General features: G+C 57.5%; 86 protein-coding genes, 2 tRNA genes and 1 other RNA gene (1 of these 89 running past the window's edge). 38 read left to right on the forward strand and 51 right to left on the reverse strand.

Annotation, left to right across the window (positions count from 1 at the left end):
• From ACR0KX_RS17195 to ACR0KX_RS17205, 3 genes are all read right to left on the reverse strand, one after another.
• Positions 1-946, reverse strand: partial view of an 8-oxoguanine deaminase gene (locus tag ACR0KX_RS17195; protein ID WP_170624390.1) — the 5' portion only. It extends 389 nt beyond the left edge of the window; the window shows 946 of its 1,335 coding nt (coding positions 1-946); its start codon is at positions 944-946; its stop codon lies off the left edge, out of view.
• A gap of 115 nt (positions 947-1,061) precedes the next feature.
• Entirely contained in the window at positions 1,062-1,829 is a 768-nt protein-coding gene (gene hisN / locus ACR0KX_RS17200; protein WP_480708629.1) for a histidinol-phosphatase, read from the reverse strand.
• A gap of 63 nt (positions 1,830-1,892) precedes the next feature.
• Complete coding sequence (locus ACR0KX_RS17205; RefSeq protein ID WP_170454946.1) at positions 1,893-2,264, reverse strand: helix-turn-helix domain-containing protein; 372 nt, start codon at positions 2,262-2,264, stop codon at positions 1,893-1,895.
• 322 nt (positions 2,265-2,586) lie between these two features.
• Here ACR0KX_RS17205 and ACR0KX_RS17210 point away from each other — a divergent pair, with 322 nt between their 5' ends.
• Positions 2,587-3,543, forward strand: coding sequence for an NADPH:quinone oxidoreductase family protein (locus ACR0KX_RS17210; protein ID WP_170454948.1), 957 nt, complete (start codon positions 2,587-2,589; stop codon positions 3,541-3,543).
• A 6-nt stretch (positions 3,544-3,549) separates the two neighbouring features.
• Here ACR0KX_RS17210 and ACR0KX_RS17215 read toward each other — a convergent pair whose 3' ends face one another.
• Positions 3,550-4,431 carry a LysR family transcriptional regulator gene (locus ACR0KX_RS17215; RefSeq protein WP_170454950.1) on the reverse strand — a complete coding sequence of 294 codons (882 nt, stop codon included), beginning with the start codon at positions 4,429-4,431 and terminating at the stop codon, positions 3,550-3,552.
• A gap of 127 nt (positions 4,432-4,558) precedes the next feature.
• Between ACR0KX_RS17215 and ACR0KX_RS17220 the strand changes: the two genes are divergently transcribed.
• Both ACR0KX_RS17220 and ACR0KX_RS17225 read left to right on the forward strand, forming a co-directional pair.
• Positions 4,559-4,768, forward strand: a complete 210-nt coding sequence (locus ACR0KX_RS17220; protein WP_170454952.1) for a YjiS-like domain-containing protein — start codon at positions 4,559-4,561, stop codon at positions 4,766-4,768.
• 185 nt (positions 4,769-4,953) lie between these two features.
• Positions 4,954-5,733, forward strand: coding sequence for a Bax inhibitor-1/YccA family protein (locus ACR0KX_RS17225; RefSeq protein WP_480708630.1), 780 nt, complete (start codon positions 4,954-4,956; stop codon positions 5,731-5,733).
• 125 nt (positions 5,734-5,858) lie between these two features.
• Here the strand turns inward: ACR0KX_RS17225 and ACR0KX_RS17230 are convergent, their stop codons facing one another.
• From ACR0KX_RS17230 to gatC, 8 genes are all read right to left on the reverse strand, one after another.
• Entirely contained in the window at positions 5,859-6,365 is a 507-nt protein-coding gene (locus ACR0KX_RS17230; RefSeq protein ID WP_170454957.1) for a hypothetical protein, read from the reverse strand.
• A gap of 207 nt (positions 6,366-6,572) precedes the next feature.
• Positions 6,573-6,740: a 50S ribosomal protein L33 gene (rpmG, locus tag ACR0KX_RS17235; protein WP_037309480.1), complete on the reverse strand. Its 168-nt coding sequence runs from the start codon at positions 6,738-6,740 to the stop codon at positions 6,573-6,575.
• 128 nt (positions 6,741-6,868) lie between these two features.
• Positions 6,869-7,576, reverse strand: a complete 708-nt coding sequence (locus ACR0KX_RS17240) for a DUF533 domain-containing protein (RefSeq protein WP_170519915.1) — start codon at positions 7,574-7,576, stop codon at positions 6,869-6,871.
• 118 nt (positions 7,577-7,694) lie between these two features.
• Positions 7,695-8,094: RNase P RNA component class A (rnpB, locus tag ACR0KX_RS17245), an RNA gene on the reverse strand.
• 124 nt (positions 8,095-8,218) lie between these two features.
• Positions 8,219-8,938 carry an N-acetylmuramoyl-L-alanine amidase gene (locus ACR0KX_RS17250; protein WP_170624396.1) on the reverse strand — a complete coding sequence of 240 codons (720 nt, stop codon included), beginning with the start codon at positions 8,936-8,938 and terminating at the stop codon, positions 8,219-8,221.
• A complete protein-coding gene (locus tag ACR0KX_RS17255) occupies positions 8,889-9,575 on the reverse strand; it encodes a hypothetical protein (RefSeq protein ID WP_170624398.1) in 687 nt (228 codons plus the stop codon). The genes ACR0KX_RS17250 and ACR0KX_RS17255 overlap by 50 nt, the downstream gene beginning before the upstream one ends.
• 38 nt (positions 9,576-9,613) lie before the next feature.
• Complete coding sequence (gene gatA / locus ACR0KX_RS17260; RefSeq protein ID WP_480708631.1) at positions 9,614-11,101, reverse strand: Asp-tRNA(Asn)/Glu-tRNA(Gln) amidotransferase subunit GatA; 1,488 nt, start codon at positions 11,099-11,101, stop codon at positions 9,614-9,616.
• A gap of 3 nt (positions 11,102-11,104) precedes the next feature.
• Positions 11,105-11,392 (reverse strand): Asp-tRNA(Asn)/Glu-tRNA(Gln) amidotransferase subunit GatC, encoded by a 288-nt coding sequence (gene gatC / locus ACR0KX_RS17265; protein WP_037308265.1) that lies wholly within the window; start codon positions 11,390-11,392, stop codon positions 11,105-11,107.
• Between the two features lie 231 nt (positions 11,393-11,623).
• On the opposite strand from gatC, the gene ACR0KX_RS17270 reads away from it, so the two are divergent.
• The 3 genes from ACR0KX_RS17270 (at position 11,624) to ACR0KX_RS17280 (ending at position 13,280) form a co-directional block, all read left to right on the forward strand.
• Entirely contained in the window at positions 11,624-11,782 is a 159-nt protein-coding gene (locus ACR0KX_RS17270) for a hypothetical protein (protein ID WP_170454969.1), read from the forward strand.
• 153 nt (positions 11,783-11,935) lie between these two features.
• On the forward strand, positions 11,936-12,499 hold the full coding sequence (locus ACR0KX_RS17275; protein ID WP_170454971.1) for a DUF4202 domain-containing protein: 564 nt from the start codon (positions 11,936-11,938) through the stop codon (positions 12,497-12,499).
• A 91-nt stretch (positions 12,500-12,590) separates the two neighbouring features.
• Positions 12,591-13,280, forward strand: coding sequence for an SGNH/GDSL hydrolase family protein (locus tag ACR0KX_RS17280; RefSeq protein WP_170624402.1), 690 nt, complete (start codon positions 12,591-12,593; stop codon positions 13,278-13,280).
• On the opposite strand, the gene ACR0KX_RS17285 is transcribed toward ACR0KX_RS17280, so the two are convergent.
• Positions 13,261-13,932: a ceramidase domain-containing protein gene (locus ACR0KX_RS17285; protein WP_170624404.1), complete on the reverse strand. Its 672-nt coding sequence runs from the start codon at positions 13,930-13,932 to the stop codon at positions 13,261-13,263. The genes ACR0KX_RS17280 and ACR0KX_RS17285 overlap by 20 nt on opposite strands.
• A gap of 60 nt (positions 13,933-13,992) precedes the next feature.
• Here ACR0KX_RS17285 and ACR0KX_RS17290 point away from each other — a divergent pair, with 60 nt between their 5' ends.
• Positions 13,993-14,685, forward strand: coding sequence for a metal-dependent hydrolase (locus ACR0KX_RS17290; RefSeq protein WP_170624406.1), 693 nt, complete (start codon positions 13,993-13,995; stop codon positions 14,683-14,685).
• 8 nt (positions 14,686-14,693) lie between these two features.
• Here the strand turns inward: ACR0KX_RS17290 and ACR0KX_RS17295 are convergent, their stop codons facing one another.
• On the reverse strand, positions 14,694-15,158 hold the full coding sequence (locus ACR0KX_RS17295) for a nucleoside deaminase (RefSeq protein ID WP_170519901.1): 465 nt from the start codon (positions 15,156-15,158) through the stop codon (positions 14,694-14,696).
• Positions 15,159-15,220: 62 nt separating this feature from the next.
• Between ACR0KX_RS17295 and ACR0KX_RS17300 the strand changes: the two genes are divergently transcribed.
• From ACR0KX_RS17300 to ACR0KX_RS17360, 13 genes are all read left to right on the forward strand, one after another.
• Positions 15,221-16,036, forward strand: coding sequence for a pseudouridine synthase (locus ACR0KX_RS17300; protein ID WP_170624408.1), 816 nt, complete (start codon positions 15,221-15,223; stop codon positions 16,034-16,036).
• Positions 16,037-16,210: 174 nt separating this feature from the next.
• Entirely contained in the window at positions 16,211-17,125 is a 915-nt protein-coding gene (locus ACR0KX_RS17305) for a 5-bromo-4-chloroindolyl phosphate hydrolysis family protein (RefSeq protein ID WP_170624410.1), read from the forward strand.
• A gap of 30 nt (positions 17,126-17,155) precedes the next feature.
• A complete protein-coding gene (locus ACR0KX_RS17310) occupies positions 17,156-18,346 on the forward strand; it encodes a toxic anion resistance protein (protein WP_170454986.1) in 1,191 nt (396 codons plus the stop codon).
• 12 nt (positions 18,347-18,358) lie between these two features.
• Positions 18,359-19,315 (forward strand): DUF2927 domain-containing protein, encoded by a 957-nt coding sequence (locus ACR0KX_RS17315; protein ID WP_170454988.1) that lies wholly within the window; start codon positions 18,359-18,361, stop codon positions 19,313-19,315.
• 22 nt (positions 19,316-19,337) lie between these two features.
• Complete coding sequence (locus ACR0KX_RS17320; RefSeq protein ID WP_170454990.1) at positions 19,338-20,486, forward strand: SPFH domain-containing protein; 1,149 nt, start codon at positions 19,338-19,340, stop codon at positions 20,484-20,486.
• A 39-nt stretch (positions 20,487-20,525) separates the two neighbouring features.
• Positions 20,526-21,614: a primosomal protein N' (replication factor Y) - superfamily II helicase gene (locus ACR0KX_RS17325; RefSeq protein WP_480708632.1), complete on the forward strand. Its 1,089-nt coding sequence runs from the start codon at positions 20,526-20,528 to the stop codon at positions 21,612-21,614.
• A 30-nt stretch (positions 21,615-21,644) separates the two neighbouring features.
• Positions 21,645-22,361, forward strand: coding sequence for a nitroreductase (locus ACR0KX_RS17330; RefSeq protein ID WP_480708633.1), 717 nt, complete (start codon positions 21,645-21,647; stop codon positions 22,359-22,361).
• Positions 22,362-22,393: 32 nt separating this feature from the next.
• Positions 22,394-22,831, forward strand: coding sequence for a D-aminoacyl-tRNA deacylase (gene dtd / locus ACR0KX_RS17335; protein WP_170519891.1), 438 nt, complete (start codon positions 22,394-22,396; stop codon positions 22,829-22,831).
• Entirely contained in the window at positions 22,831-23,934 is a 1,104-nt protein-coding gene (locus ACR0KX_RS17340; protein WP_480708634.1) for a glycerate kinase type-2 family protein, read from the forward strand. Before dtd ends, ACR0KX_RS17340 begins: the two co-directional genes overlap by 1 nt.
• Before the next feature lie 238 nt (positions 23,935-24,172).
• On the forward strand, positions 24,173-25,756 hold the full coding sequence (locus ACR0KX_RS17345) for an ABC transporter substrate-binding protein (RefSeq protein WP_170455000.1): 1,584 nt from the start codon (positions 24,173-24,175) through the stop codon (positions 25,754-25,756).
• A 15-nt stretch (positions 25,757-25,771) separates the two neighbouring features.
• A complete protein-coding gene (locus ACR0KX_RS17350; RefSeq protein ID WP_170519884.1) occupies positions 25,772-26,728 on the forward strand; it encodes an ABC transporter permease in 957 nt (318 codons plus the stop codon).
• Positions 26,725-27,540: an ABC transporter permease gene (locus ACR0KX_RS17355; RefSeq protein ID WP_170455004.1), complete on the forward strand. Its 816-nt coding sequence runs from the start codon at positions 26,725-26,727 to the stop codon at positions 27,538-27,540. Before ACR0KX_RS17350 ends, ACR0KX_RS17355 begins: the two co-directional genes overlap by 4 nt.
• Positions 27,537-29,174 carry an ABC transporter ATP-binding protein gene (locus ACR0KX_RS17360; RefSeq protein WP_170624420.1) on the forward strand — a complete coding sequence of 546 codons (1,638 nt, stop codon included), beginning with the start codon at positions 27,537-27,539 and terminating at the stop codon, positions 29,172-29,174. The genes ACR0KX_RS17355 and ACR0KX_RS17360 overlap by 4 nt, the downstream gene beginning before the upstream one ends.
• A 55-nt stretch (positions 29,175-29,229) precedes the next feature.
• On the opposite strand, the gene ACR0KX_RS17365 is transcribed toward ACR0KX_RS17360, so the two are convergent.
• Positions 29,230-29,727, reverse strand: a complete 498-nt coding sequence (locus tag ACR0KX_RS17365; RefSeq protein WP_170624422.1) for a thioredoxin domain-containing protein — start codon at positions 29,725-29,727, stop codon at positions 29,230-29,232.
• A gap of 176 nt (positions 29,728-29,903) precedes the next feature.
• Between ACR0KX_RS17365 and ACR0KX_RS17370 the strand changes: the two genes are divergently transcribed.
• Positions 29,904-30,740 carry an alkaline phosphatase family protein gene (locus ACR0KX_RS17370; protein WP_170455009.1) on the forward strand — a complete coding sequence of 279 codons (837 nt, stop codon included), beginning with the start codon at positions 29,904-29,906 and terminating at the stop codon, positions 30,738-30,740.
• A 9-nt stretch (positions 30,741-30,749) separates the two neighbouring features.
• Here the strand turns inward: ACR0KX_RS17370 and ACR0KX_RS17375 are convergent, their stop codons facing one another.
• The 4 genes from ACR0KX_RS17375 to ACR0KX_RS17390 all read right to left on the reverse strand — a co-directional run bounded on the left by ACR0KX_RS17375 (position 30,750) and on the right by ACR0KX_RS17390 (position 35,761).
• Positions 30,750-31,673, reverse strand: a complete 924-nt coding sequence (locus ACR0KX_RS17375; protein ID WP_170455012.1) for an alpha/beta hydrolase — start codon at positions 31,671-31,673, stop codon at positions 30,750-30,752.
• A 12-nt stretch (positions 31,674-31,685) separates the two neighbouring features.
• A complete protein-coding gene (locus ACR0KX_RS17380; RefSeq protein ID WP_480708635.1) occupies positions 31,686-33,575 on the reverse strand; it encodes an acyl-CoA synthetase in 1,890 nt (629 codons plus the stop codon).
• A 160-nt stretch (positions 33,576-33,735) separates the two neighbouring features.
• Positions 33,736-35,556 carry an ABC transporter transmembrane domain-containing protein gene (locus ACR0KX_RS17385; RefSeq protein ID WP_170624428.1) on the reverse strand — a complete coding sequence of 607 codons (1,821 nt, stop codon included), beginning with the start codon at positions 35,554-35,556 and terminating at the stop codon, positions 33,736-33,738.
• Positions 35,557-35,687: 131 nt separating this feature from the next.
• Positions 35,688-35,761: transfer RNA gene (locus ACR0KX_RS17390), tRNA-Gly, on the reverse strand.
• 106 nt (positions 35,762-35,867) lie between these two features.
• Between ACR0KX_RS17390 and ACR0KX_RS17395 the strand changes: the two genes are divergently transcribed.
• Positions 35,868-36,638 carry a TIGR01458 family HAD-type hydrolase gene (locus ACR0KX_RS17395; RefSeq protein WP_170624430.1) on the forward strand — a complete coding sequence of 257 codons (771 nt, stop codon included), beginning with the start codon at positions 35,868-35,870 and terminating at the stop codon, positions 36,636-36,638.
• Positions 36,639-37,028: 390 nt separating this feature from the next.
• Here ACR0KX_RS17395 and ACR0KX_RS17400 read toward each other — a convergent pair whose 3' ends face one another.
• Positions 37,029-37,610 carry a TetR/AcrR family transcriptional regulator gene (locus ACR0KX_RS17400; protein WP_170624431.1) on the reverse strand — a complete coding sequence of 194 codons (582 nt, stop codon included), beginning with the start codon at positions 37,608-37,610 and terminating at the stop codon, positions 37,029-37,031.
• Between the two features lie 124 nt (positions 37,611-37,734).
• Between ACR0KX_RS17400 and ACR0KX_RS17405 the strand changes: the two genes are divergently transcribed.
• The 8 genes from ACR0KX_RS17405 to ACR0KX_RS17440 all read left to right on the forward strand — a co-directional run bounded on the left by ACR0KX_RS17405 (position 37,735) and on the right by ACR0KX_RS17440 (position 43,372).
• Positions 37,735-38,325 carry a YceI family protein gene (locus ACR0KX_RS17405; RefSeq protein ID WP_170624433.1) on the forward strand — a complete coding sequence of 197 codons (591 nt, stop codon included), beginning with the start codon at positions 37,735-37,737 and terminating at the stop codon, positions 38,323-38,325.
• Between the two features lie 64 nt (positions 38,326-38,389).
• On the forward strand, positions 38,390-38,929 hold the full coding sequence (locus tag ACR0KX_RS17410) for a luciferase domain-containing protein (protein WP_170624435.1): 540 nt from the start codon (positions 38,390-38,392) through the stop codon (positions 38,927-38,929).
• A 209-nt stretch (positions 38,930-39,138) separates the two neighbouring features.
• On the forward strand, positions 39,139-39,474 hold the full coding sequence (locus ACR0KX_RS17415; RefSeq protein WP_170451089.1) for a hypothetical protein: 336 nt from the start codon (positions 39,139-39,141) through the stop codon (positions 39,472-39,474).
• 190 nt (positions 39,475-39,664) lie between these two features.
• On the forward strand, positions 39,665-40,000 hold the full coding sequence (locus tag ACR0KX_RS17420; RefSeq protein ID WP_480708636.1) for a DUF411 domain-containing protein: 336 nt from the start codon (positions 39,665-39,667) through the stop codon (positions 39,998-40,000).
• Positions 40,000-40,464 carry a c-type cytochrome gene (locus tag ACR0KX_RS17425; RefSeq protein ID WP_480708637.1) on the forward strand — a complete coding sequence of 155 codons (465 nt, stop codon included), beginning with the start codon at positions 40,000-40,002 and terminating at the stop codon, positions 40,462-40,464. Before ACR0KX_RS17420 ends, ACR0KX_RS17425 begins: the two co-directional genes overlap by 1 nt.
• Before the next feature lie 12 nt (positions 40,465-40,476).
• Complete coding sequence (locus ACR0KX_RS17430) at positions 40,477-40,821, forward strand: copper resistance CopC family protein (protein ID WP_480708638.1); 345 nt, start codon at positions 40,477-40,479, stop codon at positions 40,819-40,821.
• A complete protein-coding gene (locus ACR0KX_RS17435) occupies positions 40,818-41,696 on the forward strand; it encodes a CopD family protein (protein WP_170624441.1) in 879 nt (292 codons plus the stop codon). Before ACR0KX_RS17430 ends, ACR0KX_RS17435 begins: the two co-directional genes overlap by 4 nt.
• Positions 41,697-42,319: 623 nt before the next feature.
• On the forward strand, positions 42,320-43,372 hold the full coding sequence (locus tag ACR0KX_RS17440) for a TRAP transporter substrate-binding protein (protein ID WP_170624443.1): 1,053 nt from the start codon (positions 42,320-42,322) through the stop codon (positions 43,370-43,372).
• 249 nt (positions 43,373-43,621) lie between these two features.
• On the opposite strand, the gene ACR0KX_RS17445 is transcribed toward ACR0KX_RS17440, so the two are convergent.
• The 8 genes from ACR0KX_RS17445 to ACR0KX_RS17480 all read right to left on the reverse strand — a co-directional run bounded on the left by ACR0KX_RS17445 (position 43,622) and on the right by ACR0KX_RS17480 (position 54,565).
• Positions 43,622-44,104 (reverse strand): hypothetical protein, encoded by a 483-nt coding sequence (locus ACR0KX_RS17445; protein WP_170521909.1) that lies wholly within the window; start codon positions 44,102-44,104, stop codon positions 43,622-43,624.
• 287 nt (positions 44,105-44,391) lie between these two features.
• Complete coding sequence (locus tag ACR0KX_RS17450; protein WP_480708639.1) at positions 44,392-47,667, reverse strand: efflux RND transporter permease subunit; 3,276 nt, start codon at positions 47,665-47,667, stop codon at positions 44,392-44,394.
• An 8-nt stretch (positions 47,668-47,675) separates the two neighbouring features.
• Positions 47,676-48,824, reverse strand: coding sequence for an efflux RND transporter periplasmic adaptor subunit (locus ACR0KX_RS17455; RefSeq protein ID WP_170624447.1), 1,149 nt, complete (start codon positions 48,822-48,824; stop codon positions 47,676-47,678).
• 76 nt (positions 48,825-48,900) lie between these two features.
• On the reverse strand, positions 48,901-49,374 hold the full coding sequence (locus ACR0KX_RS17460) for a LamG domain-containing protein (protein ID WP_170521913.1): 474 nt from the start codon (positions 49,372-49,374) through the stop codon (positions 48,901-48,903).
• A gap of 187 nt (positions 49,375-49,561) precedes the next feature.
• Positions 49,562-50,134, reverse strand: a complete 573-nt coding sequence (locus ACR0KX_RS17465; protein WP_170624449.1) for a hypothetical protein — start codon at positions 50,132-50,134, stop codon at positions 49,562-49,564.
• A gap of 103 nt (positions 50,135-50,237) precedes the next feature.
• A complete protein-coding gene (locus ACR0KX_RS17470) occupies positions 50,238-50,813 on the reverse strand; it encodes a hypothetical protein (protein WP_480708640.1) in 576 nt (191 codons plus the stop codon).
• A gap of 457 nt (positions 50,814-51,270) precedes the next feature.
• On the reverse strand, positions 51,271-52,365 hold the full coding sequence (locus ACR0KX_RS17475) for a helix-turn-helix domain-containing protein (protein WP_170510936.1): 1,095 nt from the start codon (positions 52,363-52,365) through the stop codon (positions 51,271-51,273).
• Between the two features lie 589 nt (positions 52,366-52,954).
• Complete coding sequence (locus ACR0KX_RS17480; RefSeq protein ID WP_170624453.1) at positions 52,955-54,565, reverse strand: arylsulfatase; 1,611 nt, start codon at positions 54,563-54,565, stop codon at positions 52,955-52,957.
• A 131-nt stretch (positions 54,566-54,696) separates the two neighbouring features.
• On the opposite strand from ACR0KX_RS17480, the gene ACR0KX_RS17485 reads away from it, so the two are divergent.
• The 3 genes from ACR0KX_RS17485 to ACR0KX_RS17495 all read left to right on the forward strand — a co-directional run bounded on the left by ACR0KX_RS17485 (position 54,697) and on the right by ACR0KX_RS17495 (position 57,867).
• Entirely contained in the window at positions 54,697-55,869 is a 1,173-nt protein-coding gene (locus ACR0KX_RS17485) for an adenylate/guanylate cyclase domain-containing protein (RefSeq protein ID WP_170624455.1), read from the forward strand.
• A 401-nt stretch (positions 55,870-56,270) separates the two neighbouring features.
• Positions 56,271-56,837 carry a hemerythrin domain-containing protein gene (locus tag ACR0KX_RS17490; RefSeq protein ID WP_170624457.1) on the forward strand — a complete coding sequence of 189 codons (567 nt, stop codon included), beginning with the start codon at positions 56,271-56,273 and terminating at the stop codon, positions 56,835-56,837.
• 10 nt (positions 56,838-56,847) lie between these two features.
• Complete coding sequence (locus ACR0KX_RS17495; protein ID WP_170624459.1) at positions 56,848-57,867, forward strand: glutathione S-transferase C-terminal domain-containing protein; 1,020 nt, start codon at positions 56,848-56,850, stop codon at positions 57,865-57,867.
• Positions 57,868-58,555: 688 nt separating this feature from the next.
• Here the strand turns inward: ACR0KX_RS17495 and ACR0KX_RS17500 are convergent.
• The 7 genes from ACR0KX_RS17500 to ACR0KX_RS17530 form a co-directional block, all read right to left on the reverse strand.
• Positions 58,556-59,020, reverse strand: coding sequence for a HEAT repeat domain-containing protein (locus ACR0KX_RS17500; RefSeq protein ID WP_170624460.1), 465 nt, complete (start codon positions 59,018-59,020; stop codon positions 58,556-58,558).
• 10 nt (positions 59,021-59,030) lie between these two features.
• Positions 59,031-59,702 (reverse strand): hypothetical protein, encoded by a 672-nt coding sequence (locus ACR0KX_RS17505; RefSeq protein WP_170624462.1) that lies wholly within the window; start codon positions 59,700-59,702, stop codon positions 59,031-59,033.
• Between the two features lie 11 nt (positions 59,703-59,713).
• Entirely contained in the window at positions 59,714-60,787 is a 1,074-nt protein-coding gene (locus tag ACR0KX_RS17510; RefSeq protein ID WP_170624464.1) for a hypothetical protein, read from the reverse strand.
• A gap of 494 nt (positions 60,788-61,281) precedes the next feature.
• The gene (locus tag ACR0KX_RS17515) at positions 61,282-61,962 is read right to left on the reverse strand and encodes an NAD-dependent epimerase/dehydratase family protein (protein WP_170624466.1); all 681 of its coding nucleotides are present in this window, start codon (positions 61,960-61,962) and stop codon (positions 61,282-61,284) included.
• A complete protein-coding gene (locus ACR0KX_RS17520) occupies positions 61,946-62,425 on the reverse strand; it encodes an SRPBCC domain-containing protein (protein WP_170624468.1) in 480 nt (159 codons plus the stop codon). Before ACR0KX_RS17520 ends, ACR0KX_RS17515 begins: the two co-directional genes overlap by 17 nt.
• Before the next feature lie 21 nt (positions 62,426-62,446).
• Complete coding sequence (locus tag ACR0KX_RS17525) at positions 62,447-62,902, reverse strand: hypothetical protein (protein ID WP_170624470.1); 456 nt, start codon at positions 62,900-62,902, stop codon at positions 62,447-62,449.
• A 9-nt stretch (positions 62,903-62,911) separates the two neighbouring features.
• Positions 62,912-63,793: an oxidoreductase gene (locus tag ACR0KX_RS17530; RefSeq protein WP_170624472.1), complete on the reverse strand. Its 882-nt coding sequence runs from the start codon at positions 63,791-63,793 to the stop codon at positions 62,912-62,914.
• 78 nt (positions 63,794-63,871) lie between these two features.
• Here ACR0KX_RS17530 and ACR0KX_RS17535 point away from each other — a divergent pair, with 78 nt between their 5' ends.
• A complete protein-coding gene (locus ACR0KX_RS17535; RefSeq protein ID WP_170624474.1) occupies positions 63,872-64,435 on the forward strand; it encodes a TetR/AcrR family transcriptional regulator in 564 nt (187 codons plus the stop codon).
• 127 nt (positions 64,436-64,562) lie between these two features.
• Here the strand turns inward: ACR0KX_RS17535 and ACR0KX_RS17540 are convergent, their stop codons facing one another.
• The 7 genes from ACR0KX_RS17540 to ACR0KX_RS17570 all read right to left on the reverse strand — a co-directional run bounded on the left by ACR0KX_RS17540 (position 64,563) and on the right by ACR0KX_RS17570 (position 71,697).
• Positions 64,563-65,957, reverse strand: a complete 1,395-nt coding sequence (locus ACR0KX_RS17540; RefSeq protein ID WP_170624476.1) for an FGGY-family carbohydrate kinase — start codon at positions 65,955-65,957, stop codon at positions 64,563-64,565.
• On the reverse strand, positions 65,954-66,268 hold the full coding sequence (gene rhaM, locus ACR0KX_RS17545) for an L-rhamnose mutarotase (RefSeq protein ID WP_058284080.1): 315 nt from the start codon (positions 66,266-66,268) through the stop codon (positions 65,954-65,956). Before rhaM ends, ACR0KX_RS17540 begins: the two co-directional genes overlap by 4 nt.
• A 1-nt stretch (position 66,269) precedes the next feature.
• Complete coding sequence (locus ACR0KX_RS17550; RefSeq protein ID WP_170624478.1) at positions 66,270-67,253, reverse strand: ABC transporter permease; 984 nt, start codon at positions 67,251-67,253, stop codon at positions 66,270-66,272.
• On the reverse strand, positions 67,250-68,230 hold the full coding sequence (locus tag ACR0KX_RS17555) for an ABC transporter permease (RefSeq protein WP_170624480.1): 981 nt from the start codon (positions 68,228-68,230) through the stop codon (positions 67,250-67,252). Before ACR0KX_RS17555 ends, ACR0KX_RS17550 begins: the two co-directional genes overlap by 4 nt.
• Positions 68,227-69,768, reverse strand: a complete 1,542-nt coding sequence (locus tag ACR0KX_RS17560) for a sugar ABC transporter ATP-binding protein (RefSeq protein WP_170624482.1) — start codon at positions 69,766-69,768, stop codon at positions 68,227-68,229. The genes ACR0KX_RS17555 and ACR0KX_RS17560 overlap by 4 nt, the downstream gene beginning before the upstream one ends.
• 77 nt (positions 69,769-69,845) lie before the next feature.
• Positions 69,846-70,844, reverse strand: coding sequence for a rhamnose ABC transporter substrate-binding protein (gene rhaS, locus ACR0KX_RS17565; RefSeq protein ID WP_058272419.1), 999 nt, complete (start codon positions 70,842-70,844; stop codon positions 69,846-69,848).
• A 49-nt stretch (positions 70,845-70,893) separates the two neighbouring features.
• A complete protein-coding gene (locus ACR0KX_RS17570) occupies positions 70,894-71,697 on the reverse strand; it encodes a DeoR/GlpR family DNA-binding transcription regulator (protein WP_170624484.1) in 804 nt (267 codons plus the stop codon).
• A 146-nt stretch (positions 71,698-71,843) separates the two neighbouring features.
• Here ACR0KX_RS17570 and ACR0KX_RS17575 point away from each other — a divergent pair, with 146 nt between their 5' ends.
• Positions 71,844-73,985 (forward strand): bifunctional rhamnulose-1-phosphate aldolase/short-chain dehydrogenase, encoded by a 2,142-nt coding sequence (locus ACR0KX_RS17575; protein ID WP_170624486.1) that lies wholly within the window; start codon positions 71,844-71,846, stop codon positions 73,983-73,985.
• Positions 73,986-73,996: 11 nt separating this feature from the next.
• Positions 73,997-75,226, forward strand: coding sequence for an L-rhamnose isomerase (locus ACR0KX_RS17580; protein ID WP_170624488.1), 1,230 nt, complete (start codon positions 73,997-73,999; stop codon positions 75,224-75,226).
• A gap of 288 nt (positions 75,227-75,514) precedes the next feature.
• Here ACR0KX_RS17580 and ACR0KX_RS17585 read toward each other — a convergent pair whose 3' ends face one another.
• The 8 genes from ACR0KX_RS17585 to ACR0KX_RS17620 all read right to left on the reverse strand — a co-directional run bounded on the left by ACR0KX_RS17585 (position 75,515) and on the right by ACR0KX_RS17620 (position 81,777).
• Entirely contained in the window at positions 75,515-76,159 is a 645-nt protein-coding gene (locus tag ACR0KX_RS17585; RefSeq protein WP_170624490.1) for a helix-turn-helix domain-containing protein, read from the reverse strand.
• Positions 76,159-76,362 (reverse strand): helix-turn-helix domain-containing protein, encoded by a 204-nt coding sequence (locus tag ACR0KX_RS17590; RefSeq protein ID WP_170624492.1) that lies wholly within the window; start codon positions 76,360-76,362, stop codon positions 76,159-76,161. The genes ACR0KX_RS17585 and ACR0KX_RS17590 overlap by 1 nt, the downstream gene beginning before the upstream one ends.
• A gap of 75 nt (positions 76,363-76,437) precedes the next feature.
• Positions 76,438-77,175, reverse strand: coding sequence for a hypothetical protein (locus ACR0KX_RS17595; RefSeq protein ID WP_170624494.1), 738 nt, complete (start codon positions 77,173-77,175; stop codon positions 76,438-76,440).
• Positions 77,175-78,266: an integrase family protein gene (locus tag ACR0KX_RS17600; protein ID WP_170624496.1), complete on the reverse strand. Its 1,092-nt coding sequence runs from the start codon at positions 78,264-78,266 to the stop codon at positions 77,175-77,177. Before ACR0KX_RS17600 ends, ACR0KX_RS17595 begins: the two co-directional genes overlap by 1 nt.
• Positions 78,267-78,533: 267 nt before the next feature.
• Positions 78,534-79,556 (reverse strand): adenylate/guanylate cyclase domain-containing protein, encoded by a 1,023-nt coding sequence (locus ACR0KX_RS17605; protein ID WP_170455018.1) that lies wholly within the window; start codon positions 79,554-79,556, stop codon positions 78,534-78,536.
• Complete coding sequence (locus ACR0KX_RS17610; RefSeq protein WP_170624498.1) at positions 79,553-79,918, reverse strand: group I truncated hemoglobin; 366 nt, start codon at positions 79,916-79,918, stop codon at positions 79,553-79,555. The genes ACR0KX_RS17605 and ACR0KX_RS17610 overlap by 4 nt, the downstream gene beginning before the upstream one ends.
• 115 nt (positions 79,919-80,033) lie before the next feature.
• Positions 80,034-80,864: a class I SAM-dependent methyltransferase gene (locus tag ACR0KX_RS17615; protein WP_170455022.1), complete on the reverse strand. Its 831-nt coding sequence runs from the start codon at positions 80,862-80,864 to the stop codon at positions 80,034-80,036.
• Positions 80,865-80,937: 73 nt separating this feature from the next.
• A complete protein-coding gene (locus ACR0KX_RS17620) occupies positions 80,938-81,777 on the reverse strand; it encodes an alpha/beta fold hydrolase (protein ID WP_170455024.1) in 840 nt (279 codons plus the stop codon).
• Positions 81,778-82,036: 259 nt separating this feature from the next.
• Here ACR0KX_RS17620 and ACR0KX_RS17625 point away from each other — a divergent pair, with 259 nt between their 5' ends.
• Positions 82,037-84,268 (forward strand): ATP-binding protein, encoded by a 2,232-nt coding sequence (locus ACR0KX_RS17625; protein ID WP_480708641.1) that lies wholly within the window; start codon positions 82,037-82,039, stop codon positions 84,266-84,268.
• On the forward strand, positions 84,261-84,974 hold the full coding sequence (locus tag ACR0KX_RS17630) for a response regulator (protein ID WP_170624502.1): 714 nt from the start codon (positions 84,261-84,263) through the stop codon (positions 84,972-84,974). Before ACR0KX_RS17625 ends, ACR0KX_RS17630 begins: the two co-directional genes overlap by 8 nt.
• A gap of 395 nt (positions 84,975-85,369) precedes the next feature.
• Here ACR0KX_RS17630 and ACR0KX_RS17635 read toward each other — a convergent pair.
• Positions 85,370-85,446: transfer RNA gene (locus ACR0KX_RS17635), tRNA-Met, on the reverse strand.
• Positions 85,447-85,556 lie beyond the last annotated feature (110 nt).

An 85,556-nucleotide genomic window follows, 5' to 3' on the forward strand; every position in this document is an offset into this window, starting at 1 on the left:
CGCCCAGACCAACCTTCACCCCGTGATCGCGCATGGTTCGAACCGGCGCGATGCCCGAGCCGAGACGGCAATTGGAGCACGGGCAATGGGCGACGCCTGTTCCGGTTTCCGAGAACAGGTTGATTTCAGCCCCGTCCAGCTTGACGCAATGGGCGTGCCAGACATCGGGACCGGTCCAGCCCAGATCCTCGGCATATTGTCCGGGGCGACAGCCGAATTGCGCCTGGGAATAGGCGATATCCTCGTCATTCTCGGCAAGATGGGTGTGCAGCATGACGCCCTTGTCGCGCGCCAGAAGGGCCGCATCGCGCATCAGATCGCGGCTGACCGAGAAGGGCGAACAGGGTGCGAGGCCGACGCGGCACATCGAGCCTTCGCTGGGGTCGTGAAAGGCATCGACCACGCGGATCATATCGTTCAGGATATCATTTTCGGCTTCGACCAGACTGTCCGGCGGCAGGCCGCCATCGCTTTCACCGATGCTCATCGCACCGCGGGTGGGGTGAAAGCGCAGGCCGAGTTCCGAGGCTGCGGCAATCGTGTCCTCAAGCCGCGCGCCATTTGGGTACAGGTACAGGTGATCGGAACTGAGTGTGCAGCCGGACAGCACCAGCTCTGCCAGCCCGATCTGGGCCGAGGTAAACATCTCATCCGGCCCGAAGCGGGCCCAGATCGGGTAGAGCGTTTGCAGCCAGCCAAACAGCAATGCGTCCTGTCCGCCCGGAACCGCGCGGGTCAGGGTTTGATAGAGGTGATGATGCGTGTTCACCAGACCCGGCGTCACCACGCAGCCCTTGGCATTGTGCACTTCGCCTGTTGTTGTCAGCCCATGGCCAAGCTGCGCGATCTGGCCGTCGCGGATCAGAATGTCGGCACTGGTCAATTCGCGGCGGTCGTCATCCATAGTCAGGATGGTATCGGCGTTTTTGATGAGAATTTCGGTCATATCAGCACTCCTGCATCTGCCCGTCTCATGCAAGGAGTGTGCGGCCGGTGGAAAACGGGCGTAAGAACCGGCTGTTGCTTACTGTAATTGCAGGCCCGGCAAGCGGCAACCAATTTCAGTGGTTGCGCAGGATCTGCAAGGCTGCGGCGTGGATCTCGGCGTTGGCGGCGGCCAAAGCGCGGCCGCCATTATGGGCCGGCCCGCCCTGCCAATCGGTGACAATGCCGCCAGCGGCTTCGATCACAGCAATCGGCGCCTGTATGTCATAGGAATTCAATCCGGCTTCGATCACCAGATCCGCCTGCCCTGCCGCCAACAGAGCGTAGGCGTAGCAGTCCATCCCATAGCGCGTCAGCTTGACCTGTTTGGATACAGCTTCGAACCCCGCGCGATCCTGCGCCGTGCCGACCTCGGGGAAAGTTGTGAACAGGATTGCCTCGTTCAGCGTTTTTGTTTTGCGTGTCGCCAGATCAGATGTGCCCAACGGGCCCTTCAGTTGCGCTATGTCCGAGGATCCCATGAACCGTTCGCCGATATAGGGCTGATCGACCACACCCAGGAATGGCCCATCCGCTGTGCCCAGCGCGATCAGAACGCCCCAGGTCGGTGTGCCGCTGACGAACCCACGTGTGCCGTCAATCGGGTCCAGAACCCAGACGCGTCCGCTGCTGCCTTCGGTCTGGCCGTATTCTTCCCCCAGAATCCCATCATCCGGGCGGTGACGGCTGAGAACCTCGCGCATTGCCTGTTCCGCAGCGCGGTCCGCAACGGTGACCGGGTCGAACCCGTCTTCCAGCTTGTTCGAGGTTTCAAGATCGTGTTGGCGAAAATGCGGAAGAATAGCCGCGCGCGCCGCGTCGGCCATTGCTTCGGCTACATCCATGTCGGTCAAAGGCGTCTGGTGCATGGGCCACTGGTGCGGCCAACGCCCGGCAGAGTCAAGCGATCAGGCGACGTCGCTGAGAACCCGTGCCAGTTCAAACAGACGGCGGCGCTGGTTTTCCGGGATTGCGTAGTAAGAGCGCACCAGATCCAAGGCTTCCTTGTCCCCCATCAGGTCAGCAGGCACCGATTTCTTGTCCGACGGGCTTTTTTCTGCTTCTTCGAGACCTTCAAAGAAAAAGCTGACCGGAACGTCCAATGCCTCGGCGATGTCCCACAGGCGGGATGCGCTGATTCGGTTGGCTCCGGTTTCGTATTTCTGGATTTGTTGAAACTTGATACCAACCTGCTGCGCCAATTGCTGCTGGGTCATCCCAATCAGCCAGCGGCGATGCCGAACGCGCTTGCCCACATGGACATCGACGTGATGAGTCATTGGTATTCTCCTTTACTACACAAACATCTGTACGGGATTGCGCGACGTCCGTGATCGCAACCTTAGCGAGCGGGCCTTAACCACTCCCTAACCTGGATCGTGCCACCCCCCGATTACAGCACTAGGTGCCTATATTGCTGCTTTTGGAATTTTTTTCAAGCTGGTTGAGTCATGCACCCGACATGGTGGTTTGTGGTTGTGTCCCTTTGGACCCTACACCATTGGTTGTATTCGACGGGCCGATTATTCCCGACGTGGCGTGCATATTGACAAGCGACGCGCGACGCGCGCCTATTTCCGCAAATCAAGGGGCGGTCAATCTATGCTGGCATATCGTGTTCAATCCGACGGCGCAGTCGCGCAATTATGTGAGGTCGAGGTTCCGGCCCCGTCTGCGGGTCAGGTGCGCGTTGCCATCAAGGCCTGCGGGCTGAATTTTGCAGACCTGCTGATGCAGAAAGGCACCTATCAGGACACCCCCAAGACTCCGTTCACGCTGGGTCTGGAAATTGCCGGGGTGATCGAGTCGGCTGGCCCGGACATCACGCATCTCAAACAGGGCGACCGGGTCGCGGTTTACTCGGGTCAGGGTGGTTTGGCCGAGTTCGGGGTATTTGACGCAGATCGTGTGATCCCCCTGCCCGACACGACCAGTTTCGAGGATGCCGCTGCGATCCAGATCGCCTATGGCACCAGCCATCTTGCGCTGGATCACCGGGCCCGGCTGCAACCGGGCGAGACCTTGCTGGTCACCGGTGCCGCGGGCGGGGTTGGTCTGACGGCTGTCGAGGTTGGCAAGCTGATGGGCGCGACCGTGATCGCTCAGGCGCGGGGGGCCGAAAAGCTGGCCGTTGCAAAAGATGCGGGTGCGGATCACCTGATCGATGCGTCCGAGGATCTGCGTGAAACCGTCAAAGCACTGGGCGGTGCGGACGTTGTTTACGACGCCATTGGCGGCGACGTATTCAAGGCGGCCTTTCGCGCCACCAACCCTGAAGGTCGCTTGCTGCCCATTGGATTTGCCGGTGGCGAGGCTCCGCAAATCCCGGCCAATCATCTGTTGGTCAAGAACCTGACCGTGATCGGCTTTTACATCGGCGGCTATCTCAGCTTTCGCCCCAAGATCGTTCAGGACAGTTTCAAAACGCTGTTTCGCTGGCACAGCGAGGGCAAGATCAAACCGCATATCAGCCACACCCTGCCTCTGGCGGATGTGGCCGAGGGGATGCAATTGCTGAAAGAACGTAAATCCACCGGCAAGATCGTTATCACGATCTGAGCGCGCCTACCCGACGACCGCCCGCAACTGGCTGCCGCCCAACATGCGGAAGTTCTGCCGGACCAGTTGGGCCAATGCCTCGACAACCGGGTCACGCCCCGAATCGCCGCCGTAGAGGTTGATCATATGCGCGGGCAGGTCCGGAAGCGCACCGCCCGAGTCGATCTGTTCCAGATGCGCGGCCTCGGTCCCGTCCAGCATCGCGTGAACGGCCAGATCGGCGCTGACGGTGGCCTCGATGGTCCGGTCGTTTTCGGTTTCGACAGACAATTCCCACGGGATACCCGCCGCGTCCAGCGCTGCGATCACCTGCGGGCGGAACAGACACCGCCGCCCCAGCGCCAAGGGTAGCGGATTTTTACGCCAGGCAGACCCGCCCGGCGCGCCGATCCAGCGTAGCGGCAGTTCGGCAATCGTCTCAGCCCCGTCCGCCGAAGACGGTTCGGTGGTCAGGATCACATCGCACTCACCGCGTTTGAACATATCCTTCAACTGGAGTGAGTAGGACGAGACCAATTGCACCCGCACGCGTGGGAAGTCGGCATTGAACCGTTGCAGGACACGGGGAATCGCCGGGTAGACGATGTCATGGGGCACGCCCAGCACCACTTCGCCCTCAAACGCCTGATCAGTGAGTTTCGAAATCACCTCATCATTCAACGCAATCATCCGTCGGGCATAGGCCAGCAATTGCTCGCCCGAGGCTGTCAGCGCAATGGTTCGACCGCTGCGGTCCAGCAGTTCAAGGCCCAGAAGCTCCTCCAACCGTTTCAACTGCATTGAAACTGCGGATTGGGTCAGGTGAAGGAATCCGGCTGCGCGGGTTACACCACCCTGATCTGCCACGGCCACGAAAGAGCGCAGGGTTGTAATGTCCAGATTTCGCATCTTCACGATTCCTTATGCGTTACATCATAAATATTCGTTTTCAAAATATGACATGCTTTGCCATATCAATCAAGGAAGTTGATCGATGGCGACAAATCCATCGAAAATCGCAGAAAGGACAATTGCTATGACCCAAATTGCAATCCATCACAGCTGCAAACCCGCCAAACGCTCGTTCGTTTCCTTGGTGCTTCAGGCGCTTTCGGTGAAGCGTCAGCGTCGCAAACTGGCGCAACTGGACGATGCCGCGCTGAAAGACATTGGCATTACCCGCGCCGAAGCCTCGGCAGAAGCGGATCGGTTTTTCTGGGATGCGCCGCAAATCTGGAAAAGATGACCCGGATGGTCATGTTTTCCCGAGCGATTGGTGACGCAGTGTCGCCTGTCGCTCGTTTTGTTGGGTGTTTTCGTCGGTTTTCCGCCGGAAAGTCTTGAAACACAGCCATTAGTTGCCGATATTTGAGGGGAAAACCGCCCCGCCCCGTCGGGGCGTTCTAACAGGACGATAAGGGAGACCCTTTGATGGCACAAATCGACACGATCCGGACGGTATCCGGCGCGCGCGCCGCCGAGATTGATCAGGGCCTGCGCGCCCATATGAACAAAGTCTACGGCACAATGTCCGTCGGCATGCTGATCACGGCGCTGGCCGCTTGGGCAATTGCCGGTCTTGCCGTAACCAGCGATCCGACCAATGCGGTCGCTCAGATCGGCGCTGATCGCTATCTGACCAGCCTCGGTGGCACCCTGTTCCTGACACCGCTGAAATGGGTTGTCATGTTTGCACCGCTGGGCTTCCTGCTGTTTGGCTGGGGCGCTTTGATGCGGCGCGGATCGGCTGCGGCTGTGCAACTGGGCTTTTTCATCTTCGCCGCCGTTATGGGCGTTTCGATGAGCTCGATCTTCATGGTCTTTACGCCCTATTCGATCACGCAGACCTTCCTGGTGACCGCAATCGCCTTCGCCGGCCTCAGCCTGTACGGTTACACCACCAAGCGTAACCTCAGCGGCATGGGCACCTTCCTGATGATGGGCGTGATCGGTCTGCTGGTTGCCATGATCATCAACCTGTTCCTGCAGTCGGGCGTGATGATGCTGGCCATCTCGGCCATCGGCATCCTGATCTTTGCCGGTCTGACCGCGTTCTACACGCAGGACATCAAGAACACCTATGTGGCACACGCCGCACATGGCGATCAGGAATGGCTGGACAAAGCTGCCTTTGACGGCGCGCTGAGCCTGTATATCTCATTCCTGAACATGTTCCAGTTCCTGCTGATGTTCATGGGGCAACAGGAATAACGACTGCAAGGCAAGACAAATACGATGGGCCGGTCAGTGACCGGCCCTTTTCTTTTGCCCTCTGTCCAACAAACAAAAACCCCCGCTGCGGAAGCGGGGGCTGTAATTCCAAATCGTCTAAGTTGTCAGCTGCAGTTCAATGGCACCGCAAACCCGCTGCTCCGCTCGGACGAGCCTTTGCGGAACACGTCCCCCGCAGGAAGGCATCCGGTAAAGCGCTCAGTCTCGCTGCCGAAGGTTGCACCGATCGAATTGTCAACGCGGGTGCTGTTGTTGGATGTGCGCAGCACTCCGAAAAGCGTGCCATTCACGTTGACCGTGCTCAGGAACAGGTTGGTATCGCTGCCCGACAGTTGTACGGCGGTGTCCGGGTTCCGGCCACCATTGTCGATGGCAACACTGGCCACCTTGTTCGGATCGACCTGATCCGAGAGAACTGTAACGGTTGGCAATTCGGCCAGTTCAGCCGGGATATTCGTTGCGGGCGGGACAAAGGCCACTGCGCCCGGAACGTCGGAAATGGTGCGGGGTTCGCCATCAATTCCAGTAAACCCAACACCTTGGCGGTTGAACGGGTCTTCACAAGCCGTAAGGGTCAGCACGGCAATTGTGGATAACAAGATTTTTTTCATGGCGGTCAACATTTTGTGGCGGTTTGCTCAACCGTAAGTGCAGCGGGTTGCAAAAAGCAAGCCGCCGCCCAAACGATTGCCCCTTGCCCTGATGCGCGGCTGCAACGGACTGTGCGATTTAGCAGTCGCTGAATGACATCAATGCCAGCACGAAAAAAGGCCCCGCCGCAGCAGAGCCTTTCCCGAAAGTCAGTTCAGAACGGCAGATTACTTGATCTTGCCTTCCTTGTACTCGACATGCTTCCGAACGACCGGATCGTATTTACGAATGGTCATTTTCTCGGTCATGGTGCGTGCGTTCTTCTTGGTCACGTAGAAGTGGCCCGTGCCCGCGGTCGAGTTCAGACGGATCTTGATTGTCGTCGGCTTCGCCATGGTTGATCTCCTGCGTCCGAAAAGGCAGGGGCCTTTCGGTTGAATTCCTATGAGCGTGCGCTTTTACGCGCTGCACCGCCCATGTCAAGGCCAATCGGCCTCGTGTCGTTCAGGATTCGCGCCCATCCTCAGGCGGACAAGGTTGGGGCACCCATATAGGCGTGAATCTGGTCCCGTTCCGCGTCGGACAGGCCCAGGGCAGTGGCCAGTTGCAGCAGATACGCCGCCTCACGTTCGTTATCCAGCCGAATCGCCGCCAGGGATGTGGCATAGATCTGCGTTTTGAGCGGCCCACCCGAAGCCGCCGCCAGCCCCATGACATCGACCGGGGATTCGAGCTGTTCCAGAACAAAGGCGCGTTCTTCGTCGCTGATGTCGTCGCCCAACTCTCCGATGATGGTCTGCTTCTCCTGCTCGTCCAGCTCTCCGTCGGATTTCGCGGCCTGGATCATGGCGCGCAGCATCAGTTTGGCCTGCTCTTCCATCGCAGCCCCGGCGGGCGTGCCGCTGAACACCGTCTCCATCATGTCGGCCGTTTGCTGGCTGCCGGTCTTGGCTGCACCCTGCATGGCGTTCAGAAGGCCACCCAGACCAGCAGCACCGGCGGCCCCACCGCCCAGCCCCATTTTGCCGATCATGTCCTGCAATCCCGACGCACCGCCCGGCATTCCGAACTGCTCGGCCATTTTGCCAAGCTGGTCCATACCAAAGCCACCGCCGGACCCTTGCATCATTTTCTGCAACCCGGCCATGCCGCCCATTTCCTTGTATTTTTCCATTCCCTTGGCCGCCGCAAAACCTACGGCAACCGATGCCAATGCCTTCATGAAACTCATAACAATCCTCCCGGGTTCACTAATCCCTGTTTACAAGCGTAGCAGCGGAACAGGGTTGAGAACACCATTTGCGAGGTTCTGGGCGGATCGCCACTTATGGGTTGGCCGGATTTTGGATACGCGCGGAGGGCCTGTAAGCCGGATCTTGTTCCGGGGTTGCCCCCTTCGATGACCATTCCTCTAGGCCGTGCATTGCTGCGCGGCTCAAGCTGCCAACCCGGTCCCTCTCGGCCAAGACGCGCTTAGCGGCGGTATCGGCTGACGCCGACCGGCCCGCGCGGGGACCCTATTTGGCATTGCTCCCGGTGGGGCTTGCCGTGCCGCCCCTGTTGCCAGGGGCGCGGTGGGCTCTTACCCCACCGTTTCACCCTTACCTTCGACCGAAGCCGCAGGCGGTCTGATTTCTGTGGCGCTTTCCGTCGGGTTGCCCCGCCCGGGCGTTACCCGGCACCGTTGTCTTGTGGAGTCCGGACTTTCCTCTCGGGTCTTGCGACCCCAGCGGCCATCCGGCCCTCCGCGCGTGGGTTGGGTATGCGCAGTGATTGACGGCGTCAAGAGTGGATAGGGTGCTGAAGGGGCCGGCCCCTTCTTGGCCTGCGGCCAATTCATCCCCTAGATATTTTTGGCCAGATGAAGGGCGGATCAGGTCTGTGGGCCAGACCGGATGAGCGGGGTGAAGTCAGCGGGGCTTAGAGGGCCTTTGCCCCAGGGTCGGTATCGCAGGCGGACCGCGGCGAGAAGGGTGTCGTCGTCCACATTTGCCGTAAAACCTGAGTCTTGGGCCAGGGTGCGGAATGCCTGTGGGGTTGGGTCTGGTAAGGCTGCGCCCTTACCGCGCTTACCGGCCAGACATTGTTTTTCGAGGCGGTGCCAGTCGAATCGGGGGCCGGGGTCGATCTTCCGGCCCGGAGCCATGTCGGAATGGCCAATGACATTCTCAGGCCGAACGGGCCAACGTGCCATGATGCCCTTTATCACCCCCTCCAAGGTAGTCATCTGAGGGTCGGAAAACGGGTGCGCGCCCGTATTGTCCAGCTCGACCCCGATGGAGCGCGAGTTGATGTCGTCCTGACCGCGCCATTCACCCGCCCCGGCGTGCCAGGCGCGATCCTGTTCGCGCACCATCTGCCAGAGCGTTCCGTCATTGCCGATAAGGTAATGCGCCGAGACCTCGGCCTGTGGGTCGCAGAGCCGTTCCAGCGCGGCCCTTGCGCTGTCCATTGCGGTATAGTGCAGGACGATAATGCCCGGTGTCAGCCCATCCCGGCGCGGACCGAAATTGGGTGAAGGATGCCAGATGGCAGATGGGTGATCAGTTGCTGACGGCACTGCGGAACGGGCTGGGATCCCAGCTGCAGGCATAGCCATCGCCATCGGGGTCAAGCCCCTTGCGGTCGCGCTGCGGGCCGCCATTGGACAGGAACTCGATCTGAGCCTGATCTGCCGACGGGAAACGCGCACAGTTGCGTTGGGCCTTGGCCTGCAGGTTGAACCCCGCGCGGCTGTACAGCTGGGTGCCGACAGGGTTCGACGTGCTGAGCGCATATTGCACGATGTTGGGCTGACCGTCAGCGCCACGCTCGGGCACGGCGGTTGGGGCGACCAGTTCGTAGGTCTGGCGGTTCTGCTCGATCCGGGCGGCGTCGGATTCGATGCTGCGACGCTCGGACACCGCGGCAAAGTCCTGTTCATCTGAAATTGCGGGGTTGCCGGGCGCAGGTACCGTTGCTTGCCCCGAAGTGCTGGCCAGCGCCGCCGCAGCCTGGTTCGCGATATCTGCGTTTTCGACCGTCGCCACGGCGGTGCCGGGCGCGCCCAACGGTTGCTGCGACACATCAACCGGCGCCAGCAACGGGTTGCCTGCGATACCCTGTCCGGCCAGTTGCGCCTCACGCTGGGCCTGGTATTCCGGCGTGTTGAACCCTGTGCCCTGAACCGGTGCAACCGTGTTACAGGCTGCCACCAGGGCAACAAAAGGGATCACTGGCAAAAGACGCATATAACCGCTCCGATACTGGTGAACTGGCAGCCCGAGGCTTACCACCATTTCGCTGGTTTTGCCACAAACCCGGCGGCGTTTTCCAGCGCGTAGGCGGTGTTGAGCAGATCGCCTTCGTCCCACGGGCGTCCGATCAGTTGCAGACCCAGCGGAAGGCCTTGTTTATCGAGGCCAGCGGGCACTGAGATACCCGGCAAACCGGCAAGGTTCACGGTCACTGTAAAGACGTCGTTCAAGTACATTTGAACAGGATCAGCCTCGGTCATCTCGCCCAGACCGAAGGATGCCGAGGGCGTCGCCGGGGTCAGGATCGCGTCGACGCCTGCGGCGAAGACATCCTCGAAGTCTTTCTTGATCAGGGTGCGGACGCGGCGGGCGCGGTTGTAATAGGCGTCATAGAAGCCAGCCGACAGCACATAGGTGCCGACCATCACGCGGCGCTGTACCTCGTGGCCGAAGCCCTCGGCGCGGGTTTTCTCGTACATCTCGGTGATGCCGTCACCCTGTGCCAGCTGCGCACGGCGGCCATAGCGGACACCGTCATAGCGCGCGAGGTTCGAGGACGCTTCGGCAGGCGCAATCACGTAATAGGCTGGCAGCGCGTATTTGGTGTGCGGCAGCGAGATGTCGACGATCTCGGCGCCTGCGTCTTTCAGCATCGCCGCACCGTCGGCCCAAAGCTTTTCGATCTCGGCGGGCATCCCGTCCATGCGGTATTCCTTGGGGATACCGATCTTTTTGCCCTTGATGTCGCCGGTCAGCATCGCCTCGAAATTCGGGACGGCCAGTTCGGTGCTGGTGGAATCCTTTGGGTCGTGACCGCACATCGCCTCAAGCATGATGGCCGCATCGCGAACATTCTTGGTCATCGGTCCGGCCTGATCCAGCGAAGAGGCAAAGGCCACGATGCCCCAGCGCGAGCAACGACCATAGGTTGGCTTGATGCCGGTGATACCAGTGAAGGCGGCGGGCTGGCGGATCGAGCCGCCGGTATCGGTGCCGGTTGCGGCCAGACACAGGTCGGCGGACACAGCCGAGGCCGAGCCACCGGACGACCCGCCCGGTGTCAGTTGCGCGTCGTCATTGCCGCGCCGCCACGGGCTGACCGCGTTGCCGTAAACGGATGTTTCGTTGGACGACCCCATCGCGAACTCGTCCATGTTCAGCTTGCCCAGCATCACGGCACCCGCATCGGCCAGTTGCTGCGACACGGTGGATTCGTATTCCGGCTTGAAGCCTTCCAGAATCTTCGAGGCCGCCTGCGACGGCACGCCCTTGGTGCAGAACAGGTCCTTGATGCCGATCGGCAGACCGCACATCGACGGCGCGTCGCCGCCCTTGATCCGCTCATCAGCCGCCTTGGCACGGTCCAGCGCGATTTCGGGGGTCTTGTGGACAAAAGCGTTCAGCGCGTCGGCCTCGTCGATGGCCTTGAGGCAGGATTCGGTCAGTTCAACCGAGGTCACGTCACCCTTACGCAGCGCGTCGCGGGCCTCGGCCAGGCCCAGTTTATTCAGATCGCTCATGTCTTACTCCACCACTTTGGGGACTGCGAAGAACCCTTCGCGCGCGTCGGGGGCGTTGGCCAGAACCTTGTCCTGCTGGCTTCCGTCCGTGACCACATCCTCACGACGCTTCAGGCGCATCGGCTCGACCGAAACCATCGGCTCGACGCCCTCGACATCAACCTCGTTCAACTGCTCGATGAACCCCAGGATAGTGTTGAACTCGGATGCCAGCGCCGGCAGGGCGTCATCCTCGACCTTGATCCGGGCCAGTTTGGCCACCTTGGCGGCGGTGCTTTGGTCAATCGACATCGGAAAACCTCATATACGCTCAGGGGGGCATTTACCCGTCTGTTGCAGCAGTCGCAAGACCGGCAGGCCCCTGCACAACATATGATTCACACCCCCGCAAATCGCTTGCCATTCAATCTTGCATACCCGCTATGCAAAAAAGTAAACCGTTTAGTTCATTTTATGACTTGAAAAACTGAACTGTACTGTTCATTTTACATCTCACAAGACAACACAAACCGGAGACTGAAAATGAAAAGCCTCATCGCAGCCGTCACTTTGTCCGCCACTCTTCTGGCCGCGCCGGCCATGGCTTTGGGCATCGACTCCACCAACCTGACCCGCAACCTGAGCTTCCCCTCCCCTGTCTCGGAACCGGTCACGCAGGATCAGGTCAAGCCGGGCAAGTAACCAGCCCGCCTCGGCCGGGTCAGAGGCCCCCCGTCTGACCCGGCCCTGTGCATTTGGGTGCTGCACCTTCTGCGGCATCACGCTACGGTGGCTTTGAAAATCAATCGGATGATCAACGCAAAACGCGCATCCGCAAAGCCAACGGAGCAAGACATGAGCGCGCGCAAGCAAGCGGTTCTGGACGCAATTGATGCGGCCAATGCAAAAGATCCCAATCTCGACGATGGCCAACCCGAAGCGCTGCTGTATGGCACGCGCATGAGCGCCGAGTTGGAGCGGCTGTTCCCCGATGCCTCGGACGCGCTGCAAATCGCGGCGCGCGGTCAACATGTCGAACGTTGGAAGCTGGCGCGCACGGAATACCCCGAAGGACGAGCCGGGTATCTGGCCTGGCGCAAAGCGCAGGGCGAACATCATGCAGATGTGGTGATGTCCCTGATGACCGAGGGTGGGTATAGCGAAGAAGAGGCCGAAGCCGCCGGACGGATGCTGCGCAAGCAGGGTATTAAACGTGTCTCCGAGGTTCAGGCGCTGGAGGACGTGATCTGCTTTGTGTTCCTCAAGTGGTATTTCCAACCTTTCGCCGGCAAGCATTCGGCTGAGAAAATCCAAAGCATTGTCGAGAAAACGGCCCGCAAGATGTCCGCAGGCGGGCGCGCGCGGGTGTTGGCAGAGTTCGACCTGCCCGAGCATTTGGCCGCCGCTTTCCGGGCCTGACGCAAACCTGTTCGTGTTTTTGATGCGGTTAATCGGGCATTAACCATTTAACGCTCACTCTGAGACCCGTAGAATCTCCGGAGTCTCAGCCGTGTTCAAAAAACTGTATCTCGCCGCCGGGTTGCTGTGCCTGTTGCTGGGCTGTCAGGAACTGCCGTCAAGCAAGCCGGATGCAAAGGTTATTGCGGTTGGCGATTCGCTGATGGCCTGGAATTCGCCCTCCGGGTCGTCGATTCCCGATGTGATCGAAGAAAACATCGGCGCTCCGGTGGTGGATCGCACGGTATCTGCGGCGTGGTTGCAAACGCAGTTTGACGACAAGGGCGCGCCCCAAAGTGGGGTGCAGGCCCAGTTCGTCAAAGGCGACTGGTCCTGGGCGGTGGTCAATGGCGGCGGCAATGATCTGATGCTGGGCTGTGGCTGTTCGCGCTGCGATGCGGTGCTGGACAACATGATCTCGGAAGATGGGCAAAGCGGCCAGATACCCCGCTTTGTGCGCCAGATTCGCGAAACCGGTACGCGGGTTATCTATGTGGGCTACCTGCGCAGCCCCGACCTGTTCACACCCATCGAACACTGCAAGGCCGAAGGCGATGAATTCGAGGCGCGGATCGCAAGGCTCGCGCAATTGGATGAGGGGATCACCTTTGTCTCAAGCCAGGATGTGGCGCGGCCTGGCGATGCATCGTATTTCTCATTCGATCTGATCCATCCGTCGCGCAAATCCAGCCGGATCATCGGCGAACTGATCGCCAGCGTGATCAAGGATCAGGGGTTGTAGCGGCGCGCGTCCGGATGATCACCCGGCGGTAGGCCTCGATCATCCAGCCCAGCATAGTGGCGTTCAGGATGTGCCACAGGAAATGCGTGCCGGTAGGAAACTGCTGGCAGATCGGCGCGTCCAGTGCGCGGAAGGTAATCGACAAGATCAAAAGAGCTGCGCCAATCGCCATGTTCTTTGCGAACGCTGGCTCTCGATGCCGCAACAGGAATGCGTAAATCAAGATCAGCAAAGGCACCGGGGCATAGGCGGCAGAGCCACCCAATCCCGGCACAAGCTGAAACACGGGCGTCGTCACCGCGGCATAGGGGATGAACAAGATCGTCGCGCTCAGCGCATAGCCCGTGGAGATGCCCCAGACATTTTTGTTCACCGCGAAAATATAGATCAGGATAAACAGCAGGATCGGCGTCACGTCGGCAATCGCGGCCCAGACCTGTGCATGGGTGTGAAACAGATAGCTGCCAACGCCAATCGCCGCCAACACCATGACCAACGCCATCGCAAGCGGCATATCCTGCCCCCGCACCCGCCGCCACATGATGAAGGCCGAGATCAGAAAGGCCGCGTTGGTGACCGCATTGATGGGCTCGGCCCAATAGGCGGCGGACAATCGCTCACAATAGCCGTCGATTTGCTGCATCCAGTCCATGGAATTTTACATAGCGAATGCTAGGCTGGAGCCAATAGGCATCGCAGGAGGAATTTCGGCATGAACATCATTTGGTTGGGCCACGGCAGTTTTCGCATCGAAACCGAGGGGCAGGTGCTGTTGGTCGATCCATGGCTGACGGGCAACCCGGTTCTGCCGGAAGACCAGCACGATACAGCCGTGGACGGCGCGACGCATATCCTGCTGACCCACACCCATTTCGATCATGTGGTGGATGTTCTGCCTTTGGCAAAACACCTGAACGTGCCGGTCGTCGGGCAGTACGACCTGATGGGCTATTGGGCCGAGGCCGAGGGGATCGAGACCATCGGTTTCAACAAAGGCGGCACGGTCAATCTGAACGGGGTCAAGGTGACGATGGTGCCTGCCTCGCACAGTTCCACCTTCTCGACCCCGGATGGGCTACGGACCGGGGGCAGCGAGGTGGGTTTCATGATCGCAGCCGAAGGGCGGATGCTGTATGTCTCGGGCGACACCGACATCATGGCGGATATGGAGTGGATGGGGGATTACTACAAACCCGATATCGGCATCCTGTCTGCGGGCGGGCATTTCACCATGGATATGAAAGCGACCGCCTATGCGGCCAAGCGCTATTTCAACTTCAAGACGGTGATTCCCTGCCATTACAAGACCTTCCCCATCCTCGAACAATCGGCGCAGACGCTGATCGACGGATTGCCCGGAGTGGACGTGATCGAACCCGAAGTGATGCAGCCGATCAATCTGTAGGCCGGGCTTCAGCCCGGCATATCCTTGCGGCGTGCCTCGAAGAAATCCTTCAAAAGTGCCGCCGCCTCGTCAGCGGCGATACCATCATAAACCTCGGGCGCATGATGCGCCTGAGGGTGAGAAAACACCCGCGCACCATGGGCAACACCGCCTGATTTCGGGTCGGATGCGCCATAATACACCCGACGGATACGCGCAGCGGCCAACGCGGCGGCGCACATCGCGCAAGGCTCCAACGTCACATAAAGATCGTGATCCGGCAGACGTTCGGACCCGGCCTCGGCGCAGGCGGCGCGCAAGGCCAAGATCTCGGCATGAGCGGTCGGATCGTTCAATTCGCGCGTTCGGTTGCCAGCCGCCGCGACGACCCGGCCATCGGGCGAGACGATAACGGCCCCCACCGGAACCTCACCCCGATTAGCCGCCGCGCGGGCCTCGGCCAGCGCCTTGTCCATATGCGATTTGAACACCATGCCCCTGACTGCATCAGAAACCTGCCTTTCGCAAGCGGGCGGGATGGGTTAAGGCCGGGGGCATGAGCAATACCCCTCCTCCCGGCGACCGGATCGCCAAAGTGCTGGCCCGTGCAGGTGTCGCCTCGCGGCGCGAGGCTGAACGCATGATCGAAGCAGGCCGTGTCAGCGTGAACGGTAAGGTGATCGACAGCCCCGCGCTGAACGTGACCGCCAAAGACAGGATCGCTGTGGACGGCAAACCGGTCTCGGAACCCGAACCCTCGCGCCTGTGGCTCTATCACAAGCCGACCGGGCTGGTGACCACGACCAAGGACGAAAAGGGCCGCGCGACGATTTTCGACGAATTGCCCGAGGATATGCCGCGCGTGATGTCCGTTGGGCGGCTGGACCTGAATTCCGAAGGCTTGCTGCTGCTGACCAATGACGGCGGCATCAAGCGCAAGCTGGAACTGCCCTCGACCGGCTGGCTGCGCAAATACCGCGTGCGGGTCAACGGACGACCCAAGGAAGAGGATTTCGCCCCCCTGCGCAAAGGGCTTGTGATTGATGGTGAGCGGTTCCAGCCGATGACCGTCTCGCTGGATCGCCAGCAAGGTGCGAATGCTTGGCTGACCATCGGACTGCGCGAAGGCAAGAACCGCGAGATCAGGCGGGCGATGGAAGATATCGGCTTCACCGTGAACCGGTTGCTGCGTGTCTCTTACGGCCCGTTCCAGCTGGGCGATTTGAAACCCGGTCAGGTGGAAGAGGTGCGCCGCCGCGTGATGCGCGATCAGTTGGGCCTGGATGGTGACACAAAACCCGAAGGTACCGCCAAACGCGCCACCCGCCCGCAAAGAAAACGACCACCGATCGGCAAGAAACCCCGCAAGTGACGCGGGTTTGGCAACCTTCCCCCTAGCGCCAAGCCTGCGCATCCCTTAAATTTTCTGGGAATGCTGCTATTTGGGGGGCGCAATGTCCGGGAGCGGAGTGCAAAAACTGGCCTATGTGGTCCTGCTGGTCCTGATGCTGGGCGTGTGCACCGGCTTGCTGGGGGGGCTTTGAGCATGGCCAAGCGGTTTGGCGGCAAATACAGCCCTCAAGGTGAGTCTTCTTCCGACGCGCCGCTGCCGCGCGGCCAGTTTGATGGCGCGCGGGTCGAACCTGCGGGCGCGCGGGCGAATATTCTGTTTCTGCCTGCGATCCCGTTGGTTTTCCTGTCTCTGAACGACGGCGCGATTGGCATGACCATCGGCCTGGTCGCGGCGGGCCTGCTGACCGCTGCCGCTTTTCTTCTGCGCGAAGGGTTGCGGGCCGAGGCCGCGTATCATTCACGCAAAACCGCCCGCCGCCCAGCCTTTCCCCGGAAGATATTTGCCAGTGTTCTGACCGGGCTTGGCACCGCGCTGGCTGCGTACCGGACCGAGTATCTGGATGCAGAAACCGCCGGACAGGTCAGCCTGCTGGCGCCCGTGCTGTTTGGAGTTGCCGCAACCGTTTTGCATTCCGTGTCATTCGGGTTGGACCCGATGAAGGACAAAGGCATGGAAGGCGTCGATACATTCCAGCAGGATCGCGTGGCCCGTGTGGTCGATGATGCCGAACAACACCTGTCCGAGATGACGGATGCGATCAAACGCGCCGGTGATCGCCGGGTCGAGGCGCGGGTTGAACGGTTTCAGGATACCGCCCGCGATCTGTTCCGCACGGTCGAAGAAGATCCCCGCGATCTGGCCGGGGCGCGCAAGTATCTGACCGTATACCTGCAGGGCGCACGCGATGCGACGGTCAAGTTCGCAGACGTGTATGCCCGTACCCGCGACGGGCAGGCGCTGGCCGATTATTCCGCCTTGCTGGACGATCTGGAACAGAATTTCGCCGCGCGCACGCGGAAGATGCTATTGGATGACCGCAGTGATCTGACGGTCGAGATTGACGTGTTGCGCGACAGGCTGCAACGCGAAGGCGTCCGGTTGGACTGACCGGCTAAAAATTGAGCGAGGAACATCCCCATGTCCGATGAGATCAAGAACAAGGCGGTCGAGGCCGAAACTCTGGTGCAGGAAGTCACCGCCGTGGCGCTGCCCGAACCGATGGCCGAGGTTGTCTCGCTTGAGGAAGCCGACGAACCGGTCAGTGCCGAGATTCGCAAGCGCATGGATGAGATCGATATGGGCAACACCAATTCGATCGTCTCATTCGGCTCGTCCGCGCAGGCAGAGTTGCAAGAGATCAGCCAGGCCATGCTGGCCGATGTGCGCAACAAGGATGTGGGCCCCGCTGGCGATAGCCTGCGCAACATCGTGACCACGATCCGGGGCTTCTCGGTCAGTGAACTGGACGTGCGGCGCGAGCGTAGCTGGTGGGAAAAACTGCTGGGCAAGGCCGCGCCTTTTGCCAAGTTCACCGCCCAATACGAAGAGGTTCAGGGCCAGATCGACCGCATCACAGACGATCTGCTGAGCCATGAGCATACGCTGCTGAAAGACATCAAATCGCTCGACCTGCTCTATGAAAAAACGCTGGGGTTCTATGATGAACTGGCGCTTTATATCGCGGCGGGTGAGGAAAAGCTGACCGAGTTGGACAGCCACGATATTCCGGAAAAAGAGGCCGAAGTTCAGGCCGCGCCCGAAGATCAACAGGTTATGAAAGCGCAGGAATTGCGCGACATGCGCGCGGCGCGCGACGATCTGGAACGCCGGGTGCATGATCTGAAACTGACCCGTCAGGTGACGATGCAGTCGCTGCCCTCGATCCGTTTGGTGCAGGAGAATGACAAGTCGCTGGTGACCAAGATCAACTCGACCCTCGTCAACACGGTGCCGCTGTGGGAAACCCAACTGGCGCAGGCCGTCACCATTCAGCGCAGCGCCGAGGCGGCAGCCGCCGTGCGCGACGCCAATGATCTGACCAACGAATTGCTGACCTCGAACGCAGCCAATCTGCGCGACTCCAACAAGATGATCCGTGAGGAAATGGAACGCGGCGTCTTCGACATCGAGGCCGTCAAACAGGCCAACGCCGACCTGATCGGCACGATCAACGAAAGCCTCGCCATTGCCGACGAAGGCAAGGCCAAGCGCGCCGCCGCCGAGCAGGAGTTGCAGAAGATGGAAACCGAACTCCGCGACACACTTGCCGCCGCCAAGGCGCGGCGCGACGGGACCGGCGACAATGCAGGAACGGCTGTTCCGGGATAAGGTGGACTGGGCGTGCGGCCTTTGAACTCTGTCAAACTGGCCCTTGGGGGTATCGCGCTGCTGGCGCTGGTCGGCTGTGAGGAAGCCCTGACATCCGCCGTCGTGCCTCCGCCACGCCCCGCAGCCCCACCGCCTGCGGCCAACGCTTATGTACCGCCCTCAGCCGCCAGTCAGGACCTGGCCCGGTTCTATCAGCGCGTCGAACGCGATCTGCTGACGCGCGGCCTGTTGCGGACAGATGGCGGCGGGCCTGACGCGCCGTATGACGCCGACGATCTGACCCGGAATTTCGAGACGATTGCGTTTTACAGCGAATACCCAAACCACAGCGTCTCACTGGGATCGCGCCAGACCGATGGCCAGCTAAGCCGCTGGGATGGGCCTGTGCGCATCCAGACCGAGTTTGGCCCTTCGGTCCTGCCCGCCACGCGGGAAAAGGATGCGGCGGATGTGCAGTCATATGCCGCCCGTCTGGCGCGCCTGACCGGGCACCCGGTTTCGACTGTCAGCCGGAAGGCCAACTTTCACGTGTTCTTCGCCGGCAAGGATGATAGCGCCTATGTGGTGTCCCGCCTCAGGCAGTTGATCCCGAATATCAGTCAGGCCTCGCTGGAACTGGTCGCCAATCCGCGCGCGAATTTCGACTGTTTTGTCTTTGCCTCGGCCACCACATCCTCGCCCAACAAATACGTGCGCGCGGTCACTCTGATCCGCGCGGAACTGCCAGATCTGGTGCGGCTAAGCTGTATCCACGAAGAAATTGCGCAAGGCCTTGGCCTGTCCAATGACAGCCCCGCCGCGCGGCCTTCGATCTTCAACGATGATGACGAGTTTGCCCTGCTGACCAGTCATGATGAGAAACTGCTGCAAATGCTCTACGATCCGCGGCTTCAGCCCGGTGTATCGGTCGATCAGGCCCGCCCTGTTGTCAGGATCATTGCACGCGAATTGATGGGTCAGCCGCTCTGACCCCAAGGACAGGAGAACCCAGATGGGAATTTTCGATTTTCTGACAGGCGAGTTCATTGATGTCATCCATTGGGTGGACGACACCCGTGACACGATGGTCTGGCGGTTCGAACGCGAAGGGCACGAGATCAAATACGGCGCCAAGCTGACCGTGCGCGAGGGTCAGTCGGCGGTGTTTGTGCATGAAGGGCAGTTGGCGGATGTGTTCACGCCCGGTCTTTATATTCTTGAGACCAACAACATGCCGATCCTGACGACCCTTCAGCATTGGGATCACGGTTTTCAGTCGCCATTCAAATCCGAGGTGTATTTCGTCAACACCACCCGGTTCAACGACCTGAAATGGGGCACGAAGAACCCGATCATGCTGCGCGACCCGGAATTCGGCCCAACGCGCATCCGCGCCTATGGCACCTATACAGTGCGGGTGAAGGACCCGGCCAAGTTTCTGGTCGAGATCGTCGGCACCGATGGTGAATTCACCATGGACGAGATCAGCTTTCAGATCCGCAACATCATCGTGCAGGAATTCAGCCGCGTGATCGCGGGATCCGGCATCCCGGTTCTGGACATGGCCGCCAACACCGCCGATCTGGGCAAGCTGATCGCAGCTGAGGTGTCTCCGGTACTGGACAGCTATGGGCTGGACATGCCTGAGTTCTACATCGAGAACATCTCGCTGCCGCCAGCGGTTGAAGCCGCTTTGGACAAGCGCACCTCGATGGGGCTGGCGGGGGATCTGGGCAAGTTCACCCAGTATTCGGCAGCCGAGGCGATGACAGCGGCGGCGAACAACCCCGGTCAGGGTGGCGGCATGGGTGCCGGTCTGGGCATGGGAATGGGAATGGCCATGGCGCAGCAGATGGCGAACATGGCAGCGGGTCAGCCGCGCGGCCCGTGGGGATCGCCCGCCCCCGCTGCCCCGCAACCGGCAGCACATGCGGCGCCGCCGCCCCCACCTCCCGTTGAACATGTCTGGCACATCGCCGTGGACGGGCAGACCAGCGGTCCGTTTTCAAAGGCCAAAATGGGACGCATGGCCAGCGAAGGGCAGTTGACCCGTGAGACACACGTCTGGACCGCCGGTCAGGACGGCTGGAAGAAAGCGGGTGAGGTGCAGGAACTGGCGCAGCTGTTTACCATTCTGCCGCCCCCACCGCCGGGTGCGTGACCAGAACGGGCGGACGAGTCAAATGTGCAAGGCTCTGACATGAACGAAGAACATTGCTTTCCCTGCGAACAATGCGGCGCGGATTATCGGTTCAATCCCGGTGATGGCACGCTGACCTGTGACCATTGCGGGCATGCCCAACCCATCGGCGCGGGCCCTTGGGGCGGTGCGAAGCTGCGCGAGCTGGATTTTGACGCCGCCATTGCCGATCGCCTGCCCGACAGCGAGATCGAAGAAACGCGGGTTTTGTCCTGCCCCAACTGCGCCGCTCAGGTCGAGTTTGACCCGTACACCCACGCCGCCGAATGCCCGTTCTGCGCCACCCCCGTGGTGACGGATACCGGCGTGAACCGCCATATCAAGCCCAAGGGTGTTCTGCCGTTTGCGCTGGACGAACGGACCGCCCACACCGCCATGAACGATTGGCTGGGTCGGTTGTGGTTCGCCCCCAACGGGTTGCAGGACTATGCCCGCAAGGGCCGTAAGATGCAGGGAATCTATGTCCCTTACTGGACGTTCGACGCCGACACCAAATCCAGCTATCGCGGCGAGCGTGGTGTGGTCTACTACGAAACCCGAACCGTGATGCGCGACGGAAAGCGCGTACAGCAGCAGATTCCCAAGGTGCGCTGGACCCCCAAATCCGGTCGTGTCGCGCGGTTTTTTGACGATGTGCTGGTGCTGGCCTCACGGTCCCTGCCCAAGGCGTATACGGACGCGCTGGAGCCGTGGGATCTGCCTGCGCTGGAACCTTACCAGCCGCAATATCTGGCCGGGTTCCGGGCCGAGGCCTACACGGTGGACCTCCAAGACGGGTACGCCGAAGCGCGTCAGCACATGGCACGTGTGATCGAACGGGATGTGCGGTTTGATATCGGCGGCGACCGTCAGCGCATTCATGCGGTCGAAACCGACGTGCGCGATGTCACGTTCAAGCACATTCTGCTGCCCGTCTGGATGGCGGCCTATAAATACCGGGGCGAGACCTATCGCTTTGTCGTCAACGGGCGCACCGGGCGCGTTCAGGGCGAACGTCCCTGGTCGGCGATCAAGATCACGATTGCCGTGGTTCTGGGCCTGCTGGCGGCAGCGGGTGTTGGCTACCTGATGGCAACCGGTCAGCAGTAGCGGCGCAAAACCAGCCCCTTGCACATCCTGATGGCGGCGGTCATCTTCGGCGCGATTGCCGGGAAGGAGAGGATCGCCGTGACATTATCCGCGTTGAACACATTGTTGACGGATCGATATTCGTGCCGGGCATTTCGCCCGGACCCGGTGCCGCAAAAGGATATCGAGCAGATCGTTGCCAGTGCCTCACAAGTGCCCAGCTGGTGCAATGCGCAGCCCTGGCAGTTGGTGATCACAAGCGGAGAGGAAACGGATCGGTTCCGCCGCGCGCTGCGAGATGAAGTCGAAACCGGAACGCCTGCTCCGGACCTTGCTTTCCCCAGTTCTTATTCAGGCGTCTATCAGGATCGACGGCGCGCCTGCGGCTGGGCCTTGTACGCAGCCGTTGGCGTCGAACATGGCGACCGGGCGGGATCGGCGCGACAGATGATGGAAAACTATGCCCTGTTCGGTGCCCCCCATTGCGCGATCCTGTCCAGCTCGGCCGAACTTGGGCCTTATGGTGCAATGGACAGCGGCGGGTTCGTCACCGCGTTCACGCTGGCCGCGCAGGCGCTTGGGGTTGCAAGCATCCCGCAAGCGGCAGTCGCAGCCTACAGCCCCTTCCTGCACAAGTATTTCGATATTCCTGATGATCGGTTGATCCTGTGCGCGATCTCGTTCGGCTATGCCGATGCCGATCACCCGGCGAACAGTTTTCGCACCGACCGGGCCGCATTGGGTGACATTGTCGACTGGCGCGGCTAAACCGGCAGGTAAAAATACCGAAGGGGAGAGCTTTGCGCGCAGTCATACAACGTATCTCACATGCCAGGGTCTCGGTGGATGGGTCTGTTATCGGGCAGTCCGGCCCCGGCCTGATGATCCTTGTCTGCGCCGTGCAGGGAGATGACGAAGGTCAGGCCGCGAAACTGGCCGCAAAGATAGCCCGGCTGCGTATCTTCAAGGATGAAGCGGGCAAGATGAACCGCTCGGTGGTCGATAGTGGCGGATCGGCCCTGGTGGTCAGTCAATTCACGCTGGCGGCTGATACCACAAGCGGCAACCGCCCCGGCTTTTCCACGGCGGCCCCGCCGGATGTCGGGGAACGCTTGTATGAAGCCTTTGCCAAAGACCTCGCCGCGCATGGTATCCCGGTGGAAACGGGGCAATTCGGGGCGGATATGGCTGTTGAACTGGTCAATGACGGGCCGGTGACGATCTGGATGGAAAACTGATGACGCGTACCGAACAAGCAATCGAATTCTGGCGGGCTGGTGTGGCGGCGGTTGATGGGTACACGGCGACAAAAGCGGCTCTGCCCGGTGTTCCCCGACCCGACCGCATCCTGGCTGTGGGCAAACCCGCCGCCGCCATGGCGCGGGCAGCCTTGGATCAGTTCGGGGATGTTCCAACCCTTGTGGTAACCAAGGACGATCACGGGCGCGATCTGCCGGATGGGGTTGAGGTGATCGAGGCCTCTCATCCCGTGCCCGATCAACGCAGCCTGAACGGGGGCCGCGCCCTGCGGGAAGCGGTGGAGCAGATGGCAGCGCGATCGCATCTGTTGCTTCTGGTGTCAGGCGGCGCCTCCTCGCTGGCCGAGGATCTTGTGCCCGGTAAATCCTTGCAGGACCTTGCAGCCCTGAACCGTCAGTTGTTGGCCGAAGGGCTGGACATCACCGCTATGAATGCCGAACGGCGCAAACTGTCGCGAGTCAAATGCGGTGGGCTGTTGTCGCATTTCAAGGGCGGCAAGGCCACGGTATTGGCGATCTCGGACGTGCCGGGGGACGATCTGAACGTCATCGGATCCGGTATCGGCTCGCTGCCCCAGACATATGACTTTGATGCCAGCACCCGGATCATCGCGTCCAATGCACATGCCCGCGACGCCGCAGCCAAGGGCGCGCAGGCAGCCGGTCTGCAAGTTCATGCCAATGAAGAAGCGCTTCACGATGACTATCTGGCGGTTGCGACCTATGTCGGGCAGAGCCTGCGGGATATGGGACCCGGCGCAATGGTCTTTGGTGGCGAGCCGACGGTTGTTCTGCCGGACTCTCCGGGTCGTGGCGGGCGCAATCAGGCCCTTGCGCTTGCGCTGGCAAAAGAGATCTCGGGCCTCGAAGATCTGGTGGTTGTCGTGGGCGGAACGGACGGAACCGATGGCCCGACGAACGCCGCCGGGGGTGTCATCACAGGTGCAACCTGGGCAGAGGGGGCCGCGCAGGCGCTGAATGCCGCAGACAGCGGCACATTCCTTGAACAGGCGGACGCTTTGCTGGTGACCGGGCCGACAGGTACCAATGTGATGGACCTGATTGTCGCAATCCGAGGCTGAACTGACGCTTTGTATGCTACCTTTCGGGATCAGCCCGTCACTTTTGTTTCATGAACTACGGATAGCACCGCCGAAACGAAACTCTGCCAGCCCGCGGTCAGGAAATATGATTGCGTCTGACATCAATGCACGCGGAACAATAAAACTTGCCCGGTCGCCGGAAATACGCCAACGTTGACTCATGCGTCAATAATAAGCCCCTCAGGGGCACACATCACTCAACAGGGAGATACACTAAATGAACGAACAACTCACGCACATGGCCAGCCAGGTCACTGCGGGCAAACTCACGCGCCGCGAATTCATGGGGAAAGCTGCGGCCTTGGGTGTGTCGGCGGCAATGGCCAGCACAATGTTCGCGGATGCTGCACGGGCGGCAGGCCCGAAAAAAGGCGGCGATCTGAAACTGGGTCTTCAGGGCGGCGAGTCCACCAACTCGCTGGACCCGGCAACCTATGCAAGCTCGGTTCCGTACATGAACGGGCGTCACTTTGGGGACACGCTGGTCGAAGTTGCACCCGACGGCACGATCGAGTCACGTCTGGCCGAAAGCGTCGAAGGCAGCGCGGATGCCAAGGTCTGGACATTCAAGCTGCGTCAGGGGGTCGAGTTTCATAACGGCAAGACCATGACCAGCGAAGATGTTCTGAAGACCATGGAACGCCATTCGAACGAAGATTCGAAATCCGGTGCCCTCGGCATCATGAAGGGCATCGAATCTATGAAGGCCGATGGCGACAACTTTCAGGTTACTCTGACCGAAGCAAACGCCGACCTTCCCTATCTGTTGTCGGACTATCACCTTGTGATTCAGCCCGATGGAGGCATGGACAACCCAGCCGCCGGTATCGGCACAGGTCCATACCAGGTTGAAGTCGACGAACCCGGCGTGCGCCACCTGTTCACCAAGTTTGCCAACTACTGGAATGACGACGCCCATTTTGACAGCGTCGAAAACGTTGTGATCAATGATGCGACTGCACGGACTGCTGCGCTTCAGGGTGGACAGGTTCAGCTTGCAAACCGGATCGAGCCGAAGGTTGCCGACTTGCTGGGCCGCGCGCCAAACATCACGGTCCAGTCGACACCGGGCCGCGGTCATTATGTGTTCATCATGCACTGCGACACGGCCCCGTTTGACAGCAACGAGTTGCGCACCGCGCTGAAATACGCGATCAACCGTGAAGAACTGGTCGACAAGGTTCTGCGTGGCTATGGCTCTGTCGGGAACGACATGCCGGTCAATGCGGCGTATCCTTTGTTCGATGAAACAATCGCCCAGCGCGAGTTCAGCGTCGAGAAAGCGGCAGAGCACTATAAGAAGTCCGGCCATGACGGCTCACCCATTGTTCTGCGCGTTGCGGATGGGGCCTTCCCCGGTGCCGTGGACGCCGCATCGCTGTTCCAGCAAACCGCTGCACAGGCCGGTATCCCGCTTGAGATCAAGCGTGAACCCAATGACGGCTACTGGTCCGAGGTCTGGAACGTGCAGCCCTTCTGCGCCTCGTACTGGGGTGGTCGTCCGGTTCAGGACCAGATGTATGCCACCGCCTATCTGTCGACCGCAGACTGGAACGACACGCGATTCAAGGTACAGGCGTTCGACGATCTGCTGTTTGCCGCACGGGCCGAGCTGGACGCTGACAAGCGCAAGGGCCTGTACAGCCAGATGGGTATGATGGTGCGTGACGAAGGCGGATTGATCTGCCCGATGTTCAACAACTTTGTCGATGCCTCCAGCAATACGCTGGATGGATGGGAAACCGACCCGAACGGCGAGCTGATGAACGGTCAGGTTTCGCGCAAATTGTGGTTCGCATAAAACGGACCCCGGATAATGCATCCCATCATCAAACTGGTTTCCCAGCGCCTTGCGCTGGGACTCCTGCTTCTCTTCGGTGCATCGGCTCTGATCTTCGGCCTCACTGAAGCCCTTCCCGGGGACGCTGCGCAAGCGGTTCTCGGCCAATCCGCAACCCCCGAGGCGCTGGCGAACCTGCGCGAGGAAATGGGCCTCAACCGTCCGGCCCTGACACGTTATTTCGAATGGCTGGGTGGCATCGTACAAGGTGACCTGGGCCAATCCCTGACAAACAAGCTTGATATTGCCGAATCCGTCGGCAGCCGGTTGAGCAACACTCTGTTCCTGGCGTTCTGGGCCGCGATTATCTCGGTGCCGCTTGCCATTTTCCTTGGCCTTCTGGCTGTTCGGTACCGGAACCGCTGGCCCGACAAGATGATTTCGGCCGTCACCCTGACGACGATTTCGATCCCCGAGTTCCTGATCGGCTATGTGCTGGTCTATTTCGTGGCCGTGAAACTGGGTATGTTCTCGCCTCTGGCGATGATCAACGACAGCATGTCCCTTGGGCAAAAGCTGAACTCGATCGCGTTGCCGGTCATCGTTCTGACCCTCGTGGTGCTGGCGCATATGATGCGCATGACCCGCGCCGCCATCCTGAACGTGATGCAGTCTGCCTATGTGGAAACCGCCGAACTGAAAGGCCTGAGCAACTTTCAGGTCATCTACCGTCACGCCTTCCCCAACGCCGTTGCGCCGATTGTGAACGTGGTGATGCTGAATCTGGCCTATCTGGTCGTTGGCGTCGTCGTGGTCGAGGTGGTGTTCGTCTATCCCGGCATGGGCCAGTATCTGGTGGACCATGTGACAAAGCGTGACGTGCCGGTCGTTCTGGCCTGTGGGGTGATCTTTGCGGCCATCTATATCGGACTGAACATGATTGCAGACATCGTTGCCATTCTGGCCAACCCAAGGCTGAGGCATCCGAAATGAAGAACATCCCTATCTCTGCAATGATCGGGCTGGGTTTCACAGTCCTGTATTTCATCATCGCCCTGTTCGCGCCCCTGCTGGCCCCCTACGGCATGGCCGAAGTGGTCGGCGACGTGTGGGAGCCCTCCAGCAAAGAGTTCTGGCTGGGCACCGACAACATTGGCCGCGATCTTCTCAGCCGTATGATCTATGGCGGGCGCACGACGATCTTTATCGCCACGGCGGCAACGATCCTAAGCTTTGTGACCGGCTCGGTTCTGGGCTTTCTGGCCGCTGTGCTGGGGGGCTGGGCCGATCAGGTCATGTCGCGTACCGTTGACCTGATCATGTCGATCCCGTCGCTGATCTTCGCGCTGGTGGTTCTGGCCATGGTGCCGGTCACCATTCCGGTTCTGATCATCGTCATGGGCCTGCTGGACGCGACCCGCGTCTATCGTTTGGCCCGCGCTGTCGCGGTGGATATCGCCGTGATGGACTATGTCGAGGCCGCGCGTCTGCGAGGTGAAGGCCAGGTCTGGGTCATCTTCCGGGAGATCCTGCCCAACGCATTGTCTCCGCTGGTGGCTGAACTGGGCCTGCGTTTCATCTTCATGGTTCTGTTTGTATCGACCCTGTCCTTCCTGGGGCTGGGCGTCCAACCGCCGCTGGCGGATTGGGGCGGCATCGTGAAGGAAAACAAGGACGGCATCGTCTATGGCATCGGCGCGGCGCTTTATCCCGCTGTCGCTATCGCGACGCTGGCAATCTCGGTCAACCTTGTGGCTGACTGGGTCCTGAACCGCACCACATCGCTGAAAGGAGGCCGGGGATGAGTGAACCGCTTCTCAAAGTCCGCGGGCTGAAGATTGGCGCGACGGTGTACCCGCCGGGCGAAAAGCCTCATGATATCGAAATCGTGCACGGGGTCGATTTCGACCTCGAACGCGGCAAGGTGCTGGGGTTGATCGGCGAATCCGGGGCCGGCAAATCCACCATCGGTCTTGCCTCGATGGCCTATGGCCGGGGTGGCGTGAAGATCACCGGCGGTGAGGTCTGGGTCAACGGACGTGACATTCTGAAAACGTCCCATGGCGATATTCGCAAACTGCGCGGGGGTGAGGTCACTTATGTGTCCCAATCCGCCGCCGCGTCCTTCAATCCGGCCAAAAAGATCATGGATCAGGTGGTTGAAGCAGCGGTCGAGCAGAAGAAATTCAGCCGCAAAGTTGCCGAAGGCCGGGCGCGTGAATTGTTCGCCAAGCTGGGCCTGCCCGATCCGGACAATATCGGGGATCGGTATCCGCACCAGGTCTCAGGCGGTCAGCTACAGCGTTGCATGACCGCGCTGGCGCTGTGCCCCGAGCCTGATCTGGTGGTGTTCGACGAACCCACCACCGCGCTGGACGTGACCACCCAGATCGACGTTCTGATGGCCATCAAGGAAGCCATTGCCGATACCGGCGTTGCCGCGCTGTATATCACGCACGATCTGGCGGTCGTGGCGCAGGTCAGCGATGACATCATGGTTTTGCGGATGGGCAATACGGTCGAATACGGCGACACCGACCAGATCATCAACAACCCCAAGGAAGAATACACGCAGGCTCTGGTCTCGGTCCGTTCGATTGAGCATGAAGAGAAACAGCCCACGCCGGATCCGGTGCTGACCGTCGACGGCATCACCGCGCGCTACAAGGGGCTGAATTTCGACGTGCTGCACAACGTCAATGTCGAGCTGCATCCGGGGCAGACGCTGGCGGTTGTGGGCGAATCCGGTTCGGGCAAGTCCACACTGGCGCGGGTGATCACCGGCCTGCTGCCGCCACGCGATGGTGAGATCACCTTTGCCGGTCGCAAGCTGTCGTCCGACCTCAAGGGCCGCACCCGCGAGGATCTGCGCGAGTTGCAGATGATCTATCAGATGGCCGACGTGGCGATGAACCCGCGTCAGACCGTTGGCACGATCATCGGCCGCCCGCTGGAGTTCTACTTTGGCATGCGTGGCGCGGAAAAGCGCAAGCGGATCATCGAGTTGCTGGACGAAATCGAGCTGGGCGAAAAGTTCATCGACCGCTATCCGGCAGAACTGTCCGGTGGTCAGAAACAGCGTGTCTGTATTGCGCGGTCGCTGGCGGCCAAACCGAAGATGATCATCTGTGATGAGGTCACCTCGGCGCTGGATCCGCTGGTGGCGGATGGCATTTTGAAACTGCTGCTCGACCTGCAGAAGATCGAGAATGTGGCCTATCTGTTCATCACCCACGATCTGGCGACGGTCCGGGCGATCAGCGACAGCATTGCGGTGATGTATCAGGGGCGTGTGGTCCGCTATGGCCCGAAATCACAGGTGCTGAGCCCGCCGTTTGACGACTATACCGACCTGCTGCTCAGCTCGGTGCCCGAGATGCATCTGGGCTGGCTGGAAGAGGTTGTCGCCCATCGCAAGATGGAAAGCGCCGGGAACTGATCCGGGGCTTCAAAAAGAAACCGGCGGGTCGATGGCCCGCCGGTTTTCCTTTGGGCTATGCCTTCTGGCCATAGCGTTGTTGGTGTCGGGTCAGAACCTGCCTCAGTTCATCCCGGTAACGCATCCCCTGCAAGGTTTGGCGCAGCCCGCCTTCGCCATCGAACAGCAACAGGGTCACATGGGGCACGCCGTATTGATTAGCGAATCTGGCGCCGTCCTGCTGGCTGATATCCGCGACCAGATAGATCAGATCGCATTCCCCGAACTGCTTCATCGCCTTGCGGGTTTCCCGCTGTAGCGCGGTACAGGTCGAACATTGCGGGTCGTGCACCTGCACCACGACCGGGTTGCCCTGCCCGACCCGCGTCAGGTCATGCTCGGCCTGCATTGCCCGGACGGATCGTATCGTGAAAAACCCACCGCCGCCCACAACTGCCGCAGCGATTGCACCATTGCGCGCCAGCCTCAGAACATCGCGACGCGACGCGCCCTGTGCCGCAGCGGTTTTCGCCTTCTCGATCTGCGCCTTTTTTCGTTTTGAGACCTTAGCCATGGTTCGACCCGAGTGTTTTCGCCTGGTCAGAAGCATATGCGTTCGCGCGGTCAGGCGACCTCACAATCGCGGCATCGGCTTCAACGCGCCTTCGACCGGCAACATGTCGTTTTTCGCATTGCCCGGCGCGGCCCGGCGCGTCAAACAGGCATCAACAGTAGCAAAGGACGCCTGACATGGACCGCAAACTCCTTCTCATCATTCTGGACGGTGTTCCCTGGCGCAACTTCCGTCGTCTGTTCGGCAATCTGGAAGGCTGGGTCGACAGTGGCGAGGCAAAGGTCTGGAAACTGCGCGCCGTGCTGCCTTCGACCTCGGCCAGTTGCTATGCCTCGATCCACACCGGTGTGACGCCGCAGGAACATGGCTGTACCGGCAACGGCAACGTCTTTCGCCTGAGCCATAAGGACGTGTTCAGTCAGGTCCGCGAAGCCGGTGGCGTGACCGGAGCCGTGACCCACAGCTATTGGTCGCAATTCTTCAACCGCCACCCGTTCGATTATGTCCGCGATGTTGAATATGACGAGCCGGACAGCATGACCATCAACCACGGTCGGTTCCACACCATGACCGGCTATGGCAGCGCCAATCAGATGACCCCGTCAGATGTCGATCTGTATGCGACCCTGACCAACCTGTGCCTGCGCTTTGGGTTGGATTACGGCATTCTGCACACCTGCACGCTGGACAGTATGGGCCACCGCTTCTTCCATGATTGCGAGGAAATGGACCACGCCTGCTTTGTCGCGGATGAAATGCTTGCCCCCTTCATCCCGCGTTGGCGGCAATTGGGCTATGACGTCATCGTAACCGCCGATCATGGTCAGGATGAACGCGGCCACCACGGCGGGCGTGGGCCATTGCAGCAGGAAACTGCGCTGTATTATTTCGGGGATGCAACCGGACCCGACGCGGACGCGGTAATCGAGCAGGTGCAACTGGCGCCCACGATCCTGAACCGTATGGGCGCCCCGATTGCGGACACCATGAAGGGGAAACCGTTCCTGACGTGATCTTGGGCTTTAGTCGTAGGACCAGATGCGCTGACCCAAAGCCTCGATCGCGACAGAGATGCGCTCAAAACTGTCCGCCGCGCGTTTGACCGAGGTTCGGGCGCGCAGGTATCCGTGGACCAGGCCCGCCTCGTTGATCCAGTGCGCCTGCCCGCCGGCGGCAGAGATACGTTCGCAATAGGTCGAACCATCGTCGCGCAGCGGGTCGCAATCTGCAGTGACAACAACGGTCGGTGGCAGGCCCGAGAAATCACTGTCGTGAAGCGGCGCGTAGGTCGGATCGTCGTGCGGGGCGGGGCCGCCACAGCGGACATTCTCGTAAAACAGAATCTCGTCGCGGGTCAAAAGCGGCGCGTGAGCGTGTTCGACATACGAACCCTTCGAGTTATCCCCGCCCAGACCCGGATAGATCAGGACCTGGCCGAGTATTTCCGCCCCCTGCCCCCGAAGGTGATGGGCGACCGCAGCGGCCAGATTGCCGCCTGCACTGTCACCAGCCAGAACCATAGGGTCACCGAATTCCGACACGGCCCAGTTCACCGCAGTCAGGCAATCCTGAAACTGCGCCGGGTGCACATGTTCGGGGCAAAGGCGATAATCCACCGCCACGATTCGATACCCTGTCTGTGCGCAGATCTCGGCGCAGACGTCGTCATGACTGTCCAGCCCGCCAACAACAAACCCGCCGCCGTGGAAATAGACCACAGTCCGGGTGGGATCTCCGGCAGTATAAATGCGAACAGGCACGCCATCGGCGCGCCTGTCCTGTGTTTCAACACCCTTTGGGCGGGGCTGGCGAAAGTCCTGACACATCGTGTCATAAACCCGGCGCTGATCCTCAATCGACAGATCCACCGCGTCGTCAGGATAGCTTTCCGCCGTGCGTCTTATGAACGCCCAAGTTTCCTCATCGATCAGACGTTCATAATCCATGTTCCCTCCCGGTCAGGCAGCCCACTCCCACGGCCGGGTGAACGACCCCAGCACTTTGCTGACATCGTCCTCTGACGCGCCGTTCGCGTCAAGCTGCGCGACAAGGCCGCGTTTCTTATCGTCAATGACCGAGACCACGCGCGCATCGACGCCTGCCGTTTCCAACGCACCGTTGTAGATCCGGGTAATGGCATGTTTGCGCAGATCAGGCTTGAACACCTTGCCGACGGCGGTTTTGGGCAGTTCCGAAAGGATGGTCATATGCTTGGGCTGTGCAGCGCGTTCGTGGACATGCACCTTGCAGAACTCCATCAAGGCCTCTTCGGTGACCGAGGCCCCCTCGACCAGTTCGACAAAGGCGCAAGGCACTTCGCCCGCATGCGCATCGGGTTGGCCAATGGCACCGGCAAAGGCAACGGCTTCGTGACCCAGCAGCGCCTCTTCGATCTCGGCCGGGTCGATATTGTGACCGCCGCGGATGATCAGATCCTTGGCACGACCGGTAATCCACAGATAACCGTCCTCGTCAAAACGACCCAGATCGCCTGTACGCAAGTATTTGTCATAGTGGTACAGGTTCACGTTCTTATCGGCTTCGGTATAGGTGTTGCCCGCAAAGACGCCCGGGTTTGAAATACAGATTTCTCCGATCTCATCCGCTGCACATTCCTTGGGTCCATCGGGGCCGTCCTGCAGGATTTTGACATCCGTGTACGGGAACGGGATACCGATCGAGCCGATCTTTTTCTCGCCATCCACGGGGTTACAGGACACCAGACAGGTGGCTTCGGTCAGGCCATAGCCTTCCACGATGGTAACGCCGGTGGCTTCCTCGAACCGGCGGAACAGTTCAACCGGCAGCGGCGCCGAACCCGAGAAGGCGGTTTTGACTGTGGAAATATCCGCATCTACCGGGCGCTGCATCTTGGCCGAGATTGCCGTCGGCACCGTGATGATGAAGCTGACCTTCCAGCGTTCGATCAGTTTCCAGAAATTGTCGAATACGCCATCGCCACGATACCCTTGCGGTGTCGGGAAGATCACATGAGCGCCAGATGACACCGCCGCCATCATGATGACGTGGACGGCAAAGACGTGGAACATGGGCAGCGGGCACATGATGACGTCAGTTTCGTCGAACAGCAGCGTATGACCCAGCCAGCCATTGTAGACGAGGCCGGAATACTTGTGCTGTGCCACCTTGGGCATACCTGTCGTACCGCCGGTGTGGAAATAACAAGCGACGCGGTCTTCCTTGCTATCCTCGAAGGTCAGCGTCTTGGGTTGTTTGGCCAGCTCTTTGTTGAAGTTCTTGTAATCCGCATGGGCCAGCTTTTCCTTGTCGCCCATCTTCGGACGCAACAGAGGAACAATCCACGATTTGGGCGGAGCCAGATAGCGGTTCAGGTCGATTTCCAGGATGGTATTGACCTTGGGCGCGTGTCGAACGGCCTCTTCCACCTTTTGCGCCACATCCGTTTTCGGGAATGACTTCAGCGTCACGACGACCTTGGCACCCGTCTCACGCAGAATCGCTGCGATTTGCTCGGGCTCCAGCAGTGGGTTGATCGGGTTCACGATCCCCGCTACGGCACCGCCCATCATGGTCACAAGGGTCTCGTTACAGTTGGGCAGCACATAAGCCACCACATCCTTTTCCCCAACTCCAAGCGAGCGGAACAGGTTCGCCGCCTGATTGACTTGTCCCAGAAGGTCCGACCACGTCAGCGTTTCGGCCTTGTCATTGGGGCCTGAAAATATTTGGAAACTGACTGCGTTGTGATTTGGAAAATTCCCGGCTGTCCGTGACAGCAATTGATGAAACGTAACCGGCAGGTCACGATCCTCCCACGGCATTTCCTGTTCAACACGCGTTTTGTCTTCCAGCCCAACAAAGGCCATGTGGCTCCTCCCGTCTTATAATCTCCCGCGCGCCACACGCGGTTATGATCCGTCCTAAGATGGGATCACAACCTTGCCGACGCAAGCAAGCGCTTAGCGACGAAAATGCTCAAAATGTAGAATGACGCTGCGGCGGAACCGGGAATTTCGGTACGTCACTTCATTCCGCAGCGACCCCGTCGGTGAATTGCAGCCGCGCCAGACGGGCATACAGGCCATCCTGTGCCACCAGATCGTCATGGGTGCCCTGCGCAACGATACGCCCGGCCTCCAACACAACAATCCGGTCTGCCTTTTTCACGGTTGCCAGACGGTGCGCCACGATCAGCGTCGTGCGCCCCGCCCGCATCTGGTCCACAGCACCTTGCACCGCGCGTTCGCTTTCCGCATCCAGGGCCGAGGTCGCCTCGTCCAGCAGCAGAACCGGCGCGTCGCGCAGGATGGCGCGGGCGATGGCGATGCGCTGTTTCTGACCGCCCGACAGCATCACGCCGCGCTCGCCTACAAAACTGTCATAGCCTTCGGGCAAAGCCGCAATGAACTCATGCGCGGCAGCGGCCCGCGCGGCAGCCTCGACCTCGGCATCCGAGGCGTCCAGACGGCCGAACCGAATGTTTTCGCGCGCCGAGGCGGCAAAGATCACCGGATCCTGCGGCACCAGCGCCATATGCGTCCGAAACTCTGCCCGATCCAGATCCTGCAGGTCAGAGCCATCAATCAGAACACGCCCGGCATTCGGATCGTAGAACCGTTGGATCAGCTGGATCACGGTAGTCTTGCCCGCGCCCGAGGGGCCCACGAACGCAACCGTTTCACCCGGCCTCACCTGCAAGGACAGATTGTCCAGCGCAACCACGTCCGGCCTTGCGGGATAGCGGAAGCTTACGTCCTCAAACCGGATCTCACCGCGAACCGGCAAAGGCAGCGATTTGGGTTGTCCCGGGTCGGTCACTGTGTCTTCGGCATGCAGCAACTCGACCAGACGCTCGGTCGCGCCAGCGGCGCGCTGCAGTTCGCTCCAGATTTCGGACAGGGCGGCGACCGAGCCTGCCATGATGATCGAGTAAATCACGAACTGGATCAGAACGCCTTCGGTCATGACCCCGTTTCGCACGTCATTGGCCCCCATCCACAGCACCCCGACGATGCCCGAGAAGACCAGAAAGATGACGATGACGGTCAGAACCGCGCGGGTCTGAATGCGCCGCAGTGAGACGACATAGGATGTCTCGGTCATCTGATCGAACTGCGCGCGGCTGGCCTGTTCGTGGGTGAAGGCCTGAACTGTCTGGACCGCGCCCAAGGCCTCACCCGCATTGCCCGAGGACGCGGCGATCCAGTCCTGATTCTCGCGGCTGATTGCCCGTAAGCGGCGGCCCAGAACCAGGATTGGAACAATGACCACCGGGATCAGCAACAGAACCAGCCCGGTCAGCTTGGCCGAGGTCAAAAGCATCAGCACCAGACCACCGACAAACATCAGCAAATTGCGCAGGGCAATCGAGACGGACGAGCCCAGCACCGACTGAATCAGAGTCGTGTCGGTGGTGATCCGGCTGAGCACTTCGCCAGTCATGATGCGTTCGTAAAACTCGGGGCTCATGCCGATGACGCGGTCAAAGACGGCCATACGAATGTCGGCCACCACCCTTTCACCCAGGCGTGTGACCAGCGCGTAGCGGATACCTGTTCCAACTGCCAGAATGCCCGCAATAACCAGTGCCGCCAGAAAATACCAATCCAGCAGTTCGCCATCCTGAATGCGGAAATTGTCCACCACGCGGCGCACCGCCAAAGGCAGGGTCAGCGTCATGCTCGCCGTCAGAATCAAGGCCAGAGTCGCACCGAGCATCAACAGCTTGTAAGGCCGCATAAACGGCCAGAGCGCCCGCAGCACGCCGATTTTCTTGGAGGTCGCGCGTTCCTCGCTGGCCCCGGGTGCCGGTGCGGTCGGTTGACTGGTTTCAGTCCGTCTTGCCATGTGGGGCCCTTGTTTCCTGAACATTGCTGGGTCCATGCTTCTTGGCGGCAGCGGCATCCGGGGTCAAGCAGGACCCAGTTGATTGCTGGTCCGACAGGGCCATTTGACGCAGAAATTTAAGGGGAAACAACTGGAGCGGGTAGACGGAATCGAACCGACATAGCCTGCTTGGAAGGCAGGGGCTTTACCATTAAGCTATACCCGCTCAAGGTTTCGCCTTCCTATGTGATGGCCAAGTGGGCGTCAAGGGTGAACTATCAGCGGGTCAATTTGACCTCAATAAAAGCTGTTTTGGATTGCGCGAGGCTGGTATGGCGCGCGGCGTTTTGCTCGATATCGCTGGAGTTCTGTATCAGGGTGACCAACCGCTGCCGAGTGCTGCCGAAGCGGTCTCGAGCCTGCGAAACGCGGGTCTACCGATCCGGTTCCTAACGAACTCAACCCGCCGACCAAAGCGTGCGATTTTGGACAAGCTTCGCGGGTTTGGAATAGACGCATCATCAGGCGAGGTCATGACACCGGCGGCCGCCGCATGTTCCTGGCTTGAAAAGAACGGATACGCGCCGCATCTGCTAATCCATCCAGATTTGGAGGAAGACTTTGCGACCTGCCGGAGGTCAGGTCCTTGCGCGGTCATAGTTGGAGATGCCGGTCCCTACTTCACCTATGAAAGGCTGAACGCTGCCTTTCATCTGATCAAAGATGGCGCGCCTTTTCTTGCTTTAGCGTCCAACAGGATCTTTCGTGATGCAGATGGCGAACTCAGCATGGATGCGGGCGCATTTGCTCGGGCGCTCGAGTATTCGAGCGGGACAAAGGCACTTCTGTTCGGCAAACCCGCACCTGCCTTTTTCCACGCCGCCGCCAACAGTATGAAACGAGACCCTGCGGAGGTCACAATGGTCGGCGATGATGCCGAAAACGATATCGCGGGCGCTTTGAAAGCAGGATTGGGAGCCGCCATTCTTCTCCGAACGGGAAAGTATCAAGCTGGAGATGAGGCGCAACATCAGCCGCGACCGTCATCAACAGAAGACTCCATACTCTCCGCTGCTAGGCAGATTTTAGACAGAACCGTTTAACCGACGACAAGAAGATCATTTTGCAGCAACGATACCGCATTCAGAAAGTGCGCAGGCATCATAGTTCGGCATCCATATTCATTGCAATCGCCGTTGAATCTTCCAATGCTGCGGCGATGCGAATGAGTCATAGAACACTGCAAACAGGGCCGCAATTTGGCCACCAAGCTGCCGTTCGCTGCGCTACCAGCACTGTGTCTCACGACCGGCAGCTATGTGCAGAAAGCGGACTTTGCAATCTTCGGCGGACAATCATGGCAAACGTTTGCCAAGACCATTTGGAGCAGCCGCTATTAGGAACTGGCTGAACATGCCATTGATCATGATTTGATGCTCTGCCGTATTCTCGCGTCCGTTGCTGGTCGCTTTGATTGCAAAGTCAGGCAATGGTCACTGTCCCGAATTGGTTTTCGCGATACTGCAAAGCAGATCGACATGTCTGTCCAACCATTCTTCGTCCAGTGCCTCGTAACGTATGAGCTTGCGGAAGTAGGGTGCAGCGATTGCTAGTTCTATGAGCTGGTCAACCGGTGCATCCGCGGCTATCTCACCGCGGTCTATTGCGGCTGCAAATACTGCTTCAACACTTGCGAACCTGTCTTTCATGAATTCAGTGATTACCAACCGCGCTTCTGCATCGGTGGACGCAGCAGCGACCACCTGAGGCGCGATTTGGCCCCACGGTGTGTCATTTAAGGCTCCCATCAGTACACCGAGTAACCAGCGCAGGTCAGATCGTAGCGGGCCATCGGTTTTGGGCGGTATGTTTGGCGGTGTTGCGATGCGCCGGAATGCTGCATCACGCAGACTGCGCGCATCTGGCCAGTGCCTGTAAAGTGTACTGCGCGAAATGCCAGTTGCCTTCGAAACTGCGCCATGAGTTACGTGCAGCACGCCCTCATCCATCAGTATCCTTTGCGCCGCATCAAGCGCGGCCTGCCGTGTGGCGATCAGCCTAGGATCTTCTTTCAATCACCCCTCCTATAGAACATCTTGTTGCACAGTAGAACATTTTGTTCTAAAAGTACTGCCAGCCAAAAACTAAAGCTCAATACTCAATTCCGCGAACACGTCTTGTCAAAATGGGAGCGTATCAATGTTCAAAGTGGCAGCAACCCCGCTAGCGGTACTCTTATCGATGGTCGCGACAACCGCATTGTCCGAGAGTGGTACGTACGAGCTGGACCCCGGGCACAGCCAGGTACTGTTCAGCTACGACCACATCGGATTCTCAGAAACGTTTGGAATGTTCTCAGGGTTTAGCGGTGAGATTGAGTTCAATGAAGATGATCCGTCTGCGTCATCTGTCACAGTGTCTATGCCTATAAAATCCATGATCACGGGCTGGGATGCCCGTTTGCAACACTTCATGTCCGATGACTTTTTTAGCGCGAGTGACGATGACGTGGTCACTTTCGCCTCAACCAGCATTGAAGTGACCGGGGACAATTCCGCGAATATTTCTGGCGACCTGACCATGAATGGCGTCACCAAACCTGTTGTTCTGGAAACAACGCTTAACAAATCAGCGCCATACCCTTTTGGCGAAAAGGAGGGCACGCCGACCTTGGGGCTGGCAGCCACGGCGACTATCGTGCGGTCTGAATTCGGACTTGGGGCGTTTGCACCTGCGGTGAGCGACGAAATAGCAGTCTTGATCAATGTCGAAGCGTTAAAGGCTGAATGATGTGTGCAAGGGAACTGATATGGCACCGAGCGCTCATTCTTAACTTTTGACCGGCTGACAACAAATGAATGTGTTCCTGAAACTACTGGCGGCTGCCGCGACAGCGGTGGCATTGATGTGCCCGATGGTATCCGCACAAGAGCGCTCCTTGCCGGAGCGCACCTCGCCCAGTCCCGAAACGACAAGCGGCGTACCCCATACACAGATTGGTGTCGAAATTGATGCCGATTTGGCCAAGCTATTGCTGGAGCGTGTTGCGCAATTCCCGGGGGTCACACTTGGCCCAACACGCATATCATTACCTGGCGCGATTGGCTTTCAGCTTGATCCTGACATGTTGATGTCTCAACCGAACTCTATCGTCGGTGGGTTTGAGTTTGCGCATATGCATCCTGATGGCAGCTTGCACGCTTCGCTGCACCCCGCAATGGCCCGACGGGCAATTGAGGCTGGCTGGGCCGTAGGACACCCTTGGGCCAATCAACGTCCCGGATGGAGTGGCTTTGTCATGATCTATACTCCGACCACACCAGAAGAGTTGGATGTCGTCATCGGCCTGGTCGAAAGTTCGTACACCTTCATCACCGGAAACACCTTAGGCTAAACGCCTCTCTGCTGACCTTGCCGTTGCTGACTAATACGCAGATCAGTCAAAATTCAGTTGTACCGGACTTTCAGGTGATCCATGTTCCGCTGTTCCGGACGGACATGATCCAGAGATGTGGCGCACCCATAATGGGTGCAACTAGGATCGTTTGCGTCGACCCATCCTCGTAACTTGTCAAAACCACGTGCCCCCAGTAGGTATTTGGTATGTTTCGCCTGGTCCTGTCGATACTTCTTGTTGTTGCATTCTCTGGCGCATCCGCAGCGTCCGTGAAGCATGGCTTGACCCATGGATCGGATCATTCTGGTCATCATGCTCAAATGGCGGACGACGATCCGTTGGCTAATGCCGAGAAAGCTGTTGCGGATTGTTGCGACACCACCAGCGGCATGGGTTCAACATCCTGTTTTGGTGATCTCGTCGCCACGGCGGGGATTTCGCCTATTGCTCCATTGGTGATCTCAGTGGGTGGTGTGACGCACGCTGGAGCCGATTTTTCGGGCCTCGCACTGGGTGTTCCCACCGGTCCTCCGAAAGCCTGAATGGCAACGGGCGCTCGCCCGCATTCCGTTCAAATTTCACATCAAAGGACCGACAGACATGATCACACGTCGTCAATTCACCACAATGTCTGCAACTGCTCTCATCGCGACAGCTCTTCCCGTCCGTGCAGGCACCCCAATGCACGTGCTCAGTTCACCAGGTTGCGGATGTTGTCACGCGTGGGCCGACTTGGCTCGCGCACGTGGCAACGCCGTAACCGTTGAGGAACTGACCGACCCCGAGGCACAGAAGTCAGCGCGGGGTATCCCGCTGAACCTCGCATCCTGTCACACCATTGAAGCCGATGGTTATGTCTTTGAAGGCCATGTGCCGTTCGAAGCACTGGAAGCCGTGTTGAAGGATCGGCCTGACATTACAGGGCTTGCCGTTCCTGGCATGCCAATGGGCTCCCCTGGTATGGGCGACGATCCGTCCGCCCGTTACGACGTCATTGCATTTGGGGGAGAGGCTGGAGCCGGTACGGTATACTACCGCGCTGGCAACGCACAGCCGTTCCACACCTGATGCTAGGGCGCACAACACTCTTGGTCACCGGTGGGCTTGCGCTCGCCGGTTTCGCCCTAGCTTTCGTTCTGGCCCAGCCCTCTAAGGCCGTCGGTCTATTGAGGCCGGATGACGCCGAACTGGTCGCAACTGGCCAAGATATCTACGCGGACCAATGTGCTGCCTGCCACGGAGCACGCCTGGAAGGACAGCCAAACTGGCAGACACGCGACGAGGATGGTTTGCTACCAGCACCGCCGCATGACGCCACAGGGCATACGTGGCACCACGATGATGAAACGCTCTTCACCTTGACCAAATTTGGCCTGGCCGGACTGATGGAAAATGCGTCCCCAACCGGTATGCCGGTCTATGAAAGTGTGCTCGGCGATGACGAAATCCTAGCGGTTCTTTCTTTTATCAAGTCAACCTGGCCCAATGACCTTCGTGAGTACCACGACGAGCTGAATGCCCAATCCGAATAGAGGAAAACTCAGATGATCAAACAAACTCTTCTCGGCTTGGTCGTAGCAATGGCTCCAATACTTGCGGCAGCGCATTCCAAGTCCGAAGATACGACGCCGGCAGACGGCGCGACTGTCACTGACGTGCCAGAGCTTTCCATGCGGTTCGATGATCCGATGCGCATCATCTCGGTCACGCTGACCTCACCCGATGGCGACGTCGAAATTGAACGCGAAACGGGTATGGACCCCAACACGGAATTCCGGGCTATGCCTTTGGAGGAGCTTGCTCCCGGAAGCTACCGCTTCGACTGGCGAGGTATGGCTTCAGACGGTCACCCGATGCAGGGCAGCTTTTTTTTCACGGTCGCTGAGTGATCGGACTGGCCCCTATAGATGGTGTCGTCGTCTTGGCCATTTTGGCGAAGGCACTTGGCTACGGTGCGGCGCTGTTGGCGATGGGTAGCGTCCTATTCACGGTCCTCTTTGCCAAGCGCGCCGAGGCATCTGTTTTGCGCCTTGCACGTCAACTCGCGGTCGGTGCGGCGCTTCTCGGTCTCGCCGTGCTCGCTCTACGTTTCGGCATCAGAGCGGCGCGGATATCCGGGATGGGCTTTGATGGCGCGACGGACCCAATAATGCTTGGCTTTGTTTGGGACAGTCCGCTTGGCACCGCCGCGATTTGGCGAGCGGTGGGTGAATTCGCGATATTGGCAATCCTACTCCCCCGTGCCGGGCAATGGATTGCTTTGGCGGGCAGCCTTGCCATAGCGATTTCCTTTGCTCAGGTGGGACACTCGCTCGGACAGCCCAGGGCGGCTCTCGCAATCTTGCTGGTTTTGCATCTACTGGCTGCCGCGTTTTGGGTCGGTGCTCTCCTGCCTTTGCGCAAAGCGGCGCTCACTCCTAATGGGGCCGATCTATTGCGCCACTTTGGCAATGTCGCTGCTTATGGAGTTGCCGTCCTGATTGTTGCGGGTGCAGCGCTCGCGTGGCTGCTTTCGGGCACTGTGGCCGACTTGTTCGGAACGGCCTATGGATTGGTACTTTTGGCCAAGGTCGTGATCGTTTCTGCCCTTCTTGGCCTCGCGGCGCTGAACAAGCTGAGATTTGTTCCGGCTCTCAGGGCCAAAGAACCTAGTGCCACGACTTCACTCAGGCGGTCGATTTCAATGGAGATGTTGGCCGTTGTCCTTATCCTGTTTGCAACGGCGACGCTGACCAGTGTGACGACACCTCCTATCAACTTCTGACGGCTTATAGTTTGATGCCGGAACTGCAAAGCCTTGCTACGAAGGTCCGCTTAGCGCTGCCATCAGCCAATCACGTGTACCGCAGGGAATGACTATTTAGAGCCCAAAACGGAAGTCTCTAATTTACGCCACACGCGCTCGCAGCGAACATTTTCTGCGTGCGCATTACCTTGAAGATTGCGATACAGCGAGAAGAGCGGCTATTCGAGATGGGCGCAAAGAAATTTCATCAGGCAATTTACAGGTAGCGGACAAAGCTGCAGATTGATCTTGAACGAGTACGTGTAAGTTCACGGATAATGGAGGCATCTTTGATCCACATTTCGAAAGCACCCGGCACATCGACAAAAAGTCGCGGAGCAACCTGATCGAGTGCGATTATGCAGCTATGAAGCGACTGCCTGGGTGTCGTCAGAGCTTTCAATCTTTAGAATCTGCAAAAGCGAAACTGAGCCGGATCGAGATGGTAAGAACAATCAAACGAGGTCAGATTCAGGACAGAAATCCGGGCATCCGTGGCGAGATCTAGTTCACCAGCCAGCTCTTCGAAATAGCATGATCCAATGCGCCGTATCGACAATCGCGCAACCTAAAACACTGACGCAACAGCCTCGGAGGACAAAATGATAAAGATGATCAAACTGGCCCTAGCTGCGTTACTCTTTATGGCCATGAGTGGGCCGAGCCTTGCGCAGGATGTCACAATCACCGTGCAATCGGCTTTTCCGACCAGCCTTCCGGTCGTCAATACGATCCGGCAGTTCGAAGCAGACGTCGAGGCAGCCTCCGGCGGGACTATCCAGATCGAGCTGGCGGAACCTGGCGCAATTGTCCCACCGTTCGACATTCAACAGGCGGTCTCTGACGGCGAGATCGAAGCGGGCTATACCGCTGCGGCCTACCTTCATGGGTCCTTGCCTGTTGCGTCGTTTTTCACGTCGATGCCGTTTGGGCCGCAGGCGCTCGATTATATGGCTTGGTTCTACGAAGGCGGTGGGCTCGAGCTCAATCAGCGCATGTATGACGATGCGGGCTTTGACCTAGTGACAATGCCAGTAACCTTCACCGGCATGGAATCGGGCGGCTGGTTCAACACACCCATCGAAGGGACCAACGATTTTGCCGGGCTCAAACTGCGTTGGACCGGGCTGGCCTCAGAAGTGCTGGCAAGCCTGGGCGCGGATACCGTGCTGATCGCAGGCGGAGAGATCTTTCCATCGTTTGAAAGTGGCACCATCGACGGGACCGAGTTCAGCTTTCCCCAGGTGGATCTTGCTCTGAATTTTCCGGACGTGGCTTCTTTCTACTATTTCCCCGGCTGGCACCAACCCTCGACGATGATTGAGTTGGTCATCAACCGCGACGTTTGGGACGGCCTGACGGACAGCCAGCGCACGATCATCGACATGGCGGCCAGAACCAACGCGATGCGTTCGGTCCTGCAGATGGAATTCTCACAGGCCGCCGCCGTCGCGCAAATGGCAGAACAGGGCGTGGACGTCCGCCTTTACAGCCCAGAGACCCTGGACAGCCTCCGAGTTGCCTGGGATGCGCTTGTCTCCGAGATGGCTGCGGCTGATCCTTTTGTGGCCGAGGTCTGGGACAGTTTACAGGCCGCACGAACGCAAGAAGACGCCTGGGACGCTTTGACCGAAACACCTATGCAGCGCCCATGATCGGTCGTCCCAGCGTGATCTTTGGGCCATAGCGCCTGGGGCCGAGACGTGCCTTGCACAACATGGGCCGGGCCTCAAAGGGCTCAGAGCAGCCCAATGCACCCCCAGCGTTTACCTGACAGGCCAGATCTTGAGCAATCATAGTTAAGGCACATTGACCGTCTTGTGCTGATGTCTGCCTTGCCGGCGACGTGAGTCAAAATCCCAGACTTTACTCAATAGTCTCATCCGTCAGGGCAAAAGGTCTTATCAGCAATAAGGCCAGCATAAGAGATCCTGTATGAAGTTATCATCTATCACCATGACCAGGTTATTCAGCTCGGAGAATCTGGATCCCTCTAGAATGTTAACTTCATAGCTGACCCAGTCACCATCCGCTTTGGGCTGTTTGATTTCGGCGATTAGGACAATCTGCTTTCCGTCAATACTACCTGTAATCGCTGCATTAGGTGGATCCGACTCAAAGCTGTCCTGCCCCTTGCTCCACGCGTCTAACAAGTCAGCGCGACTGATTTGCCCCGCACTACGGTAGGGCCGATCCGCAAAAATGGGGACATCGGAACTTACTCCGTGTAAAGTCATAGTGTCGTCCGTTAGCGTGGCGCGATCAGCGGTTTCAATAAAAAGATAACTCTCGGCTTCTGATGCATTGTTGGTGGCTTGTGCGATTGCAGAGACTGCGAGAGCACTCAATATAGTTGCTGCTCCGAAAAGCTTGGCCGAAACTCTCATAGTTACCTCCAGAGTTGGGATGGTCGTTATGTATGAAGTTGAATCTAGATGCCGGCTCGCACAGTTGGCGCCAGATACGTGAAGTGGAAACGTGGCGCTGTTCAGCTTTCTTCTCGCCCCAATTTTCCTGGCAAGAATACAACTAATCAAGAATACGCTTTTTCCTTTTGGGATCCATGAACCTGGGAAACAAAACGACACGGATGGCTTACTGGTTACCAATTTAAGGCGCATGGCTCACGTGCCAGACGTCTCAAGTTTGGTGGCTTGCAATTCCACAGATCGATCTAGTGGTAGCAATGCACCGCACTCACGTGGCGCAGCGAATTTGCCGGAACAAACTCACATACTTGCGCGCCAATGCGAACTATCACGATGGCAGCTATCGCTCGCACTACCAAGCTTTGCTTTGCGGCAAGCCACCTAAGGGAAGAGGAAGTAATTTGACGTTGTTTGGTAGAGTGAATCAGAAATTCTCTCAGCGTCTGGAACGCCGCGTAAAGGACCGGGATCATTATAAGACCCAAGGTACTATCGACAATCATGCCAAAGAGTACAGGATAGCCAATAGATACACGTGCCGCAGCTCCAGCGCCGCTGGACAATACCAGAGGCAATACACCGACGATGAAGCACAGACCCGTCATGGTGACTGGACGGAACCGGATTTCTGCCGCTTTCTGGGCGGCTTCACGGATGCTTGCTCCGGACAACCTTTCTTGATTTGCGAATTCAACGACCATGATGGCTTTCTTGGCTGCCAGTCCGATTAGCAACACCATTCCAATCTGTGCAAAAATATTGCTGGTGAGAAACGGGAAATAGGCAATGGGTATGAGCGCACCCAGCAACGCAAATATGGCTGAAGTGACAATCGACAGCGGCAGTATCCAGCTCTCATACAAAACCACAAGAAACAGGTAAGCCAAAACCAGGGCCGACAGCATGATAAAGGGTACCATGCCCTGTGACTTGACCTCTTGCTGGGTCACACCCGACCATTCGATCCGAAAGCCGTCTGGCAGCGTTTTGTCGGCAATCTCTTGCATCGCGTTGATGCCCGCACCCGAACTAACACCGTCTGTCAACTGCGCACTGACAGAGGCTGCGGTGAATAGGTTGTAACGCGGGATCGCATCCGGTGCGAGAACCGGTTCGCTGCTCACGAAATTGCGCAAAGGCAGAGACTCTCCCGCGCTGTTTTTGACGTAGATATTGTCCACATCATCCAGCGTTTGCCGAAACCGCGCGTCGGCCGAGATGACGACCCAATAGACCCGTTCCGACAGAATGAAATTATCCACGAAGAAGGTGCTGAGATTGGCCTGCAATGCGGTGAAGATGTCCGAAACGCTTACGCCCAGCGTTTCAGCGCGATCCCGATCCACGGACAATCGGTATTGCGGGGTCTGACCGGAAAAGCTGCCATGGGCGCGAACGAATTCTGGCGCGGCGTTCAGGGCTGTGACGAAGGCATTCATGACGGAGTCAAGCTGCGCGCCATCGCCCTTTTCAAGATCCAAAAGCTCGACCGAGATACCACCCGTCGATCCAAGCCCGTGGATGGTTGGGAAGGGAAACACATAGCTTTCGGCCTCGGGCAGAGTGGCCAGTTTATGGTCCAGATCCTGCATAATCGCATCCCAATGCAACTCCGGGCTGGCGCGTTCGTCCCACGGCTTGAGAGTGATGATGGCCATTCCGGCACTGGAGCGGACGCCCGTCAGCATGCTGGCGCCGGACACTGTTGTCACGGTGTCCACGCCGGGCGCTTTTTCGATCACCTCGCCGGCTTTGGCCATAAAGGCCTGGGTTCGCTGTAGGGAAGCACCATCTGGCAGCGCCATGGCGGCCAGCAAAACACCGTTGTCCTCTTGCGGGATCAAACCGGTAGGAACGGTTTTGAAGAGGTAAATGGTAGCCCCGACAGAAGCGGCAAAGACAAGCAGCGAGAACGCGATGTACCTCAACATCAGCGAGACAAGCCGCATGTATTGCCGCCTGATCCAAAACACCGCCGCAGGCACAAACTGCAAGGGGCCAATTGGTTTCACTCCTGCTTTCAGTACCATGGCACAAAGCACTGGGGCCAGGGTCAGTGCGTTCACGGCAGACAGCACAAAAGCGAAGATGATCGTCGCGGCGAACTGGTAATAGATCGTTCCCGTCACTCCGGGAAAGAAACACACCGGAACAAATACGGCCGCCAACACAAAAGTGGTCGCGATGATCGGGCGATTGACCTGTGACATCGCCTTGAGCGTGGCGTCGCGCGGCTCAAGCCCCTCATCGGTCATGATCCGTTCGGCGTTTTCAATGATGATAATGGCGTCATCGACCACCAAAGTGATGGCTAGAACCAAAGCAAACAGCGTGATCATGTTTGCGCTGAACCCAATCGCATAGATCAGCGCGACTGCTCCCAGCAAAGAAACCGGGATTGCAATCGCGGGAACGACTGTCGCTCGGAAACTGGCCAGAAAGAAAAACGTGACTGCGATCACCAAGCCTGCTGTCAGCGCCAGAGTTTTCAGAATGTCTTCGATCGAAACACGCACAGCATCTGTTACGTCATAGGTGATCTCATATGAGACACCTTCGGGAAATTTCTTCGAAAGCTCACCCATCAGGTTGTGGATGTCATCCGAAATCTCTAGCGCGTTGGCCGTGCTTTCCTGATGCACCGCAATCGCCGCCGTATCCTTGCCGTTCAGTTGCGAGGACCCGGCATAGGTGGCTGAACCAAGCTCAATCCGTGCCACATCCTCCAGTCGGGTGACCGATCCATCGTCGCCCGTTGAAATGATGATCCGGCCGAACTCTTCAGCGTCCCGCAGTAGACCCTCGGCGCGTAGCTTGAACTGAAAATCTGTGCGGGCATCGCCAAATGGCGGGGCTCCGACTTGTCCGGCGGCTGCTACAACATTTTGGCTTTCAATCGCATCGGCAATCTCTGACGCGGTGATATTCAGCGCGGCCATACGAACCGGGTTGATCCAGACCCGCATACTGTATTCCAACCGGCCGAATTGCGAGACCCCACCCACCCCTTGCAGGCGCTGCAGTGGATCATGCAGGAAATCGGCCGCGTAATTGCTGAGGTACAACTCATCTCGTGACCCGTCAGGAGATGTGAGGTTGATCACCAGGATCATATTTCCGGATTGTTTGGTAACCTCGATCCCCTGCTGTTGCACAATGGATGGCAACTCGGCACTGGCAAGGGCGATGCGGTTTTGCACCTCGACTGCCGCAACATTGGGGTCTGTTCCCAAGTCGAAAGAAACGCTCAGGTCATAGCTGCCGTCATTCGAGCTTTTGGACTGCATGTACAGCATGCCGTCGATCCCGTTCACGCGCTCCTCAATGGGCGTGGCCACGGATTCCTGAATGACTTGCGCATCCGCGCCCGGGTATGTCGCCGTCACATATATCTGCGGCGGTGTAATGTTCGGATATTCCGAGATTGGCATGAGTCGGACACAGACCGCCCCGAAAAGAACCATCAAAATCGCGACGACGGCAGCGAAATGCGGGCGATTGATGAAGTAGTGAGAGATCAAGCCAAGACCTAACTCTGACTATCGACCGCTTTTACGACCAACCCGTCGTGAATTTTCTGCAGCCCTTGCACGACAACTCGATCGCCGTCTTTCAGGCCGGAGTTTACTTGGGTTCTGGTTGCGGTCTGAGTGCCGATTTCGATATCAGTTCGGTGAACTGTGTTTTTGTCATCCACTGCAAACACAAAATAGCCCTGCTTGTCGAACTGAACTGCATTGCGTGGCACGGTCAAAACCTTGGCGTCGTCCGAGCCACTAAGCGCGACTATGACAAACTGACCAGGAATGAGAAGCCCGTCGGGATTGGAGAATGTGGCCCTCAGTTCAATCGTGTCGGTATCCTGACTGACGCTCTCGCCAACATAGGTTACCTTGCCTTCCGTATCGTAAGTCTGACCGTCGGCTAGTGTAATCTGCGTTGCCAGTTTGATGCCCTGCGGCGAAATCGATCCATTGCGTCGTTCCCGTAGCAATACGGGTTCACTAACAAAAAAGCTCACCAGCATGGGATCAACGCTTGTGACCGTTGCCAGAACACCGCTGTCGGAATCCACGATGTTGCCCGCATCGACTACAGACAACCCGATGCGTCCATCCAGAGGGCTGATGATCTCTGTATGATCCAGATCGATCTGCGCTATTTCAAGTTCGGCCTGTGCCTCATCCACTGAGGCTTGGGCCTCGTCAAACGTCGCCTTGGCTGTGTCCAGAACGGACTGGGGAACATCACCTTTGTCGAATAATGTCTGTTGCCGGTCGAGTTCCGTTTTGGCGCTGAGCGCAGAAGCCTGAGCGCTTTTCAAAGTAGCCTGAGCGGCATCAACACTTGCCGCGTATTTCCTTTTCTCGATGCGGAACAGCACGTCGCCCTTTTTGACAGCCCCACCTTCGGTGAAGTTGATCTCTTGCAGGACACCATCCACTCTGGCCTGAAGGTCGACACTTTGATCAGCGACGACACGACCAACAAATTCATCCTGTTTCTGCAACTCCTGCCGTGTTGCGGGAGCAACAACGACACTGGGTGCCGGCGGGTCAGACTGCGCAGCTGCGGAACCCACCAAACCGATGGCGAACAAAGTGCAGAGTAGCTGGTTCGTTATCGTCATCCGATGCTCGCTTATCCGCAATTTGATGGCTGCAAGACTACTATTCATGGCCCTTCAAATCGGCGCAACGGAAATTTAGCCTGCACGATTGATCGAATTGACGGGACTCTACAACATATACCACTTATGGCAGTCCACCATCTGGCCCGGTATAGGGGGGACGCCAAGAAAAGCTGTCGATGAACATAATCACATTGTCCATCGCCTGAACCTCATCCCCCTGAATTGTATCGTAGCTGTATGAAACTTTTTCACCGTCGACCGTCGGGGATGATATCTCGATGATCAATACATGAGACTCCTCATCAATCTCACCCGACAAAGCTGCATTTGGCGGGTCAACGTCAAAGCTGTTTTCACCTTGGCTCCAAACATCAAAGAAGTGATCTCGGCTGATGACACCGGCGCTGCGGTACGGTCGGTCAGAAAACACCGACACCTCGTCGTCGACACCGTACAGAACGAGTTTCCCATCTTGGAGCTCAGCTTTTGTGGCGGTTTCAACAAACAAGTAGGTCTTGTTATCTGCTTCTTCGGCCAGAGCAAGTGGTGCAGCCAAAGCGCTGATTCCGGCCAGAACAAGAAGTATCTTTTTCACTGTCTTTCTCCTTGGTCCATCATGTCAGTCAGGCGTGAACGGTGCCAGATATCCGGCGGCCAACCCAGGAAGTATTTAGTCCAATTGGTGGAAGTTTCTTATTTCCCTCAAAAAAATGTATTTGAAATCATAGCCTTAGGACCAAACAGCGGATTCAACCGGCGTCGGGCCAGATTGATTGTTTTTCTCAATCTGATTGAGAACCCAACACTCCAGAATCTGCATCCAGCTGAATTGTATTGCCGCCACCTGTGAATGCATCTGCCGCAAGATCCCACCCACCTTCGATATCTGCCCACGGACTCTCATCGATAACGAGATAGCTTTGCTCAAGGGCAGGTACTGCGGAACCTTGCAGGATGGTGTAGGAAAAAGTCAGTGTGTCACCAGCTTGCCGAGGGTCCGATAGTTCGACGACCAGCGCGACAGGTTTGCCATCCGCTTGGCCCATCAGCGCAGCGTTTGGTGGATCGTTAGCAAAACTATCCTGCCCTTCACTCCAGACTTTGAGCAGTTCGGAACTTGGTATGACCCCAGCGGCGCGGTGCGGGCGATCTGCAAATACGATCATGTTCGCGTCCGGGTTTTCAAGTGTCAGGATCCCGTTGTGCAGCGTTGCCACGCTGGCGCGCTGAACAAACAGAAAGCTGGCTTGGTCTTTCGTTTGTTCAGCAGATGCAGAAGCCGCAATAACCCCCGCTGCAACCCCCGCTGCCAGAGTGGTGGCAATGCCTGTGCTCAAGATGCCTGCCTTAGTCATGCCTATTCCCTTTTCGACGCGCAAAGTGCTTCAAACGCTATATGACGTGACTGCGGCACCCCTTTACGAAGGGCACCGCGATAGGTGAGCGCACTCAAATATCTCAGTTCGACGAAACGCCCTGCGAAAGAATACCCATACCCACATCGCCGTTCAGCTGTGTCGATTGTCCCGCGTCCCCGGTGGAAACGGCTGCCAGATCTGCCATGGTTTTGTAAAACTCCGCGAACGGGTTGTCGTCGATCACCAAATAGCTCTGTTCTATGGATTGGACCTCAGTACCTTCCAACACGGTGTAATCGAAGACCAAGTTTCCGTCTTTCCTCTTTGGGTTGGTCAGTTCAACGATTATCGAAACAGGTTGGCCTGCGGATTGCCCGACAAGCGCTGCATTCGGCGGGTCCTCGGCAAAGCTGTTTTGCCCTTTGCCCCAGATCTTGATCAATTCCGAGCTTGGTACCGCAACTGCAAGGCGGTGCGGACGATCCGCAAAAACGATCATATTTTCGTCTGCGTCATGAAGCGTCAACGTGCCGTCATCCAGAGATGCGGAGGGCGCATGTTGAACGAAAAAGAAGGTTTCCTGAGCAGGTTTTTCTTCTGCAGTTGCAATTGCAGGTGTCAGTCCGAAAACAAGTGCAGCAAGCGAACTCCGGAGCGCCTTGAGTGCCTGTTTCATAGGGTTTCCATCCTATTCAAATTTTCTGTTGGTTTGTTTGCAGTCCGCTCGACCTTCGCCAGAGGGTACTCAACTAAGCTCTCGTCCACGCATCGCACCAAGCTTTGCATCTCCGAAAAGAGAGTAACCATTTCCCCTTAGCGACCCTTCAAGCCAGCAAACAACACAACGCCGGTTAACTATGCGGTATCAGCTTGAACTTTTTGACTCACGTGCATGACGTCTCAAGTTCGCTGTCACAGAGTGCCACTAGCCGAACCAAGGATCGTCGTCGCTGCGGCAATGAACCGAGCCGACCATGCTACCTCCGCGACGAAGCTCTGAGATGCGGGCGCGGTCACAATACCCCGCGGCATTGTGGATATTGAGAACCAGCGGAAAGTCAGCGGGTGCGAATTGCAGTGAGACTTAGCGCAAATGGCGCTCGCTGGACGTTTTATTCGGAGGCTCTAGCGCACTAAATTGCATGATGGTTAGATGTGTGTGCTACGTCGAAGGTCCCACTCGTTCTTGCCAACGCGCCCAGGTTCTCAAAGAAGCCTTTGTTTGGTTTGATTGAGCTTTCTCTGGTCAGAGTTGGATGCAGGTGGGTCGAATTACGACTAGCATCTACGTTGTCCGGTTCGATGTATTCGGAGCCCAAGATATCGCCCGGTTTACAGTTGTACCGGCGCCGGAAACTTCGAACAAAGCTTGACGTGTCGAGAAAGCCCAAACGAGTTGCGACAGATGTGACCGCCCCTCGTGTTGGCTGACTACTGGCAAGCGTGTCACGTGCGTATTCCAGGCGGAGGTTGGCCAAATAGGCCTGCAATCCGCCATCTGCGCGAAACAAGCGATACAGCGTCGATCGCGACATTCCTACAGCGGCGCACATCTCGTCAACGTTCAAAGGCAGCGAGAGCGATCGCGAGAAAATGTATTGTTCTGCGCGAATACGCTTGGCTCTTTCGGTATGCAGGTCTTCCGAATTGAGTTCCTCGCGATCCGTAATCGCGGCGACGAGCAGAGACGCGAACAGGTTGATCGCTGAAGCATTGCCTGTTTCCGGTTTGTGCGAAATTTCGTTCGCCAGATGTAGGAAATTGGCGATCATCAACCGTCCGACTGGTGTACTATTGTCAAAATGCGTCATCGGTCGCAGAGGATGGCGCGTGACTTGAAGGGCCGATTTCCTGAGGGCAAGATACGTGACCTTAGAGCGGTCGCAGTAGCAATATCGGGTCGCAGACAAGTCCATTACAGTGAGAGAGCCAGGTGCCACCCGGGTGGTTTCTCCGTTCACTTTTGCGACCGTGTGCCCCTCATTCTGGTAACGGATCACGACGCAATCGAACTCGTGATTATTGCCTACGAGTTCCGCCGGAGACATGGCCAATTGGCAGAACACGGCGTCTTCCAACTGACGAGACGACACGCTGAGTTCCAGATTCCGACGAGAAACCAAGGGTCTTCCCACGCGCCAAAAGTCCGCCATGAAATCGTCCCACGCATCCCGACGCGCCTTTTCCGGGAGCATCGAGATATTCAGGTCTGGTTCGAGGCCATTCATCTTCGATCTCGTTTCCGCATCGGTTAAGCTAACATACTTGTTCGCATCATACTATCTTAAGGTTGAGCCGATCAACGTGGACTCATTCTAAAATTTACTTCGTAGAGCATCTCCTCCAAAACCTCCAACTTTCAAGCAATGAGGCGAAGGATTGCTAAAAGTTGTCGGGTCCTGTCTGGTTCCTATGCTTCGACACTGCTTTTTTCTACTAGCGGAAGATCCGTTTTGACAGTGTCTTACCAAAAAATACGGTGCCCTACGAATTTCCGGTTTCGCAGGCCGCACGGCGGCAATTCCGAACATTTTCCCGCAACTCGAGATTTGAATTCGCTCGCGGCGAAATGATGGTTTGGGATTCACCTAGGTTTGTCATGATGAATGACTGCTATAGGGGATTTCGCCGCAGCGCAGAAAGCAATCCGCTGCGGGAGCGAGGATTTTCTGCGTCAGCATTCGCCGTGCTGTCAAAAGGCAGCAAAGTCCGCCAATCGGAACTGCAAAACCTATTTTAGAAAGTCCGGTTCGGGCTGGAGAGGGTCCACTTCTTGGAGTAAAGAGATGGACGGTTCTGAGCCCTGCGTGAAGTTAACTATCCTTCTGCTGTTTCAATTTTCCACGCCTTTAGCAACTGCGGAAGTGCAACATCCCAATCAACAACACCTGTCCGTTTGGCCCAGTCGTTGTATTGGCCAACTAAGTCTGCCTCTAATTCGACGTTACTCCCTCTCAAATCAGTCAACTCTGTGCGATCCGCTTCGACGTCGTAAAGTTCCCAATCTTGCCCATGCTGCCTGACAAGTTTGAACTGACCCAGCCGCACCGCCGAATTTCCCTCATGTTCGAAGAAGATAGGCTCTTCTCGCGCCCAATCCTGGCCGCGGAACAGGTCCATCAATGACTGCCCTTGCATGGGCTGAATTTCGTGGCCACCAACCTCACTTTGGTACTGACAACCCGTTGCGTCCAAGATAGTCGGCAAAATATCGACGACATGACAGGCCGCATGTGCGGTCGCACCGGAAGCGACCCCTTTCGGCCAATGCGCTATCAGTGGTGTCGAAATCCCGCCTTCATGGACGTAGTGTTTGAACAACCGAAATGGCGCATTCGAGACATTTGCCCACGGCTTGTCGTAGCTCTGGTATGTCTGGGCACCGCCCGGCATCACGTCGGGGCGGTTTCCCATTTCAATGGTTAGGCCGTCATTTGTCGTATCTGGGAAGAACTTTGCCCACCCGTCTTCCGCCATGAATTCAGCGCAACCACCGTTGTCGGACAGGAACAAAATCAAGGTGTCTTCAAACTGCCCAAAACGCTTTAACGAAGCGATGAGCCTGCCGATAGATTGATCCATCCGGTCAACCATCGCAGCATAGGTGGCCATCTTCCGTGCCTCCCAATCGGTATTCTGTTCAACCTCCCAAGGGTGAACAGCAACATCACGCGGAGATATTTCCCAGTTCTTCTGAAACAGGTTCATGCTGTTCATGGTTTCGTGTCGTGCGGTACGGATTGCGTCCCAACCGCCAGAATACACCCCGTCATATCGAGCGATGTCCTCGGGATGGGCATGCAGCGGCCAATGCGGTGCAGTATGTGCGAGATAAAGAAAAAATGGCTGATCGTCGGGCGTTTCTTCGATCATTCCAATCGCTTTGTCCGTGATTGCATCTGTGAAATAAAAGTCATCAGGGAATGTCATGACACGGCTGTCATCTTCGAGCATGTAATGCGGTGAGAAGAAATGGGTGACGCCATCGACGATCCCATAGAAGCGATCAAAACCGCGCTGTCTCGGCGTTGGGTGCTCAACATCTCCAACACGCCAACTGTCAACTTCGCGCGCCATGAAATCTCCGGCGACATGCCATTTGCCGGACATCAAAGTCCGATAGCCACCAGCACGTAGGTGCTCGGCAATGGTGGCGCTGTCATTCCGCAAAAACCCCTGGTATGCGGGCGTTCCCAGGTTGGCCCCCATGTGGCCCACGCCGGCGTTGTGCGGGTACAACCCTGTCAAAAGAGACGCCCGCGTAGGACAACAGCGGGCACAGTTATACATTGCCGTAAGCAGCACACCATCCCTTGCAAGGCCATCGATATTTGGAGTGCGTATTTCCGACCCGGTGGCACCCAAATCTGCAAAGCCCAGATCATCGGCCAGGATCAGTATCACATTCGGTCGTTTTCCTGTCGGCATTCGGGGGCTCCATTGCTACACTTGTGATCTTACCGCACGATTGAAGATGATCTTGTCCCCAAGCGACCCGACCACAGAAGTGTAGAGCCAAGGTTCTTTGATCATCCTGTCCGAGCGACTAGTTTGAGAACATGGCCTCCGTAGCACAACTAACCGACTGGATGATTACCGAAGGACGCCGCTCAGGCGACCCTGAGAAAGTAGTTTCTTATTTCTGCTCGTTCTTAAGTAAGGAAGGTGTACCGCTCTGGCGGGTCAATATCGGTCAGCGCTTCGCCAATCCGCTACTCATCGCATGGGGGGTCGTTTGGACCCCTGACGGAACAGACAGCTACGACGTAACTCATGAAACGACGTTGACAAAAGGGTATGTTGGTAGCTCATTTGAGTACATTCTGGAGCACAGAAAACCTCTGCACAAAAGCCTGCGACAGCTGGACCCAAAGACTGAGCACTCATCGTATGTTGAATTCGCTGGGTTAGGTGGCACAGATTACTATGCCACTTTGATGTATTATGGCGACGGATCTCTGCACGGCTGCACTTTTGTCACGCAGAAGCGAGAAGGCTTTTCACCGCAACATCTGGCGTTGATTGAGGCGGCACTGCCTGCTCTGTCTTCCGCTTTGGAACCCGTCACGATGCGCAAGTCAGCCCAGGGGCTGCTACGAACATATCTCGGCGACGGGCCCTCCGACGCCGTGTGGAACGGGCGGATCAAGCGAGGCGAGCGAACGACCCTTGATGCGGTCGTCATGTTTTCTGATTTACGAGGTTTTACGGCACTTTCAGAAGTCGCGCCAGAGGCAGATGTTTTTGACGCGCTGAGCGGCTACTTTGATCTGGTTGTTCAGTCTGTGGAAGACAACGGAGGCGATGTTCTCAAATTTATGGGTGACGGAATTCTTTCGATTTTCACCATCGAAACTCAGGCTAATCACGCAGAACGATGCCGAAAGGCAGCGCAAGCCGCAAAAACTGTATTGGCCGGTTTGACGACGCTAAACCGTCGCTGTGTCGAGGCTAAAAAGCCATCTTTGGATGTTGGGATCGGGATCAATGTTGGGCAAGTCAGCTATGGCAACATCGGCAGCCCAGGAAGGCTTGATTTCACGGTTCTTGGGGGCGCAGTGAACGTTGCCAGTCGAATTGAAGGGTTAACTAAGTCTATTGGCCGCAGAGTGCTGGCGACATCAGCGATTGCTGATGCCTCCCCTGATCTGTTTTCCCCTTGTGGGTTTCACGAAGTTCGTGGCCTTGCTCGTCCAATCGAATTGTTTTCTCTCGTCGAAGAAGAGCTTTGATTTCGTGCTGAACTGATTTTGGCTGCATCGCAAAAAGCAGGAAACGGGTATTGGGCGCCAATTGTCAAAAGGCTGGTTTGTCCCACATTTGGGGGTTTGCAAAGCCCGACGGTGAAGGTTCGGTTCGGGCTGGATACTGATTCAACTTGCGGCACAGACAGTCTGCAAGCTCACGCGATGTTTGGCTCAAGTGTTGAGCCGATTTATGTCCACGTCCGCAACTTCAGCCGCGAAGGCCTGTAAGGATTCATCAAGCACAACATCGCATCCCGGAACCACAAGATCGTTGGTTTGAGTGGCACCGACTTAGCGGGGGTTCGCTGACGCATAGTGACTGTGCGTTCTCGCTAGTGGCGAGCAGTTGTCCGACCTCCCATCTTCGGCCTGAAAGGAGACAACCGATGCTCGATACATATGCCATTCGCCAAGACGACATGCCTCAAGAAATGCGGTTTCTCTTGGACCAATACCCCCGCGACAGTTGGGAAACCCATCCAGGTTTCAAAGAAAAAACCAAGCATTGGCTCGGCGCGCATGAGATGTTCCGCCATGTTGCGGAACGTATTCGCTTGGATACAGAAGGGGTTTTGAGCAACGAGATGGGGTTGGACGACTACGTGGGGCGGCTGTCCTACTATGGCGGCAACCTAGTCGGGACCCTGCATGGCCATCACGGCTGGGAAGATCGCAGCTATTTCCCTGAACTTTCTGCTGCGGATCCTCGTTTTGATGCGGGGCTGGAGTTGCTGGAAAAGGATCACTTCGATCTGGATAAGGTGCTGAATGACTTCACCCGCACGGCGAACCGTGTGATTAAGCTATCCGCGCTTGATGAGGCGCAAGCTTACGATGAAGCCGGACAGCTACATGCGACGAGCGACACGATTGAAGCGTTCCTCAGACGGCATCTCAGCGATGAAGAAGAATTGGCCGTGCCAATCATCTTGCATCACCGGCTGAGAGGATGATGCTGAAGTCATGACCGACACGTCTACCGAAGAAGACCAAACTGATATCAACAAGCGCCGCGCACGGGGTGAATTCGTGCGCGGTGTCAGCGGCTTTCGCCACGCTATTGGCGATCCAGTGTTCCCGGCAGAACCTTATCGCTATCACCTGTTCGTAGCACTGAATTGTCCGTGGTGTCACAGAGTGACGCTGGCGCGAAATGTGTTGGGCCTTCGAAACAGCATCACGATGGACGTTGCATTTCCAAACCGCACCGGCGACGACGATCCAGAGGCGCCAAACCTATGGGAGTTTGCGCCTGATCGGATTGCATCGCTTACAAGTGAGACTTTGCCAGAATGCACGAGTGAGACCGGCACCGGCAAAGGACTGCGCCTTGCCAAAGAGATCTATCGTGCCGAAGGCTCTGAAGAGCAATCCCTTCCAATCCTGTATGACAAGATACAAAGACGCATTGTTAACAACGAAAGCGCTGAAATTGTCCGAATGCTGTACGCTGGGGTGGATTCTCTTGGCAGCACAATCCCGGCAGCTGATCGCGTTAAGCTCTACCCAGACGAAGTGCCGCGTCACCAAATTCACGACCTGAACGAACGGATATATACAGCGATTAACAATGGTGCCTACAAGGCCGGGTTTTCGTCTGATCAAACGATCTATGACAAAGCTTTTGACGCCTATTTTGAGACACTAGAATATTTGGAGGAGCATCTCTCAGATGGCAGGCTCTATTTGACAGGCAACCACTTTTCAGAAGTAGATCTTCGCCTGTTCCCAACACTCTATCGTCACGATCCCGTCTACTATGTGCGAATGAAGCTTAATGGTGCGAGAATCCTAGATTACCCATACTTGTGGCGGTGGCTGTGCCGAGTATATGCGTTGCCCGGAATTGCCGAGGCAGGGTCTCTTGTACACTGCCGCCAGGGTTATTTCGGACGCAGCTGGAATAGCGTAGTGCCCAAGGGGCCTTTCAAGCCGATGTCGTACCCTGAGGCCTATCACCACCCTGACCTTGCAACACTGTAGGCCTCGTCTAGGTGTATTTGGGAGGCCTAGCTTCGTAACCAAACGTTACTATTTTGGATTACGAGAGCACTTTTTCCCCGCATTTCGAAACCTGCTTATTCTTAGTTGCGAATGTCCGGTTTGGGCTGGAAGCGGACGTGGGATATTCCCGGCTAAGTGTACACGACCATGGGAAGAATTAAGCCACAAGGAGTTTCCTCGGCAGGGCGCAACTCCTTGAAACCTGCTTTTTTTGTATGCAGCAATCGCCCGGCATTGCTCGGGTGTGGATCAGTGGCGATCACCGGTGCACCCTCCTCAAAAAGTGTTTTGAGCCTTTGGGTTTTTCCGAAAAGTGCGGGGGGTTGAAACACCGTGGGTCACAATTAGGAGACCAGAGTTGTTGGCAATCGAAAAGGGCACTTGCAGGAGGATCACGGATACGATGGCACCCTTCGCTGGCACCAGTGCCGAGTATATCACATGGTATCTCTTTAGATCAGAGGTACTTTCTTTTTCGCCAAAGCAATCTATGGAATTTTACACCTTTTTTCGAAGAGATAGGAAAACTACGAAACTCGGCTGCACGAGAGAACGCGGCAAATCTGCCTGTAAGTGCCCGACGATCCGTCGATAGCTTCAGGTCACTACCAGAGCATGGACGATACCTAAAAACACGCGCGCGCCCGTCCATTGGATCGGCACTGGTCTATTTCGCGCGGTCCAGCTTCTTGCGTGCCGCCCGTCGCACGAATGTTTCGGCGTCGCTCTCGGCAATCTCTTTCAACCGGTCCATCGCGGTGTTGTCACCGATCCGCGCCAGCGCCTGAGCGGCGACCTTGCGAATTTGGGCATTGTCCTTGGCTGTCATCTTAACAAGTTCGCCCCGAGCCTTGGCTCCACCCAGCCGTCCAAGCGCGTCGACCGCGGCAATTAGACCGCCTTCGTCCAGCTTGGGCAACGCTTTCAGGATCGGTTGCACCGCCTCTTTCTTGTTCATCCGTCCCAGCACGAATATTGCACGGGTCGTTCTGGCATTGGGTGCGCCGGCGTCCTCGATGACCCGGACCAGCGCAGCCAGGTCCTCGGCCTTCGCCTTGCCGGCCAGTTCCTCCAGCGAGTGGCCACAATCGGTGGCCAGCATGCGCTCAGCAATGTTGTCTAGCTCTGCCATTGTCGCCTCCTTAGCATTCCTCGACATCGTCGTCGTCGTTGATGTTGTTGCACTGCGATGTATTCAGGTTGGGCAGCGCAACGTTGATGTTGTTAGTGCCGCAACCGGTCATCAGGTTTGTGAGGTCGCAACTGTCGTCACTGTCAATGTGCGAGTTGTCGCCGACCACATGGGTCAGTTCGTGCACCCATGTCCATGGCGATGCCCCTGGCCCGACCCAAAACCCTCGCCGGTCCGACGGGTGCGCGGCACACCCGAACGGGCTGGGGTTATTGACGTAATACCCAACAACATTCGCTCCCAGGTTCCGGCCCAAATCGAACAGTTCGTCTTCGTCATCGCTCACGCTGTGGCCGCTGCCCCGGCAATCGTCCTGCTCAAAAACCAGCAGCCCGGGGTTGTTCACCGTGATGCTGTCCGTTGGATAGATCCAGACATCGCACTCGTTCTGGTAAACGTCGTTGCCATTGTCCAGGTCGCGCTGGATCTGAGGCGTAGCCCCCTGGATTGTAACCAGCGCCACTTTGACAAATGGCATATTCTGGATTCGGTCCATCTGCGCCAAAACCGATCGGTTGCGGGGATTGTCGTTGCCGTAGACGCCAAGGATATCCTCGCGCAGTGAAAGGCGCCCGGTTTTGTCCAGGCACGAGCCCGCCACATTTCTGATGCTTGCACTCATGGCCCGGCCCCCTATTGCAGGTTAACCAGGACGGGGATCAGGCCAGTGCCCTCCTCCAGCGGTGCCAGCGCCTTGCCCAGCACTGCGCCAAACGCTCGGTCGCGGTCGATGGCTTTCATCGCATGGCCCGGCATGTCCGCCGAGGTCAGCAGGTCCCCGACCGCGATCGGCTCCATGCGTGCATCGACCTTGCAATAGACCTTACCGACCAACGCGATTGGCATCCGGTCCTCGACGTCGTGACGCTTGTCCATGACGATTCCCGGTTTGAAATCGCCGGCGCCCGAAATCACGCCTACCACTCTTGGATCATAGACACGTTCGCATGGCACCAGCGATCCGTCGTCGATCAGCGACATAACAGTGCCGGGGCTCGCATCGGCCACGGCACAGGCGGCCACATCGAAATCCTCGGCAAAGTCCGCGTTCTGCATGATAATGTCGCCGGCGTCACCATTGATATGGATCGTGGCTTGGCTCAGCGTCGTGTTGTCGCCGTCCGAGGCGAAGACCACGATATCGCCGTCGGCACCGTTGCCACCGATCCACATGTTGCCGCCGCCAGCATCTAGCCGGATACGGTCATCACCATTATCGGCCCGTAACGTGATATCGCCGTCGGCGCCGTTGCCGCCCGCGCGGTAGTTCCCGGAATCGCCGCTCATGTGGATCGTCGCCGCGGCCGTCGATTGCGTGCTTGCGCCGCTGGGCATCAGCACGAGGTCACCATCGGCGCCATTCGCACCCAGCCACAAGTTGCCGCCGCCGGCATCAAGGTGGATACGCCGTTCACCACTGACGGAATTCAGCGTGATATCGCCGTCCGCGCCATTACCTCCAGCCCGATAGTTGCCGGAGTCGCCGCTCATATGGATCGTACCCGCCGAAGCCGATTGGCTGGTCGCCCCGCTGGGCATTAGCACAAGGTCCCCGTCGGCGCCGTTCCCACCTAAATACGCGTTGCCACTGCCCGCATCCAGATGGATGCGTCGCTTACCGTCATTGGCATTCAAAAGCAGATCACCGTCGGTGTTGTCGCCACCAGCCGAGATGTTTCCGTTGTTCGAATTTATCGAAATAGCCATGAATATGTCTCCGTAATATCAGAGGTTTGTCGCCAGTCTGGGTGGATCAAAAAATAGGTAATTAAAATTTGTATAGAGGGGTGATTGCGTGTTGGTACAATAACGCCTCAGGCCCGAGACCGTGCAATAATTGTACCATGACAACCCGTTTTACGCAACTATCCTCAATCTCCGGGTCGTCATCGGCGCACGCAATTCAAACCCTTGGCCCAAGAGCACTTGCTATTGAGCCGGACACTCGCCGGCTCCAGCGAGCATTCGGCGGCTTGTTGTCCCTTGCCTCGGTTCCGACCGACGCATAAAACCAATCCGCGTTGTCCACGACAACCCACTGCAGCACGCACTTGTCCGCTAACGGCCCAGAGCCGCCGTCCCTGCGAAAGTTGAATGCTGCATTGCGGCTTCCTAGAAGCGGACATTGAAAGACGCCTGTTCAAAACTGAACAGCTCGAGGCGCAGCAAAGAGTGGATTATACTCAGGCGCAGCCGCAGCCTCATCCGAGCAACCTACGCATCTCACCGTTTTCGAGGACAGCGGTACGACGTGGATCGTGAATCGCAGTATGAAGCATGGCTTGAGCCAATTCATCGGAAGTTACACCGATGGACGGCATCAGCCTTTGGAGCGGTTTGAAAAGATAATCAGCCATCTTCCATGTGTTCTTCAGGCCTGACGGCGCAATATAGCCTGGACGAAAGGCGAATTTCCGTTCGAGGTCAGATGCAAACAATTTGCTCTCCGCTTCGCCCTTAGTCTTCAACGCAAAGGACATGCCACCGCCATCTGGCCGAGCACCTTGAGCGGAAAACAAGCAGAACGTCGCATTGGGCGCTGACCTCTCGCAAGCCGCCAGCAAAGCGCGCAACCAATCGACTGTGATCTCCTCATATTCCACTCGGCTGACTCGCGCGGAATAGGTGGCAAGGCAATGGAAAACAGTGTTGATACCATCGAGGTGGGGCTCAATGGATTGAGTTTCGTCGAATGCTACAAACTTCACATCGATCAGCATTGGGTGATCTAAACCGGACGGCCTGCGCCCAAGCGACACGACCTCACACACAGTTTCTTCGCTCAGCAATGCCGCAAGTACCGATGAACCCACCATCCCCGTCGCACCGGTCAGCAGGACACGTCCAAGTGGTCGAGATGTCTTGTCAGGCAGACTGGGCACGGCGCTCTGCCTCGGCTTTCAAGCCGCGATTGAAAGCTTGGTAACCTTCGACATACATTTTTGCCAAGCGCCCGCCCATCAGGAATGTGATGCCCCCCATGATTTCATCGGATTGTACGAAGCGGGTTTTGCCACCCTCCAACGGCTCAACACAAAAGTGGTGGTTATCGCGAATGCCACCCGGCCCCTTTTCAGCCCAGAAAAACTCCGTCCTCTCCACGACTGAAATCGTGTGATCCAAGGTGGTCAGTTTCTCCTTTGATGAATCAAGCTGAAAGTCGACAGTAATTGTCGATCCATCCTTGATTTCTCCCTTGATACCCACAAGGAACACAGCCCAGTCCTTGTAGTTTGCCGTGTCGGTCAGAACCGACCAGACCAAGTCCGCCGACGCATCGATCAAAATGTCTGTGTGGATTTTGTGATGTGAGAGGTTCACTTTTTCCGATGATCCGGTTTCCATGACTGTCCTTCCGTTGCGGTCTCAAGCGTTCTGTGGCGAGACGCGATCCCCGCCCTGAATTGTGATCCGCCCAAAACGATCCTGCATGCGCTTGGATCGAAAAAGGTAGGTCGAGATGATGATGTAATTGACGCATTCCTGGGCGAAGTTCCGGTAGCGATCCGGATTTTCCAGCATGTCGAAGGTTTGCACAGCACACATCGTGGCAAGCGCGGTGAACATGACCAGCATGGCAATCGGAGTGACGCTCCAGCGCAGGACGTATCCTGCCAGAAACGTGGCACCCGATGCGGTGACCAGTATCCAATGGAGAGTTTGCATGCCCGGCGGAAAGGTCGCGTTTTGCAAAGGCATGAGCGGCGCGAGCCCGGTGAAGTATTCAAGAAACCCGAGCAGTCCCCAGCCCAACATGATAGCCGAGGCGAGCACGATCAGATACTCGAACCCCTGCGAGAGACGCTCTATGAACCGGTTCATCCCCGTCCCTCAGATCGCGAATGTCTGGTCGGTCATCTCTTCCGAGAGACGCCACAGACGTTTGGCCAAATCGGGGTCTTCGCAAATCGGATTGCGGGTCGCGACCCCGGTCTTGCCACTCATCTCTTCGGGGCCTGTCGGGCCGTAGTATTCGCCACCTTTAACCTGATCCGACAAAGCGGCGAACAGAGACGGCTTCGCGGCGTCTTCATTGGAGTGCAGAAGCTGTTCGACTTGTGCCTTCATGTTAGCGCGCGTTTCTTCGTCCAATTCGTTGAACAGACCGGAGTCCGACCCGCCCGGATGTACAGTCAGCGATTTCAGCGAATTTCCCGAAGCCTTGAGGCGGCGGTTCAGTTCGTCACCGAAGAGCAGACAGGCAAGCTTGGATTGACCGTAAGCAACGCCGCCATCCTGGCCGCATGTCAGATCGTCAAAGTGAATATCCGCATTCTTGTGGGCGATACTGGAGAGTGAGACGATCCGCGATGCAGGGTTGTCAGGGATCATGTCGATCAGGCGCGCAGTCAGCAGGAAATGTCCCAGGTGGTTGGTTGCGAACTGCAACTCGACGCCATCTGCATTCGTTTGAGCGGAGTACAGCAAGATACCCGCGTTGTTTATCAGCACATCCAGCTTGGAGTACCTATTGCGGAATGCATCAGCGAACGCACGAACAGAAGTCACATCGCTCAGGTCCAGCATGAGAATGTCGAGTGATGCAGAAGGGATCCGCGCGAGAACGTTTGCTTTGGCGGCTTCGGCTTTTTTAAGGCTGCGGCACGCCATGACGACGTGGAAACCTGCTTCGGCCATCCCGACCGTTGTTTCAAATCCGATGCCATTGTTTGCACCGGTGACGATCGCGACTTTTTCAGATTGTTTGGGCATCTCGCATCCTGACAAGTTGACATATCATGGGTGATTGTCAATATTGACACAAGGCATCTATTTGTCAATATGTAAATCATGAAAGAACGCCACGACTACATCCTCGAAGCCGCGAAACGGCTTTTTCTTCGCTACGGCGTGAAGCGCACGGGCATGAACGATATCGCCAAAGAAGCGGGGATTTCACGGCAAACGCTCTACAAGGCATTCGCGAACAAGGATGAGGTGTTACGGGCCACGATCCGTTCGCTGGCAGACAGGGTAGTTCTGGATATCGAAGCCGGTCTCAAAAAAGCTGACGGCCTTGGAGCACAACTTGATGTCGTCTTCAGATACGCCGTCATCGAGCATTATGACTTCTTGCAGTCATCGCCCAACGCCGAGGACATCATCGCTGGCGTTACCTCGACAAGCCAGAAAGAGTTGGAGGCCGGCGCAAAACGAAACACCGAGATCATCATACGTGTCCTGAAGCCGTATTCAGGTGCGATTGAAAGCTGCGATCTGACTGTTGAGCAGTACGCAGACTTCATTCAGCGCTCCTCAACGGCGGCCAAGTACAGCGCAAAGAGCAAAAAACACTTGCTCGAATTATTGTCCGCTTTGCGAGTGTCGGCGTTGAAAGTCACCAGCAGCGTTTAGATGGGCTCGGCCCAAAGCGGCCATTTGCGTCAGCCGCATCGAAGGTCTGGTTCGAGCCCATTCCGTTCAGTTTCACGCTGGTCCCCAATGTCTGAAATCGGAGTTCCGTGCAGGTTTTTAGGGTATCCTATGGGCGTGGTTCCAGGCCTGCTTTTGCGGCTCTGTGCCAACTGTTCGCGTAACGTTGGTAGCTCACGTCGGTCTTGTGAAAATAGGTTTCGACGTCGAAGGCCGCGCGCTCGGGGAGTGCGCCTGTCGCCAAGAGGGCGGCTCCCTGGCTCGTCCCTGTTGCGGTGACGGTCGCGTCGACCCTGCAGTTTGTCGCCGCGGCGAGCATACTGGCGAAGCCTTTGTTCCTGGCAAATGGACCTTCGACGATAATGGGGCCCTTGTGTCCGGTCAGCGACAGGCATTCCGCGGTCATCAATCCGAGGTAAAAACTCACCGCCGCCGCGCGTTCCTGGGTTCCGGGCAAAGGCTCTGACCCCATCCAGCTGTGTTTTTGCCCCTGAAACGGTCCGCTGTCCGGGACCATTGCGGGCAAGAGCATGGGGCCGTCTTTCGCGACCAGGTCAAGGAATTGCTCTGCACATTGAGTGGTTTGACCGTTCATCGCCAACTCGAACTCGCGTCCCCCCATGAAACGGGCGGAGGGTACCGGGGCACCCAGTGCGTTGACGTTAAGAAGCGTGTCACGCGAAGGTTCCAGAGTTACTTCTTCGCCGCCGATGGTCATGGCAATGACCCATGTCCCGGTCGAAACGACGGAAAACGGCCCGGTTCGGGTCAGTATATGAGGCAAAAGCGATGCGTTTGAATCGTGGATACCGCAGTACACCGGCGTGTCAAAGCGCAGGCCGGTTTGCGATGCGACCTGCGGCAACACGGGTCCGAGAACCTCCGCAGATTTGCGCGCGGGCGCCATTTTTTCAGATATACCCAACCGTTCGACCAACGAAGAATAGTGCGCCTTGGACGGTTTCCACAGATCCGTGTGACAACCAAGGGACGACACGTCGCTGGCCGGCACTCCTGTCAGGCGATGCCCCCAGTACTGCGGATAGGTAACAATGGCGGCGGTGCGTTCGCGAAGCGCGGGGTCCTGCTCAAATTGCCAATGCAACTGCGCACCCAGGTTCAGACCCATCGGCAACCTTTGCGATCCGGTTTCCTCAAAGGGCGGGCGGATGGCGTCGTACGCCGCGGCCAGATCATCAGGGCCTGTGTGCTCATAGTCGAGGATCGGGGCAGCAAGGGCGCCGTCTGGCGCGATCAGGGCACAAGACGCCCCGTGGGTCGTGATGGAAATGGCATCCACGCCGTGCGCCTTCTGAAACTGCTCCAACCCGTCCAGAAGGAAGCGCCAGATCGCCTCAACATCAAAGTGCGGATAGGGTGGAGCGACGAGAACCATGTTAGGCCGGGTCAGTACCTCCACTTCGGACATGTCAGTCGCATCGACCAGCGCAAGCTTGGCGTTGGTCTTGCCGATGTCGATGACGGCGACGTGCCGGGGGGTCATGGCATGTGGAAGACGGGCGTCAGCGGCACCGCCACGGGTTCGTTGTCGGGCTTGGTTTCCATTATGTCCGTCATATGCGCCCACCATCGCTGCATGATCTCGTTGCGGGGCAAGGCATCCATTTTGTGGTCGTCGGTGCGCCAAAGGACGCCAAAAAGAATGTTCGTTTCTTCGTCCAGATGGATCGAATAGTCAGACACGCCCGCGTCTTTCAGCAGCGTGGCAAGCTCTGGCCAAATCTCATCGTGGCGCTTTTCGTATTCATCCCTGCAGCCCGGGTTGAGCTTCATCTTGAAGGCGTATTTTTCCATGTCAGCCCCTCCACATCGACCAGAGCCGGGGCAGCGCGATGACCGTGATCAGCAACGCCCCGATAACAATCGACATCACGATACCGGGCACGTTCAGCAAGCCAAGTCCGAAAGTCACAAGCCCCATGACAAAGGCCGCGATCACAACGCCGGGGATGGAGCCGGAGCCGCCGAGGATGTTGACCCCGCCAAGGACGACCATGGTCACGATCTCAAGCTCCCACCCGAAGGCAATGGAGGGTCGGGTCGAGCCGAGGCGGGATGTCAGGCAGACGGCGGCGACCCCGGACATCAGGCCCGTCAGCAGGAACAGGGTGAACTTCACCCGGCCTACCCGAATGCCCGAAAACAGCGCCCCCGTGGCATTGTTTCCGATGGCATAGACCGCGCGGCCGAAATTGGTCATGTGCAGGACGACCGCGTAGATCACCGCAATGATGGCGAAGAGGACGAATTCGAAGGAAATCACCCACCAGACATAGCCCTGCCCGAAAAAGGCGAAATCGGCTGGATAGCCCTTGTAGACCTGATCGCCCAACACGATGAAACTGATCCCGCGGAAAAGGCTCATCGTGCCGATGGTGACGACGATGGATGGCAAGCCAAGGCCGGTGACGAGGAAACCGTTTACCGCGCCACAGGCCAGACCGACGGCCAGACCGATGAGGACCAGCCCCTCTGTCCCGACACCCGCCTGCACGGCGGCGCCCATGGCGGTCGAAGCCAGTGCGATGATTGCGGCGACGCTGAGGTCGATTTCGCCAGAGATTATAAGCAGGGCCATGGCAAAGGCGATCATCGCCTTTTCGGTGAAGTTGAAGGTCGCGTCGGAGAGGTTCCAGGCATTCAGGAAATAGGGTGAGGCGAAACTGTTGGCGATGAAGATGCCGATTGCGACCAGCATCAGCAGGCTTTCCCAGCTTTTTAGGTTCCGCTCCAGCGGCGAGCGCAGGCGATCGGGGATCGAGCGTGCCGTCGTGGTCATGTCGCGTGCTCCGCGCGTTTTAGGATGACGCGGCCCTTCGTCCGGTTGGCCTGGGCGTTTAGAACAACCGCGATGATGATCGCACCGCCCGAGATGGCCATCTGCCAGAAGGGAGAGATGTTCACGACCGGCAGGGCATTGGCAATGATGCCGAGGAACAGCGCGCCCAGCAGCGCGCCGGGGACCGAACCGATGCCACCCATGATCGACACGCCGCCAATGACGCAGGCCGCCACGACGGTCAATTCAAACCCCCCAGCAACATCGACATAAGCAACCGCGAAGCGAGAGACCCAGAGGTAGCCGGTCAGACCGGCCAGCGCGCCAGAGATCGTGAAGGCCCAGAACTGGGTCCGGCCCACGTTGATCCCGGCATAGGTCGCCGCATGGGGGTTGCCCCCGGCAGCGTAGAAGGCGCGGCCCAGGGTGGTGCGGGTCATGACAATGGTGAAAAGGATCACCGCCGCGATGGCAAACCAGCTTAGCACCGGAAGGCCAAGAAGCTCGGTGCGCGGGAATGCCTTGAAAGTGTCGCTCATCTCGTGGCTGTTGACCCATTTGCCCTCGGTCAGAAGGAAGATGGTTCCCCGGAAGATGGTCATGGTACCAAGCGTCACCACGATAGGCGGGATGTCCAGTTTCCACACAAGGATACCGTTGAACATTCCAAGGCACGCCCCGAACCCAGTGGCCACGGCCAGCGTTACGATAATCGGCAGACCTGGTGCCGAGATATTGATCAGGGACACGACCATGCCGGTCAGCGCGAGGTTGGCGGCGACCGAGAGGTCGATGCACTTCGTCAAGATCACGATCATCTGGCCGATAGCCAGCAGGATCAGCGGCGAGGTGTCGTTGAAGACGGTAGCCAGGTTCGACAGCGTGATGAACGCCGGGAAGCGGCTTGAGATGATGCCAAGCACCAATGCGATGGCGACCAGCAGCAAAAGTTCGCGGGAGGCGAGGATACGTTTCATTGCGCGGCTTCCCTGATCCCTGCGGCGTGGCTGACAAGCGTTTCGGGCGTGATCTGGTCGCGGGCCAGTTCCGCCACTATGCGCCCCTCGCGCATGACGATCACACGGTCCGACATGCCCACGATCTCGGGGATTTCGGAACTGACCATGATGACGGCGAGCCCTTGCGCGGCAAGCTCCGCCATGAATTCATGCACGGCGGCCTTGGACCCGATGTCGATGCCCTTGGTGGGTTCGTCCAGGATGATGACCTTGGGCTGGGTGGCGAGCCATTTGGCGATCACGACCTTCTGCTGGTTGCCGCCCGACAGGTTGCCGACATCGGTGTCCAGCGAAGCGGCGCGCAGGTCGAGACGTTCGGTATATTCCCGCGCCAGCTTGAATTCCTCGGCCAGCCTGATGAACCCCTTGCGCGAGGTGCGAGCGAGTGACGGCAGCGTCACGTTCTGAAAAATCGGCAGCGCGCTGATTGTGCCTTGCTTGCCCCGGTCCTCCGGGACATAGACGATGCCACTTGCGACCGCGTCGGCGGGCGATGCAATCGAAACCGGTGCCCCGTCGATCCTCAAGCTTCCGCCCGAGAGGCGGGTGATCCCGAAAAGGGCCTGCATGAATTCGGACCGACCTGCGCCGACCAGCCCGTAAAACCCGAGTATTTCGCCGCGCCTGAGCGTGAAACCGATATCCGCGAATTCGGTCGGGTGGTCGTACCCTGCGACTTCGAGGATATCGTGGCCGACGTTGTGGTCGCGTTCGGGGAAAATCTGGCTGACGTCGCGGCCTACCATGAGCTTTACCAGTTCCGGCTCGCTGACATCTACAATCGCCCCTTCGCCGACCATCTGGCCGTCGCGATAGACGGTGTAGAAATCGGCGATGCGGAAGATCTCGTCAAACTTGTGGCTAATGAAGAGGATCGCCTTGCCTTGCGCCTTCAGGCTTTCAACGAGTTCGTAAAGCTCTTCGATTTCTTTCTGACTGAGGGCTGCGGTCGGTTCGTCCATGATCACAACGCGCGCGTCGATGGACAGCGCCCGGGAAATGGCAACCAGGTGCTTGTTCGCGGTTCCAAGGTCCTTGAGCGTCGCGCCCGGATCAATCTTGGCCCCGATTCCATCCAGAATCTCGCGCGCACGGGTCGCCATGGCAGTTTTGTCGATCAGGCCAAATCGCCCCTTTGGCGCATGGCCGAGAAATATGTTTTCCGCCACCGTCAGTTCGTCGAAAAGGACGGTTTCCTGATGGATGGCGGTCACGCCAGCAGTTTCGGCGGATTGCGGTGTCGGGAAACTGAGAGCCTCGCCATCGATCCGGATGTCACCCTCGTCGGGTTGATAAATGCCCGTCAGAACCTTCACCACGGTAGACTTGCCAGCACCGTTTTCGCCCACCAATGCCGTGACCTTGCCCGGGTAGAGGTTTAGCGAAACATCTGAAAGGGCCCGCACGCCGGGAAATGTCTTGGTCACGCCGGACAGGCTCAGAAGCGGTGTAGGGGCGGCGGCGTTCGACACGTCTGGTCTCAATTCCAACTGCATGGACGGTGTTTCTGGATGTGGGAAGAATGGGGTGTCGGGGCGTGGGTCATCGCACACGCCCAGACACGTCGTTCAGATTAGAAGATCGACTTGAACTGTTCGATGTTCGAGCTGTCGTAGGTGAACGGATCAGCCATGGCTGCCGAGCCGGTGTCATCCAGCGTCACCGAGCCCATGCGGCCCATCGGGATTTCGGCACCGGCACCGGTTTCAGCACCGTTGGCGATTGCGTGCGCAAGCATGGTGGCCGAGTAGCCAAGGTCAATCGGGTTCCAGATTGCGAAGCTCTTGGTTGCACCGCTATCAACACAGCCTGCCATCTCGGACGGGAGGCCCAGACCGGTCACGTTGATCTCACCGATCTTGCCCGCGTCGGTCACCGCCTGGCAGGACGCCAGGATGCCAACGGTCGTTGGCGCGATGATCGCCTTCAGGTTAGGGTAGGATGCCATGAGGCCCTGTGCTTCTCGGTAGGATTTGTCGCTGAGGTCGTCGCCATAGACGGTGGCCACCAGATCTACGCCGTCATAGTTCGGAAGAACCTCTTTCGCGGCCTCGATCCAGGCGTTCTGGTTGGTTGCCGTGGCCGACGCCGACAGTATCGCGACTTCACCACCATCCGGCATGTGATCCGCGGCAAGCTTGATGATCGTATTGCCGATCAGCGGGGTCGAGGATGGGTTCAGGTGCATTTGGCGTCCGCCTTCAGCCACACCCGAGTCCCAGGAAATCACGGTGATACCGCGGTCCATCGCGCGTTTCAGCGCTGGCACAAGTGCATCGGGGTCGTTTGCCGAAATCGCGATGGCGTCGACACCCTGCGCGATCAGGGAGTTGATGACCTCGATCTGACCTTCCGCAGTGGTGTCGGTCGGGCCGGTGTAGATGATCTCGACATTGCCAAGCTCTCCGGCAGCCTCTTCAGCGCCTTCGGCGGCCGCTTCAAAGAAGCCGATCCCAAGCGCTTTTACGACCAGAGCGATGCGCATGTTGTCCTGCGCCATCGCCGTGGTGCCAAACATACCGGCAGCAAGGCTCATCCCTGCGACAAGTGATGTGAAAGTACGACGCTTCATGATAGTTCCTCCCAGAAAGTCATGTTTGGGTCTCGGGTTTCGGAGGCGGTCAAGAGGCCACCTCGTTTTCTTGACCGCTGCCCGACTGGGCAACGATCAGATTCACATCGGCAGCCTCAAGCATGGCCGCCGCCTTGTCAGGAATTCCTTCGTCGGTGATCACGGTCGTGATCCGGTCCAACTGGCAAAGCACCAGGCTGGAGCGCTGCGCGAATTTCGAACTGTCGACCAGAACGATAAGCTCATCCGCCTGTCCGATCAGTTTCTGTTCTGCCTGGATCAAAAGCGGATCGGCCTCCATCAGGCCGATGGGGCCCAGCCCCTGCGCCCCCATGAACATGCGCTTTGCATAGAAGTTGCGGGTCACGTCGTTGTCAAAGGGCGACAGGATTATGTTCTGTTCCCGGTAGATCGCGCCGCCTGACAACATGATCGTGTTCTTCGAATGCTTCAGCAGGTGCTCAGCAATCGGGAACGAATTGGTAAAGACCTGCATCCTGCGGTTGGCCAGCGGATGCACCATCTGAAAGGTCGTTGTGCCCCCGTTGATGATGATGCTGTCACCTTCGCTACACATCTCAACCGCCGCGCGCGCAATCGCCTGCTTCGCTGCGATATTCATGGTTTCGTTGACGACGAACGGACGGCCCGCCAGCCCGGCGAACTGAGGTGGCGTTATCGCCTCAGCGCCGCCTCTGACACGGCGTACCTTCTGTTTCATGTGAAGTGTTGAAATGTCGCGCCGGATGGTGGCTTCGGACACGCCGGTCAAGGTGCACAGGTCCCCAACCGTCACGACGGGGCGATCCTGCACCGCAGAAATGATGATCCTATGGCGTTCTTTTTCGTGCAAAGCCACCTCCCATTCACTCCACGCTGCGCAGATTCGCCGCAGCTGTCAATCATTTTCGATCACTTTCAATCATTCTGCATTGCAGAATGACTGATTGTGATTGTTTTTGATTGACATAACGATGCACACTACTAAGCCTAAATGCGATGGTGCAGTACCGACCGCTGCATCGTGAGGAGGGCAGAACGTTGAAATCCATCGAAAATCAGCTTCTTGAGAACCGCTGGGATGACGCTGTGGCAGGTGGTATGTCCGAATCGGAACTGCTTCTCTATCGCTCCAACACGCTGGGATCGGATAAGCGCGTCACAAACTATGGCGGTGGCAATACCTCTGCGAAGGTCATGGAAACCGACCCACTGTCCGGCAAAGAGGTCGAGGTGCTCTGGGTCAAGGGTTCCGGCGGTGACATCGGGTCCATGAAACTTGACGGCTTCTCCACGCTATACATGGACAAGCTGAACGCGCTGAAGGGGCTTTATCGCGGGGTCGAGTTTGAAGATGAAATGGTCGGCTATCTGCCCCACTGCACCTTCAAACTGAACCCGCGCGCGGCTTCAATTGACACGCCCTTGCACGCCTATGTGCCGCGCAAACATGTCGATCACGTCCACGCCGACGCGATTATTGCGATCGCAGCGTCGAAGAATTCGAAGGAGCTGACCCAGGAAATTTTCGGTGACCGGATCGGTTGGCTGCCGTGGAAACGGCCGGGGTATGAACTGGGCCTGTGGCTTGAAAAGTTCTGCCTGGAAAACCCGGATGCCGATGGCGTTGTCCTTGAAAGTCACGGATTGTTCACATGGGCTGACACGGCGAAAGACTGCTATTACTGCACCATCGACGTGATCAACGTCGCGACCAAGTGGTTGGCCGAGAAGACCGCCGATGTTCCGGCCTTTGGCGGAGCGGTCCACCAGAGCCTCGCCCGGGAAGGTAGGCGGGCCGTTGCCGCCAGGCTGATGCCCGCGATCCGTGGCTTTGTCAGTGGCAACCAGCTCATGGTCGGGCATTTCAACGACAGCGACTCGGTGCTTGAGTTCGTGAATTCTAAGGACATGGAGGCGCTGGCGGCCCTTGGTACGTCCTGCCCCGACCATTTCCTGCGCACTAAGATCCGTCCTTTGGTCGTCGGCTTCGACCCGGCCCACAACAACATCGACGCAGTGCTTGAAGGCCTGCCCGCGCAAGTCGCGGCCTATCGTGAGGACTACACGGCTTACTACAACCGTTGCAAACACGATAACTCGCCTGCGCTTAGAGACCCCAACGCGGTTGTCTACCTGATCCCCGGGGTTGGCATGATCACATTTGCCAAAGACAAGGGCACGGCCCGCATTTCCGGCGAATTCTACGTCAACGCGATCAATGTTATGCGCGGGGCAAGTGCCGTCAGCGAATACTGCGGCCTGCCAGAGCAGGAAGCTTTTGACATTGAATACTGGCTGTTGGAAGAAGCCAAGTTGCAGCGCATGCCGAAACCAAAATCGCTGGCTGGTCGCGTCGCGCTGGTCACCGGCGGCGCCGGCGGCATAGGGTCGGCAACGGCAGAACGTTATCTGTCCGAGGGCGCCTGTGTCGTGCTGGCCGACATCAATCCTGAAAGCCTCACCGCGACGGAAGGGGTCCTGACCCAGCAGTTCGGCAAGGACGTCGTTTGCACCGTCCTGATGGACGTCACGGATGAAAATGCCGTGGCCCAGGCGTTGGCTGAAACATCCGTCGAATTTGGCGGCATCGACATCCTTGTCTCGAACGCCGGGATCGCATCCTCTGCCCCGGTTGAGGAAACGTCCCTCGACCTTTGGAACAAGAACATGGACATCTTGTCCACGGGGTATTTCCTCGTCAGCCGGGAAACTTTCAAGATCATGCGGGTGCAGGACATGGGCGGATCTATCGTTTTCGTGGCTTCGAAAAACGGGCTTGCCGCCTCGCCCAATGCCTCGGCCTATTGCACGGCGAAGGCCTCGGAAATCCACTTGGCCCGTTGCCTTGCGCTTGAAGGTGCTGAGGCCGGGATCAGGGTCAACGTTGTGAACCCGGATGCGGTGTTGCGGGGTTCCAAGATCTGGGAAGGCGATTGGCTGGATCAGCGGGCTTCGACCTACGGCACGGATAAGGAGGGGCTGGAAGAGATGTACCGCAACCGATCCATGCTGAAACGCTCAGTCCTGCCGGAAGATATTGCCGAGGCCTGTTATTTCTTCGCCGCCGAGACGTCGGCCAAATCCACGGGTAACATTCTGAACGTTGATGCGGGCAACGTTCAGGCCTTCACGCGATAGGGAGACGGTCCATGAGCTATGAAAGCGCCAAAGCGCAATTCGCTGACTGGGGCGTCGACACTGATGCTGCAATCAAGGCTCTGAAGGGCATCCCGATTTCCGTTCACTGTTGGCAAGGCGATGACGTGGTGGGGTTCGAAAACCAGACCGCCACCTCGGGCGGGGGCATTCAGGCAACCGGAAACCATCCCGGCCGGGCCCGCAACCCCGACGAACTGCGGGCGGATCTTGAGTTTGCCTATGCAAATATCCCCGGGTCACATCGGTTGAATCTGCACGCGATGTACATGGACACAGACGATACCCCGGACCGTGATGAGATCGAGTATCGCCATTTCGCGCCATGGGTCGACTGGGCCAAGGGCATCGGCATCGGGCTGGATTTCAACCCGACTTTCTTTGCCCATCAAAAGGCCGATGACAACCTGACGTTGGCACACCCCGACAAGGGCATCAGGGACTTTTGGATCGAACATGGAAAACGCACGCGGGACATCGCGGCGCAGATGGGAGCCGCGCTTGGTTCACCCTGCATCAACAACATTTGGGTTCCGGATGGGTTCAAGGACCTTCCTATCGACCGTATGGCGGCAAGGGCCCGGCTTGAGGCCTCGCTCGACACCATGCTGGCCCAGGCGAAATCGGATATGCTGGATGCGGTCGAATCCAAGCTTTTCGGCATCGGGGTCGAGGCCTGCACGGTGGGCAGCCATGAGTTCTACATGGGCTATGCGATCCGCAACAAGACACTGCTGTGCCTCGACATGGGGCACTTCCACCCGACCGAGAATATCGCCGACAAACTGAGCGCCGTGGCCCTGTCTCTGGATGAGCTTTTGCTGCACGTGTCGCGCCCTATGCGTTGGGACAGCGACCATGTGATCATGCTGAACGATGACATCCTGGCGATGGCACATGAACTGGTCAGCGGCGACCTGTTGGGCAAGACCCATATCGGGCTTGATTTCTTCGACGCCACGATCAGCCGCACGGCCGCTTGGGTTATCGGCACGCGCAACATGCAAAAGGCGCTTCTGCAGGCGCTTCTGAAGCCCTGGGATCGCTTGCGAGCAGCGGAGGACGCGCTGGATTTCACAAGCCGGTTTGTTGTGACAGAGGAACTGAAGGACCTACCCTACGGAGCGGTGTGGTCTGAATTTTGCGCCAGAAACGACGCGCCTATAGGTACTGAGCTGATCACTGAGCTTGACGCTTATCAGGCCACTGTAGCGGGTCGCTGAGGCACGGCCCAATTTTGTGGAAAGTCTCCGTCTGGACAATCTATGTTGGAAAGAACGCCAAGATTGCATTCGAAAGAAAGCGGTCGTCGCGCCGGTGACCATTGAGCGGCCGCATTAGTCCGCAATGCGGTCATTGGCGCAAAGCGCAGCGAATGCCTACTTTCCGCCCGTTGCCTGTAGCCCCCCCCTTAAAACTTTCCCGCGGAAAAATCTGATTACCCCCGCCGGTCCCGTGGGTTGGGGCCACCAACTTTTGATACCCCCCCCAACTCTGATGAGGACTCAGGACTACGTGACAACAATGCTCTGTCCCTTACTCAACACGACATCGCTGAAAAAGAGAATGTAGCGATCAATTTCTTCGTGCCTTGGAAAACGGGTCGGCAATGCAATGCTGCCGTTCTTCCGCAGCAACTGCAAAAGCGATGCAAAGTCGAAGACCGTGTGGGCAGTAACGAACGCTTCCCATTCAAGAAGGTTCTGCTGGTCATCTTCGGCAAACCAAAGATATCCGCCACGACTGGCTCCAACATTCACGTTTTCTTTGTTCATTCCTTTGTTCTTATAATGAGCGACAGCGTTGTCACCTTTTTGCGACACGGTTGTCGCCTCATGATGCGTGCCAGTGTCACGTTTAAAGCTGATTTTGGGCTCCGTGATTTGGAACGTGCGCCTGACACCTTGCTTGCGTACACGCCGGATCCAGCCGAGCTTTTCGAGCTCCCGAATGTAGCGTTGGATGCTGCGCTTATGGACGCCAAACCTGTTGGCCAGGGTAGCGTTGCTCGCCCAGAAGCAGCCGCTATCTTTCGATACAAACTCGTCGCAGACAAAAGACGCGAAGTGTTTGGTGCGCAGTGCTAAGTGATCTGTAGCGTGAACGCGTTTCTTCCAATCAAAACGATATTTTGAGAATGGGGAGTTCCGAGACATCAGTCCGCTCCTCCCAAACCTTCACTGCGCGAGGCCATCCAGTCGTCGAGGTCAGAGCGCTTGTACCGGATGGAACGAATTCCAATCCGAATATACCTGGGCCCGGCGACAGCGCCAATTCCCATCCGCAGTTTCGCGAGGTAGCTTTCACTGATTCCAGTGTAACGAGCGGCCTCCCGGGCCGTCAGATAGTTTGCCTGCATAGCATTGCTCCTTTGAACACGTCTGGGAGCAACAGAGAAACAATTGGAGTTGGCGTCATGGGTCGTGCAAACGAATTAGTGTTCTTTACGCCCCACATACCTTCTCCAACTGCGAAACGCTGACGTCGGCAGTTCTTCTATGTCGAAGAGCTCAAACATATCGCTCAGAAAGCGGTAGAATGGCCCGCTTTCATTCATCGCTTTGGGAACTTTTATCGTTCCAGGGTGGCGCTCACATAATCCAACACAAGCTGCCACCAGGCGCCAAGCCTCTATTGCCTTTTTTCCAACCGGCACACCTTGCGTTGCCGCCTTTTCAGCGTCTTCAATCAAGTCCACGAAATGACGAAGTCTCCTGAAAAACTCTGCCTTTGCCAACATCGCCTTCCAGTGTGGAGACTCCTTCAATTTGTCAGTGAGAGTATCGTGGTCGCCTTCGGTGCTTTCATTTTCGTTTAACAACCTGCTTCTTTGAATAGCTCCGATACGGAATGCATCGCTAACAGGAGTGGGGAGACGGTCCAGAATTTCATCTGCTTCGTTCAAACGTGTTCTCAGTTTAGTGAGGTCTTCCAATACGCGTTTAGCTGACCAGAATTCATCCAGTTCATGCGCTTGATCGAAAACCAAGAAATGCGCCACCCAACCAAAGCTCTCATCGTCAAAACATTCGTATTTTTCAAAGTGTTTTCTAAGAAGTCGAATTAACTCGCTATGGAACTTGCTGGCGCCAGCTTCGAATTCCTCTTGGTCTAGCAAATCAAGTTCGAATATTTCCGGGTCGATCGGCAATATCCAATCTCGCCCACTCATCACAAACCACCGTTTTTGCCCGTGGTCCTGAGAAGCAACTCCCGACTGACAGCGTCCATCGCCGGCCTGAGTGCGTCGAGCGACGGTTTCACGTAGCGTTGTCCGGTGATCGAAAGCGGAGTGTGGTTCAGCAAACGGCCAACTATCTCTTCGAGTATCCCTGCCTCCATTGCGACCGTTGCAAATGTCCGACGATGGACATGGCTGGACCATTGCAGACGCTCGGGTCCCTTCAGATGGCCTGTGGGGGATTTGGGTGACGGAAACACCCATTGCCTATGCAGACCGCGCACAGGGGCCAGTATTTCGTGATGGACCTGTGAAATGGGAAGATCAAAGCTGCGACCATTCTTTGTCATCGGCAAATGGATGTGATCTTCATGGATATGCTTCCATTCGAGCGTCAGTGCCTCGGTTTTGCGAAAGCCTGTGAACAAAAGCAGCTCGTAAAAGATCTTGTGGATGGGGTTGTACAGATCGTCCACTGATTGGCGCCAGGCGCTCAAGTCCTCAATGATCGAACCGTTCGGTTGTTCCTCATACCACTCGATAGCCATCGTTGGGCTTTCCGGCAGATCGTAGATGCGCCGTGCATGGTTCCAGACCGTCCGAAAGTATTTCAGCGTATGATTTGCCGAAGATGGCGTTGCTGCCATGGATCTGTGACGCTCAACCACCATCGACTTGGTTATCTCATCCAGCGGCAGTCGCAGCCAATCTTTCAAATGTAGCTCGAACTGCTGACGCACCCCGGATCGGTGAGCCTCAGACCGAAGTTTGGGACGTGCCAAATAGGTTTCCATGGCTGTCTCAAGCGTCGGCGCTCCGATCTGTATACGCTTGCCCGCTCCCCTGCCCCAGTCAAGCGCATATCCCAGTGCAGTTTGTCGAGCAGTATCTGCGGAAATCATCGGGTAGCGCCCGATCAAAACACGCCGCGTTTGGCCTCCAACGTCTTTCTGGAAGTACCAGGTCTTTGACTGTTTCCCGACGAAGAGCACAAGCCCCTTTATCTCGCTATCCCAGTGCTTGGCAGTGCCCTGTTTTGTCTGCGGAACCTTGCGCGCGAATGTCTCTGTGAGCTTTGGCATTTTGTCAGCTTTTTGTCGGAACTGGATTGAAACCTGAGGATACCACAGGAACTATCGTGACAAAATTAATTACTTATATTGAATTACTTGGCAAGACAGGGAATGTCTGGGAAACATACTGTCATTGCTTGGAAGGCAGGGGCTTTACCATTAAGCTATACCCGCTCACGGTTTGGCTTTCCTATGTGAAGGTCAAGTGGGCGTCAAGAGCGATCTCGCCCCAGTATGCGTTGGTCTGATTTTGGGGTTTTGCCAGATGCTGTGACATCAGCTTTTGTCGGCCAGACGCCAGACCTCCTGCTCATCAAATCCACGGATTGCCTTGGACCCCATTGGCTCGAGGTCGAATTGATCTTTGAGAATATCCGCGACCTCATCCTGAACCGTGATCTGCATCGGATCCGAGAATTCCTGAAGCCGTGAAGCCAGATTAACGGCGGGGCCGAAGATGTCGTAGACATATTTCTGAATACCCACCACGGACCCAACGACAGACCCTGACGCCAACCCGATGCGGCACCGCCACTGATGCGGATGGCTGAGGTTGCGGCGGTTCAGGTAGCGCACAAACCGAATGGCCGTGTTGGCAATCGCTTTGGCATGATCCGGCGTCGGATCAGGCAGGCCCGCCACGGTAATATAAGCATCCCCGATTGTCTTGATGCGCTCACAACCAAATTGCTCACCAATGCGATCAAAGGCGCTGTAGATATCGTTCAGTTCCGTAACGGTAACGCTGGGTTCTTGCGCGGCGACCATTTCAGTGAACCCGACGAAATCCAGCATCAGGACGGATACCGGATCGTATAGCTGCGGCGTGACGACGCCGAAGGTTTTGTATTCTTCGTAAACCGACCGTGGCATCAGGTTGAGCAGCAGCTTTTCGACCTGCTCTTTTTCGCGCTTCAACTCGCGCGTGTTGCGCTCGACCATCATCGAATAGGAATCGATCATGGATTCCAGCTCTTTAATGCGGGTGATGTTCTGGCAGACCAGAACTAGCACGTCATCATGCGCCACCGTGAAGTCGAGCGCGATGACCAGCGTTCGGCGCTTTTTCTTGAAACTAATCTCGGACGTATGCCGCCCAGTCTCATGCAGGCTTTGCTGCACCGCGCTGGTATCAAGATCTGGAAAAAGCTGTTGCAACTGGTCCGACGGGGTGTCGCCGCTGAACCATTCGTCAAACGTGTCGTTTCGAAAACCGAACTGCAGTGTCTGGCGGTCGAGCAGGGCAACGCCCACGCCAATGGCGCGAAGCAGTTGTTCGTTTATGGCTGCAATAGTCATGGCTTACCTACAATCAGAGGGCGCCGTTTCGCGAATTCGGCGACAACGGCCGCAATATCTTCTGTAGCCACGTTGTGTTTTTGCAAAGCGTCTTGCAACACCGTTTCCAGTTCATCGAAATGCACATTCGTGATTTCAAGGTGAGAATGCAGCTGGCGCAACTGGTTGTCTGTGTAAGAAGCCGGACCGCCTAGCAGCGAGGCAATGAACTTGGTCTGGTGATCGACCATCTTGGTCATGTCCACATGATCGAAGAAGGGGCCAACCTCATCATTGTCCAAAAGCGTGTCGTAGAATGAGATCACGATCTTGCTGATCTTCGAGAACCCGCCGTATTTCTCGTAAAGTGTGCGTTCAGCCATTTCGAAACCCCTTTTGACAAACTGATAAAGAAACGCGACCCAGATGCCTTGGTCGCCAAGTCTCAACGCCCTCGGGTGCAAAACCGCAAGAGCGTTGAGTTTCCATGTCACACCGTCAGCGATGCTGGGCGATGACTTCGGCATATTCGGACGAGATGCACAGGGAACCGTTGGTCGAGATGTCGAACTTTTCGATCAGCGCCATAAGGTCGGCCTGCAATGCCGCCTGCCCCGTTTCGTCCAGCGCATCAAAGGCCTTTTGCATGGGGCCATAGAACGTCCGGAAGTATTCCAGGAAATGCTCGGCCGAGCGGTAGCGGAACATAAAGTTCTTGCGCCGGAAGGAAATAACCTCGCACTTGTCTCCAAAGGTGTCCTCGACCCAGTCCTGTTTGCCCCACATCGCGGGGGAGTTCACGCCAGCGGGCGGCGGCACATGCTTGCCGATGGTCTTGAACAGTTGGCCGATAAAGCTTTCGGGTGTCCAGTTCGCCATGCCGATCTTGCCGCCGGGTTTGACCACGCGCTGAAGTTCGGCCGCGGATTGCTGTTGATTGGGCGTGAACATCACCCCGAAGGTGGACACAACCGCGTCGAACGACTGATCCGCAAAGGGCAGGTTTTCCGCATCCGCCACCTTGTAGGTCACGAACAGGCCCTCTGCCTTTGCGCGTTGGCTGCTGGCCTCCAACAGCGCCTCGACATAGTCGGTCGAGGTCACGTCGCAAAAGCGCCGCGCAAAGGCCAGAGTGGCATTGCCATTCCCGGCCGCGACATCCAGCACCTTGGCGCTTGGGGTCATGTCCATGGCCTCGGCAAGCTCTTCGCCGGTGATTTGAAGGGTGACGCCAACCTTGCTGTAATCTCCAGATCCCCAGGCAACGTTTTGCTTGGCCTTGATTGCCGTAAAGTCTGTTGTAGAGGCGATAGCTGTTTGAATACCCATGATTTTGTTCCTTTTGATGGTATGCTGGCCTGACACCAGCGGGTTTTGAAAAATTCGCATCGTCACATGCGGGTTAAGCAGCTTTCCGATCCGGCCAGCTGATATTCATGACGGGCCGTTCCGCACTGGCCACGTGCTCAAGAATTCTTGGGTTGACCCAGTCGGGCTGAAAGACCGGTGCCATATGGCCCAGCTCTGGCAGCAGCGCGATCCGTGCGTTGGGCAGGGCCTTGGCGATCGCAACCGACGTGTGCTGAGCGATTTCCGGAGATTCCAGACCGGTCATGACCAGCGTCGGAACTTCGATCCCGGCCAAATCCTTCAATGTCCAGGTCTCGGCAAACCCATTGGCAAAGTCGGTCATGATGGACGCGATCATCCCGCTGAACCGATCTTGCGCAGGCGCTGGAAGCGCATCCCAGAACCCCTTTTGATTCCAGAAATCCAGGAAATGACGCATACCCGCAGCGGGATTGCCGTCCGCTGCCGACGCCGTCACCATGGCCGCAACCAGTTGAATTTGCCGAAACATGTCCTTGCTGTCTTCAGTCCCATGCTTGAGGAAATGAAAGGCGGCGGGTTCGTAAACCGTAAGGCTTTTTACCAGATAGGGGCGCATCAGCGCGATCTTGATCGCAATACCGCCACCGTTGGAATGCCCAACCAGATGGACAGGGCGACCCATCGCCTCGATTTCGCGGATGACCGGCATGGCGGAAATGGCCGCACCGGTCTGGGACGCGTCACCTGCAAGGGGCGCTTGGCCATAGCCGGGCAGATCAAAGGCGTGAACGGAAAAACGGCCGTCCAGATCCGCTGCCAGCGGCCCCCATTGCCCGCCGTTAGAAGCAGAAGAATGCAACGCGACAATAGGAGCGTTGGTGAGTTCAGAAGTGTTAAATGAAATAGTCATCGTACTTACCCAATTGCGTTTGTGATGGGCAATAACTGACCTTTCATTGTTTCAATGTGATTTCTGAATGCGGCGCAAAGTGTTTCAGTTGTTGCTTGGTGAAGTGGTTCACACAACTGGCTATCCGGTTCGAAAACAACCAGCTTTCGGGCTGAAGCTGGCGCGGCGGGGCGCGCTGTGAAACAATTGAAACACAAGAGGCCGATTTTGAAATGGCACTGAAACAATGGTATCTTAGAAAATCAGGATGACGATGGGCATGGCGAACAATCTTGAAGAGATTGAGAAGGCACGAGACCTTCTTCGCGACGCCATTGAATCGCTCAAGGAAGGGTTCGCCCTTTATGATGACGACCGTCGCCTTGTAATGTTCAACCAACGCTATGCTGAAATGAACAAGGGGGTTGCCGATCTGTTGGAGCCCGGTCTGGATTGGGAAATCCTTATGCGCGAGACCGCGCGCCGGGGGATCTACGCTGACGCCATCGGCAACGAACAGCAATGGGTTTCAGACAGGCTGGTCAACGGGATCGAGTTCATTCAGGATTTTGAACTGACCGAAACGGATGGGCGCACCTATCTGGTCTCGGTCCATCCCACCAAGCTGGGCGGCTTTGTCGTCACCCGCGAGGACATTACCGACCGCAAACAGGCCGAGGTGGAAGAACGCGACGGCGATCTTCTGATCCGACAGGTTCTGGACGCCAGTTCGGCAGTGGTGACAATGGCCCGGATTGGCGACGGACAGATCCTGTATCGCACGCCGGCGGCCCTGCAGATGTTCGGGCCGTCCAGATCTGCGCGAGAGCACTATCTGAACCCCGAAGAACGCGCGGATTTTATTACTCTGCTGTTGGCTGACGGTCAGGTCGAAGATTACAAGCTCGATCTGGTGAACGCGCAGGGTAAGACTTTTCCGGCGTCCATTTCTTCGCAATTGATCGACTACAAGGGCGAAGAGGTCATCGTCACCAGCATCATCGACCTGACTGTTCAGAAAGAAGCCGACGCCCTGATCCGCCAGGTGATGGAGGCATATCCGGCCGCCATCAACATGACGCATGCCGACACTGGCGAGGTTCTATTTGCCACGCCGGAAATCAAGGCGCTGTTCGGTGACAACAAAAGTTCCAAATCCTACTACGCAGACCCCGAAGAACGGGACCGCTATTTAAAGGACCTTCGACAAGCAGGTGCGCTGAAAGACCGGCGCATGGAATTTGTGGATGCAAAGGGTCGCAAGTTTTGGGGCGCGGATTCTTCGCGCCTTATTGAGTTCAACGGCGAAGAAGTCATCGTTTCCAACACCCGCGATCTGACGGACGAACTGGCAATCGAAGCAGAACTTGAAAAACAGCGAGAGCTGCTGTTCCAGAACGAAAAGATGTCCGCTTTGGGTGAGCTGCTGGCAGGCGTCGCGCATGAACTGAACAACCCGCTGTCAGTTGTTGTGGGCCACTCGCTGATGCTGAAGGAAGAGATTACGGACCCCGACCTGACCGCCCGGATCGAAAAAATCGGCAGTGCCGCAGAACGCTGCGCCAAGATCGTGAAGACTTTTCTAGCGATGGCACGCCAGCAGCCCAGCAAGATCGAACAGGTCGATGTGCCCGGTATGATCGAAACCGCCGCAGATGTCGCGGGCTATGGTAGCACCTCGGGCGAGATCAGCATCACACGCAACCTGCCCGCCGATTTGCCGCCGATTGCCGGGGATGCCGATCAATTGACTCAGGTCATCCTGAACCTGATTTTCAATGCGGAACAAGCCATGACCTCCAGCGGTGTTGGCGGCCGGATTACCCTGTCGGCGGCGGCTAATCCCGACGCAGGAATGGTCGAGGTGACGGTCGAAGACAACGGCCCCGGAATTCCCAAATCCATCCGCCCCCGCATTTTTGAGCCCTTCTTCACAACAAAAGAGGTTGGCGACGGAACCGGGATCGGGTTGGCCTTTTGCCACCGGATCGTGCTGTCTCATGGCGGGCAGATCAGGCTTGATCAAACTGTCCTGTCGGGCACCTGTTTTCGGATCACGCTGCCTGTTGCGGTGTCCAACACAGATGAGGCTGATGAACCGCACGACCCAGTCCCGACCGTGGCTCAACACCGCGTGTTGGTGGTGGATGACGAGGTCGAGGTGGGCGAGTTGAATGCTGAAATTCTCAGGAGAGAAGGCTTTCACGTCGATTTCGTCTCATCTGGCGAAGAGGCGCTGAACCGCCTGCAATCCGCCGCTTATGACGTTTTCCTGAGCGATCTGAACATGCCTGACGTAGATGGCCGTAAGATATACGAGGCGCTGGTGTCCCGCTTCCCCGACATGCTGCCCAGAACCGCATATATCACCGGCGACACGATGGGCGAAAGCTCCTTGGGGTTGTTGCAGGACTCCGGCCTGCCCTATCTGGAAAAACCGGTCTCGCCGACTGAGCTCAGAACACTTGTCGGGAAGCTGATTGCCGACCGGAAGGACGAAGCAGATGGATAATCAAAAAACCCATATCCTGGTTTGCGATGATGAAATCGACGTGCGCGAAATGCTGCAGGAATACCTCAGCAAACGCGGCTACCAGGTGTCGGCGGCATCCGGAGGCGAAGAGCTTCGGGCAATTGCTGCCGCTGAACCCGTGGACGTCATGATCATGGACATCAATATGCCGAAAGAAGACGGCCTTTCGATCCTGAGGTCCCTTCGCCCCGAGAATACAACTCCGGTGATCATGCTGACCGCAGCAGGCGACGTGGTGGATCGCATCATCGGCCTTGAAATGGGGGCCGACGACTATCTGGGCAAACCCGTTGACCTGCGTGAACTGGAAGCCCGGATCAAGGCCATCCTGCGTCGCGGTTCGATGAATGACAGCGCGCCTTCTGTAAAACCCGGTGAAGACTACGCGCTTTTTGGCGATTACACTTTGGATAAAGAGGCAGCAAAGCTTCTTTCCTCGGACGGGACCGAGGTTCAGCTCACGGCGATGGAGTACAGTCTACTCAAGGTCTTTGCGGAAAACAAAGGGCGTGTCTTGAACCGGGATCAGCTACTGGAACAGGCCCATGACCGCACCTGGGACCCTTTCGACCGCAGCATCGACATCAGAATCTCAAGATTACGCCGCAAGCTGGAGACCAACCCCGAAAAGCCTGAAATCATCAGGACCGTTAGGGGAATTGGCTATTTATATGATCCCAAGTGATTGGCGGTTCTTGGGGGCTGTGCGCAAGTTGCATTACACGGCATCATTTATGTCGATCGCGCAAGCGCTTTAAACCCCGAATTCTAGTGTAACTTACCCGTCGACTGGTTAGGCGCGGCTTCAAAGTATTGCCAGAGGTGAACGGCGTACGGAAAGACTATTCCGGGAGGAACAGGTTCAACCTGTGCGCTCTGAAGCGGCTCGTCTGACACTGCGTTCGACTGTAATGGTTTCGGGCGTAGGAATTGCACCTTTGACTATCAGGTCATGGTTTGAAGGGACCGTGGCTGCAGTGGGGCCGCGAAAGCCCTGATAACGACGAGGTGAAGACGTTAAGCAATTGATCCAGTGGATCAATAGTAGTCTGAACGGGCTGGGTTGGGGTTTTCTGACACTGGTTGCGGGAGCAGGATTTGAACCTGCGACCTTCAGGTTATGAGCCTGACGAGCTACCGGGCTGCTCCATCCCGCGTCAGAGTCAGATTTGTTTCATCGTAAGAGAGATATGGGCTTTTACTAGGTTTGGCGGTGACCTACTCTCCCGGGGCTTAAGCCCAAGTACCATTGGCGCGGCAGTGCTTA

The sequence above is a fragment of the Ruegeria sp. BG5 genome (genome assembly GCF_056538425.1).

Excerpts from the sequence above, each read along its gene's own strand:
- hisN (WP_480708629.1), bottom strand. The coding sequence starts at position 1,829 with ATGGATGTAGCCGAAGCAATGGCCGACGCGGCGCGCGCGGCTATTCTT.
- ACR0KX_RS17205 (WP_170454946.1), bottom strand. The coding sequence starts at position 2,264 with ATGACTCATCACGTCGATGTCCATGTGGGCAAGCGCGTTCGGCATCGC.
- ACR0KX_RS17210 (WP_170454948.1), top strand. The coding sequence starts at position 2,587 with ATGCTGGCATATCGTGTTCAATCCGACGGCGCAGTCGCGCAATTATGT.
- ACR0KX_RS17215 (WP_170454950.1), bottom strand. The coding sequence starts at position 4,431 with ATGCGAAATCTGGACATTACAACCCTGCGCTCTTTCGTGGCCGTGGCA.
- ACR0KX_RS17220 (WP_170454952.1), top strand. The coding sequence starts at position 4,559 with ATGACCCAAATTGCAATCCATCACAGCTGCAAACCCGCCAAACGCTCG.
- ACR0KX_RS17225 (WP_480708630.1), top strand. The coding sequence starts at position 4,954 with ATGGCACAAATCGACACGATCCGGACGGTATCCGGCGCGCGCGCCGCC.
- ACR0KX_RS17230 (WP_170454957.1), bottom strand. The coding sequence starts at position 6,365 with ATGAAAAAAATCTTGTTATCCACAATTGCCGTGCTGACCCTTACGGCT.
- rpmG (WP_037309480.1), bottom strand. The coding sequence starts at position 6,740 with ATGGCGAAGCCGACGACAATCAAGATCCGTCTGAACTCGACCGCGGGC.
- ACR0KX_RS17240 (WP_170519915.1), bottom strand. The coding sequence starts at position 7,576 with ATGAGTTTCATGAAGGCATTGGCATCGGTTGCCGTAGGTTTTGCGGCG.
- ACR0KX_RS17250 (WP_170624396.1), bottom strand. The coding sequence starts at position 8,938 with ATGCCTGCAGCTGGGATCCCAGCCCGTTCCGCAGTGCCGTCAGCAACT.
- ACR0KX_RS17255 (WP_170624398.1), bottom strand. The coding sequence starts at position 9,575 with ATGCGTCTTTTGCCAGTGATCCCTTTTGTTGCCCTGGTGGCAGCCTGT.
- gatA (WP_480708631.1), bottom strand. The coding sequence starts at position 11,101 with ATGAGCGATCTGAATAAACTGGGCCTGGCCGAGGCCCGCGACGCGCTG.
- gatC (WP_037308265.1), bottom strand. The coding sequence starts at position 11,392 with ATGTCGATTGACCAAAGCACCGCCGCCAAGGTGGCCAAACTGGCCCGG.
- ACR0KX_RS17270 (WP_170454969.1), top strand. The coding sequence starts at position 11,624 with ATGAAAAGCCTCATCGCAGCCGTCACTTTGTCCGCCACTCTTCTGGCC.
- ACR0KX_RS17275 (WP_170454971.1), top strand. The coding sequence starts at position 11,936 with ATGAGCGCGCGCAAGCAAGCGGTTCTGGACGCAATTGATGCGGCCAAT.
- ACR0KX_RS17285 (WP_170624404.1), bottom strand. The coding sequence starts at position 13,932 with ATGGACTGGATGCAGCAAATCGACGGCTATTGTGAGCGATTGTCCGCC.
- ACR0KX_RS17290 (WP_170624406.1), top strand. The coding sequence starts at position 13,993 with ATGAACATCATTTGGTTGGGCCACGGCAGTTTTCGCATCGAAACCGAG.
- ACR0KX_RS17295 (WP_170519901.1), bottom strand. The coding sequence starts at position 15,158 with ATGGTGTTCAAATCGCATATGGACAAGGCGCTGGCCGAGGCCCGCGCG.
- ACR0KX_RS17300 (WP_170624408.1), top strand. The coding sequence starts at position 15,221 with ATGAGCAATACCCCTCCTCCCGGCGACCGGATCGCCAAAGTGCTGGCC.
- ACR0KX_RS17305 (WP_170624410.1), top strand. The coding sequence starts at position 16,211 with ATGGCCAAGCGGTTTGGCGGCAAATACAGCCCTCAAGGTGAGTCTTCT.
- ACR0KX_RS17310 (WP_170454986.1), top strand. The coding sequence starts at position 17,156 with ATGTCCGATGAGATCAAGAACAAGGCGGTCGAGGCCGAAACTCTGGTG.
- ACR0KX_RS17320 (WP_170454990.1), top strand. The coding sequence starts at position 19,338 with ATGGGAATTTTCGATTTTCTGACAGGCGAGTTCATTGATGTCATCCAT.
- ACR0KX_RS17325 (WP_480708632.1), top strand. The coding sequence starts at position 20,526 with ATGAACGAAGAACATTGCTTTCCCTGCGAACAATGCGGCGCGGATTAT.
- ACR0KX_RS17330 (WP_480708633.1), top strand. The coding sequence starts at position 21,645 with ATGGCGGCGGTCATCTTCGGCGCGATTGCCGGGAAGGAGAGGATCGCC.
- ACR0KX_RS17340 (WP_480708634.1), top strand. The coding sequence starts at position 22,831 with ATGACGCGTACCGAACAAGCAATCGAATTCTGGCGGGCTGGTGTGGCG.
- ACR0KX_RS17345 (WP_170455000.1), top strand. The coding sequence starts at position 24,173 with ATGAACGAACAACTCACGCACATGGCCAGCCAGGTCACTGCGGGCAAA.
- ACR0KX_RS17350 (WP_170519884.1), top strand. The coding sequence starts at position 25,772 with ATGCATCCCATCATCAAACTGGTTTCCCAGCGCCTTGCGCTGGGACTC.
- ACR0KX_RS17355 (WP_170455004.1), top strand. The coding sequence starts at position 26,725 with ATGAAGAACATCCCTATCTCTGCAATGATCGGGCTGGGTTTCACAGTC.
- ACR0KX_RS17360 (WP_170624420.1), top strand. The coding sequence starts at position 27,537 with ATGAGTGAACCGCTTCTCAAAGTCCGCGGGCTGAAGATTGGCGCGACG.
- ACR0KX_RS17365 (WP_170624422.1), bottom strand. The coding sequence starts at position 29,727 with ATGGCTAAGGTCTCAAAACGAAAAAAGGCGCAGATCGAGAAGGCGAAA.
- ACR0KX_RS17370 (WP_170455009.1), top strand. The coding sequence starts at position 29,904 with ATGGACCGCAAACTCCTTCTCATCATTCTGGACGGTGTTCCCTGGCGC.
- ACR0KX_RS17375 (WP_170455012.1), bottom strand. The coding sequence starts at position 31,673 with ATGGATTATGAACGTCTGATCGATGAGGAAACTTGGGCGTTCATAAGA.
- ACR0KX_RS17380 (WP_480708635.1), bottom strand. The coding sequence starts at position 33,575 with ATGGCCTTTGTTGGGCTGGAAGACAAAACGCGTGTTGAACAGGAAATG.
- ACR0KX_RS17385 (WP_170624428.1), bottom strand. The coding sequence starts at position 35,556 with ATGGCAAGACGGACTGAAACCAGTCAACCGACCGCACCGGCACCCGGG.
- ACR0KX_RS17395 (WP_170624430.1), top strand. The coding sequence starts at position 35,868 with ATGGCGCGCGGCGTTTTGCTCGATATCGCTGGAGTTCTGTATCAGGGT.
- ACR0KX_RS17405 (WP_170624433.1), top strand. The coding sequence starts at position 37,735 with ATGTTCAAAGTGGCAGCAACCCCGCTAGCGGTACTCTTATCGATGGTC.
- ACR0KX_RS17410 (WP_170624435.1), top strand. The coding sequence starts at position 38,390 with ATGAATGTGTTCCTGAAACTACTGGCGGCTGCCGCGACAGCGGTGGCA.
- ACR0KX_RS17415 (WP_170451089.1), top strand. The coding sequence starts at position 39,139 with ATGTTTCGCCTGGTCCTGTCGATACTTCTTGTTGTTGCATTCTCTGGC.
- ACR0KX_RS17425 (WP_480708637.1), top strand. The coding sequence starts at position 40,000 with ATGCTAGGGCGCACAACACTCTTGGTCACCGGTGGGCTTGCGCTCGCC.
- ACR0KX_RS17430 (WP_480708638.1), top strand. The coding sequence starts at position 40,477 with ATGATCAAACAAACTCTTCTCGGCTTGGTCGTAGCAATGGCTCCAATA.
- ACR0KX_RS17440 (WP_170624443.1), top strand. The coding sequence starts at position 42,320 with ATGATAAAGATGATCAAACTGGCCCTAGCTGCGTTACTCTTTATGGCC.
- ACR0KX_RS17445 (WP_170521909.1), bottom strand. The coding sequence starts at position 44,104 with ATGAGAGTTTCGGCCAAGCTTTTCGGAGCAGCAACTATATTGAGTGCT.
- ACR0KX_RS17455 (WP_170624447.1), bottom strand. The coding sequence starts at position 48,824 with ATGAATAGTAGTCTTGCAGCCATCAAATTGCGGATAAGCGAGCATCGG.
- ACR0KX_RS17465 (WP_170624449.1), bottom strand. The coding sequence starts at position 50,134 with ATGACTAAGGCAGGCATCTTGAGCACAGGCATTGCCACCACTCTGGCA.
- ACR0KX_RS17470 (WP_480708640.1), bottom strand. The coding sequence starts at position 50,813 with ATGAAACAGGCACTCAAGGCGCTCCGGAGTTCGCTTGCTGCACTTGTT.
- ACR0KX_RS17475 (WP_170510936.1), bottom strand. The coding sequence starts at position 52,365 with ATGAATGGCCTCGAACCAGACCTGAATATCTCGATGCTCCCGGAAAAG.
- ACR0KX_RS17480 (WP_170624453.1), bottom strand. The coding sequence starts at position 54,565 with ATGCCGACAGGAAAACGACCGAATGTGATACTGATCCTGGCCGATGAT.
- ACR0KX_RS17485 (WP_170624455.1), top strand. The coding sequence starts at position 54,697 with ATGGCCTCCGTAGCACAACTAACCGACTGGATGATTACCGAAGGACGC.
- ACR0KX_RS17490 (WP_170624457.1), top strand. The coding sequence starts at position 56,271 with ATGCTCGATACATATGCCATTCGCCAAGACGACATGCCTCAAGAAATG.
- ACR0KX_RS17495 (WP_170624459.1), top strand. The coding sequence starts at position 56,848 with ATGACCGACACGTCTACCGAAGAAGACCAAACTGATATCAACAAGCGC.
- ACR0KX_RS17500 (WP_170624460.1), bottom strand. The coding sequence starts at position 59,020 with ATGGCAGAGCTAGACAACATTGCTGAGCGCATGCTGGCCACCGATTGT.
- ACR0KX_RS17505 (WP_170624462.1), bottom strand. The coding sequence starts at position 59,702 with ATGAGTGCAAGCATCAGAAATGTGGCGGGCTCGTGCCTGGACAAAACC.
- ACR0KX_RS17510 (WP_170624464.1), bottom strand. The coding sequence starts at position 60,787 with ATGGCTATTTCGATAAATTCGAACAACGGAAACATCTCGGCTGGTGGC.
- ACR0KX_RS17520 (WP_170624468.1), bottom strand. The coding sequence starts at position 62,425 with ATGGAAACCGGATCATCGGAAAAAGTGAACCTCTCACATCACAAAATC.
- ACR0KX_RS17525 (WP_170624470.1), bottom strand. The coding sequence starts at position 62,902 with ATGAACCGGTTCATAGAGCGTCTCTCGCAGGGGTTCGAGTATCTGATC.
- ACR0KX_RS17530 (WP_170624472.1), bottom strand. The coding sequence starts at position 63,793 with ATGCCCAAACAATCTGAAAAAGTCGCGATCGTCACCGGTGCAAACAAT.
- ACR0KX_RS17535 (WP_170624474.1), top strand. The coding sequence starts at position 63,872 with ATGAAAGAACGCCACGACTACATCCTCGAAGCCGCGAAACGGCTTTTT.
- ACR0KX_RS17540 (WP_170624476.1), bottom strand. The coding sequence starts at position 65,957 with ATGACCCCCCGGCACGTCGCCGTCATCGACATCGGCAAGACCAACGCC.
- rhaM (WP_058284080.1), bottom strand. The coding sequence starts at position 66,268 with ATGGAAAAATACGCCTTCAAGATGAAGCTCAACCCGGGCTGCAGGGAT.
- ACR0KX_RS17550 (WP_170624478.1), bottom strand. The coding sequence starts at position 67,253 with ATGACCACGACGGCACGCTCGATCCCCGATCGCCTGCGCTCGCCGCTG.
- ACR0KX_RS17555 (WP_170624480.1), bottom strand. The coding sequence starts at position 68,230 with ATGAAACGTATCCTCGCCTCCCGCGAACTTTTGCTGCTGGTCGCCATC.
- ACR0KX_RS17560 (WP_170624482.1), bottom strand. The coding sequence starts at position 69,768 with ATGCAGTTGGAATTGAGACCAGACGTGTCGAACGCCGCCGCCCCTACA.
- rhaS (WP_058272419.1), bottom strand. The coding sequence starts at position 70,844 with ATGAAGCGTCGTACTTTCACATCACTTGTCGCAGGGATGAGCCTTGCT.
- ACR0KX_RS17575 (WP_170624486.1), top strand. The coding sequence starts at position 71,844 with ATGGTGCAGTACCGACCGCTGCATCGTGAGGAGGGCAGAACGTTGAAA.
- ACR0KX_RS17580 (WP_170624488.1), top strand. The coding sequence starts at position 73,997 with ATGAGCTATGAAAGCGCCAAAGCGCAATTCGCTGACTGGGGCGTCGAC.
- ACR0KX_RS17585 (WP_170624490.1), bottom strand. The coding sequence starts at position 76,159 with ATGTCTCGGAACTCCCCATTCTCAAAATATCGTTTTGATTGGAAGAAA.
- ACR0KX_RS17590 (WP_170624492.1), bottom strand. The coding sequence starts at position 76,362 with ATGCAGGCAAACTATCTGACGGCCCGGGAGGCCGCTCGTTACACTGGA.
- ACR0KX_RS17595 (WP_170624494.1), bottom strand. The coding sequence starts at position 77,175 with ATGAGTGGGCGAGATTGGATATTGCCGATCGACCCGGAAATATTCGAA.
- ACR0KX_RS17600 (WP_170624496.1), bottom strand. The coding sequence starts at position 78,266 with ATGCCAAAGCTCACAGAGACATTCGCGCGCAAGGTTCCGCAGACAAAA.
- ACR0KX_RS17605 (WP_170455018.1), bottom strand. The coding sequence starts at position 79,556 with ATGACTATTGCAGCCATAAACGAACAACTGCTTCGCGCCATTGGCGTG.
- ACR0KX_RS17610 (WP_170624498.1), bottom strand. The coding sequence starts at position 79,918 with ATGGCTGAACGCACACTTTACGAGAAATACGGCGGGTTCTCGAAGATC.
- ACR0KX_RS17615 (WP_170455022.1), bottom strand. The coding sequence starts at position 80,864 with ATGGGTATTCAAACAGCTATCGCCTCTACAACAGACTTTACGGCAATC.
- ACR0KX_RS17620 (WP_170455024.1), bottom strand. The coding sequence starts at position 81,777 with ATGACTATTTCATTTAACACTTCTGAACTCACCAACGCTCCTATTGTC.
- ACR0KX_RS17625 (WP_480708641.1), top strand. The coding sequence starts at position 82,037 with ATGGCGAACAATCTTGAAGAGATTGAGAAGGCACGAGACCTTCTTCGC.
- ACR0KX_RS17630 (WP_170624502.1), top strand. The coding sequence starts at position 84,261 with ATGGATAATCAAAAAACCCATATCCTGGTTTGCGATGATGAAATCGAC.